This is a genomic window from Streptomyces camponoticapitis (assembly GCF_014646115.1).
Taxonomy (GTDB): Bacteria; Actinomycetota; Actinomycetes; order Streptomycetales; family Streptomycetaceae; genus Streptomyces; species Streptomyces camponoticapitis.
The window spans coordinates 172,764-261,459 of the sequence record NZ_BMMV01000010.1; the positions used below are offsets into that span (position 1 = coordinate 172,764).

Annotated in this window: 77 protein-coding genes and 4 pseudogenes (1 of these 81 running past the window's edge); 48 read left to right on the top strand and 33 right to left on the bottom strand. The window is 71.2% G+C overall.

Features of this window, described 5'->3' with window-relative positions; all coding sequences use genetic code 11:
- Nucleotides 1-1,002, bottom strand: partial view of a LacI family DNA-binding transcriptional regulator gene (locus IEY79_RS17715; RefSeq protein ID WP_189108459.1) — the 5' portion only. 144 nt of this gene lie to the left of the window's left edge; the window shows 1,002 of its 1,146 coding nt (coding positions 1-1,002); its start codon is at nt 1,000-1,002; the stop codon falls past the left edge of the window.
- 16 nt (nt 1,003-1,018) lie between these two features.
- Nucleotides 1,019-3,775 carry a glycoside hydrolase family 3 C-terminal domain-containing protein gene (locus IEY79_RS17720; RefSeq protein WP_189108460.1) on the bottom strand — a complete coding sequence of 919 codons (2,757 nt, stop codon included), beginning with the start codon at nt 3,773-3,775 and terminating at the stop codon, nt 1,019-1,021.
- A gap of 233 nt (nt 3,776-4,008) precedes the next feature.
- Here IEY79_RS17720 and IEY79_RS17725 point away from each other — a divergent pair, with 233 nt between their 5' ends.
- The gene (locus IEY79_RS17725) at nt 4,009-5,295 is read left to right on the top strand and encodes a peptidoglycan DD-metalloendopeptidase family protein (RefSeq protein WP_189108461.1); all 1,287 of its coding nucleotides are present in this window, start codon (nt 4,009-4,011) and stop codon (nt 5,293-5,295) included.
- On the opposite strand, the gene IEY79_RS17730 is transcribed toward IEY79_RS17725, so the two are convergent.
- Nucleotides 5,176-6,330 carry a DMT family transporter gene (locus tag IEY79_RS17730; protein ID WP_189108462.1) on the bottom strand — a complete coding sequence of 385 codons (1,155 nt, stop codon included), beginning with the start codon at nt 6,328-6,330 and terminating at the stop codon, nt 5,176-5,178. The genes IEY79_RS17725 and IEY79_RS17730 overlap by 120 nt on opposite strands.
- A 236-nt stretch (nt 6,331-6,566) precedes the next feature.
- On the opposite strand from IEY79_RS17730, the gene IEY79_RS17735 reads away from it, so the two are divergent.
- Genes IEY79_RS17735 through glgC form a run of 3 tightly spaced genes read left to right on the top strand, consistent with a single transcriptional unit; the run spans nt 6,567 to nt 9,855 of the window.
- The gene (locus IEY79_RS17735) at nt 6,567-7,346 is read left to right on the top strand and encodes a (2Fe-2S)-binding protein (protein ID WP_189108463.1); all 780 of its coding nucleotides are present in this window, start codon (nt 6,567-6,569) and stop codon (nt 7,344-7,346) included.
- 55 nt (nt 7,347-7,401) lie between these two features.
- The gene (gene glgA, locus IEY79_RS17740; protein ID WP_189108551.1) at nt 7,402-8,583 is read left to right on the top strand and encodes a glycogen synthase; all 1,182 of its coding nucleotides are present in this window, start codon (nt 7,402-7,404) and stop codon (nt 8,581-8,583) included.
- Between the two features lie 54 nt (nt 8,584-8,637).
- Nucleotides 8,638-9,855: a glucose-1-phosphate adenylyltransferase gene (gene glgC, locus IEY79_RS17745; RefSeq protein ID WP_189108464.1), complete on the top strand. Its 1,218-nt coding sequence runs from the start codon at nt 8,638-8,640 to the stop codon at nt 9,853-9,855.
- A gap of 82 nt (nt 9,856-9,937) precedes the next feature.
- Here glgC and IEY79_RS17750 read toward each other — a convergent pair whose 3' ends face one another.
- From IEY79_RS17750 to IEY79_RS17770, 5 genes are all read right to left on the bottom strand, one after another.
- Nucleotides 9,938-10,999 carry an ABC transporter permease gene (locus IEY79_RS17750; RefSeq protein ID WP_189108465.1) on the bottom strand — a complete coding sequence of 354 codons (1,062 nt, stop codon included), beginning with the start codon at nt 10,997-10,999 and terminating at the stop codon, nt 9,938-9,940.
- Nucleotides 10,996-11,958: an ABC transporter permease gene (locus IEY79_RS17755; protein WP_189108466.1), complete on the bottom strand. Its 963-nt coding sequence runs from the start codon at nt 11,956-11,958 to the stop codon at nt 10,996-10,998. Before IEY79_RS17755 ends, IEY79_RS17750 begins: the two co-directional genes overlap by 4 nt.
- Nucleotides 11,951-13,582 carry a sugar ABC transporter ATP-binding protein gene (locus IEY79_RS17760; protein WP_189108467.1) on the bottom strand — a complete coding sequence of 544 codons (1,632 nt, stop codon included), beginning with the start codon at nt 13,580-13,582 and terminating at the stop codon, nt 11,951-11,953. Before IEY79_RS17760 ends, IEY79_RS17755 begins: the two co-directional genes overlap by 8 nt.
- Nucleotide 13,583: 1 nt before the next feature.
- Entirely contained in the window at nt 13,584-14,672 is a 1,089-nt protein-coding gene (locus tag IEY79_RS17765; RefSeq protein WP_189108468.1) for an ABC transporter substrate-binding protein, read from the bottom strand.
- A gap of 226 nt (nt 14,673-14,898) precedes the next feature.
- Nucleotides 14,899-15,933: a LacI family DNA-binding transcriptional regulator gene (locus IEY79_RS17770; protein ID WP_189108469.1), complete on the bottom strand. Its 1,035-nt coding sequence runs from the start codon at nt 15,931-15,933 to the stop codon at nt 14,899-14,901.
- 273 nt (nt 15,934-16,206) lie between these two features.
- Here IEY79_RS17770 and IEY79_RS17775 point away from each other — a divergent pair, with 273 nt between their 5' ends.
- From IEY79_RS17775 to IEY79_RS17785, 3 genes are all read left to right on the top strand, one after another.
- Entirely contained in the window at nt 16,207-18,825 is a 2,619-nt protein-coding gene (locus tag IEY79_RS17775; protein WP_229700937.1) for a PA14 domain-containing protein, read from the top strand.
- Between the two features lie 155 nt (nt 18,826-18,980).
- Nucleotides 18,981-19,901 carry an NADP-dependent oxidoreductase gene (locus IEY79_RS17780; RefSeq protein WP_189108471.1) on the top strand — a complete coding sequence of 307 codons (921 nt, stop codon included), beginning with the start codon at nt 18,981-18,983 and terminating at the stop codon, nt 19,899-19,901.
- The gene (locus IEY79_RS17785) at nt 19,898-20,644 is read left to right on the top strand and encodes a GNAT family N-acetyltransferase (protein ID WP_189108472.1); all 747 of its coding nucleotides are present in this window, start codon (nt 19,898-19,900) and stop codon (nt 20,642-20,644) included. The genes IEY79_RS17780 and IEY79_RS17785 overlap by 4 nt, the downstream gene beginning before the upstream one ends.
- 116 nt (nt 20,645-20,760) lie before the next feature.
- On the opposite strand, the gene IEY79_RS17790 is transcribed toward IEY79_RS17785, so the two are convergent.
- On the bottom strand, nt 20,761-21,285 hold the full coding sequence (locus tag IEY79_RS17790; protein WP_189108473.1) for an SPW repeat protein: 525 nt from the start codon (nt 21,283-21,285) through the stop codon (nt 20,761-20,763).
- A 242-nt stretch (nt 21,286-21,527) separates the two neighbouring features.
- On the opposite strand from IEY79_RS17790, the gene IEY79_RS17795 reads away from it, so the two are divergent.
- The 8 genes and pseudogenes from IEY79_RS17795 to IEY79_RS17830 all read left to right on the top strand — a co-directional run bounded on the left by IEY79_RS17795 (nt 21,528) and on the right by IEY79_RS17830 (nt 32,323).
- Complete coding sequence (locus IEY79_RS17795) at nt 21,528-23,009, top strand: SDR family NAD(P)-dependent oxidoreductase (protein ID WP_189108474.1); 1,482 nt, start codon at nt 21,528-21,530, stop codon at nt 23,007-23,009.
- 304 nt (nt 23,010-23,313) lie between these two features.
- Nucleotides 23,314-23,484, top strand: a complete 171-nt coding sequence (locus IEY79_RS17800; protein ID WP_189108555.1) for a hypothetical protein — start codon at nt 23,314-23,316, stop codon at nt 23,482-23,484.
- A gap of 156 nt (nt 23,485-23,640) precedes the next feature.
- A complete protein-coding gene (locus IEY79_RS17805) occupies nt 23,641-24,885 on the top strand; it encodes a DUF6777 domain-containing protein (protein ID WP_189108475.1) in 1,245 nt (414 codons plus the stop codon).
- 88 nt (nt 24,886-24,973) lie between these two features.
- The gene (locus IEY79_RS17810) at nt 24,974-27,082 is read left to right on the top strand and encodes a SpoIIE family protein phosphatase (RefSeq protein WP_189108476.1); all 2,109 of its coding nucleotides are present in this window, start codon (nt 24,974-24,976) and stop codon (nt 27,080-27,082) included.
- A gap of 125 nt (nt 27,083-27,207) precedes the next feature.
- A pseudogene (locus tag IEY79_RS17815) lies at nt 27,208-28,614 on the top strand (wax ester/triacylglycerol synthase family O-acyltransferase); the annotation flags it as partial.
- A 914-nt stretch (nt 28,615-29,528) separates the two neighbouring features.
- Nucleotides 29,529-30,503, top strand: coding sequence for an aldo/keto reductase (locus tag IEY79_RS17820; RefSeq protein WP_189108478.1), 975 nt, complete (start codon nt 29,529-29,531; stop codon nt 30,501-30,503).
- Nucleotides 30,500-31,390, top strand: a complete 891-nt coding sequence (locus tag IEY79_RS17825) for an amidohydrolase family protein (RefSeq protein WP_189108479.1) — start codon at nt 30,500-30,502, stop codon at nt 31,388-31,390. Before IEY79_RS17820 ends, IEY79_RS17825 begins: the two co-directional genes overlap by 4 nt.
- A gap of 66 nt (nt 31,391-31,456) precedes the next feature.
- Entirely contained in the window at nt 31,457-32,323 is an 867-nt protein-coding gene (locus IEY79_RS17830) for an Fpg/Nei family DNA glycosylase (RefSeq protein WP_189108480.1), read from the top strand.
- Nucleotides 32,324-32,362: 39 nt separating this feature from the next.
- Here the strand turns inward: IEY79_RS17830 and IEY79_RS17835 are convergent, their stop codons facing one another.
- Nucleotides 32,363-33,031 carry a zf-HC2 domain-containing protein gene (locus IEY79_RS17835; protein WP_189108481.1) on the bottom strand — a complete coding sequence of 223 codons (669 nt, stop codon included), beginning with the start codon at nt 33,029-33,031 and terminating at the stop codon, nt 32,363-32,365.
- A 102-nt stretch (nt 33,032-33,133) separates the two neighbouring features.
- On the opposite strand from IEY79_RS17835, the gene IEY79_RS17840 reads away from it, so the two are divergent.
- The 4 genes from IEY79_RS17840 to IEY79_RS17855 all read left to right on the top strand — a co-directional run bounded on the left by IEY79_RS17840 (nt 33,134) and on the right by IEY79_RS17855 (nt 37,053).
- Entirely contained in the window at nt 33,134-33,883 is a 750-nt protein-coding gene (locus IEY79_RS17840; RefSeq protein WP_189108482.1) for a LytR/AlgR family response regulator transcription factor, read from the top strand.
- 130 nt (nt 33,884-34,013) lie between these two features.
- Entirely contained in the window at nt 34,014-34,376 is a 363-nt protein-coding gene (locus tag IEY79_RS17845; protein WP_189108483.1) for a hypothetical protein, read from the top strand.
- Entirely contained in the window at nt 34,373-35,860 is a 1,488-nt protein-coding gene (locus IEY79_RS17850) for a sodium/solute symporter (RefSeq protein WP_189108484.1), read from the top strand. The genes IEY79_RS17845 and IEY79_RS17850 overlap by 4 nt, the downstream gene beginning before the upstream one ends.
- Nucleotides 35,857-37,053 carry a histidine kinase gene (locus IEY79_RS17855; RefSeq protein ID WP_189108485.1) on the top strand — a complete coding sequence of 399 codons (1,197 nt, stop codon included), beginning with the start codon at nt 35,857-35,859 and terminating at the stop codon, nt 37,051-37,053. Before IEY79_RS17850 ends, IEY79_RS17855 begins: the two co-directional genes overlap by 4 nt.
- Nucleotides 37,054-37,099: 46 nt before the next feature.
- Here the strand turns inward: IEY79_RS17855 and IEY79_RS17860 are convergent, their stop codons facing one another.
- On the bottom strand, nt 37,100-37,645 hold the full coding sequence (locus IEY79_RS17860) for a hypothetical protein (protein WP_189108486.1): 546 nt from the start codon (nt 37,643-37,645) through the stop codon (nt 37,100-37,102).
- Nucleotides 37,646-37,787: 142 nt separating this feature from the next.
- Between IEY79_RS17860 and IEY79_RS17865 the strand changes: the two genes are divergently transcribed.
- Nucleotides 37,788-37,952, top strand: coding sequence for a zf-HC2 domain-containing protein (locus tag IEY79_RS17865; RefSeq protein WP_308426674.1), 165 nt, complete (start codon nt 37,788-37,790; stop codon nt 37,950-37,952).
- Here the strand turns inward: IEY79_RS17865 and IEY79_RS17870 are convergent.
- Nucleotides 37,889-38,467 carry a sigma-70 family RNA polymerase sigma factor gene (locus IEY79_RS17870; RefSeq protein ID WP_189108488.1) on the bottom strand — a complete coding sequence of 193 codons (579 nt, stop codon included), beginning with the start codon at nt 38,465-38,467 and terminating at the stop codon, nt 37,889-37,891. The genes IEY79_RS17865 and IEY79_RS17870 overlap by 64 nt on opposite strands.
- A gap of 271 nt (nt 38,468-38,738) precedes the next feature.
- On the opposite strand from IEY79_RS17870, the gene IEY79_RS17875 reads away from it, so the two are divergent.
- Complete coding sequence (locus tag IEY79_RS17875) at nt 38,739-39,941, top strand: CapA family protein (protein ID WP_189108489.1); 1,203 nt, start codon at nt 38,739-38,741, stop codon at nt 39,939-39,941.
- A 58-nt stretch (nt 39,942-39,999) separates the two neighbouring features.
- On the opposite strand, the gene IEY79_RS17880 is transcribed toward IEY79_RS17875, so the two are convergent.
- Entirely contained in the window at nt 40,000-40,461 is a 462-nt protein-coding gene (locus IEY79_RS17880) for a universal stress protein (protein WP_189108490.1), read from the bottom strand.
- Between the two features lie 182 nt (nt 40,462-40,643).
- Between IEY79_RS17880 and IEY79_RS17885 the strand changes: the two genes are divergently transcribed.
- A complete protein-coding gene (locus tag IEY79_RS17885; protein ID WP_189108491.1) occupies nt 40,644-41,504 on the top strand; it encodes a polysaccharide deacetylase family protein in 861 nt (286 codons plus the stop codon).
- Between the two features lie 55 nt (nt 41,505-41,559).
- Here the strand turns inward: IEY79_RS17885 and IEY79_RS17890 are convergent, their stop codons facing one another.
- Nucleotides 41,560-42,219, bottom strand: a complete 660-nt coding sequence (locus IEY79_RS17890) for a class F sortase (protein WP_189108492.1) — start codon at nt 42,217-42,219, stop codon at nt 41,560-41,562.
- 320 nt (nt 42,220-42,539) lie between these two features.
- Here IEY79_RS17890 and IEY79_RS17895 point away from each other — a divergent pair, with 320 nt between their 5' ends.
- Complete coding sequence (locus IEY79_RS17895) at nt 42,540-43,025, top strand: hypothetical protein (protein ID WP_189108493.1); 486 nt, start codon at nt 42,540-42,542, stop codon at nt 43,023-43,025.
- A 96-nt stretch (nt 43,026-43,121) separates the two neighbouring features.
- Here the strand turns inward: IEY79_RS17895 and IEY79_RS17900 are convergent, their stop codons facing one another.
- The gene (locus IEY79_RS17900) at nt 43,122-43,709 is read right to left on the bottom strand and encodes a hypothetical protein (protein WP_189108494.1); all 588 of its coding nucleotides are present in this window, start codon (nt 43,707-43,709) and stop codon (nt 43,122-43,124) included.
- 302 nt (nt 43,710-44,011) lie between these two features.
- Nucleotides 44,012-44,776, bottom strand: a complete 765-nt coding sequence (locus IEY79_RS17905) for a bestrophin-like domain (RefSeq protein WP_189108495.1) — start codon at nt 44,774-44,776, stop codon at nt 44,012-44,014.
- Between the two features lie 74 nt (nt 44,777-44,850).
- On the opposite strand from IEY79_RS17905, the gene IEY79_RS17910 reads away from it, so the two are divergent.
- The 4 genes from IEY79_RS17910 to IEY79_RS17925 all read left to right on the top strand — a co-directional run bounded on the left by IEY79_RS17910 (nt 44,851) and on the right by IEY79_RS17925 (nt 49,867).
- A complete protein-coding gene (locus IEY79_RS17910; RefSeq protein WP_189108496.1) occupies nt 44,851-45,399 on the top strand; it encodes a hypothetical protein in 549 nt (182 codons plus the stop codon).
- Nucleotides 45,400-45,588: 189 nt separating this feature from the next.
- A complete protein-coding gene (locus IEY79_RS17915; RefSeq protein ID WP_189108497.1) occupies nt 45,589-46,533 on the top strand; it encodes an SCO0930 family lipoprotein in 945 nt (314 codons plus the stop codon).
- Between the two features lie 206 nt (nt 46,534-46,739).
- The gene (locus tag IEY79_RS17920) at nt 46,740-47,552 is read left to right on the top strand and encodes an SAM-dependent methyltransferase (protein ID WP_189108552.1); all 813 of its coding nucleotides are present in this window, start codon (nt 46,740-46,742) and stop codon (nt 47,550-47,552) included.
- Nucleotides 47,549-49,867, top strand: a complete 2,319-nt coding sequence (locus IEY79_RS17925) for a putative bifunctional diguanylate cyclase/phosphodiesterase (RefSeq protein ID WP_373292569.1) — start codon at nt 47,549-47,551, stop codon at nt 49,865-49,867. The genes IEY79_RS17920 and IEY79_RS17925 overlap by 4 nt, the downstream gene beginning before the upstream one ends.
- Before the next feature lie 55 nt (nt 49,868-49,922).
- Here the strand turns inward: IEY79_RS17925 and IEY79_RS17930 are convergent, their stop codons facing one another.
- Entirely contained in the window at nt 49,923-50,864 is a 942-nt protein-coding gene (locus IEY79_RS17930) for a LysR family transcriptional regulator (RefSeq protein WP_189108499.1), read from the bottom strand.
- A 178-nt stretch (nt 50,865-51,042) separates the two neighbouring features.
- On the opposite strand from IEY79_RS17930, the gene IEY79_RS17935 reads away from it, so the two are divergent.
- From IEY79_RS17935 to IEY79_RS17945, 3 genes are read left to right on the top strand one after another with little or no spacing between them, the layout of a single operon-like run.
- On the top strand, nt 51,043-51,711 hold the full coding sequence (locus IEY79_RS17935) for a succinate dehydrogenase cytochrome b subunit (protein ID WP_229700945.1): 669 nt from the start codon (nt 51,043-51,045) through the stop codon (nt 51,709-51,711).
- Nucleotide 51,712: 1 nt separating this feature from the next.
- Nucleotides 51,713-53,677 (top strand): fumarate reductase/succinate dehydrogenase flavoprotein subunit, encoded by a 1,965-nt coding sequence (locus tag IEY79_RS17940; RefSeq protein ID WP_189108501.1) that lies wholly within the window; start codon nt 51,713-51,715, stop codon nt 53,675-53,677.
- Nucleotides 53,674-54,420 carry a succinate dehydrogenase/fumarate reductase iron-sulfur subunit gene (locus IEY79_RS17945; RefSeq protein WP_189108502.1) on the top strand — a complete coding sequence of 249 codons (747 nt, stop codon included), beginning with the start codon at nt 53,674-53,676 and terminating at the stop codon, nt 54,418-54,420. The genes IEY79_RS17940 and IEY79_RS17945 overlap by 4 nt, the downstream gene beginning before the upstream one ends.
- Before the next feature lie 14 nt (nt 54,421-54,434).
- Here IEY79_RS17945 and IEY79_RS17950 read toward each other — a convergent pair whose 3' ends face one another.
- The gene (locus IEY79_RS17950; RefSeq protein ID WP_229700938.1) at nt 54,435-55,487 is read right to left on the bottom strand and encodes an LLM class flavin-dependent oxidoreductase; all 1,053 of its coding nucleotides are present in this window, start codon (nt 55,485-55,487) and stop codon (nt 54,435-54,437) included.
- A gap of 222 nt (nt 55,488-55,709) precedes the next feature.
- Between IEY79_RS17950 and IEY79_RS17955 the strand changes: the two genes are divergently transcribed.
- On the top strand, nt 55,710-56,198 hold the full coding sequence (locus tag IEY79_RS17955; RefSeq protein ID WP_189108504.1) for a phosphatase domain-containing protein: 489 nt from the start codon (nt 55,710-55,712) through the stop codon (nt 56,196-56,198).
- Between the two features lie 62 nt (nt 56,199-56,260).
- Here the strand turns inward: IEY79_RS17955 and IEY79_RS17960 are convergent, their stop codons facing one another.
- Entirely contained in the window at nt 56,261-56,485 is a 225-nt protein-coding gene (locus tag IEY79_RS17960; protein ID WP_189108505.1) for a dodecin, read from the bottom strand.
- 225 nt (nt 56,486-56,710) lie between these two features.
- Between IEY79_RS17960 and IEY79_RS17965 the strand changes: the two genes are divergently transcribed.
- The 3 genes and pseudogenes from IEY79_RS17965 to IEY79_RS38200 form a co-directional block, all read left to right on the top strand.
- Nucleotides 56,711-57,952, top strand: a complete 1,242-nt coding sequence (locus IEY79_RS17965; RefSeq protein ID WP_189108506.1) for an extracellular solute-binding protein — start codon at nt 56,711-56,713, stop codon at nt 57,950-57,952.
- A 256-nt stretch (nt 57,953-58,208) separates the two neighbouring features.
- Entirely contained in the window at nt 58,209-59,024 is an 816-nt protein-coding gene (locus IEY79_RS17970) for a GNAT family N-acetyltransferase (protein ID WP_189108507.1), read from the top strand.
- Nucleotides 59,021-59,629 (top strand): annotated as a pseudogene (locus IEY79_RS38200) (lysophospholipid acyltransferase family protein); the annotation flags it as partial. The gene IEY79_RS17970 and the pseudogene IEY79_RS38200, both read left to right, overlap by 4 nt.
- Before the next feature lie 263 nt (nt 59,630-59,892).
- Here the strand turns inward: IEY79_RS38200 and egtD are convergent.
- From egtD to egtA, 4 genes are read right to left on the bottom strand one after another with little or no spacing between them, the layout of a single operon-like run.
- Complete coding sequence (gene egtD / locus IEY79_RS17980) at nt 59,893-60,855, bottom strand: L-histidine N(alpha)-methyltransferase (RefSeq protein ID WP_189108508.1); 963 nt, start codon at nt 60,853-60,855, stop codon at nt 59,893-59,895.
- Entirely contained in the window at nt 60,852-61,607 is a 756-nt protein-coding gene (egtC, locus tag IEY79_RS17985; RefSeq protein WP_189108509.1) for an ergothioneine biosynthesis protein EgtC, read from the bottom strand. The genes egtD and egtC overlap by 4 nt, the downstream gene beginning before the upstream one ends.
- On the bottom strand, nt 61,607-62,974 hold the full coding sequence (gene egtB, locus IEY79_RS17990) for an ergothioneine biosynthesis protein EgtB (RefSeq protein WP_189108510.1): 1,368 nt from the start codon (nt 62,972-62,974) through the stop codon (nt 61,607-61,609). The genes egtC and egtB overlap by 1 nt, the downstream gene beginning before the upstream one ends.
- Nucleotides 62,971-64,245, bottom strand: a complete 1,275-nt coding sequence (egtA, locus tag IEY79_RS17995; RefSeq protein WP_189108511.1) for an ergothioneine biosynthesis glutamate--cysteine ligase EgtA — start codon at nt 64,243-64,245, stop codon at nt 62,971-62,973. The genes egtB and egtA overlap by 4 nt, the downstream gene beginning before the upstream one ends.
- 165 nt (nt 64,246-64,410) lie before the next feature.
- Between egtA and IEY79_RS18000 the strand changes: the two genes are divergently transcribed.
- Nucleotides 64,411-65,391 carry a TIGR02452 family protein gene (locus tag IEY79_RS18000; protein ID WP_189108512.1) on the top strand — a complete coding sequence of 327 codons (981 nt, stop codon included), beginning with the start codon at nt 64,411-64,413 and terminating at the stop codon, nt 65,389-65,391.
- Here the strand turns inward: IEY79_RS18000 and IEY79_RS18005 are convergent.
- The 3 genes and pseudogenes from IEY79_RS18005 to IEY79_RS38210 form a co-directional block, all read right to left on the bottom strand.
- Entirely contained in the window at nt 65,376-65,849 is a 474-nt protein-coding gene (locus IEY79_RS18005) for a type II toxin-antitoxin system PemK/MazF family toxin (RefSeq protein ID WP_189108513.1), read from the bottom strand. The genes IEY79_RS18000 and IEY79_RS18005 overlap by 16 nt on opposite strands.
- Before the next feature lie 103 nt (nt 65,850-65,952).
- A complete protein-coding gene (locus IEY79_RS38205) occupies nt 65,953-66,219 on the bottom strand; it encodes an alpha/beta fold hydrolase (RefSeq protein ID WP_308426675.1) in 267 nt (88 codons plus the stop codon).
- A gap of 85 nt (nt 66,220-66,304) precedes the next feature.
- A pseudogene (locus IEY79_RS38210) lies at nt 66,305-66,598 on the bottom strand (alpha/beta fold hydrolase); the annotation flags it as partial.
- Nucleotides 66,599-66,775: 177 nt separating this feature from the next.
- On the opposite strand from IEY79_RS38210, the gene IEY79_RS18015 reads away from it, so the two are divergent.
- From IEY79_RS18015 to IEY79_RS18025, 3 genes are all read left to right on the top strand, one after another.
- Complete coding sequence (locus IEY79_RS18015) at nt 66,776-67,894, top strand: LacI family DNA-binding transcriptional regulator (RefSeq protein ID WP_189108514.1); 1,119 nt, start codon at nt 66,776-66,778, stop codon at nt 67,892-67,894.
- Nucleotides 67,895-68,023: 129 nt separating this feature from the next.
- Nucleotides 68,024-68,335 carry a hypothetical protein gene (locus tag IEY79_RS18020; protein ID WP_189108515.1) on the top strand — a complete coding sequence of 104 codons (312 nt, stop codon included), beginning with the start codon at nt 68,024-68,026 and terminating at the stop codon, nt 68,333-68,335.
- Between the two features lie 121 nt (nt 68,336-68,456).
- The gene (locus tag IEY79_RS18025; protein ID WP_189108553.1) at nt 68,457-69,647 is read left to right on the top strand and encodes a thiolase family protein; all 1,191 of its coding nucleotides are present in this window, start codon (nt 68,457-68,459) and stop codon (nt 69,645-69,647) included.
- 10 nt (nt 69,648-69,657) lie between these two features.
- Here the strand turns inward: IEY79_RS18025 and trxA are convergent, their stop codons facing one another.
- Nucleotides 69,658-70,068, bottom strand: a complete 411-nt coding sequence (trxA, locus tag IEY79_RS18030; protein ID WP_189108516.1) for a thioredoxin — start codon at nt 70,066-70,068, stop codon at nt 69,658-69,660.
- Between the two features lie 128 nt (nt 70,069-70,196).
- Between trxA and IEY79_RS18035 the strand changes: the two genes are divergently transcribed.
- Entirely contained in the window at nt 70,197-71,627 is a 1,431-nt protein-coding gene (locus IEY79_RS18035) for a dihydrolipoyl dehydrogenase family protein (protein WP_189108517.1), read from the top strand.
- 35 nt (nt 71,628-71,662) lie between these two features.
- Here the strand turns inward: IEY79_RS18035 and IEY79_RS18040 are convergent, their stop codons facing one another.
- From IEY79_RS18040 to IEY79_RS18055, 4 genes are all read right to left on the bottom strand, one after another.
- Nucleotides 71,663-75,052 carry a hypothetical protein gene (locus IEY79_RS18040; protein WP_189108518.1) on the bottom strand — a complete coding sequence of 1,130 codons (3,390 nt, stop codon included), beginning with the start codon at nt 75,050-75,052 and terminating at the stop codon, nt 71,663-71,665.
- Nucleotides 75,053-75,159: 107 nt separating this feature from the next.
- Nucleotides 75,160-77,430, bottom strand: a complete 2,271-nt coding sequence (locus IEY79_RS18045) for an ATP-binding cassette domain-containing protein (protein WP_189108519.1) — start codon at nt 77,428-77,430, stop codon at nt 75,160-75,162.
- Between the two features lie 136 nt (nt 77,431-77,566).
- Nucleotides 77,567-78,658 carry a magnesium and cobalt transport protein CorA gene (locus IEY79_RS18050; RefSeq protein ID WP_189108520.1) on the bottom strand — a complete coding sequence of 364 codons (1,092 nt, stop codon included), beginning with the start codon at nt 78,656-78,658 and terminating at the stop codon, nt 77,567-77,569.
- A 94-nt stretch (nt 78,659-78,752) separates the two neighbouring features.
- Nucleotides 78,753-79,811 carry a cation diffusion facilitator family transporter gene (locus IEY79_RS18055; RefSeq protein ID WP_189108554.1) on the bottom strand — a complete coding sequence of 353 codons (1,059 nt, stop codon included), beginning with the start codon at nt 79,809-79,811 and terminating at the stop codon, nt 78,753-78,755.
- 323 nt (nt 79,812-80,134) lie between these two features.
- Between IEY79_RS18055 and IEY79_RS18060 the strand changes: the two genes are divergently transcribed.
- The 7 genes from IEY79_RS18060 (at nt 80,135) to ligD (ending at nt 84,373) form a co-directional block, all read left to right on the top strand.
- Nucleotides 80,135-80,926: a VOC family protein gene (locus IEY79_RS18060; RefSeq protein ID WP_189108521.1), complete on the top strand. Its 792-nt coding sequence runs from the start codon at nt 80,135-80,137 to the stop codon at nt 80,924-80,926.
- Nucleotides 80,927-81,059: 133 nt separating this feature from the next.
- On the top strand, nt 81,060-81,401 hold the full coding sequence (locus IEY79_RS18065; protein ID WP_189108522.1) for a hypothetical protein: 342 nt from the start codon (nt 81,060-81,062) through the stop codon (nt 81,399-81,401).
- Between the two features lie 37 nt (nt 81,402-81,438).
- Entirely contained in the window at nt 81,439-81,831 is a 393-nt protein-coding gene (locus IEY79_RS18070) for a hypothetical protein (protein WP_189108523.1), read from the top strand.
- A gap of 318 nt (nt 81,832-82,149) precedes the next feature.
- The gene (locus IEY79_RS18075; RefSeq protein ID WP_189108524.1) at nt 82,150-82,647 is read left to right on the top strand and encodes an ATP-binding protein; all 498 of its coding nucleotides are present in this window, start codon (nt 82,150-82,152) and stop codon (nt 82,645-82,647) included.
- A 161-nt stretch (nt 82,648-82,808) separates the two neighbouring features.
- Complete coding sequence (locus IEY79_RS18080; RefSeq protein ID WP_189108525.1) at nt 82,809-83,003, top strand: hypothetical protein; 195 nt, start codon at nt 82,809-82,811, stop codon at nt 83,001-83,003.
- Between the two features lie 18 nt (nt 83,004-83,021).
- Nucleotides 83,022-83,375 carry a WhiB family transcriptional regulator gene (locus IEY79_RS18085; RefSeq protein ID WP_373292572.1) on the top strand — a complete coding sequence of 118 codons (354 nt, stop codon included), beginning with the start codon at nt 83,022-83,024 and terminating at the stop codon, nt 83,373-83,375.
- A 38-nt stretch (nt 83,376-83,413) separates the two neighbouring features.
- Complete coding sequence (gene ligD / locus IEY79_RS18090) at nt 83,414-84,373, top strand: non-homologous end-joining DNA ligase (protein WP_189108527.1); 960 nt, start codon at nt 83,414-83,416, stop codon at nt 84,371-84,373.
- A gap of 12 nt (nt 84,374-84,385) precedes the next feature.
- Here ligD and IEY79_RS18095 read toward each other — a convergent pair whose 3' ends face one another.
- A complete protein-coding gene (locus tag IEY79_RS18095) occupies nt 84,386-84,727 on the bottom strand; it encodes a tetratricopeptide repeat protein (RefSeq protein ID WP_189108528.1) in 342 nt (113 codons plus the stop codon).
- Nucleotides 84,728-84,863: 136 nt separating this feature from the next.
- On the opposite strand from IEY79_RS18095, the gene IEY79_RS18100 reads away from it, so the two are divergent.
- Both IEY79_RS18100 and IEY79_RS38020 read left to right on the top strand, forming a co-directional pair.
- Nucleotides 84,864-85,829 (top strand): pirin family protein, encoded by a 966-nt coding sequence (locus IEY79_RS18100; RefSeq protein ID WP_189108529.1) that lies wholly within the window; start codon nt 84,864-84,866, stop codon nt 85,827-85,829.
- A 673-nt stretch (nt 85,830-86,502) separates the two neighbouring features.
- A complete protein-coding gene (locus IEY79_RS38020) occupies nt 86,503-86,637 on the top strand; it encodes a hypothetical protein (protein ID WP_268240592.1) in 135 nt (44 codons plus the stop codon).
- Between the two features lie 743 nt (nt 86,638-87,380).
- Here the strand turns inward: IEY79_RS38020 and IEY79_RS18105 are convergent.
- Nucleotides 87,381-88,696 (bottom strand): annotated as a pseudogene (locus IEY79_RS18105) (hypothetical protein); the annotation flags it as partial.

An 88,696-nucleotide genomic window follows, 5' to 3' on the forward strand; every position in this document is an offset into this window, starting at 1 on the left:
GCGGCAGGACGCCGCCGCGCGGCTGTCGTCGAAGCCGATCACCGCGACATCGTCCGGCACCCGCATTCCGCGCTCGCGCAGCACCTGGCACGCGCCCACGGCCATCAGGTCGTTCGCCGCGAACAGCCCGTCCAGATCCGGGTGTTCGGCGAGCAGCCGCTCCATGGCCGAGGCGCCGCTCTCCTCGGTGAACTCGCCCTCGGCGACAGGGATGTACGGATGCCCGTGCCGGGCCATCGTGTCCCGGAAGCCCGCCAGCCGGTCCTGTCCCGCCGGTACGTCGAACGGCCCCGCGATCGTCGCGATCCGCCGGCAGCCGCGCGCCAGCAGACGCTCGGCGGCCAGCCGGGCGCCGTCCTGGTGGGCGAGGTCGACGTAGCTGATCCGGACCGGACGGGCGGGGCGCGCGTACAGCACGGCGGGGAGGCCGGCGTCCGTGATGAGCGCGGGCAGCGGGTCCTCCGCGTGTGTCGAGACGACCAGCGCGCCGTCGGCGCTGCCCTGGCGGAGGTACGACACCACCTCGTCCCGCGCGCGCGAGGTCTCGGCGAACATCAGAACCGGGTGAATCCCGCGCGGACGCAGGAAGTTGACCACGCCTGTCACGACCCGGCCGAAAAAAGGGTCGGCGAAGACCTCGGTCATGAACGAGCCCGCACCGCCCTCGAATCCGGCGCTTTCCCCGCTGCTCCCGCTGCTTCCCGAGGCGGCGGAGGCGGCGGACGCCGTGGGCCCCGCCGTCGCGGCGACCGGCGGCGGGTCGTCCCCGGCGCCCGAGACGACCAGGGCGACCGAGTCGGCCTTGCGGGTGACCAGCGAACGGGCGGCGCGGTTCGGTGTGTATCCGGTGACGGCCACCGCGTCCCGTACGGCCGCCTGGATCACCGGATCGACGTTGCGCACACCGTTGATGACGCGGGAGACGGTGGCACGCGAGACCCCGGCCGCCTTGGCGACATCCTCCAGCGTGGGTGCGCCGGCCGCTCGTGAATCCTCCGTCATGAGCGCATTTATAGCATCAGCGGAGAGCGCTCTCCATCGACGGACCCGCCGTGAGCGGCCCCGTAGCCGTCACGGTGAGTGTCGCGTGCAGCGGCAGCTCTCCCACCGAAGGCCCTGCCAGGAGCGTGAATTCACCGGCTTCCGTCTCCCAGCGCCCACGCTCCGTCGACCAGTGCGACAGGGCCCGCGCCCCGAGCCGTACGGTCGCCACGGCCTCCTTGCCGGGACCGGCCTCCACCGCCGCGTAACCCGCCAGCGCGCGCACCGGACGGTCGACCGCCGTGTCCGGCCGGGCCAGATAGACCTGGACGACCTCACGGCCCTCGCGCGGGCCGGTGTTGCGCAGCCGTACGCGTACGTCGACGGCCTCCCCGGAACCCCCTACGGTGCCCGGCGCCTCCAACTCCTCGTACTGCCACGTGGTGTAGCCCAGCCCGTGGCCGAACCAGTACGCGGGCTCGGCCTCGGCGCGCAGCCACGCACGGTGGCCTATGTGGATGCCCTCCTCATAAGGAAGACGTCCGTCGCGCGGCCGGGTGCCGAGTACCGGGACGTCCTCCTGGGCCAGCGCCCAGGTCGTCGGCAGCCGCCCGCCGGGCTCGGCGGCGCCGAACAGCACGTCGGCCAGGCCGTGTCCGGCCTCCTGGCCGGGGAACCAGGCGAGGAGCAGCGCGGGTACGTCACGGTGCCAGGGCAGCTCGACGGGGCCGCCCGAGTTCACCAGCACCACCGTGCGCGGGTTGGCCCGCGCCACCGCCCCTACGAGCGCGTCCTGCCCGTCGGGCAGCGCCAGTGACTCGCGGTCGCGGCCCTCGGACTCGCTCTCCTCGGTCGTGCCCACCACGACCACCGCCGCATCGGCGGCCCGCGCGGCGGCCACGGCGGCCGCGAGAGCGGTCGACGCGTTCCCCGGCGGAGGCGCGGCGGCCAGCAGCGTCGCCACGCCTGTTCCGGGGTCCAGCCGGCGCCGGGCGACCACCTCGGCCTCCACGCCCTCGGTCAACTCGGCCTCCGTACACCGGTAGGGCGGGGAGACATGCACCCGGGTCGGGTCGTCGCTGTCGAGCGGGAACTCACCCGTCATGAGCGTCCGGCCGTCCACGGACAGGGAGATGAGCCCCCAGCCGCCCACCCCCAGCGTCCAACTGCCGGTCTGCGTCGGCCGGACGAGCGCGCGGATCTCCACGGTGACGGCGCCGGGGACGCGGGCCGGTTCGACGATGCGGCCCGACAGCCGGTGTTCGGCGTGCAGTTCGGTCCCCTCGGCGTCCAGCAGCCGTACGAGAACGCCCGGTTCGCCGTCGCGCGGATCGCGCGTCCAGGCGGGGTCGAGAGGGCGTGGCCGGGTGTGCGGCGGCAGGCCGGGCGTGTACGTCACGGCCGCCGGCGCCCGGTCCGAGTCACCGGCGGCTTCGCGCAGCGCCGTCTCGATCCCCTCCAGCGGGGTGACGACGGACGAGGGGAACACCTCGGCGCTGCCGCCTCCTTGGATCCGGACAGCCGTGGCGTGCGGGCCGATGACGGCCACGCGGCGCGTCCGGGACGGATCCAGCGGCAGCAGGCCGCCCTCGTTGCGCAGCAGGACCGTGCCGGCGGCGACGGCCCGCCGCAGCAGTGCCCTTCGCTCCCCGGGCGGGCTCAACAGCCCCGGGATGGGGCTCGGTTCGCCTGGGGCGTGTTCGGGAAGTCCCGTCCGGCTCACGGCGGCCGGCACGCGGGCTCCCCGCGTTGTCGAAGTCGCCCGAGTACGCCCGGTACGAGAGCGATCCTCCGCCTCGCGGTCGTACGCACCGGCCGCCGTGAGCCCCACCCCGTGGGCGGACGACGCCACTTCTGACACACGCCCCAGCGCACCCACCCGACGGGCGAGCCGGAGCAGCCGCCGTACCTTGTCGTCGATCCGCGTCTCGTCGATCAGGCCCGACCGCACGGCGTCGAGCAGTCCGGCCGCCCAGGGGCTCTCCGGGCCCGGCATGGCGAGGTCCTGGCCCGAGCGGGCGCTGTCGAGCAGTGTGCGTACCGCGCCCCAGTCGGAGACGATCAGCCCGTCGAAGCCCCAGCCGCCGCCGTGGAGCGCCCCGTTCGCGTCCGCCGGCCCGTTCTCGTGCGCCCTCCCGTTCCCGCCCGCCGGGCGGTCTCCCTTCAGCGGCCGGTCCAGAAGCGGACTCGCCGACATCGTCTCGCCGTTGACCTTGTTGTACGCGGACATCACCACCCAGACACCCGCGTCCACCGCCGCCTCGAACGGGGCCAGATAGACCTCGCGCAGGGTCCGTTCGTCCACCCGTACGTCGACGCGCAGCCGGTCGGTCTCCGCGTCGTTGGCCACGAAGTGCTTGGCCGTGGCCGCCACCCCGCCCTCCTGAACGCCCGTCACGAAGGCGACGCCCGTACGCGCGGTCAGCAGCGGATCCTCGGAGAAGCACTCGAAGTGCCGCCCGCCCAGCGGCGACCGGTGCAGATTCAGGGTGGGGGCGAGCAGCACCTGGACACCCTTGCGGCGTGCCTCGAAGGCCAGGAGCCCGCCGAGCTCGCGCACCAACTCCTCGTCCCAGGAGGCCGCGAGAGCCGTCGGCGACGGCAGGACGAGGGAGGTCTGCCGCTCGTCCCAGGCGTCGCCGCGCACGCCGGCCGGTCCGTCGGACATCGTCACAGGACGGAGTCCGACGGCCGGCTCGTCGTACGTACGCCAGTTGCTGGCACCCGTCAGCAGACGCACCTTCTGCCCGATGTCGAGTTTCTCCAGCAGTCGCTCGGTCTCGTCCTCGGCCATACTGCCCCTTCAATCCTGTTGGAGAGCGCTCTCCCGCCGACCTGCCCAAGACTCGCCGGACGGTGCGTCGGCTGTCAATGCCGGCCCGTGGGCTGCGACGACGCACGGCGGGCGCACGCGTGCCGTGCGGGGCTCCCCGAGTGAGCCCTTGTCATTGCACATGCGACTGCCCTAAGTTGACCGATTGCGACGTGTCCCAGACGTCCTTACCTGCCAGTGGGGGAGCCGAGACCATGGCCGCAACCGGTCGCCACCGCAGATACCAGCCGAGCCGCATCAACCGCGCATCGCTCACCGTGACGGCGGGCGGCGCGGGCATCGCCCTACCACTCATGGGCGCGGGCACAGCCAGTGCGGCCCCCGTGGACACATGGGAGAAGGTCGCGGCCTGCGAGTCCACGAACAACTGGCAGATCAACACCGGCAACGGCTACTACGGCGGGCTTCAGTTCAGCCAGTCCACGTGGGAGGCGTTCGGCGGCGGGCAGTACGCGGCGCGTGCCGACCTCGCCACGAAGGACCAGCAGATCGCCATCGCCGAGAAGGTCCTCAAGGGCCAGGGACCGCAGGCGTGGCCCCACTGCTCGGTGAAGGCCGGCCTCACGCGCGGTGGCGACGCCCCCGACGTGTCACCGGCCAAGGCCCGCGACAGCAAGGGCGGCCAGGACACCGCGCGGAAGGCCGGCGACTCGGCGAAGAGCGCCCCCAGGAGCGATCCGAAGAAGGCCGCGTCGCCCACGTCCGTGCCGACCGAGCGCGAGGGCTACACGGTGGCGGGAGGCGACTCGCTCTCCGGGATCGCCGCCGCCGAGGAACTGCGGGGCGGCTGGCAGCGGCTGTACGAGGAGAACCGCAGGGTCATCGGCAGCGACCCCGACCTGATCTTCCCCGGGCAGAAGCTCGTCCTGCACGTCTCCGCCCCCGCGAAGGACAGGCCTGCCGCCGAGGCGCCCGCCCCGCCCAAGGAGGCGAAGAAGCCCGCCGCGAAGGCGCAGCCGCCCAAGCAGGCCGAGAAGCCCAAGGCCGAGCCGCGGGCGGAGAAGCCGAAGGAAGAACCCAAGCAGCAGGCCAAGCAGCAGGCTCCGAAGCCGAGGACGGCCGAGAAGCCGAAGCAGTCGTCCGGCTTCAGCGCGCCGGTCAGCGCGGGTACGGGAACCCCCTACCGCAAGGCCGGTTCCTGGGCGAGCGGTTACCACACGGGCGTCGACTTCCCGGTCCCCACCGGTACGTCGGTGAAGGCCGTGGCGGGCGGCACGGTCGTGTCGGCGGGCTGGGAGGGGTCGTACGGCTACCAGGTCGTCATCCGGCACGGGGACGGCAAGTACAGCCAGTACGCGCACCTGTCGGCGCTCAACGTGCGTGACGGTCAGAAGGTGAACGCGGGCCAGCGCATCGCACGGTCAGGATCGACCGGAAACAGCACCGGACCGCACCTCCACTTCGAGATGCGTACGGGGCCCGGTTACGGCTCCGACATCGACCCCGTCTCCTACCTCAGAGCGGGCGGAGTCCGCATCTGACCGGACGGTCCGCCGCAGGATGTGGCGCACGGCCTTGTGTTCCGGCTTGTGCGCCCCCTGGCGCTGGACCGGGTGCCAGTGCCAGGCCGGGCGCGCCCAGGCGTGCCGGTGCTCGACCGGTGCGGGTTCGGCCGGCCCGTTGTCCGGTGTGGGGACGCCGTCCGGCGTCTTCGCACCGACAGCCGGCTTCACGGCGCTGCCCGCCGTCTGCGCGGCGAGCCGCTCCGTGGTCAGGAGGACCAGTCCGCCCGCGGTCACCACACCGAAGCCGAGGGCGAGCATGCCGCCGGTCAGGCCGTACCGGAAACCCTCACCGAAGAGGGTGAGTCCGACCGCGGCGGCGACCACCGGATTCACGACCGTGACCGTCGCCAGCGGCGCGGCGAGCCCCGCGCCTCGGTAGGAGGCCTGCGAGAGCAGCAGTCCGGCCACCGCCAGACCCGCGATGACCAGCAGGCTCGGCACCTGACCACCGAACGTGCCCTCGGTCCAGTCGACGGCGACGGTCTTGGTGAACACCGAGGAGATACCGAAGGCGACACCGGCCGACGCGGCCAGCAGCACACTGCGGACGGCCGGACGGTGCACGGCCTGCGCGACCAGGAACAGCAGGGCCACCACGCCGACGGTGGCACCGGCCACGACCATGCGCTCACCGGAGCCCAGCGAGTGCGAGCCGGCGGAGCCGGTGAGCGCGAGCAGCCCGGCCAGTCCGAGCGTCGCCAGGAGCGCCCCGCGCCAGGCGGTGGCCCCCGCCTTGCGGCGGACGAAGACGGCCGCCATCGGCAGCGCGAAGACGATCGTCAGGGCGCCGAGCGGCTGTACGAGGCTGAGCGGACCGTACGCCAGCGCCACGACATGAAGCAGTCCGCCGACGCCGTTCAACGCCACGGCGGCCCACCACACGCCGTGGTGCAACGGCGCGTAGGGCCGCGCGGGTGTGTCAGCCGCCACGCGCTCCTGAAGGATCGCCCCGGCCGCATAGGCGACCGCGGAGACCAGTGACAGCAGCACGGACAGCGCGAGTGCACTCATATATCCACGATCTCTCGCCAGGTGCGATTAGTCGTCGTCCTGAAGACGGCATTCCGACGTACTGCTGTAGTAGTACGTCGGTGGAGCCGTAGTCATTCCCCCGGCGGTGGCCCCCGACCTCGGGTTGAGTCGCGGGGTGCACGAGGCGCTCAGGAACGGGCACTCACCGCGACCGCCGGGCGTTACGGAAAGTGACGACAGGTAATGACGGTCGGTGATGCTCGAAGGCGTCGGTGATGATCGAGAACGGGGGGCGGCAGGTGGATCTCGCGGAGGTCGGGTCCGTGGGCGGGTTCTTCGCCCTGCGGACGGAGGCGGTCGGAGAGCCGGCGGAAGGACTCGCGGAAGAGGGCGCGCACGACGGCGCGTACATCCCGTTCGCACAGATCTACGCGGGCGACATCGCGCCCCTGTCGGCGCGCGTCGACACGGTCGCCGGGAAGCTCGGCGCACCCGAGCGCCGGGTCGCCGCATCCGTCGCGCAGCTCGGCCTCGCCGCCCGGCTCTGGTCGGTCGCACTCGGCTCCGCCGCGCTGCACGGCGAGGTCCCGGACCTCGACCCGGCGCGGCTGTACTGGGCCCCTCTCCGCTCCTCGCCCGACGACCTCCGGCTGCCCGAGCCACACGCCTTCCCCGCGGCCGACGGCACAGCCGGCTCCCTCGCCGAGGCGGTCCGCGAGGTGGTCCAGTACGGCCACCTCGTCCCGCTGGCGACGGCCCTGCGTGCCGACGGCCGTATCTCGCCACGCCTGCTCAAGGGCAACGCCGGCTCGGCCCTCGCCGGGGCCGTGCGTGAACTCCGTGGCTGGAGCGTCCGGGAAGGACGGCCCGAAGTCGGCGAGCGGGCCGCCGCCATCGGCGCGGCGCTCTTCACCCACCCCGACCTGCGAACCACCGGCGCGTCTCGGGGCGGCTCCTTCCGCCGCCGCAGCTGCTGCCTCTACTACCGTTGCCCGTCCGGCGGCCTCTGCGGGGACTGCGTCTTCGACCGGCCGCCGCAGCGCTCTTCCGCATGAGAGGTTTCCGGGTGACCATGACATGGCTGAGATCGTCGGGCGACGGGGGTATGGCGTGAAGGTCGGGCTGCTGACCAGGGAGTACCCGCCGGATGTGTACGGAGGTGCGGGCGTCCATGTGGAGTTCCTGGCCCGCGAGTTGCGTGAGCTGACCGATCTGCGCGTGCACTGCTGGAGCGAGGACGGCACAGGCGGTGGTGAACGGGCCCAGGGGGTCGTACGGCACCGGGCCGCCCCCGGACTCGAAGGCGCCAACGACGCGCTGCGCACGTTCTCCGTCGATCTCGCGATGGCCGCCGCCGTGGAAGGCAGCGACCTGGTGCACTCGCACACCTGGTACGCCGCGCTCGCCGGCCATGTCTCGAAGATGCTGTACGGCATCCCGCACGTGATGACCGCGCACTCGCTGGAGCCCCTGCGGCCCTGGAAGGCCGAGCAGCTCGGCGGCGGGTACGAGCTGTCCGGCTGGGCCGAGCGCTCCGCGATAGAGGCGGCGGACGCCGTCGTCGCCGTCTCGCACGGCATGCGCACCGACATCCTCGACTGCTATCCCTCACTCGACCCGGACCGGGTGCGGGTGATCCACAACGGCATCGACACCCGCCTCTACCGCCCCGACCCCGGCACCGACGTGCTGGAGCGGATCGGTATCGACCTCGACCGCCCGTACGTGCTGTTCGTCGGCCGCATCACCCGGCAGAAGGGCGTCCCGCACCTGCTGCGCGCGGCCCGCGCGCTGGACCCCGAGGCGCAGCTGGTGCTCTGCGCGGGCGCGCCCGACACACCGGAGATCGGGGTTGAGTTCCGCGAGCTGGTGGACGAGCTGAGCGGCAGCCGCGACGGCGTGTTCTGGATCCCCGAGATGCTGCCGCGCCCCGAGGTGGTCCAACTGCTCGGCCACGCGGCCGTGTTCGTCTGCCCGTCGGTGTACGAGCCGCTGGGCATCGTGAACCTGGAGGCGATGGCCTGCGGTACGGCGGTCGTCGCCTCGGCGGTCGGCGGCATCCCGGAGGTCGTCGACGACGGGAGCACGGGCCTGCTGGTGCCCTACGACGAACGGCACCCGGAGGACTTCGAGACGGCCCTCACCGAGACGCTCAACCGGGTCCTGGACGACCCGGAGTCGGCGGCGGCGATGGGCGCGGCGGGACGGCAGCGCGCGGTGCGCGAATTCGGCTGGGACAGGGTCGCCCGTCGTACGTACGAGGTGTACGAAGAGCTGCTCAAGGCGAAGTAGCCGGGTAGACGGATCCGGACGGCCCGTGTAGAGGTCGAGAACAGAGGAGCGGCGATGCGTGGTGGACCTTCGGTGCTCGGGATCGTGCTGGCGGGCGGGGAGGGCAAACGGCTGATGCCGCTGACCGCCGACCGCGCCAAACCGGCGGTGACCTTCGGTGGTACGTACCGCCTGGTCGACTTCGTCCTGTCCAATCTCGTCAACGGCGACATCCTGCGCAACTGCGTGCTGACGCAGTACAAGTCGCACTCGCTCGACCGCCATGTGAGCACCACCTGGCGGATGTCCAGTCTTCTCGGGAACTACGTCACGCCGGTGCCCGCCCAGCAGCGGCTCGGACCCCGCTGGTATCTCGGCAGCGCGGACGCGATTCTCCAGTCCCTCAATCTCGTCCACGACGAACAGCCGGACTACATCGCGGTGTTCGGCGCCGACCACGTCTACCGCATGGACCCGCGGCAGATGCTGCGCCGGCACATCGAGGGCGGCGCGGGCGTCACCGTCGCCGGCATCAGGGTGCCGCGCGCCGAGGCGTCGTCCTTCGGTGTGATCACGCCCGGCCCGGACGGCACGCGCGTCGACCGGTTCCAGGAGAAGCCGTCGGACGCGCCGGGGCTGCCGGGCGACCCCGAGCATGTCTTCGCCTCGATGGGCAACTACCTCTTCACCACCAAGATCCTGGTCGACGCGCTGCACCGGGACGCCGAGGACGAGTCGTCGGTCCATGACATGGGCGGCTCGATCCTGCCGATGCTCACCGAGCAGGGCATGGCGCAGGTCTACGACTTCGACGACAACCATGTGCCGGGCGAGACACCCCGCGAGCACGGCTACTGGCGCGACGTGGGCACACTCGACTCGTACTACGACGCGCACATGGATCTGATCTCGCACCAGCCGGAGTTCAACCTCGACAACAGACGCTGGCCCATCTACACCAATGCCGGCCAGCTCCCGCCCGCGCGGTTCGTGGCGGGCGGCATCGCGAGCGAGTCGATCGTCGCTCCGGGCTGCGTCATACGCGGCCAGGTGACCCGTTCCGTGCTCTCTCCCGGTGTGGTGATCGAGGAGGGCGCCGTGGTGCAGGGCTCGGTGCTCCACGACAACGTACGGGTGGGGCGCGGCGCGGTCGTCCGCGGTTCGATCCTCGACAAGAACGTGGACGTCCCGCCCGGCGCCACGATCGGCGTCAATCCGGGGCGGGACGAGGAGCTGTACACCGTCTCGAAGAACGGGGTCATCGCACTGGGGAAGGGCCAGACGGTCTTCTAGGCGCGGGGACAGCTCCCGGCCCCGTCCTCGGGCGCCGGAAGGCCTCACCCCTTCCGGCGCCCTAGGACGGCCGACCCGCCCGTCACATCATCCGGCGCCGCCTGCCCAGCCAGGTCTGGGCGATCACCACGACCGCCAGGAACGCGCCGCTGACGACCTGCTGGTACGCCGAGTCGAGCGAGCCGATCTGGTTGATGACGTTCTGAATGACCTTCAGCAGCAGAACGCCCACCAGCGACCCGCTGATGAAGCCGAAGCCGCCCGTCAGCAGCGTGCCGCCGATGACGACGGCCGCGATCGCCTCCAGCTCCATACCGGTGCCGAGGATCGTGACGCCCGAGACCAGCCAGGCCGCGTTGAGCGCCCCGGCCAGCCCGGCGCACAGGCCCGAGAGGGTGTAGACGGCGATCTTCGTACGGGCCACGGGTGCGCCCATCAGGGCCGCCGCGTCCTCGTTGCCGCCGACCGCGTACACGTACTGGCCGAACCGGCTGCGCCGCAGCGTCACGGCGCCCGCGACGAAGAGCGCCACCGTGATCCACACCGGCACCCCGACGCCCAGCAGCTTCTCCTGGCCGAGGCCGGCGAAGAAGGACTTCTCGTCCACCAGATAGGTGTTGGCGCCCTCGTCGGTGATGGCCAGCAGGATGCCGCGGGCGGCGAGCATGGCCGCGAGCGTCACGATGAACGGCGCGAGCCGCGCCTTCGCGATCAGCAGCCCGTTGACGAGCCCGATCAGCCCGCAGACGGCCAGTGGCAGGAGCAGCGCGACGAGCGTGCCGTACTGCGATCCCCACGCGCCCAGCACACCGCCGAGCGCGAAGAGCGAGCCGACGGACAGGTCGATGCCACCGGTGATGATCACGAACGTCATACCGAGGGCGACGATCGCCAGGAACGCCGACGACACCGCCATGTTCTCCAGGTTGTCGCCGGTGAGGAAGGTGTCGAAGCCGATCGACGCGCCGATGGCGACGAGCAGCAGCGTGACGAGCGCGCCGTGCTGCTGGGCGAGCGCGCTCAGCAGTTCGGCCCGGCTCGCGCCGAGCGGCGCCTCGTCGTTGTCACTGCCGGAGGCCCCCTTGCCGGGGGCGGGGCCGTTGCCCGTGGCGCGGGACGGACGCTCGGTATGGGTGTGGGTCATCGCTTTCCCCGTTCGCGTGCCGCGTAGACCGCGAGCACGATCACGACTGCCTGGGCGATCTGCGTCCAGGAGGGCGGCAGATCGTGCTTGATGAGCGTCGCCGTCAGCAGCTGGATCAGTACGGCGCCGGCCACCGTGCCGCCGATCCGGATCCGGCCGCCGCTGAGCGGGGTGCCACCGACGACGACCGCGGTGATCGCCGAAAGTTCCATCAGCGTGCCGAGCGACGTCGGGTCGCTGGCCTGGAGCCGCGCGGTCGCGAGCACGCCCGCGATCGCGGCGAGCACACCGGCGATGACGTAGACGAGGATCAGCACGCGGCGCACCGGGAGCCCGGCGAGCTGTGCGGCGGGCCGGCTGTCGCCGATCGCGAGGAGCTGCCGGCCGAAGGTCGTGCGCTTCACGATGAACCCGACGACCAGTGCCAGCGCGGTGGCGATCAGTACGAGATACGGGATGCCGAGCAGATCGCCCGAGCCCAGCGAGGACATGCCGGAGTCGCGTACGTCCTTGAGCTGGGGCAGCAGCACGAGGGCGATTCCGCGTACCGCGACCATCAACGCCAGTGTGGCGACGATGGGTTGGACCCCGATGAACGCGATGAGCGACCCGTTCGCGAGGCCCACGACGGCGCCGCCGATCATCGCGACGATCAGCGCGACCCATGGCCCGTAGCCGAGATACAGCGAAAGCAGGGACGTCGACAGGGCCATCACCGAGCCGACGGACAGGTCGACGCCCTCGCTGCCGATCGCGAGCGCCATGCCCAGTGCGACGATCAGCACCGGCGCCACCTGGACGGCCTGGGTACGGAAGTTCTCCGTGGACAGGAAGTGCGGGGTGAGCGCGATGTTGACCAGCAGCAGGACGGCGACGCCCGCGTACACGCCGTAGTCCTGGAGCAGGCGCAGCAGCCGCGCGCGGTCGACGGGGGCGCCCTTCAGGGCGAGTTCAGTCATGGTCCGTCTCCCCTCCTGAGGAGGTCCTGTCGAGCGGTACGGCCCCGGACACGGGCACCGGCTGCGACGCCGGGGCCACGATCGCCGCGGCGTCCGGCGCGACCGTCTTCAGCTCCGCGTCCGACTCCGGGGCCGCCGCGATCGCGTGCAGCAGCCGGTCCTCCGTCACGTCGTCGCCGGTCAACTCCGCGACCACGGCGCCGTCCTTGAGGACCACCACCCGGTCCGACCCCTCGATCAGCTCCTCCATGTCGGAGGAGATCAGCAGCACTCCGAGGCCCTCGTCGGCGAGTTCGTCGATCAGGCCCTGCACCTCGGCCTTCGCGCCGACGTCGATGCCCCGGGTCGGCTCGTCGAGCAGCAGTACCTTCGGCTGCATCGCCAGCCAGCGGGCCAGCAGCACCTTCTGCTGATTGCCGCCGGACAGCTCGCCGACCTTCTGGTGCGGCCCCGACGCCTTGATCCGCAGCCGCTTCATGAAGGTGTCCACGATCTTGTCGACCCTGGCATCGTCCACGAGTCCGAACCGGGACAGTCCGGGGAGCGCGGCCAGCGCGATGTTCTCCCGCACCGAGAGGCCGGGGACGATGCCCTCCGCCTTGCGGTCCTCGGGCAGCAGGCTGATGCCGGCCCGGATGGCGGCGGGCGTGGAGCCGGTACGTACGGGCGAGCCCGCCACCACCACCGTCCCCGAGTCCGGCGGCAGCGCGCCCGCGATGGCCTTGGCCGTCTCGCTGCGCCCCGAGCCGAGCAGCCCGCCGAGGCCCACGACCTCACCGGGCCGTACCTCGACCGAGACCTGGTGCAGCGTATGACGTACCGTCAGATCCGATGCGCTGAGGACTGGTTCACGGCCCGCGTGGTGGTCACCGGTGAACTTGGTGACCCCCTCGCCGCTCACCTCGGCCATCTCACGGCCGAGCATCAGCGACACCAGCCGCAGCCGGTCCAGCTCCGCGATCGGCCCGGTGTGCACGAGCTTGCCGTCGCGCAGTACCGTGACCTTGTCGCAGACCTCGTACAGCTCGTCCAGCCGGTGGCTCACGTACACCACCGCTATGTCGCGCTCCTTGAGCATCCGGATCACGCCGAACAGCGTGCGCACCTCACGTGGTTCGAGCGAGGACGTCGGCTCGTCCATGACGACCACCCGCGCGTCGACGGAGACCGCCCTGGCGAGCGCCACCATCTGCTGCGCGCCGACACCCAGCGTCCGCAGCGGACGCTTGACGTCGACCCGCAGCCCCAGCGAGCGCAGCGCCTCGTCGGCCTCGCCGTGCATCCGGCGGAAGTCGATCAGCCCGAGCCTGTTCCGGGGCTCCCGCCCCAGGAACAGATTGCGCGCCACGCTCATCAGCGGGACGAGGTTGACCTCCTGGTAGATCGTGGAGATCCCGGCGTGCTGCGCCTCCAGCGGAGTCTGGAAGCGCACCGGACGCCCGTCGTGGACGATCTCGCCCTCGTCGGGCTGGTACACACCGGTGAGCACCTTGATGAGGGTGGACTTCCCGGCGCCGTTCTCGCCGATGAGCGCGTGGACCTCGCCCGGCAGGGCGGCGAAGTCCACGCCGTCGAGCGCGCGTGCGCCCGGGAACGTCTTGGTCAGACCGGTGACCGACAGCACGTCAGAAAGCCTTGCCCAGATCGGCCTCGGCGTTCTCCGGGGTGTAGGCGCCGTCCTGGATGACGATGTCCTGCCCGACCTTCTCGCCCTTGGTGAAGGCGTCGAGGGTCTGGAAGGCGAGCGGGCCGAAGCGCGGGTTGGACTCCACGACCCCGGAGATCCAGCCGTCGACGATGCCCTGGACCGCGTTACGGGTGCCGTCGACCGTCACGATCTTGACGTCACCGGCCTTCTTGCCCGCGCCCTTCAGCGCGTTGACGGCACCGAGGCCCATCTCGTCGTTCTCGGCGTAGATCCCCTTGATGCCGGGGTTCGACTGGATGAGCTGCTCGGTGACCTGCTGGCCCTTCTCACGGGCGAACTCACCGGTCTGCTCGAACACCACCTTCAGATCAGGGGCCTTGGCCGCCACCTGGTCCTTGAAGCCCTTGGTGCGCTCGGTGGTGACGTTGTTGCCCGCGGCGCCGAGCAGGATCGCGACCTCGCCCTTGCCGCCGGTCGCTTCGATCATCTGGTCGGCCGCGCGCTTGCCCTGCTCGATGAAGTCCGAGCCGATGAAGCTCACATAGTCCTTGCAGGCGGTGGCGTTGATCTTGCGGTCGATGGTGACGATCGGGATCTTCTTCGCCGCGGCGCTGCGCAGCACCGGGCCCCAGCCGTCGGAGTTGAGGGGCGCGATCACCAGCAGGTCGGCGCCCTTGGCTATCAGGTCCTGGACATCGCTGATCTGCTTGGAGAACTGCGTCTGGGCGTTGGCGGACAGGAGTTTGATCCCGCGCGCCTTGGCCTCGGCCTTGATGGACGCGGTCTCGGCGATCCGGAAGGGGTTGGCCTCCTTCTCGGACTGGGAGAAGCCGACCGTGGCGGTCTTGAGATCGATCTTCTCGCCGCCGAACTGCGTGATGTCACAGGTCTTGTCGCCCGCGCCGGGCGTCGCGACGACCTGGCCGCTGTCCTTCTCGCCGGCCGACGAGCTCTTGTCTGACGCGTCGTCCTCGGACTTGGCGCAGCCGCTGAGCGCGAGCGCGCCGACGAGACTCGCGGCGAGGACGGTAGTGGTGGTGGTACGGCGGACGGCGGAAAGCTTCATGGAGATCCCCATCTCGGCGCGGCCCCGGCGACCGGGACGCTCGCGGGAGGTCGGCTCGTACAGAACTGGCGAACTGGACTGCCGGGCCGCCGGTCTGATCGACCGCCGGCCCGACGGACTGCTGGAGCGGATGTGCGGGACGTTCGGAACGGTTTTTACATCGTTGTACGGAGGCTGTAAAGCCTTCGCGCGATAACGGCTGTGTGCGCGGGGGCCGGTGGCGCTCTCAGTGACCGCCCCGGCGGCGGCCGAGCGTGCTCTCCCGCTCCACCAGCCGGAAATCGGCGCGGAGTTCACGCGAGCCGTTGCCGACGGGGTCTCCGGTGCCCAGCAGCCGGTTGACGACGGAGCGGACGGCGAGCCGGGCGATGGTCTGTTTGTCGGGCGAGATCGTGGTGAGGGTCACAGCTCCGTAGCGGCCCTCCGTGATGTCGTCGAAGCCGACGACCGCGACGTCCTCGGGGACCCGCAGCCCCCGCTCGGAGAGCACCCGCATCGCCCCGATGGCGATCAGGTCGTTGTACGCGAAGACCGCGTCGGGCGTCACGCCCGAGTCGAGCAACTGATTCATCGCGTCCGCGCCGTTGGCGTGGTCCCAGCCCCCCGTCGGAGCGATCAGGGAGTCCGGCGCCGGCAGCCCGGCCGCCTTCAGCTCGGCACGCCAGCCGCGCAGCCGCAGATGTGACGGCTCGTTGACCCGGTCGGTCCTGGCGCCCAGGAACGCGATCGTCGACCGGCCGAGATCCAGCAGATGCCGCACGGCCGTCCGGGCGGCTGCCACGTTGTCGATCGCGATGTGGTCGTACGGCAGGTCGTACTCCCGCTCCCCGAGCAGCACCAGCGGCGCGTCCTGGTCACGGCCGAGCAGATCCTCGGTCTCCAGCTCGATCGGGCTCAGGATCAGCCCGTCGATCACCCGCGCCCGGAAGCCCTGGCTGACCAGGACCTCCTGCTCGCGGCGGCCACCCGTGTGGTCGAGCAGCACCGTGTACTCGTGCTCCGCCGCCACGTCGATGACCGAGCCCGCGAGCTCGGCGAAGTAGGGGTTGCCCAGCTCGGGCACGGCAAGCGCGATGATCCCGGTGCGTCCCTTGCGCAGATGGCGGGCCGTGAGATTCGGCCGGTAGCCGAGCTCGTCGATGGCCAGCTGGACCCGGGCCCGCATCGCCGGGGTGACATGCCGGTAGTTGTTCACCACGTTCGAAACGGTCTTGATGGAAACGCCCGCGCGCTCCGCGACGTCCTTGAGGCTGACGGTCACCGTATTTCCCCTCCGAGGTCGGCCCGAAGGTCGCCCCTGCCCAATCTGTACAACGTTATATACGTTGCGGGACCGCGCTTTGTCATGGCCCTGGACAGCAAGTGGAGCGGCATGTTGTCATGCCAACTGCCGTTCCTTCCAACGTTGTACAGACTGTCGCAACGAGCCGCCACCCTCGGACCCTGCCGGAAGACCTCTGATCGGGCGTCCACGCCTGGCACGCACGCTTTCCGATCGCGGGTCGTCCGGCAGGTCCAGTTCCAAGGAGGATTTGTGCGCATCCGAAGAAATCTGGCCGTTCTGCTCGCATCGGCCCTGGGCGTCGCCGGACTCACGGCGGTCCCGGCGGCATCGGCCGCGGACGACCCGGTCGTGCCCCATGGACTCAAGGGCGAGTACTACTCCTCGTCAGCACCCGGAGCCTTCGACTTCCACGAGCTGAAGGCCACCGGGTTCGACCCCCGGATCGACTTCGACAACCTCGACTCCCGGCTCTCCACGGCCACCGGCAGCGCCGATCACGCCACCGTCCGCTGGACCGGGAAGATCGTCCCTGAACAGAGCGGTCCCCACACCTTCTCGATGATCGGCGACAACGGGTTCCGGCTCTGGGTCGACGGCGAGATCGCCATCGACCACTGGGTCAACGACTGGGAGAAGGAGCAGACAGCCGACCCCGTCGAACTCGACGGCGGCCAGGAGTACGACATCAAGGTCGAGTACTTCGAGGACGTCGGCGGCTCGAACCTCCATCTGAACTGGACCGAGCCCGGTGGCGCGAAAGAGCCGGTGCCCACCTCGGCCTTCCGCCTCCCCGACGGCTACGCGTACGACGGTGCCATCGCCACCACCGTCCTGGCCGACGGCCGCACCCTGCGGATGGAGTTCGCGCAGCCGCTCGCCGCGGTCCCGGCCGGTCTTGCCGGCCATCTCGACGCCATCATCGGCGGCGCCGAGTGGCCGCTCGGCTCGGTGAGGAAGGACCCCGCCGACGCCCGGAGCCTGCTCGTCGGCCTCAAGGAGCCCGTGGTCGGCAAGGGCGGCTCCGCCGACATCCGTTACGACGGCGAGGGCGGCCTCGCGTCGCAGGACGCCGACCCCGTCGGTGAGTTCTGGAGCAGCGGACCCAACGAGTCCGAGTACCAGCTCTCCACCCCGTGGGCCAAGGACGTCGGCCCGGACAACGCGCTGCCCGAGTACCCGCGTCCGCAGATGACCCGCGACGCCTGGCGCAATCTCAACGGGGAGTGGCAGTTCGCCGCGGCCGAACAGGGCGAGCGCCCGCCGGTGGGCAAGAAGCTGGACGAGAAGATCCTCGTCCCGTACCCCGTCGAGTCGCAGCTCTCCGGTCTCGAACGGCACGAGGACCGGATGTGGTACCGCCGTACCTTCACTGTGCCCGAGAGCTGGCGCATCGACGACGGCAGGAAGGGCGGCCACCGCGGCGACAAGCGCCTGAAGCTGAACTTCGACGCCGTCGACTGGCAGTCCACCGTCTACGTCAACGGCAAGAAGGTCACCGAACACAAGGGCGGCTACGACCGGTTCAGTGTGGACGTCACCGACGCCCTCAAGCCCGGCCGTACGCAGGAACTGATCGTCGGTGTGTACGACCCGACCGACGCGGCGGGCGGCGAGAACCCGCCCATGGGCAAGCAGCGCCTCGACCCGAGCGGCATCTTCTACACCTCCTCCTCGGGCATCTGGCAGACCGTCTGGATGGAGCCGGTCGCCTCCGACCACGCCGACTCGCTGAAACTCACACCCGACGTGGCCGGGGAGAAGCTGGCGGTCGAGGTGCGCGGCGTACGGGACGGGGTGCCGGTCACGGCCACCGCCTACGACGGCAAGCGCAAGGTGGGCACGGTGAGGGGCCGTACGGGAGCGCCGCTCAGCGTGCCCGTGCGCGACCCGCGCCTGTGGTCGCCGGACGATCCGCACCTCTACAAGCTCGACGTGCGGATCGGCGACGAAAGGTCGGGCGACCGGCTGGGCAGCTACTTCGGTATGCGCTCGATCGCCGTCGAGAACGTCGACGGGGCGCAGCGCACCGTCCTCAACGGCAAGCCGGTCTTCCTGATGGCCACCCTCGACCAGGGTTTCTGGCCGGACGGGCTGCACACCGCGCCGACCGACGAGGCGCTCGCCTTCGACCTCAAGAAGCACAAGGAGCTCGGCTACAACTCCGTGCGCAAACACATCAAGGTGGAGCCGGACCGCTGGTTCTACTGGGCGGACAAGCTGGGACTGCTCGTCTGGCAGGACATGCCCTCGATGCCGAAGTCCCCGGCCGCCCCCGCGGCGGCCCAGTTCGAGCACGAGATGAAGGAGATGATCGACCAGCACGCCGGCAGCCCATCGGTGATCATGTGGGTCCCCTTCAACGAAGGCTGGGGCCAGTACGACCAGGCGCGGATCGCCGACCAGGCCAAGGGCTGGGACCCGACCCGGCTCGTCAACAACATGAGCGGCATCAACTGCTGTGGGGCCGTCGACGGCAAGAACGGCGACATCGCCGACGCGCACGGCTATCCGACGCCTCTGCTGCCCGCGCCGGACGGCAAACGGGCGCTCGTCAGCGGCGAGTACGGCGGCCTCGGGCTCGCCGTACCGGGCCACGCCTGGCCGGTCCAGCACACCTATGTGGGCGTCGACCAGGAGAAGTACACCGACGAGTATCTGGCGCAGCTCGGCAACGTACGGGACCTCGCCTGCCGGGGGAGCAACGGAGCCGTCTACACCCAGATCAGCGATGTGGAGGGTGAACTCAACGGGCTGCTCACCTATGACCGCAAGGTCATGAAGCCCGACGTCAAGCGGCTCAAGGCGGCACATGACACCCTGATCCGTGAAGCGTCCGACCCGGCCTCGATGGAGTGCGCGACCTCCTGAGCCGGATCGCCGGGCGCCGTACGGGTTCCAACCCCGTACGGCGCCCTTCGGCGTACAAGGAATAAGCGGGTCGGAACTCGGACTTGAAACTGGCGCCGTCCCAGGACCACCACCGGGGACGACCACCGACGTCGACAGTCAGAGCGAGGGATCACATGCCCAAGGCGTACGTCTACACCCGGTTCGGCGGCCCGGAGGGCGAAGCCTTTGTCGACCAGCCGAAGCCGGTCCCCGGTCACGGCGAACTCCTCATCGCTGTCCGGGCGGCCGGGGTCAACCCCGTGGACTGGAAGCTGCGCACCGGCTACAACCGGCCGGGCTCGACCCCCAAGCCGCTGCCCACCGTCTTCGGCAGCGAGGCGTCGGGAGTGGTCGAGCGGGTCGGCGAGGGTGTGCGGGGATTCGCCGTCGGGGACGCCGTCTTCGGCTCCACCCTCACCGGCGGATACGCCGAGTACACCCTGCTGCCCGCCGCGATCACCGCGCACAAGCCGGACGCCGTGTCGTTCACGGACGCGGCGGCGCTGCCGGTCGCGGCGGCGACCGCGTACGACGGCATCCAGCAGCTGGACCTGCCGGCCGGCGCGACCCTGCTGATCATCGGCGCCGGAGGCGGTGTGGGCGTGGCCGCGACGCAGATCGCGATCGGCGCGGGCCTGCGGGTCGTCGGCTCGTCGAGCGCGGGCAAGAAGGACTTCGTGGAATCGCTGGGCGCGGTCCATGTCACGCCGGGCCCCGGGCTTCAGGAGCGGGTACGGGCCGCCGCGCCAGACGGCGTCGACGCGGTCTTCGACTTGGTCGGCGGCGCGGACCTGGAGGCCGCCGCCGGGCTCGTGACCGACCTGACGAAGCTGATCAGCGCGGGGGACAAGCCGCGGGTCGTGACCCTGGGCGGCGCGGCGGTCGTACGGCTCCGCACGGCCGCCGTCCTCGAAGAGGTCGCCGCGCTGGTGGTGGCGGGCACGCTGCGGCCGTACGTGACGCGGATCTTCCCGCTGGCCGAGGCGGGGGAGGCGCTGCGCGCCGTCGAGGACGGGCACGCGCTCGGCAAGATCGTGATCGAGGTCGGCCCGTGAGCGGGGCCGGATCGGTCCCCGCGCCCGGCCGGGCCTCGTATCACCCGCTCGACAATCCCGTACTCGCCGGGCTGACCGGCCCGCACGCCCGCTTCGCGGAGCGGCGCGGACGGGTGCTGGCCTACCGGGCCGAGGTGTCGCCGTGGCTCGCCCTGCCCGACGAGCCCGACGCGGGGGACTGGGCGGACGCGGTCCATCTCGTCGGAGACGACGGCACCGCGGTGCTCGCGGGCGTCGATGTGGTGCCCCCGGCCGACTGGGAGGTCACCTTCCAGGTGGACGGTGTGCAGCTCGTGGAGGAGTCGGTGGACGCGGTCCCCGACGAGGAGGCCGTGGTGCTCGGCGCCGCCGACGTGCCGGAGATGCTGGCCCTGGTGGACCGCACCAGGCCTGGGCCCTTCCGGCCGCGGACCGTCGAGCTGGGCACGTATCTGGGCATCCGCCGTGACGGGGAGCTGGTGGCGATGGCGGGGGAGCGCATGCACCCGCCGGGCTGGCGGGAGATCAGCGCGGTCTGTACGGCGCCGGAGTTCCGCGGCCAGGGGCTGGGCGCCCGGCTCGTCCTGGCGGTGGCCGCCGGGATCAAGGCGCGCGGCGAGATCCCGTTCCTCCAGGCGGCCGGGGACAACGAGGGCGCCATCCGGCTCTACGAGGCACTGGGTTTCCGGCTGCGCCGCCGGATGCCGTTCGTCGGGATCCGCGTCCCGGAGCCCTCGCGAGTTCCGGCGACGGCCGGCGGCTGAGCGAACGAGCGCGCACGGCGAACGGGCGCGCACGGCGAACGGGGCGCACACATCGCTGGGGCGGGCGGACGGCCCTTTACGGCCGTCTGCCCGCCCCACCGGGTGGAGTGCCCTGCCTACGTCTGGACCGGCCGATTCATCCGGCTCGTCCGTTCTATCTTCGTACGCTTGCGCGCTGCCATCAGCGCCGCGCCCGCGCAGACCAGGCCAAGAACGGCGGTCAGGCCACCTGGGATGACGTTGCTGAGGAACACGCCGCGGTCCGGGCTGGAACCGACGACCCAGGGTGCCGCGACCATCCACGCCCCCAGAAAGACGAGAGCCCAGCTGAAGCCGTACGTCCGGGTCGGGGTGGCGGAGAAGACGAGGGCCAGGCCGGCGATCGCGATGCCCATGATCACGTTGTGGACCACGAGACCCGGCTGGCTGGTCGTGTAGTGAAGGATCCACGGTGAGAGGGCGATGAACAGGCCGGCGAGAAAGATCGGCCCGTCCAGCAGCGCCACATCACGTCCACCGAGCACGCGGGCGTACCTGGCCCGCATCTCTGGTACGTCAGGGTGAGCACCTATGTCTCCCCTGGTGTCTGAAACACCCGGGTGAGCACTGGAGGCTCCCCTGGTGTGCGAAACATCGGCCATGAGTCTCGACTCCTTCGGTCTGAGAGGTGCGACCGTGCTGCACCGGATCGAGCGGTACAAGACCATTCTGCCCCTTATTCACCATTATGTGTAGTTGAGCGTGAACAAATTGCCTTGTACCTCGTGGCAAACTGTTCGAGGCCGCTCGGCCGGACGGCCGTATCCGTGCAGGGCTCGACGGCCCCGGACGGGTGAGTGCCCCGGACGGGTGAGTGACGAATGATGAGGGAACGGCACCGGCGATGACGTTGACAGATGACGGGACCACGCTCGGCGAGAGCGGGCCGGACGCCGCGTACGGCCCCGGAATCGACCCCGAGCGCATGGCCGTCTGCCTGGCCGTGCTCGACGAGCTGGACAAGCTGGACGTCGACCACCCCGACGCGGTGGCCGTCCGCCGCGCCACCGCCGGGATCTACCGGACCGTCAAACAGCGCCGCCGCCAGGAGCGTCGGGCGGCGAAGACCGCCAACGACAAGGCGGTCACCGAGGCGACCGCCACCGGATCCGCCGAGCGGATCGACGACGAGACGCAGGGCCTGCTGCCGTCGTCCTCGGTCGCCGGTGAGATCGCCGGAATCCTCCAGCGGCCGCGCTCCTGCTACATCTGCAAGACCCGCTACGTCGAGGTCGACGCGTTCTACCACCAGCTGTGCCAGGCATGCGCCGCGGAGAACCGGGCCCGCCGGGACGCCCGCACGGATCTCGCCGGCAAGCGCGCCCTGCTCACCGGGGGCCGCGCGAAGATCGGTATGTACATCGCGCTGCGGCTGTTGCGCGACGGCGCACACACCACCATCACCACCCGCTTCCCGAACGACGCGATCCGCCGCTTCAAGGCGATGGACGACAGCGCCGACTGGATCCACCGCCTCAAGATCGTCGGCATAGATCTGCGTGACCCGGCCCAGGTCGTCGCCCTCGCCGACTCCGTCGCCGCCGAGGGTCCGCTGGACATCCTCATCAACAACGCCGCCCAGACCGTACGCCGCTCCCCGGGGGCCTACAGCGAGCTGCTGGCCGCCGAATCCGCGCCGCTGCCCGCAGGGGAACTGCCTTCCTCGCACGTCATCGGCGCTTTCGGCAGCGGCGCCCAGGCCGTGCTGCCCGCCGGTGGCGGTGACGCGCTGAGCGCGTCGGAGGTCACCGGTCTGGCCCTGGTCGGCGGCTCGGCCACGCTCGCCCGTATCGAGGCCGGAACCGCGATCGACGCGGGCGGGCTCGTGCCCGACCTGCACGACACCAACAGCTGGATCCAGACGGTCTCCGACGTCGATCCGGTGGAGCTCCTCGAAGTCCAACTGTGCAACTCCACCGCGCCGTTCATCCTGATCAGCCGGTTGCGCCCGGCGATGGCGGCAGCGGCGGCGGGACGCACGTACGTCGTGAACGTCTCCGCGATGGAGGGCGTCTTCAGCCGCGGCTACAAGGGCGCCGGACACCCGCACACGAACATGGCGAAGGCCGCGCTGAACATGCTGACCCGGACCAGCGCGCAGGAGATGTTCGAGTCCGACGGCATCCTGATGACCGCCGTCGACACCGGCTGGATCACCGACGAGCGCCCGCACCCGGACAAGATGCGGCTCGCCGAGGAGGGCTTCCACGCCCCGCTCGACCTGATCGACGGTGCCGCCCGCGTCTACGACCCGATCGTGCGCGGCCAGCGCGGCGAGGATCTGTACGGCTGTTTCCTCAAGGACTACGCGCCGGCCAACTGGTAGGCCCCGACCGCGGACAGAGGGCGGGGCTGTCGTCCTGACACTGTCCGGAAGTGACTCACCTCACCGGCCCCATCGAGCGAGCACGCGCTCATTTGGTTAATGTAAGGCGCACGGACGCCACCCCGGGACCCACGAAGGTTCCCCGGCCGTCCCGGGCCAGGCCTGCAACCAGGCCACCGCCCCGCCCGAAAACCGGCGCCACCGCGACCGAACTGCCCTTGCCCCCGCCCCCGTTCGGCGGTCGGCGCCCGGTACGAGTCCGGAGTCGGCGCGCCCGGGGTTACGCGACACAGAGGAGTGCGCGGTGACACCTGACATGGCTCAGCCCGAGAACAGCCCGTCCGACCGAGGCGGTGAACGGCGCGGACCCGAGAAGCTCCGGAACATCGAGGTGTGGGCCAGGTCCGCACCGATCCGGCTGGCGGGCTACGAGGACGACCTCGCGGAACCGCACATCCTCCAGGGCGTCGACTAGCAATCACCTCCTCGCACCGCCGGACGGGCCTCCACGCGGCCTGTCCGGCGCTCGCGTGCGGAGGGGGTCCCCCGTCCGCCGCCCCCGCTTGCGGGGCGGCCCCGGGTCCGGCAGATATGGAGTCATATTCCGGAGGACGAACAGCTGGGAGACCCTGTGCGACGCCTACCCATTCGCCGGCGGCACGCCGCGTTCGCCGCGCTGTCCGCCGGAATCCTGATCACCGCCGGCTGCGGCGAGGACAGCGTCGGCAAGGACGGGCGGGCGGCGCGAGCGGCACAGGCGGCGGCGTCCACCAAGGTCACCCTGCTGCCGCTCGGCACATCCGGGCCCGATCCCTTCACCGAGTCGACGGCGGCGCCGACGCCTGACGCGGACTCCTCTCCTCCGCCGACGGCCGGGCCCGAGTCCGGCGATCCGAGCGGTCCCACTCCGGGCCCCCGGGCGCCGCGCTCGATCTCCGGCGCCATCGCCGGGCTCTACGGCGGTACGAAGTCGGTCCCCAGCTGCGACGTCCAGGCGCAGGCCCGCCTCCTGGCCGCGGACCGGGCCAAGGCCACCGCCTTCGCCCGCGGCGCGGGCGTCGCCCCCGCGTCCGTCCCGACGTTCCTGCGCGGGCTCACCCCCGTCGTACTGCGCGCCGACGTACGCGTCACGGACCACGGCTACCGGCACGGAGCCGCCACCGCCTACCAGGCCGTACTCCAGAGCGGCACCGCCGTCCTCGTGGACGACCGAGGGCAGCCCAGGGTCCGCTGCGCAGGCGGAAACCCGCTCCGCCCGGCCACCGGGCGGAGCGACGACGCGGGGCACCAGGGGAAGGCGTGGAGCGGCTACCGGCCCGACCGTGTCGTCGTGGTCAACCGCAGCACTCGGGTCCTGACCGCCCTGGTGATCGTCGACACCGTCGACAACACCTGGCTGGAACGGAAGACCGGCACCGACGGCAGCCAGGACAAGAAGCCCCGGGTCCCGCCGCCGTACCCGCCGGACACCGACATCATCGACCCCTCGCTGGAGCCGCCCGCGCCGGACGGCAGCGGCTCGGACAGCCCGGACCCGGGACGCTCCGAACCGGCCGTCCCGGAGCCCGACGCGTCCGAGAGCGACCGGGCGCCCTCGCCCGACTGCGTTACGCCGGACGCCCCGGAGCCCGACGAGCCGTGGTCGGAGAGCCTGGTGGACCCGCCCGACTGCTCCACCGCGCCCGAGGAGCCCGACAGCGGTGTGGACCCGGACTACCCCGTCCTGCCGATGTCCCCGGAGCGGCAGGGCCCCGACGCACCGCTCGAAGGCGACGCCGGCGCGCCGTCCGACGAGGACCTCGCGACGACGGCCGAAGACCTCGTGACGACGACGGGCGGGGACGACCCGGCCGGGACGGTCACCCTCCAGGACTGACCGGCCGCGCCCGTGGAGCCGTCTCCCGTACGGGCGCCTGGCCGGACGACCGGTCGAGATATCCGACAAATGATGACAGAGTGACTCCATGGTCGATCGGGAAGCGGGGCCCCCGTCGCTGCCCGACGACTGGCCCGCGAAGCCGGAACTGAGCCTGTCCCTCAACGGCATGGGCTGCTTCGACTGTGATCTGGCCAGCGGACTGCTCCATCTGGACCGGGTCGCGCTGGAGATCCTCGATCTGCGCGCGGACGAATACGACGGCACCCGGGACATGGTCCTGGAGCGTCTGCCGCCCGGCGAGCGCACCCGGCTCAACGACGTCGTCGGGGAGGCGATCAACGGCGGCGGCGAGAGTTACGGTGCCTACTTCCGTGTCCGGCGCCGTAACGGCACCATGCGCTGGACCCACTCGCAGGGCTCCGTCCACCGCGACGGGGCCGGCCACCCCAGGCGTCTCATCGGCATCGTCCGCGACGCGACGCAGGAGCTCGCCGACTCGATGGCACGGCTCGAACTCGACGAGGAGCGCCGGCGGCGGACCAGTGTCGTCGAGGGCGCGACGGCCGCCCTCGCCCACGCCAGAACGGTCCAGGACGTCATCGACGCACTGAAGGAGTCCGACGGCCTCGAACACCTCGGCGCCTCCAGCATGGTGATGGGCCTCCTCGACTCGGGCCGTATCCATCTGGTCGCCGAGGGCCCGGAGGGCTCCTTCGTGCCGGGGACGCGGATCACACGGGTGGACGAGGAGTACCCGATGAGCGAGGTGATCCGCACGCTCGCGCCGCGGTTCATCGACTCCGAGGAGGACTTCGCCGTCTCCTACCCGGGCCTCTGGCCGCACATCAGCCATCTCGGCATCACCTCGGCGGCCTATCTGCCGCTGATCGCGCAGGGCCGCCCCATCGGGGCCATCGGGCTCCTCTACGGCGACAAGACCGGCTTCACCACCGAGGACCGCAACCTGCTGGTCGCCCTCGTCAGCGGCATCGCGCAGAGCCTCCAGCGCGCCGTCCTCTTCGAGCAGGAGCACGACCTCGCCGAAGGGCTCCAGCAGGCGATGCTGCCGCGCCGGATCCCGGCCGTGGCGGGCGGGGAGATCGCCGTCCGCTACCGCTCGGCCCGGCTCGGCAGGGACATCGGCGGTGACTGGTACGACGTCATCCCGCTGCCGGGCGGCCGGGTCGGCGCCGTCATCGGAGACGTACAGGGTCATGACACCGACGCCGCGGTGGTGATGGGACAGCTGCGGATCGTGCTGCGGGCGTACGCGGCCGAGGGCCACACCCCGGCGACCGTGATGGCGAGGGCCTCGGTCTTCCTGCACGAACTCGACACCGACCGCTTCGCGACCTGTATCTACGCGGAGGCGGACCTGGCCACGGGCGTCATCCGGATGGTCCGAGCCGGCCATGTCGACCCGATGATCCGGGACAGCGACGGCAGTTGCCGCCGGCTGCCCGCGGAGGGCGGACTGCCGCTCGGGCTCTCGGCGGAGTTCGGCCGGCTCGACTACCCCGTGAACACCGTCGAGCTGGATCCCGGCCAGATGCTGGTCCTCTACACCGACGGGCTGGTCGAGATGCCCGGCGCCGATCTCGACGAAGGCATGCAGAAACTGTCCGGGATGATCGCGGACGGTCCGCGCGACCCCCAGGAGCTGGCCGACCAGCTCTGCGCCGCGGTGGACGAGTGGGGCGGCGTGGACGACGTCGCCGTCCTGCTGATGCGCAGACGGGGCGCGTACGCGGGCAGGACCGGCGGCAGGCTCCAGCAGCACGTCGGGCAGAACGAACCCGAGGAGCTGTCGTCGGCCCGTCACATGGTCCGCGCGGCCGTACGGGCCTGGGGCGCGCAGGACCGCTCGGACGACATCGAGCTGGTGGCCGACGAGCTGATGACCAACGCCCTGACCCACACCGACGGCGACGCGATCGTGACCGTCCGGGTGCTGTCCAGGGTGGAGCGGCGGCTGCGGCTGGAGGTCGAGGACTGGTCGAGCGCGCTGCCGCGGATCCGGGACGCGGGGGAGACGGGGGTCTCGGGGCGCGGACTGGTCCTGGTGGACGTCCTGTCGGACGAATGGGGTGTGGAGTCCCGCGGCAGCGGCAAGTGCGTCTGGGCCGAGTTCGTCATCTCGCCCCGGGTGGAGCCGGAGGACTCCCCCGACTCTCTGGCGGAGCGGTACGGCTGAAGGGCCGCGAAGGGTGCGGGGTATTACAGTGATGCTAACTGAACGTATCTGTTTGGTGCTTGACCGTAACCGACCGTCGGCGATTGACGTGCCGTCTCCGCCCCTCCCCGAGACATGAGGACCCCTTGACCACCGAGCTGCTGGCACCTCTCGATCTGGCCTTCTGGCATCTCGAATCCCCGGACCATCCGATGCACCTCGGCGCGCTCGCCGTCTTCGAGCCGGTGCGGGACCACCCGGCGGCAGGCGCGCGGACCCGTCCCGGCGACGAGGCGCTGCTGGAACTGCTCGCCACTCGCGCGGCGGCCGTCCCCCGGCTCAGGATGCGGGTACGGGACGTGCTGCTGCCCGTGGGCGGCGCGGCCTGGAGCGTGGACAAGGAGTTCGACGTACGCAGCCACGTCCGGCACCTGGAACTGCCCCCCGGGGACTTCGCGGAGGAGACCGCGCGGCTGGCCGGGGAGCTGATGGAACGGCCGCTGGAACGTGGCATCCCGCCCTGGGAGATGTACCTCCTGACGGGCGGCCCCGCGCCGGACGACACGTCCGGCGGGCGGCGGCCCTTCGCCGTACTCGTGAAACTGCACCACGCGCTCGCGGACGGCATGCGCGCGGTGGCCATCGGCGCCGGGATCTTCGACCAGATCGCCGACGCGCGCGCCGCCGGCGCCCGCCGGGCGCAGCCCGCGCCGCCCCGGTCCTGGCTGCCCGGGCCCTGGCAGGTGGCCGACATGGCGCGGGACCGGATCGGGGAGCTGGGCAGGGCGCTCGGGATCGGCGCGTCGGTCGTCCGCGCCAGCCGGCTCGACCTGCGCGGCACGCCCGCCCTCACCGCGGGCTCCAGCGGCACGCGGCGGCTGGCCACCGCCGTGCTCGCGCTGGAGGACGTACGACAGGTGCGCAAGGAGCACGGCGGCACGGTCAACGACGTCCTGCTCGCCACCGTGGCGGGCGCGCTGCGGCGCTGGATGCTGGAGCGGGGCGAACGGCTGCCGGGCGGCGAATCCGACCCGCGCGCCCTGGTGCCGGTCTCGGGGCGGCGGCCGAGCCGGGCCCGGCACGGCAGTGGCGCGGGCGGCGGCTCAGGTTCGGGCAACATGCTCTCCGCGTACCTCGTGGGCCTGCCCGTCTCCGAGCCGGACGCGCGGGCGCGGCTGACGGCGGTGCGGCGGGTCATGGACCGCAACAAGAAGGACGGTCCGTCGCGCGGCGCGGGGGCGCTGGCCGTGATCGCCGGCCAACTGCACCCCCTGGCGCACCGGCTCGGCGCGCCGATCGCGTCCAACGCGGCCCGGATCCTCTTCGACGTCCTGGTGACGAGCGTGCCCCTGCCACGCGCGACGCTCTCGTTCGGCGGCTGCCCGCTGCACGAGATCTACCCGATGGCACCGCTGGCACGGGGCCAGTCCCTGGCCGTGGGCCTGACCACTTACGGCGGCCAGGTCCACGTGGGCCTGGTGGCCGACGGCAAGGCGGTACCGGACCTGGACGGCCTGGCGAAGAACATGAACGAGGAGCTGGACGAACTGCTCCGCACCACGGCACCGGGGTCGCCTGCGGCGCGCACGGAACCGGACCTGATCGCCGAACCCCGGTCCCCTGCGCCGACGGCTCGCGTCAAGCGCCCGGCAGCAAGACGGCCGCCCGCGGCACGCGCCGCCGAACCCGACCCCACGACCAAGCCTGCACGGACGGCCGGCGGGCCTGCGGCGCGAGATGAGGGGTCGGCGGTGGAGCCTGCGGTCGGGACCGCGCCTGCGGCGCCCGCCCCCGCCGTACCGGCGGTGGCTGCCGCGCGTGCGGCGCGCGATGAGGGGTCCGCCGAACCGGCCTTGGCTGTGGAGCCCGCGGTCGAGGCCGCGCCTGCGGCGCGTGATGAGCGGCCTAGCGTTCTGGAGTCGGCCACTGATGTGGCGTCCGCCGAACCGGCCTTGGCCGTCGAGCCTGCGGTCGAGGCCGCGCCTGCCGTACCGGCGGTGGTCGTCGCGCGTGCGGCGCGCGATGAGGGGTCAGCCGAACCGGCGTCGGCTGTGGAGCCCGTGGTCGAGGCCGCGCCTGCGGCGTCCGCACCCACCACACCGGCGGTGGATGTCGCGCCTGCGGCGGAGGGGCCCGCCCAAGCGGCCTTGGCTGTGGAGCCTGCGGCGCCCGCCCCCGCCACATCGGCGGTGGTCGTCGCGGCTGCGGCGCGCGATGAGCGGGTTGCCGCTCCGGCTCCGAGTGAGTCGGCCGCGCCCGCCCCCACCCAGCTCGCGCTCATCGCGGAACCCACCCGATAGGTCGGACAATTCCGCCCATCCGAATGCGCACCGGTGGTCTCCCCGACCATCGCACCGGCCGATACCGAGCCGTGCCTTCACAGCGGACTTCGCTGCACCAAAACTGTTGACGCCGCCCCAGTCATCCGATGAATATTCTCGGTGTCAACTTCGGGAGGCACAGCGCAATGCGGCAGAACACGCTCGGACGCGGCGAGGTCGGCGTATCCGAGCTCTCCTTCGGATCGGCCGGGATCGGCAATCTCTACACCCCAGTCGAACCGGACCAGGCCGCCGCGGCGGTCGATGCCGCCTGGGACGCGGGTATCCGGTACTTCGACACCGCGCCGCACTACGGTCTCGGTCTCGCCGAACGGCGTGTCGGTGACGCCCTGCGGTCCCGGCCCCGTGCCGATTACACGCTGTCGACCAAGGTGGGCCGGCTGCTGGAGCCCCTGCCGTTCGCGGACGGCGACGATCTGGACAACGGCTTCGCCGTGCGCGCCACGCACCGCCGCGTATGGGACTTCAGCGCCGACGGCGTGCGACGGAGCATCGAGGACAGCCTGAGGCGTCTGGGCACCGACCGGATCGACACCGTCTATCTGCACGACCCGGACGACCACGTCGCCGAGGCCTTCGGACAGGCGTACCCCGCGCTGGAGCGGCTGCGTGCCGAGGGAGTCGTCGGTGCGATCGGTGCCGGGATGAACCAGACCGCCGTGCTCACACGGTTCCTGCGGGACACGGACGTCGACGTCGTCCTGTGCGCCGGCCGCTACACGCTCCTCGACCAGTCCGCACTCGCCGAACTGCTGCCCGAGGCCGCCGAGCGCGGCCGGAGCGTGGTCGTCGGGGGTGTCTTCAACTCCGGGCTGCTCGCCGACCCGCGCCCGGGCGCGACGTACGACTACGCGGCCGCCCCGCCCGCGTTCCTGGAGCGCGCCCTGCGCATCAAGTCCGTCGCCGAGCGGCACGGCGTCCCGCTGCGCGCCGCCGCCATCGCCTACCCGCTGCGTCACCCGGCCGTCGTGAGTGTCCTTGTCGGGACCCGGTCACCCGGCGAGGTCCAGGACGCGGCGGACATGTACGGCCGTACAGTCCCCGACGCGCTCTGGGACGAGCTGCGCGCCGAGGGTCTGCTGGAGGGCGACGCCCGATGAGCGAAGCGCCGAACGGGCGGACACCCCGGCAGCCGACCGCCTCCGCGCCCGTCGTGGACGCCCACCACCACGTGTGGGACCTCTCCGTACGCGACCAGGACTGGATCACCGGCCCCGCCATGGCACCCATCCGGCGGAACTTCAGCGTCGCCGACCTCGCTCCCGAGGCCCGCGCGGCCGGCGTCGGTGCCACCGTCCTCGTCCAGACCGTCACGGTCCCGGAGGAGACCCCCGAGTTCCTCGCACTCGCCGACACGAACGAGCTGATCGCCGGTGTCGTCGGCTGGACCGACATCACCGCCCCCGATGTCGCCGACACGCTCGCCGCGCTGCGGGCGCTGCCCGGCGGGGACAAGCTCGTGGGAATCCGGCACCAGGTCCAGGGCGAGCCTGACCCCGAGTGGCTGCTGCGTCCCGACGTACAGCACGGGCTCACCGCCGTGGCCGCCGCCGGGCTCGCGTACGACCTGATCGTCCTGCCGCACCAGTTGCCGGCGGCCACCGCGGTCGCCGCCCTGCTGCCCCAGCTGACCTTCGTACTCGACCACCTCGGCAAGCCGCCGATCGCCTCCGGCGGCCTCGACCCCTGGGCCGGCCACATCCGGGCGCTGGCGGCCAGGCCCAACGTCGTGTGCAAGCTCTCCGGCATGGTCACCGAGGCCGAGTGGGACTCCTGGACGGCCGACACACTGCGCCCGTACACCGAGACCGTGCTCGACGCGTTCGGCTCCGCGCGCCTGATGTTCGGCTCGGACTGGCCGGTGTGCCGGCTGGCCGCCAGCTACGGCGAGGTGGTGGACGTCACCCGCAAGCTGACCGCCGACCTGAGCGGGAACGAGCGGCGGGCCGTCTTCGGCGGGACGGCCACCACGGTCTACGGCCTCTGACCATCGGCTCTGTCCCCCTTTCCCGCTTACTGGGCGTTTGGTCCGGAGCTGCGGCACCCTGGGTGCATGCCGGAAGTTCCCGAAGTCGAAACGCTGAGAGAGTTCCTCGACGACCATCTGGTCGGCAAGGAGATCGTTCGCGTCCTGCCCCTGACCATCAATGTCCTGAAGACCTACGACCCACCGCTCACCGCCCTGGAGGGCGCCACCGTCAGCGCGATCGAGCGGCACGGCAAGTGGCTCGACATCGTCGCGGGCGAGTCGGGCCTGCATCTCGCGGTGCATCTGGCGCGCGCGGGCTGGCTGCGCTGGAAGGACGAGTTCCCCCCGGCCCCGCCACGTCCCGGGAAGGGCCCGCTCGCGCTGCGGACGGTGCTGGCCGAGGGCGACGGCTTCGACCTGACGGAGGCGGGCACCACCAAGCGGCTCGCCGTTCATCTCGTCCGGGACCCCTTCGAGGTGCCCGCGATCGCCGGCCTCGGTCCCGACCCCCTCGACGACGCCTTCGACCGGGACGCGCTCGCCGCGCTGCTCGCGGGGGAACGGCGGCAGCTCAAGGGCGCTCTGCGCGACCAGCGGCTGATCGCGGGCATCGGCAACGCGTACAGCGACGAGATCCTTCACACCGCGAAGATGTCGCCCTTCAAGCCGGTCCACAATCTGACCGAGGACGAGATCACGGTCCTGTACGAGGCCATGCGCTCGACACTGAACTCGGCGATCGAGCGCTCACGCGGCGTCGCGGCCGGCCGGCTGAAGGCGGAGAAGAAGAGCGGGCTCAAGGTGCACGGCCGGGCGGGTGAGGAGTGTCCGGTCTGCGGCGACACCATCAGGTCGGTCTCCTTCGCCGACTCGTCGCTCCAGTACTGCCCGACCTGCCAGACCGGCGGCAAACCGCTGGCCGACCGCACGACGTCACGCTTCCTCAAGTAGCCCACCCTCTGCGGCGGTACGGCCCTGTCACCCGCGCCGTCAGCCGCTCCGTACCGTCATCAGCCGGTGCCCGGTCTCCGTCCGCACCTCGAAACGGTCGATCTCGTGCGGCCGCAGCGCGGCGCCGCCCCACGTGACCATCGGCCCCCCGCTGTCCCCGCGGGCGGACCACGTCATCACGGTCTCCTCCGACCCGTCCCGGCCCACGGCGACCAGCTCGCACACCCCGGTCGCCGTCGACCTCGACAGCTCCAGCGCGACATCCGTGCCCCAGCGCTTCTCCGCCGCCGTCACCACGGCCGCCGTCCCGGTCCTGCGGTCCGTCGCCGTCCACCGCTCGGCGGTCGGCGCTGCGGGGGAGCCGTCGCCCCCTTGCGTCTCGACGATCGCGAACGGGCCACCCACGGCGATCACCAGCGCCGCGGCGACCAGGGCGAGCCGCCGTCTCCGGCTCAGCCGCCGCCGGGCCGCCGTCCCTTCGAGCATCCGGTGCAGCAGCTCGGGGCCCGCCGACACGAAGGGGGACACCCGCGGGGGCGTCTGCCGGGTGTACTCGTCGAGCTGCCCCCGCACCCCGCCGAAATCGCCCAACAGCAGTGTGCAGTGGGGGCAGTCCATGAGATGGTCCTCAAAACGGAAAGCATCGGCAGCGTCGAGCACGCCGAGCGCGTAGGCGCCGACATCGCGATGGATCTCCGGGGTCCGCATGCCCCCTCATACGGGGCGCGAAGGCAAAACACTCAAGCCGGCCCGCTTATCCACGTACCGATCCGGCCTCACCGCGCCCCACAGCCCTTAAACTTCCGCGTCATGCTGCGTGTACTGGCCGTGGACGACGAAGAGCCCGCCCTCGAAGAGCTGCTGTACCTTCTGCGCGCCGACCCGCGGATCCGCGGCGCCGAGGGTGCCACCAGCGCGACCGAGGCACTGCGCCGTATCGGAGCCGCCCTGGACGCCGGTCCTGACGACCCGGCCGCCGTCGACGTCGTCTTCCTCGACATCCATATGGCGGGGCTGACGGGGCTCGACGTCGCCAAGCTCCTGGCGGGTTTCGCCCAGCCGCCGCTGATCGTCTTCGTCACCGCCCACGAGGGCTTCGCCGTCCAGGCGTTCGACCTCAAGGCCGTCGACTACGTCCTCAAGCCCGTCCGCAGGGAGCGGCTGGCCGAGGCGGTGCGCCGCGTCGCCGAACTGGTCGGGGAGCGCGGCCCCGTCGTCGACACGTCCACCGACCAGATCCCCGTGGAGCTCGGAGGTGTGACCCGCTTCGTCCCCGTCGCCGACATCGTCTACGCGGAGGCCCAGGGCGACTACGCCAGACTCCACACCGACACAGGCAGCCATCTGGTCCGTATCCCGCTCACCACCCTGGAGGAGCGCTGGCGCTCCCGCGGTTTCGTACGGATCCACCGCCGCCATCTCGTCGCCGTGGCCCGGATCGACGAACTGCGCCTGGACGCCGGCGCCATGAGCGTGCGCGTCGGCGACGCGGAACTGGCCGTCAGCAGGCGGCACGCCAGGGCCGTACGCGATCTGCTGATGCGGCTCCCCGGCCGCTGACCAGGCTCTTCACCGGGCGGGCAGGGGTGTGCCGGGGGTTCCCTCCGCCTTGACGGTCTGCTTACACTCCGGCCCTGGGACCGGCCCCAGCACCGCTGCGACGACCGAGGCACAAGGGGGAGAAGAGACCATGACCGCGGAGTCCGCCCCCAAGCGCGAGGTCGTCACCGGCGAACCCCGCCGGGTACGCCCGCTGCCCCGCTACCGCGCCCAGGCCGAGATCGACGAGCAGACCGCGCTCGGCGATGCCTATGTCCGTTCGCTCATGCGCGGCCAACTCCGCGCCGGACTCACCGCGTTCGCGCTGCTGGCCACGGTCGTCGGCACACTCCCGCTCGCCTTTGCCGCGCTTGAGGACCCCACCGTCGTCTGGGTGGTGCTCGGTGTCGCCGCCTATCCGCTGCTGACCCTGCTGGCCTGGTGGTACGTGCGGCGCGTCGAGCGCAACGAGCGGGACTTCGCCCGGCTCGTGAAGGGCCGGCCGCTGCCGTGAGCCAGAGCTACACGGTGACGGCCGTCGCCGTCGTCGTGGTCGCCACCGTCCTCGTCGGCGGTTTCGGCCTGCGCATATCCCGCACCACCTCCGACTTCTACGTGGCCTCCCGCACGGTACGGCCCGGCCTCAACGCCGCCGCGATCAGCGGCGAGTACCTCTCCGCCGCCTCGTTCCTCGGCATCGCCGGCCTGCTCCTGCTGCACGGACCCGACATGCTCTGGTACCCGGTCGGCTACACCGCCGGCTATCTGGTCCTGCTGATCTTCGTCGCCGCCCCGCTCCGGCGCTCCGGCGCGTACACCCTCCCCGACTTCGCCGAAGGGCGCCTGGAGTCCCGCCCGGCGCGCCGTGTGGTCAGCGCGCTCGTCGTCGGCGCGGGCTGGCTCTATCTGGTGCCGCAGCTCCAGGGCGCGGGCCTCACGCTGGAGATCCTGACCGGCGCGCCGAACTGGTTCGGCGCCGTCCTCGTCGCGCTCGTCGTGGTCGTGGCCGTCGCCGCGGGCGGCATGCGCAGCATCACCTTCGTACAGGCCTTCCAGTACTGGCTCAAACTCACGGCCCTGCTCGTCCCGGCGATCTTCCTGCTGCTGGCGTGGCAGGGCGACGGACGGCCACCGATCGACTTCGACCTCACCGAGATGTCGAGCCGCGCCGACCACCCGATGTACGCGACGTACGGACTGATCGTCTCCACCTTCCTCGGCACGATGGGACTCCCGCACGTCGTGGTCCGCTTCTACACCAGCCCCAACGGCCGGGCCGCCCGCCGGACCACCGTCGGTGTGCTCGCCCTGATCGGCGGGTTCTATCTGCTGCCGCCGGTGTACGGCGCCCTCGGGAGGCTGTACGCGCCCGCGCTCGACCTCGGTACGGACGCGGACGCCGCCGTCCTGCTGCTGCCGGATCTGGTGATCGGCGGCACGGCGGGCGATCTGCTCGGGGCGCTCGTCGCGGGCGGGGCCTTCGCCGCGTTCCTGTCCACCGCGTCCGGTCTGACCATGGCCGTCGCCGGGGTGCTCACCCAGGACGTGCTGCCCTCGCGCGGCGTACGGCACTTCCGGCTGGCGACGCTGCTCGCCATCCTCGTACCGCTCGGCGGCTCGCTGCTGGTGAGCGGTATGCCGGTGGCGGACGCCGTCGTGATGGCCTTCGCCGTCTCGGCCTCGTCGTTCTGCCCGCTGCTGGTGCTCGGCATCTGGTGGCGGCGGCTCACCCCGCCCGGCGCGATCGCGGGGCTGCTGCTCGGCGGCGGATCGGCGCTGGTGGCCATCGTGATCACGGTCAGCGGCGCCGTACGGTCGGGCTGGCCGCACGCCCTGCTCGCCTGGCCCGCCGTCTGGTCCGTGCCCGTCGGGTTCCTCGCGATGATCCTGGTGTCGCTGGCCACCCGGTCACGGATACCGTCGGGGACCAAGGCCGCCATGACCCGCTTCCATCTGCCGGAGGCCCTGGTGCCCGGTGCCCGCGGAGGCCCCCGATGACCGGAGCCGCCCTCGCGGTACTGATCGTGCTCGGCCCGCTGCTGCTCGCGGGGGGCTATGTGCTCGGCCGCCGTACCGGACGCGGGCGGCCCGACCGGACCAGCGACGTCGGTACGCCCGTCGAGCACGCCACCTTCGAGACCCTGCACACCGCGTCGCTCGCCGCGCCGCCCCTGCGCGCCGGACTCACCGAGGAGAGCGCGGGCAAGGCAGCCCGGCGGCTGCGCTCGCTGCTGGGGACGGACGCGCTCTGTCTCACCGACCGGGACCGGGTACTCGCGTGGGACGGCCTCGGCGAGCACCACGGCAAGCATGTGATGGACCATGTGCAGACCCTGCTGGCCAGTGGCCGCGGCACGGCCTTCCCGAGCGGCTGCCGCGATCTGGACTGTCCGCTGCGCTGGGGCGTCGCCGCGCCGCTGACCGTCGACCACCGCGTGCTCGGCACCCTCGTCGCCTACGCGCCACGGGAGTCCGCGGTCCTCGCGCGGGCCGCGGGCGAGGTCGCCCGCTGGGTCTCCGTACAGCTCGAACTCGCCGAACTCGACCGCTCCCGCACCCAGTTGATCGAGGCGGAGATCAAGGCACTGCGCGCCCAGATCTCGCCGCACTTCATCTTCAACTCGCTCGCCGCGATCGCCTCGTTCGTCCGCACCGATCCCGGGCGCGCCCGCGAACTGCTCCTGGAATTCGCCGACTTCACCCGTTACTCGTTCCGCAGACACGGGGACTTCACCACCCTCGCCGACGAACTGCACTCCATCGACCAGTACTTGGCACTCGTCCGGGCCCGCTTCGGCGACCGTCTGTCGGTCACCCTCCAGGTCGCACCCGAAGTGCTGCCGGTCGCGATGCCGTTCCTCTGTCTCCAGCCGCTCGTCGAGAACGCCGTCAAGCACGGCCTCGAAGGCAAGATCACGATGAGCCACATCACCATCAGCGCGCTCGACGCCGGTTCGGAGGCGGAGGTCGTGATCGAGGACGACGGGGTGGGGATGGACCCGGAGCGGCTGCGCCGGATCCTGCGCGGCGAGGGCGGTCTGTCCACGGGCATCGGACTGCTCAACGTGGACGAGCGGCTGCGCCAGGTCTACGGGGACGACTACGGGCTCGTCATCGAGACCGGGGTGGGGGCGGGGATGCGCATCGCGGTACGGATCCCCAAGTACCGCGCGGGAGTGCACGGCACCTGAACGGGTCCGAGGGCATCGGGGCTTCCGGGCTCAGGGCTTACGGGCCTCAGAACAGATGTATCGCCAGATGCCCCAGCGGCAGCCCTAACTGCCACGCCGGGGTCCACACCTGCGGCCCCTCCTCCCCGTGCCGCTCCACGGCCCCGTCACCGGCCGCCCCGGGGTCGCCGCCCGGCGCCCCCATCGCGTCGAGATCCGGCGCCAGCAGCTCGGTCTCCTCCAGCCACCGCCAGGCGGCGAGGGCAAGCTCCAGATCCGGGTCGGGGTGGGCGGCCCCGGTCCGTTCCGCCTGGAACGCGCGGGTCTCCAGCAGGTCGAGCTGGTGACAGACCCATTCACGCCAACCGGTCCCGTACGCGGTCAGAGTCCGCCACTCGGCCATCCGCGCCACCCCGCCGGCCCCGCCGACCGGCCCGTCGGACAGGAAGATGGTCAGGGCGAGGGCGTCGCGGCCTGCCCGGTACTCAAGTGTGGTGGGCGGCATCAGGTCGCCGGTGCGCAGCAGTTCGTCGGCGATGTACTCCGCGTACATCCATGCCATGGGGACGAGCAGGCCGCCACCACCGCCTTCGTCATGACGTTCCGGACGCATTGTTTTCCGCCTTCCTTCCTCTCCGTGGACGCTGCTTCACCGAGCATTGAACCGGCGGCCGGTGCCCAGCGTGGCCAGAAGAGCAGGATCGGACAGCGGACCGGAGGCGATTGTGACGAGTGAGGCCGGCGGTGACCCGCATGTGCGGTCGCAGCTCGGTGCCTACGCGCTGGGAGGGCTCACGCCCGAGGAGGACCGGCGGATCGCCGGGCACCTGGACGGTTGTCCCAGGTGCGCCGCCGACTATGCGGAGGTGGCCGATGGCGCGGCGCTCCTCGCACTCTTCGACGAGGAGGACCTGTGGTAGCCCGGCAGCGAGCGGCCGAGGGCGCGCAGGGCGTAGTAGGAGCGGGACTTGACGGTTCCGGCCGGTATGCCAAGCACTTGTGCCGCCTCGACGACACTGAGCCCCTTGAAGTAGATCTGCGCGAGTACGGCGCGGTGCTCCGGGCTCAGCGACTTCACCGCCTGCCGTACGTCGAGCGCCGCGACGGACCGCTCCGTGGGATCGCCCGGTTCCGGGGTGGCTTCGAGGACGCCGTCGCTGACTTCGGCCGGGCGGGCCAGCCGTGAGCGGCGGGCGTCTATCGCCAGCCGGCGGCCCACGGTGAAGAGCCAGGGCCGCATGGACTCGTAGGGGCCCTCGAACGCCTCGGGGTGCTGCCAGGCGCGGACCAGCGTCTCCTGGAGCAGATCCTCGGCGCGCTGCCGGTCGCCGTAGGTCAGACCGAGCAGGAAGTGGAGCAGCGCGGCGCCGTGCTCGCGCTGCAACTCCGCCAGCGCCCGCTCGTCGGTCGTCGCCGTGGCCGTGGCGGTGGTCATCGTGAACGTCCCTTCTCGCGGAGGTCCGGGTGTGCGGCGTCGTTGCCGTTGGCGTATCCGAACGCATCCGGTACGTCCGGGGACAGACGGCTCACAAGGGTCTGCGACGAGCGGTCGCTCCGCGCGGCGAGTGGTGCGGTGAACGGTTGGCCCGATCCGCTTCGTCCCTTTCGGGTGGTTCGCCGATCCACAAGCATTAGTCATATTAATCTGACGATATGTATGCGTTGACCGTTTGGTCGCCTTCCGCATCAATGAAGGAGCCTGACCGATGACGACGCGCATGCGACACGGAGCGGTGGCAGCCGCGGCCCTGCTGCTCGGTACGATCGCGGGCTGCGCCGGGCCCGGCGCCCCCGGCACGGCCTCCGACCGCCCCGTCAGGAACGGCGCCGGGACAGGCTCCTCGGCGGGCGGCGACGCGGGCCCGCAGCGCGGATTCACCCTCGTCGCCTCCGGGGACGTCCTGCCGCACGACTCCGTCATCAGCCGGGCGAACGTCGACGCGGGCGGTACCGGCCACGACTTCGTACCGATGCTCGCCGGGGTGAAGCCCGTCGTGTCCGCCGCCGATGTGGCGATCTGTCACATGGAGACGGTGTACGGCCCCGACGGCGGACCCTTCACCGGCTATCCGTCGTTCAAGTCGCCGCCCGAGATCGCCACCGCGCTCAGGGCGACCGGCTACGACTCCTGCTCCACCGCCTCCAACCACACCCTGGACGCCGGCGCCGACGGCATCACCCGCACCCTCGGCGCACTCGACAAGGCCGGGGTCAAACACGCAGGCTCGGCGCGCTCCGCCGAGGAGGACACCCGGCCCGCGCTGCTCGACGCCGGTGGCGCGAGGATCGCCCAACTGGCGTACACCTACGACACCAACGGCAACCCGCTGCCCGCCGGGCAGCCCTGGGCGGTCGACATCATCGACGAGGAGAAGATCGTCGCCGACGCGCGCGCCGCCCGTGCGGCGGGCGCCGACGTCGTCGTGGTGAGCATGCACTGGGGCACGGAGTGGCAGGAGGCGCCCGACGAGAAGCAGTTGGACCTCGGCCGGCGGCTCACCGCGTCCACGACCGACGGCCGGCCCGACATCGACCTGATCATCGGCACGCACGTGCATGTCCCGCAGGCGTACGAGAAAGTCAACGGGACCTGGATCATCTACGGCATGGGCGACCAGATCGCCGGCGAGATGACCAACAACGCCGGACGGTTCGACCCGCGCGGCACCCAGGGCTCGATCGGCCGGTTCACCTTCGCCCCGCCCGAGACCGAGGGGGAGCGCTGGCCGGTGACGAAGGCGGAGTTCATCCCGCAGACCATGGACAACAACGTCGGACGCGTGGTCAATCTGGCGCGGGTGCGGGACGACGACCCGGCCGGGGACGACTACCGGGCGGCACGGGCGGCGATCGAGGCGGCGGTCCTCGGACGCGGCGCCGCCAAGGACGGCCTCACGATGGGCCGTTGAGCCCCGGCCCGAGACCGTGGGTCCGCGTTCAGGGGTCGACGGAACGCCTGCGAACGTCCTACGGGACGACCGTCACCGGCCAGCGGCCCGCCTTGACCAGCCGCACCGCCACCGAGCCGATGAACCGGTGCCCGGCCGACTCCGACGCCCCCACGACCACGGCGTCCGCCTTCAGGTCGTCGGCCGCGGTGACCAGCCCGTTGTAGGGGTCACCGCGCAGCGTGTGGAACTCCCAGCGGACGTCCCATATGTCTTTGACCCGCTCCGCGTTGGCCCGGATCTCCGCCGCGAGACTCTCGGCGATCTCCTCGGTCGTATCGGCGACCGGGGCCCCGAGGGCGGCGCCCGACGGCAGCAGCGGCTGCACGTACACGACGGCGAGCAGGGCGTTCTGGCGGCGGGCGAGACCACCCGCGTACGACGCCGCGCGGAGGGACGACTCGGAGCCGTCCACACCGGCGACGATCACCTTGGGGCCGTCCGTGCCACGCTCGAAGGGGGAGGGCTGCTGATCCGTCACGGCAGAGAGGCTATCGGCTCCCGGGGGAGGGCCCCAGGCGGGTGCCTCGGGCGAACAACTCCGAACGCCGCGCGCCGGGTCCCGCCCGGCGGAAGCTCATCCGCTCATCCCATCGGGTGCTTTCCCGGCCCTCCACGGTGTCGTTGAGGGACAGGACGCGCCCGCCGTGCGAGCCATTGGCCATGGAAGCCATCAAAAGGGACCAGTTGATTCCGGGGCGCCGGGCCCTGCTGCGGGTCGCGGCCGTTCTCGGGGCCGTCGGGCTGACCCGGCTGCTGACCGCGGGGGAGGCCCACACACCGGAGCGTCCGGCGACCGCGAGCCCGCCGACGGGCTCCCCGGCGCCGGGTCCGCAGGCCGCGGCCCTGCCCGGCCGGCCGTCCTCCTACCGGCTGAGTCCCATGACGGAGTTCCAGCCGCCCGAGTACCGGCCGGCCAGGCTTCCCGTACGCCGCGCGCCCTTACTCGAGCTGCCGGACCTGGGCCGCTCGATGGTGCTCACCTTCGACGACGGGCCCGACCCCCGCTACACCCCGGGCATCCTCAAGACGCTGCGCGAGCACGACGTGCGCGCGATGTTCTTCGTCTGCGGAGAGATGGCCAACGGCCGGCGGGACCTGTTGCGTGAGATGGCCGACGACGGGCACATCGTCGGCAACCACTCCTGGTCGCACCCGGAGTTGCCGAAGCTGCGGCCGGGCAGGATCCGCGCGGAGATGGAGCGCACCAGCGAGGTGATCGAGCAGACGCTGGGCCGTCCACCGCTCTGGTTCCGCGCCCCGTACGGCTCCTGGAACCGGCACACCTTCGAGATCGGCGCCGACCTCGGAATGGAGCCGCTCGCCTGGACCGTCGACACCCTCGACTGGAAGTCACCGGGCACCGGGAAGATCGTCCGCAGAGTGATCGACGGGGCGGCGCCGGGAGTCGTGGTGCTGTCGCACGACGCGGGCGGTGACCGCTCGCAGAGTGTGGCCGCGCTCCGGGACTATCTGCCCGGGCTGCTGAGGGAGGGGTACGGCATCACCGTACCGAGGCCCTGAGGGTGGTGGTGGGCGGGACGGGCCCGCCGCCCCGCCCACCACCCGGTCGGGACTCTCAGCGGGTCTCCACCAGACGGGCGAAGACCACCACGTTGCCGTCGTAGCCGCCCGCCTTGGAGTAGCCGCCGCCGCAGGTGATCACACGCAGTTCGGCATGCCCGGTGTCGCCGTACACCCGGGCCCCCGGGAAGTCGTCCTTGGAGAAGACCTCCACGCCGTAGATCTCGAACACCGCCACCCGCTCGTCGAAGCGGGTCACCTCGATGTGCTCGCCCTTGGTGAGCGAGCCGAGGCCGTAGAAGACCGCGGGGCCCGCCAGGTTGTCGACATGGCCCACGACGACCGAGGTGCCGCGCTGGCCGGGGGCGACGCCGTTCTGGTACCAGCCCGCCATGTTGGCGTCCTGGGCCGGCGGGGCGGCGATCCAGCCCTCCGGGTCGAGCCCGACGTCCATCACCGGGGCGTCGACCTTGATCGACGGAATCGTCACGCGCGACATGGGGGCGTACGGCAGCGGTTTCACGATGGGGACGGTCTGGGGGTCGGTGACCGCTTCCTGCCGGGTGTCCAGCGCCGCGGCCGAGGCAGGCTGGGGAGGGCCGAGAGAGACGTCGGCCCCGTTCCGCATCAGTGCGAGACCAGAGAGCATGACAAGGGCCAGAACGCCCCAGGGCGAGCGTCTCCTCGACTCCGAGCCGCCGTGGTCCAGGCCCATGGTTCTCCCTTCGTGGGCGCCTGCTACGCACGCTAAGCGCGCGGGTCCGGGTCGGCGAGAACTGGAGGGCGAATGGGTGGTGCGGCCGTCCGCGCCGGCACAGCTGCCCCATTCGAGTACTCGTCATACAAAAACTTCTGACGCTCTGTGACCTGCGAGTCCGTCAGCTGCGGCGGCGATCTCCGGCGTGTCGCCTCACCGAGGTGGACCAGTGCCGAAATGCGTCGAAAGTGCTGGCCGGTGATGGTTCGTCATGGAGGGCGTACTCGTCGAATTTCCCGGAGCACCGCTTTGGGGCGTCTTCCGCTGGAGGCTCAACGATGCGTGCTTCACGCGCTCTCATGGTGACTGCCGCGGCCTGCGCCGCCGTGGCGCTCTCCGCCCCGATGGCCGGGGCCACCAACGGTCCGAGGAACATCACCGTCAACCCGTTCTCCGTCCACCAGGGCGGTACGTTGCACATCACCGTCGAGGGCTGCGGCCACGGCGGTCATGTCACGTCCAACGCCTTTCCCAAGGCGCAGCTGTCGGTGAACTCCTCGGGCCACTCGGAGGCCAGGGCCCGTATCCACAACCACGCCACGCCGGGCGACTACAACCTGTCCGTCAAGTGCAGCGACAACAGCCGCATCGCGACCCACCGCTTCCGGGTGCTGGCCGGACAGGGTGCGGAAGGTGGCCTCGGTGGCTCCATCGGCCCGAGCTCGACCGAGATGGCGGTCGGCGCCGGTCTGGTCGCTACGGCCGCGGTCGGCGGCACGGTCTTCATCGCCCGCCGCCGTCGTACGGGCAACACGCTCGTCTGACCGGCCGGGCCTCCGTACGGCGAACGCCTGTCGCCCCAAGTCCTCAACAGGACTTGGGGCGACGAGCTTTCGGGCCGCCGCCGGTCCGGCGGCCGGTCAGTGGCCGCGGCTCGCCGAGCGACGGCGGACGACCACGACGGTGCCGGCGGCCGCCGCGGCGACCAGGCCGGTGCCGATCGCCAGTTCGGTGGCGTTCATGCCGATGAAGCTGCCGCCGAGTCCGCCGCGGACACCCCCGGGAGGCGCGATCGCCGTGGAGCTGGTCGTCGCCGTGCGGGTCACGACCGGGCTCGGTGTCCGGGTCGGGGTGGAGGTCGACGTCCGGGTCGGCGTGGGCGACGGGGTGCCGCCCGAGATGGTGAGGTCGGTGGTGCCCTGCTGACCGTTGCAGGTGAACGTCACCTCGTACATCGCTCCGGGCTTGGCGTCCCAGAAGATGGAGGCGCGCGCCGATCCCCCTGAGGGGATGGGGGTGTCGTCGAACACCCCGGACTCGGCGGTGGCGGTGCTGCTGCAGCCGGTGACCGTGAGGGTCACCTGGCCGCCGGCCGCGATCACCGAAGGGGTGACGGCGAAGCCGAAGGGGGTCGGGGCCGCCGCCGTGGCCATGGCCACGGCAGGCGTAGTCAGTGCGAGTGCGGCCGCTCCCAGTAGAGCGGCGGACGCGGCACGTATCGCGCGCATGGACAATCCTCCGGGTCTCCGAGGAGCAGTGCGGAACTGATTTCCGCGGATGGCGGGAAATGCACCTCGATACCCGGCACGCTAGGAGTGCCCCGGCACAGCCGCGATCTCAGTCCGGCGAACGGGTTGTCATGTCACCCGACTGGTCCGTGCGGGTCGCCGGCCCACGGAAAACCCCTGTCTCCCGCCCCCCGTACGGCCGGATCGCCGGACGGTCCGCGGGCGCGATTCCGTCCGGCGTCCGAAGGAGAGGCCCCTGAGAAGGACCGGCCCCGCGCCGCTACACGGGGCCGAGGACCGCCCTACATACGGATGTGCGGGAACAGATCGGTGAACGGTGCGGCCGTGGCCGCGATGCCCCGGCCGTACGGTGCGTCGAAGTCCCAGATCAGGAAGAGCAGGAAGGCGATCAGGGCGCTGAACAGCCCGGCCAGCAGCAGCTCCCGCCACGTGCGCCGGATCTGGAGCGTGAAGATCAGCCCCACGGTCACGACCGCGCCCGTGATGAGGCCGAACCAGACGACCCCCGGCATGGTCGCCCCCGCGTTCTCCCCCCTGGCACCTCGCGCGTCGTCGGCCGCCGCCACCTGGTCGACCAGCGGCTGATAGGCCTGGGCCTGGTGGTCGTTGGCGGGCACGTAGTCGGTGACGCTGCGCCGTACCCGCTCCAGCAGCGCCGTTCCCTTCTCGCTGAGACTCTCGTGGTCCGCCATGTAGGGCCACTCGGTGTCGACCACGTACGAGACGTACGCGTCGACGTCGCCCCGGATCCGGTCGCGGACCTCGGCCGGATAGACCTCGGACCGCGCCTGCACCTCGTGCAGGGCCTGGGCTTCCTGGCGTACGGACTCCTGGGCGCCGCCGCGCGCCTCCCAGACGCCCGCGATGGCCAGGCCAAGCACGATCGCGTAGACCACGCCGATCATCATCGTCATGTATTCGAGGACGTCAGGGCTCTCGGAGGGATCGTCGTCGGCCGGCACCCGGCGGTTGTTGATGAGGACGATTGCCACGACGACCGCGCAGGCCGCGGCCATGGCGAGGGACAGGACAAGCCATTCCGACATGGGTCTCCGTCAACTAGCGGGAACGTGGGCGAAGGATGGCGGCGGCGAGCACCGCCGGTGCCGTGAGCAGGAGCATGAGCATCACGACCGAGGTGCCGTCCGACGGCCGCTTGCGGGCCGGCGCCTTGTACGCGGGCAGGACCCGTACCTCCGGCGGATCGGTCTTCGGTGGCGACGGCGACGGTGACGGCTTGGGTGCCGGGGGTGTGACGGGCGGCGGCGGGGGAGCGGGCGGTACGACCGCGGGCCGCACCGGCGGCGGCGCGGGCGGTGGCGGTACGGGCGCGGGCGCGGCGACCACCGGCGGCTCCGGCTCCGGTTCGGGCCGGGGCGGCGGTGGTGAGGGCTCCGGCGGCGGCTCGGGAGCCGGCGGCGGTGAAGGCGGTGGCGGTGGCGGTGGCGGCTCGGGCGGCGGAGGCGGTGGGGGAGGCGGCGGTGGCGGCGGCGGTTCGGGCCAGCAGGGCCCGTCGCCGATGACCACGACCGCGCCCGCACCGCCCGGCCCGGTCCAGGCCGAGACGCAGACGGACGCGACGGCGGGGACGGGCGCGCTGAGTATGCAGACGAGTCCGGTGACGGTCAGGGTCCGCACGACGAATGATCTGTACACGGCGGCAGCATGATTCAGCGCGGCCCGCGTCGTACCGAAATGGCGCTGAATTCCCCTGATCGGGGGGAATCGGGCCTCTCCAGGTTTCTTTCTGAAGATTCTTTGAGAGGCGTTGAACGCTCCTTACCCCCCCGTGCGTACTTAGGACCATGAACGGCGCGGCCCTGGCGCCCCAACTAGCTTACGAACTACGGGAGTTGACATGAACACCTGGCGGAACGCCTCGCTCGCGGTGACCGCGGTGGCCGTACTGGCCCTGACGACGGCGTGCGGTCAGGAGAAGGGTGAGAGCCCCAACGGTGAGGCGGTCGGCGCCGCCGCACCCGCCGACGCCGGTTACGGATCGGACAGCGGTTACGGCGACGAGTCCGCGGCCAAGCCCAAGACGGCCGGCCAACTGGCCGTCTGGGACAGCAAGGAGCTCGGCGAGGTCGTCACCGACAGCGAGGGCTTCACCCTCTACCGGTTCGACAACGACACCGCCGAACCCCCCAAGTCGAACTGTGCGGGCGAGTGCGAGAAGGCATGGCCGGTCGTCGCGGCCGGTGACGTCAAGGCGGCCGCGGGCACCGACGCCTCGAAGATCGGAGAGGTCACCCGCGCCGACGGCACCAAGCAACTGACCCTCGGCGGCTGGCCGATGTACCGCTACGCCAAGGACACCAATCCCGGTGACGCCAACGGGCAGGGTGTGGGCGGAACTTGGTTCGCCTCCGCGCCGGACGGAAAGAAGGCCGCCCCCGGAGCGGCCGGAGGGGACGCGGCCGGCGGCAGCGAGGCCGATCTCGCCGGACTGTCCGTGCGAAAGGATCCCAAGCTCGGCGAAATCGTGGTCGACTCCAAGGGTATGACGGTATATCGGTTCAAGAAGGACAGTGCGTGGCCCATGAAGACGGCCTGCACCGGTGCCTGCCTCGAAAAGTGGCCGGTAGTCGCTCCGGTGGACAAGAACGACACCGAAGGCATCATCAAGAAGGGCTTCGTGACGTTCGACCGGCCCGACGGAATCAAGCAGCAGACCATCGACTGCTGGCCGATCTACACCTTCGCCGGGGACACCAAGCCCGGTGACACCAATGGTCAGGGCGTCGGCGGCACCTGGTACGCCGTCGCTCCCGACTCCAAGCTGGTCGGAGCGCCCAAGTAGTCCCCACGTCGCGCCTCCGACCGATCGGTCCGCCGTCACGCACCCGTGCGTGACGGCGGACCGCTTGCGTGACGGGTTCGGGTGTGACCGAGAACGGACCGCTAATTTCCGTTTCCGCTCGCTCTCTTGGCGGGCGATCAGTAGCCTCGGCTCGAACACCGGCCATGTACAAGGCCGTTCACCGTGGCGACTTGTTGGAGATCTCGATGGAGCGTCCCGCCTGGGCACCGCAAGGCATCGACATATCGGTGCCGAGCGTTTCCCGCATTTATGACTACTATCTGGGCGGTTCGCACAATTTCGAAGTGGACAGGGAAGCGGCCCGTAAGGCAATGGAGTTCATGCCGGGGCTGCCCAAGATCATGCAGGCGAACAGGGCGTTCATGCGCCGTGCCGTCCGTTTCGCCATTGGCGAGGGCGTGACCCAGTTCCTCGACATCGGCTCCGGCATTCCCACGTTCGGCAATGTGCACGAGGTGGCCCAGGCCGCCGATCCCGACGCCAAGGTGGTGTACGTCGACCACGACCCGGTCGCCGTGGCGCACAGCCGGGCGGTCCTCGAAGGCAACGACAAGGCGGACGTCGTCGCGGCCGACCTCCGCAGACCCAGACAGATCCTCGACAGCCCTGAGGTCCGGGGGCTCCTCGACCTGAACCGGCCCGTCGGTCTGCTGCTCGTCTCCGTCCTGCACTTCCTGGAGGACGAGGACAAGCCCTTCGGGGCCGTCGCGGAGCTGACCGAGGCCCTCGCCCCGGGCAGCGTCGTCGTCGTGTCCCACGCCGCGTACGCGGGCATCCCGCTGCCCCAGGAGCGGGTCGCGGGGACGGTCGGCGTCTACAAGGAGATCCGCAACCCGCTGGTCATGCGCACCCGCGAGGAGATCTCCGGGTTCTTCGACGGCTACGAGCTGGTCGAGCCCGGTCTGGTGGCCATGGGGAACTGGCGGTCCGAGAGCCCCGACGGCCAGGAGGACCCGTACGCGTTGTCGGGCTTCGCCGGAGTGGGACGCAAGGCGTGATGGTGCCCGCGGAGGTCCCGGACGCCGAGGCGGAACCGGACGGAGTGGAGGACCGGCTCAGGCGGTTCGCGACGATATGGAGCCGGGCGATCTTCCCGGCGACGGCCACGTCACTGACCCGGCCGGAGTTCGAACACCATCTGCTGCCCCTGGCACGCCGGTTGAGGGACGCGCTGCACCACAAGATCTTCGACGCCTCTCCAGCACACAGCGTGGGGGCCGCGCTGGTGGCGGCGCACTGCACCGACCCGGAGACGCTCGCGCGCTCCCTCGGTGTCGTCGACGCCTATCTGGTGCTGTACTGCGGCGCGACGGCCGATCCGGCCGACGACCTCGCCGCGGAGGAGCTGCGGGCGCGCTGCGCCCGGCTCCAGCACGCGCTCGCCGCCGGGTTCGCCCTGGCGCTTCGTGAACGCACCCTCACCGAGCAGGAGGCCATCGCCCGCTCCGCCCTCGCGGCGCGCGGCGCGGCCGAGGACGCGCTGCACGCCACGGAGGCCCGGTTCCGGGCGGTGTTCGAAGGCGCGGCGATCGGCATCGGCATCGCCGATCTCGACGGGCATGTGCTGGAGGTCAACGACACCCTCACCCAGATGTTCGGCGGCCTGGAACACCATGTCCGCAGCAGGAACGTCAGCGAGTGGGTGCACCCCGACGACGTCCCGCAGGTCTGGCGGATGCACGGTGAGCTGATACGGGGCGAGCGGGAGGACTTTCGTACGGAGAAACCGTTCTTCCGTAACGACGGCACGGTCCTGTGGACCAATCTGACGGTCTCGCTGCTCCGGGACGTCGACGGAGTCCCGCAGTACCAGCTGGTGCTGCTGGAGGACACCACCGAGCGGCGGCTGCTCAATCTGCGGCTGCGCTACGAGGCGACCCACGACGCTCTCACCGGACTGCCGAACAGGACGCTGTTCTTCGAGCGGCTGGAGAAGGCGCTGGCTCCCGCGAGGGACACGGCGGCCACGGACGCCAAGGAGACCGCCAAGGACAAGGCCGGGGACGGCGCGGAGGAACCGGCGGAGAACGGTGCGCACGGCGACCCCGGGGCGAGGCCGAAGGAGACCGCGCCGGGAACCCGGCAGCCGGCCCGCTTCGGCCTCTGCTACCTCGACCTCGACGGCTTCAAGGCGATCAACGACAGCCTCGGCCACTCCGCGGGCGACCGGATGCTGGTCGAGGTCGCGGACCGGCTCCAGAGCTGCGCGACGGCGCCCGGTGAGATGGTCGCCAGGCTGGGCGGCGACGAGTTCGTGGCGCTGACCACCGGCCCCGACACCCAGCGCGAGGTGAACGACCTCGCGTCGCGCATACTCGGCGTGCTGGCCACCCCGATCAGCCTGGACGGCCGTGAGTTCACCGTCCGGGGCAGCATCGGCATCGTCGAGGGCGAGGCGGGCGCGTTCAGCGCCGCCGAGGTGCTGCGCAGCGCCGACATCACCATGTACCGGGCGAAGTCGGCGGGCGGCAACCGGTTCGAGCACGCCGACGCCGAGGCCGACGCCCGCGCCATCACCCGGCACGGGCTCACCACGTCGCTGCCGACCGCGCTGGAGCGCGGCGAGTTCTTCATCGAGTACCAGCCGCTGGTCCATCTCGCGGACGGCACGGTGCACGGCGCCGAGGCGCTGGTGCGCTGGAGCCACCCGACGCACGGGGTGCTCGGCCCCGACCGGTTCATACCGCTCGCCGAACACACCGGGCTGATCGTGCCGCTCGGGCGCTGGGTGCTGGAGCAGTCCGTACGCCAAGCCCGGGCCTGGCAGGAGGAGCTGGCGGCCGGCACGTTCGGCGGCCCGCTGCGGATCAATGTGAACCTCTCGCCCGCCCAGCTGCACCACCCGGGTCTCGTGGCCGACACGGTGGAGGTGCTGGAACGGGTCGGTCTCGAACCGGGTTCGCTCTGTCTGGAGGTCACCGAGTCCGCGCTGATCGGCGCGGACGAGGATCTGCTCAAGCCGCTGCGACAGCTCGCCGAGATGGGTGTGGACATCGCGCTCGACGACTTCGGCACCGGCTACTCGAACCTGGCGAATCTGCGCAGACTGCCGGTGAGCGTGCTCAAGCTGGACCGTTCCTTCACCCAGGGAATGCAGCAGCATCCCGCCGACCCGGTCGACATCAAGATCGTCGAGGGGATCGTCTCCCTCGCGCACAGCCTGGAGCTGGCCGTGACCGTGGAGGGCGTGGAGACCGGGACGCAGGCGGAGCATCTGCGGATGCTCGGCTGCGACACCGCGCAGGGCTGGTACTACGCGCGTCCGGGCCCGCCGGAGATGCTGCACACGCTGTCGCTGGCCGACGCGGTCTGAAGCGCCAGGTAGGTCCGTAACGGGTGGCCGGAGCGATCACCGGCCACCCGTTCAGCTACGCGCGTCGCGCCCCGTCCCCGGCCCCGCGGCCGGCCCCCGAGCCGCCCGTACCGCTCCGTGCCCGCGTGCTGAACAGCACCCTCTGGAGCTCGCGCGCGGCGCGCGGCGGCGCGACGTCGCTGCGGTGGGCGAGCGCGATCGTACGGCGCAGTCCCGGCGGCGCCAGCGGTGTCACCCGCAGATCACGCCCCGCCTGCCGCGCGACCATGCTCGGCACCACCGCCACCCCGAGTCCGGCCCGTACGAACCCCAAAACGGCGTCCATCTCGCCGCCCTCGACGGTGAACGTCGGCTCGAACCCCTCGGCCCGGCACGCGGCGACGGTCAGCTCCCGCAGGTCGTAGCCGTGCCGGAACATCACCAGCTGCTCCCGCTGGAGATCGGAGATCCGGACCGGCCGGCGCGGTCCGGGCGCGGCGGCCGACGAGACCACCACCAGGTCCTCGTGCAGCAGCTCGACCGTCGTCAGGGCGGGGGAGGGCGTCGGCAGCGGGAGCACCACCAGGGCGAAGTCCAGGGCGCCGCGCGCCAGTTCGCGTACGAGATCGTGCGAACCGCTCTCCTCGATCAGCAGCTCGATGCCGGGGTGCTGATCGTGGAACTCGCGCAGGACCTCCGGCAGCAGCCCGGTGCAGAGGCTCGGCGGCGCTCCCAGCCGCACCCGGCCCCGCCGCAGCTGGACCAGTTCCTGCACCTCGTGGCGCGCGGTCTCCGCGTCGGCGAGGATCCGCCGGGCCGTCGGGAGCAGGGCCTCTCCCGCGTCGGTGAGCGCGACATTCCCCCGGGCCCGGCCGAACAGCTCGGCACCCAGCTCCTTCTCCAGGGCCCGGATCTGCTGGGAGAGCGACGGCTGCGAGACATGCACCCGCTCGGCGGCCCGGGTGAAGTGCAGGGTCTCCGCGACGGCGACGAAATAGACGAGCTGCTGGAACTGCATGCGTCCAGATTAGCCCCACGATAGGAAGAGGCTATGGACATGAGCCGAACCATGTCTTGGACCTCTTGGTGGGTGCGGCTCTAGCGTGCGTGCCATGGCTCTGGCAACGCGTACGGACAAGCGGGCGGACCGGAAGGCCGGTGACCCGGGCGGCGGGCGACCCGGCAAACGGCCCTCGGTGCTCGGCACCCTCTGGGGATCCACGGTCGGCAAGAAGGCCGTCATGGCCGTCAGCGGCCTGGTCCTCCTCGGCTACCTCGTCGCGCATCTGCTGGGCAATCTGAAGATCTTCTTCGGCCCGGGCGAGTTCAACGAGTACGGACACTGGCTGCGCACCATGGGCGAGCCGGTCCTGCACTACGAGTGGGCCCTGTGGATCGTGCGCGTGGGGCTGCTCGCCGCCGTGATCCTGCACGGTGTCTGCGCGTACCAGCTCAGCCGCCGCGACATCGCCGCCCGCCCCACCTCCTACGTGCACAAGCGCCGCCGCGCCAGCTACGCCACGCGCACCATGCGCTGGGGCGGCATCATCCTGGCGCTGTTCATCGTCTGGCACCTGCTCGACCTGACGACCCTCACCGTCAACGAGAACGCCCAGCCGGGTCACCCGTACGAGAATGTCGTCGCGACCTTCTCCACCTGGTACGGCAACGTCATCTACATCACCGCGATGCTCGCCCTCGGAATGCACATCCGGCACGGCTTCTGGAGCGCCGCACAGACCCTCGGCATGGGCAGCGCCACCCGTGACCGGGTACTGAAGATCACGGCCAACGGACTCGCGCTGGTGCTGACCGTCGGCTTCATCTCCCTGCCCGTAGGCGTCATGACCGGACTGGTGAGCTGATATGGACGACATCCTCCCGCCCACGTACACCGACTACTCCACCGGCGAACCCCTCGTCGACACCAAGGCCCCGGGCGGCCCCGTCGCCGAGCGCTGGGACACCCGCCGCTTCGAGGCCAAGCTGGTCAACCCGGCCAACCGCCGCAAGCACACGGTCATCGTCGTCGGCACCGGGCTCGCGGGCGGCGCCGCCGGCGCCACCCTCGCCGAACAGGGCTACCACGTCGTCCAGTTCTGCTACCAGGACTCGCCGCGCCGCGCCCACTCCATCGCCGCCCAGGGCGGTATCAACGCCGCGAAGAACTACCGCAACGACGGCGACTCCATCCACCGCCTCTTCTACGACACCGTCAAGGGCGGCGACTTCAGGGCCCGCGAGTCCAACGTCCACCGGCTCGCCCAGATCTCCGTCGAGATCATCGACCAGTGCGTCGCCCAGGGCGTGCCCTTCGCCCGTGAGTACGGCGGTCTCCTCGACACCCGCTCGTTCGGCGGCGTCCAGGTCTCCCGCACCTTCTACGCCCGTGGCCAGACAGGTCAGCAACTGCTGCTCGGCGCCTACCAGGCGCTGTCCCGGCAGATCGCGGCCGGCACCGTCGAGATGCACCCGCGCACCGAGATGCTCGACCTGATCGTCGTCGACGGCCGGGCCCGCGGCATCGTCGCCCGCGACCTGATCTCCGGCAAGGTGTCCACGTACTTCGCCGACGCCGTCGTCCTCGCGTCCGGCGGTTACGGCAACGTCTTCTACCTCTCGACCAACGCCAAGAACAGCAACGCCACCGCCGTGTGGCGGGCCCACCGGCGCGGCGCGCACTTCGCCAACCCCTGTTTCACCCAGATCCACCCCACCTGCATCCCGCGCTCCGGCGACCACCAGTCCAAGCTCACGCTGATGAGCGAGTCGCTGCGCAACGACGGCCGCATCTGGGTGCCGAAGGCCCATGGCGACACCCGCCCGCCCGCCGAGATCCCCGAGGACGAGCGGGACTACTACCTGGAGCGGATCTACCCCTCCTTCGGCAACCTTGTGCCGCGCGACATCGCCTCCCGCGCCGCGAAGAACGTGTGCGACGAGGGCCGCGGTGTCGGCCCCGGCGGCCAGGGCGTCTACCTCGACTTCGCCGACGCGATCCGCCGGCTCGGCCGCAAGGCGGTCGAGGAGAAGTACGGCAACCTCTTCGAGATGTACGAGCGGATCACCGCCGAGGACCCGTACCAGGTACCGATGCGCATCTACCCGGCCATCCACTACACGATGGGCGGGCTCTGGGTCGACTACGACCTCCAGACCACCGTTCCCGGGCTGTTCGCGATCGGCGAGGCCAACTTCTCCGACCACGGGGCCAACCGGCTCGGCGCGTCCGCGCTCATGCAGGGCCTCGCCGACGGCTACTTCGTCCTGCCGTCCACCATCAACGACTACCTGGCCCGCAACCCGCACCAGGACACGGTCGACGACAGCCACCCGGCGGTCGCCGAGGCCGTCGCCGAGACCGAGGACCGGCTGCGGCTGCTGCTCGCCGTCGACGGCGACCGCACCCCCGACTCCTTCCACCGGGAGATCGGCGAACTGCTCTGGGAACACTGCGGGATGGCCCGCAGCGAGGTCGGACTGCGCAAGGCGCTCGACCGTATCCCGCAGATCCGCGAGGAGTTCTGGAGCCGGATCAAGGTGCCGGGCACCGGCGAGGAGTTCAACCAGTCGCTGGAGAAGGCCAATCGCATCGTCGACTACCTGGAGCTCGCCGAGCTGATGTGTCTCGACGCGCTGCACCGCGCCGAGTCCTGCGGCGGCCACTTCCGCGAGGAGTCCCAGACCGAGGGCGGCGAGGCGGAACGGCACGACGAAGCCTTCTCGTACGCGGCGGCCTGGGAGTTCACCGCCACCGGCACCGCGCCCGTCCTGCACAAGGAAGACCTCGTCTTCGAGTACGTCCACCCCACCCAGCGGAGCTACGCATGAGGCTCACCCTGCGCGTCTGGCGGCAGAGCGCCGCCGACGCCACCGGCGCCATGGTCACGTACGACATCGACGGCATCTCCGAGGACATGTCGTTCCTGGAGATGCTCGACTCGCTCAACGAGCAGCTGATCCTCGAAGGCGACGACCCGGTCGCCTTCGACCACGACTGCCGCGAAGGCATCTGCGGCGCCTGCGGTGTCGTCATCAACGGTGACGCCCACGGCCCCGAACGCACCACCACCTGCCAGCTCCACATGCGGCACTTCTCCGACGGCGACACGATCGACGTCGAGCCGTGGCGGGCCGGTGCGTTCCCCGTGGTCAAGGACCTGGTCGTGGACCGGTCGGCGTTCGACCGCATCATCGGCGCCGGCGGCTACATCAGCGCCCCCACCGGTTCCGCCCCCGAGGCGCACGCCACGCCGGTGCCCAAGGCGGACGCCGACTTCGCCTTCGAGCACGCCGAGTGCATCGGCTGCGGCGCGTGCGTGGCCGCGTGCCCCAACGGCTCGGCGATGCTCTTCACCTCGGCCAAGGTCAACCACCTCAACGTTCTCCCCCAGGGCGCGCCCGAGCGTGAGACCCGGGTCCTCGACATGGTCGCCACCATGGACGAGGAGGGCTTCGGCGGCTGCACCCTGACCGGCGAGTGCGCGACGGCCTGCCCGAAGGGCATCCCGCTGCCGTCGATCACGGCGATGAACAAGGAGTGGCTGCGGGCGACGCGCAAGGTGGCCCGGTAGGGCGTCACCACGCCTCAACCCGCGGAATCGGCCGCCGTGTTGGGGACAGGGACCCGGGTCAGTCCCGCGACCCCTGCCAGGCGGGTGAAGGAGTCCAGGAGCGCGTCGCGGTCGTACGTGCTGGTCGTCAGCAGCACCTCGTCCGCGTCGGTCTCCTTGATCACCGCCTCCAGGGCGGCGGCCACCTGCTCCTCCGTGCCCTGGACATGGCCGCGCAGCCCCGACTCGTAGAACTCCCGCTCCTTGGCGGTCATCGTCAGCGTCTCGATCCGCTCCGCGGGTGCGAGCGGCGGGAAGACGCCCCGGGTGCGGGAGTGGGCCATCGACCAGGCCTCCGGGATCAGCAGGCGGCGTGCCTCCTCCTCGGTCGCGGCGACCGCGACCGTGCCCGAGATGACCACGTGCGGGCGGTCCGCCCAGGGGGAGGGGCGGAAGCCCTCGCGGTAGCGCTCGACCGCCCGCAGCATGCGGTCACGGCCGCGCAGGTCGCCGACGACCATGGGCAGACCCGCCGCGGCGGCGATGTCGGCGCCCTCGCCCATCGCCAGGACGAACGGTTCCGGGCGCAGGCCCTCGGCGGGCAGGGCGTGCACCTGCGGGTAGAGACGCTGGTCGCCGGTGAACCAGCCGAGGAACTCCTCGACGCGTTCGGCGAAGTCCGCGAGATCCATGGCGCCCTTGTCCTTGCCGAGCGCCCGGCGTATCCCGTCCGTGAAGCCGACCGACCGGCCGAGGCCCATGTCGATCCGCCCGGGGAACAGCGACTCAAGCACCCCGAACTGCTCGGCCACGACCAGCGGCCGGTGGTTGGGGAGCATCACCCCGCCCGTACCGACGCGGATCGTGGAGGTCGCCGCGGCGACGGCAGCCGCCAGCACGGTGGGCGCCGAGCCCGCGACACCGGGCACGCTGTGGTGCTCGGAGACCCAGAAGCGGTGGTAGCCCAGCGCCTCCAGCCGCCGTGCGAGGCGCACCGTGTCACGCAGTGCCTCGGAAGCGTCCCGGCCCTCCCGGGTGCGGGAGCGGTCGAGTACGGAGAACGGGATGTTCGCGATCGCTGAGCTCACACTCTGTTCAACACCGATGCGGCGCGGGGATTCCCCGGGCCCTCTCCAAGGGCTGTCCCGTAATCCCCGGTGGATCAGCGCACGGCGTCGGATGCGGTGCATCGCAAGGCGGAGGGTCGTCCTCATACTGGGCGTATTCGGGCGATCCGACAACGCGGCGAGGTGCCGTAGCCGACATCGTGCGCCCGCCGGGGATTACGGGACAGTCCTTAGGCTGGGCGTGTGACGGACAATGGAAGACCACTGGCGGTATTCGATCTGGACGGGACGCTCGCGGAGACCGCGCACCGCCAGCACTTCCTGGAGCGCAAGCCGAAGGACTGGAACGGTTTCTTCGACGCGGCGGGGGACGACACGCCGCTCGCCGAGGGCGTGGCGCTGGTCCTGGCGAGCGCGCGGGAGTGCGAGGTCGTCTATCTGACGGGCCGTCCCGAGCGCTGCCGCGAGGACACCCTCACGTGGCTGAGCGCGAACGGGCTCCCCGACGGCCGGCTGTTCATGCGCCGCAACGACGACCGGAGGCCGGCCCGCACGACCAAGGTGGAGCGGCTGGGCAAGCTGGCCGCGGGCCGGGAGATCCGCATGCTCGTGGACGACGACGAGCTGGTGTGCGACGCCGTGGAACGCGCGGGCTTCCGGGTCGTACGCGCCCGCTGGGCGAGTACGTCGCAAGCGCTGAAGGACGGGCAGGAGCGCGAGGGGCGCACCTGAGGGGCCCGGCCCGCCCACGGGCCCGTCGCCCCCCGACCGGCCGGTGGGGCGGTGCGCCCGGTTCAGCCCGCCGTGTCGCCGTCCTCCAGGCGGAAGCCGACCTTGAGTCCGACCTGGTAGTGCTGGATCCGGCCGCCGGCGATATGCCCGCGTACCTGTGTCACCTCGAACCAGTCCAGCTCCCGGAGGGTCTCGGACGCCCGGCCGATCCCGTTGCGGATGGCCTCGTCGACGCCCACCTCTGAGGTGCCGTAGATCTCGGTGACCCGGTAGGTGTGGTTGCTCATGGGGGTCGTTCTCCTCTTCGCGCGGTCGCGGGTCTCACCCCACCGTGCCCCACGATCAGGCGCCGCGCGCGGCAGGAGAGGGGTGCGGTAGGGGTCCCGGGAGCTGCGCGGGGCTTGACCGGTTACCTGGTCCATACCAAAATCGCCGAATGCCCGTGCGAGCACTCTTGCTCCCCCCACGTCGGGTTTCTCTCCTACGTGCCCGCACGCCAGAAGGTGACCTACGTGAAGAACCGCTTCCTTGTCGGCTCCGCCGTGTTCGTGTCCTCCATCGCCCTCGCGGGATGCGGCATGCTCCCCGGTGACGACGAGAAGGTCATCACCATCTGGCTCATGAAGGACAGCGTCTCCACCGAGTTCCTGGAGCGGTTCACCGAGGCGTACGAGGAGGAGAACCCCTCGGTCCGGCTGGAGGTCAAGATCCAGGAGTGGACCGGGATCGGCAAGAAGGTGATGGCCGCGCTGGAGGACGACGACGCGCCGGACATCATCGAGGTCGGCAACACACAGGTCGCCCAGTACGCGGAGAGCGACGGTCTGCGGGACCTCACCCTGGAGTCCGTACGCGACCTGGGAAGTGAGGACTGGCTGCCGGGTCTCGCCGAACCCGGCAGCATCAACGGCTCCCAGTTCGGCATCCCTTGGTACGCGGCCAACCGCGTCGTGATCTACAACAAGGACCTCTTCGCACAGGCCGGTATCGAGGAGCCGCCCAAGACCCGCGAGGAGTGGCTGGACATCACCGCCGAACTCGACAAGGGCGCCCAGCAGGGCATCTACCTCGCCGGTCAGGACTGGTACACCCTCTCCGGCTTCATCTGGGACGAGGGCGGCGAGCTGGCGGTCGAGTCGGGCGGAGAGTGGGAGGGCCGGCTCGACACCCCCGAGGCGATCAACGGCATGAAGTTCTACAAGGAGTTGCAGGCACTCGGCGACGGCCCCAAGGACTCCGACGAGGTAACCCCGGTGCAGGAGGAGGAGTTCGCCAGGGGCGACATCGCGCAGATGATCGACACCCCCAACTCCGCCGTCCAGATCGAGGAGAAGAACCCCGACCTCAAGGGCAAGCTCGGCTTCTTCCCGATCCCCGGCAAGACCTCCGCGGCGCCCGGCTCCGTCTTCACCGGCGGCTCCGACCTCATCGTCCCCAAGAACTCCTCCCACCGGTCCGCCGCCGTCGAGGTCGTCAAGGCACTGGCCGGCGAGAAGTGGCAGACGGATCTCGCCAGGACCATGAGCTACGTGCCGAACAAGACGACCCTCGCGGGCGTCATCGAGGGCCAGGAGGCGACGGCCGCGATGGCCGCCGGCGCCGCACAGGGACGGGCCACGCCCAACTCGCCGAAGTGGGCCGATGTCGAGCTGGACAACCCGATCAAGCCGTACATGACCGCCGTCCTCCAGGGTGAGGACCCGAAGACCGCCGCCGAGGCGGCCGTCGAGAAGATCTCCGCGGCGCTGCGGTAGATTCGGGGGTCCGGGGCGCTCCACCGGGTCGGCGGACCGCCCCCGGGCCCGGCGGGCGCATCGAAGCTCCCGTTCCGGGACGGCCGCTTTACCAACCCATTACCCGTTGGTTCCGGCCATTCAGCCGTCCCACATCCCCGCTCCGCCAGGCTGTCATGTCGAATCCAGCCGGTCACGGAAGAAACAAGGTGCCGGGGCGCCGCACCAGCGGCGTCCCACCACCGCTCGTTCCTTTTGTCCGGCACAGGAGACCTCTATGTCCGCCTCGCCCGCCGTCGTCCCCGCCCCCCTCCCCACGGCACCCCCGCAGCTCCCGCTCCCCGCCCCGGCACCCGACCCCGACCAGCGCTATCTCGTCTCCCTGGCCCGCGACCAGGAGGACGTACGCGCCGCGCAGCGCCTGCGCTACATGGTCTTCGCCGGCGAGATGGGTGCGCACATCGAGGCGCCCGAGCCCGGCCTCGACAGCGACGCCTTCGACGCGCACTGCGACCACCTGCTGGTACGCGAGGCCGAGACCGGCGAGGTCGTGGGGACGTACCGGCTCCTGCCGCCCGACCGCGCCCGCGTCGCCGGACGGCTCTATTCCGAGAGCGAGTTCGACCTCCAGAGGCTCGACCACATACGCGACGACCTCGTCGAGGTCGGCCGCTCCTGCGTCCACCCCCTGCACCGCAACGGCGCCGTCATCGCGCTCATCTGGGCCGGGCTCGCCCGCTACATGACCCGCACCGGGCACAACTGGATGGCGGGCTGCTGCTCCCTGCCGCTCGGCGACGGCGGCGCCCTCGCGTCGGCGACCTGGAACACGGTCAAGGACCGCAATCTCGCGCCCGAGGAGTACTGGGTCACCCCGCACCGTCTCTGGACCCCCGACAGCGAGACCCTGCCGGCGGCGCGGGCCGAACTCCCCGCGCTGCTCCGCGGCTACCTCAGGCTCGGTGCCTGGGTCTGCGGCGCGCCCGCGCACGACCCGGAGTTCGGGGTCGCCGACCTGTACGTCCTGCTGTCGCTGCGCCGCACCAACCCCCGCTACCTGCGGCACTTCCTCTCGCTCGCCCCGGCGCGATGAGCGCCTGGCTGCCCACGGCGCCCTGTACCCCGCGGCTCTGCGCCCCTCTCCCGGACGCTCCGCGCCGGGGCCCGGTCGCCGCTTCCGCGCGCCTTGCGGCCGGCCTCGGCGCCGTGATCGCCGGGACCCTGCTCATCCCCCTCGTCGCGCTGTTCGACGCCGGTGTGCGCGACCGGCTGACCCGCCGGTGGACATGTACCGTGATCCGGCTCTTCGGGGTGCGCGTCCAGGCCGGCGGGACACCGCCCGGCGCCCCGGCCGCGGCTTCCGGCGAAGCGCCGCGAGGGGTGCTCGTCGTCGCCAACCACATCTCCTGGCTGGACATCCCGCTCGTCGCGACCCTGCTCCCCGGCCGGCTGCTGGCCAAGAGCGACATCCGGCGCTGGCCCGTCCTCGGTGTGGTGGCGGCACTCGGCGGCACCCTCTTCGTGGAGCGCGACCGGCTCCGCGCGCTGCCGGACACGGTGCGCGACGTGCGTGACGCCCTGCGCGCGGGCTCCCGTGTGATCGTCTTCCCCGAGGGCAGCACCTGGTGCGGCAGGGACCAGGGCCGGTTCACCGCGGCCATGTTCCAGGCCGCGCTGGACGCGGGGGCGGCCGTCCTTCCCGTACGGATCGGCTACAGCCCGCTGGGTCCCGCCGCCTTCGTCGGGGACGACCCGCTCGCGGCCTCACTGTGGCGCGCGGTGCTGACCCGGGGGCTCACGGCGGAGATCGAGGTCCTGCCCCTGATCCCCGCCGGGAGCCACCCGGACCGGCGCTCACTGGCGCGCGCGGCCCAGAGTGCTGTCACCCGGGCCGGCGGCGACCGGACCGGCGTTGTTCACGCGGCTGTCTCTCGCACCGCGGTCCCATCCTCCGCGGTCCCTCACACCGCCGTCGCCAGCGACAGCGCGAACCGTTCCGCCTCGTCCGTCCACCAGTGCGCCAACTCCATCCCCGCACCGGCCAGTTCGGTACGAACACTGTCCTCGGTGAACTTCGCGGACACCTCCGTACGCATCTCCTCACCCGCCTCGAAGGCGACCACCAGGTCCAGTTCGCGAATCTTCACGGTGAGGGCCCGGCGCGCCCTGAGCCGCATCTCGATCCACCGCTGATCGCTGTTCCAGAGCGCCACATGGTCGAAGTCCGCCGGGTCGAAGTCGGCCCCCAGCTCCCGGTCGACGACGGCCAGCACGTTCTTGTTGAAGGCCGCCGTCACACCTGACGCATCGTCATAGGCCCTGACCAGTACGGACTCGTCCTTGACGAGATCCGTCCCCAGGAGCAGCGCGTCGCCGGGCACGAGCATCGCGCGTACGGACGCGAGGAAGTCCGCGCGCTCGTCGGGCAGCAGATTCCCGATCGTGCCCCCGAGGAACGCGACCAGTCGCGGCCCCGGTGTGTCCGGCAGCTCCAGCTCCTTGGTGAAGTCGGCGATGAGCGCGTGCACCTGGAGGCCGGGACGCTCGACGAGCAGCGACTCGGCGGCCCCGACGAGCGCGCTCTCGCTCACGTCCACCGGTACGTAGGCGTGCGGCACCGGCAGTTCGTCGAGCAGGTGCCGGGTCTTCTCCGAGGACCCCGACCCCAGCTCGACCAGCGTGCGGGCCCCCGTCGCCGCCGCGATCTCCGGCGCGCGGGCGAGCAGGATCTCCCGCTCGGCGCGCGTCGGGTAGTACTCGTCGAGGGTGGTGATCTCCTCGAAGAGCTCGCTGCCCCTGGCGTCGTAGAACCACTTGGGCGGCAGGGACTTGGGCGTACGGGTCAGCCCGTGCAGCACATCGGCGCGCAGCGCGGCGTCGGTGGCGTCCTCGGGCAGGGTGCGGGTCAGCTGGTACGGGCTCACGAGGGGGGCTCCTTGAGGGGAGTGAGCAGGACGTCGGTGCGGGTCGCCACCAGCAGCGTGCGGTCGGGGACTTCGCACCACCGCGGATCGTCGTCGTACGGCTCCGAGGCGACGACCGTGCTCCGGCCGGGCTCGGCGAGATACCAGAGCGTGTCCCCCCAGGCGGTCGCCGTGACCGTCGCACCGTCCGTGAGCAGCAGGTTCAGCCGGGAGTCTGGCGCGGCCTCGGCCACCTCCAGGACCGTGTCGGTCAGGGCCTGCCCCATCCCGTCGCCGTCCCGCAGCCGGTGCAGCACCAGCGCCCACACGAGCGCCGAGTCGGTCCGGGCGTCCAGCGACAGCAGTTCGGCGGGGGAGAGGGCGGCGGCCGGTGCCGTCAGGCTCGACGGCCAGCCCCGTACGGCGCCGTTGTGGCTGAAGAGCCACGGTCCGGAAGCGAACGGCGCCGCCGCCGCCTCGCCGTCCGAGCCCGCCTCGGTGGCGTCCCGCACGGCCGCGAGCACCGCACCGCTCCTGACCACCCTCGCCAGGTCGACGACGCTCTGATCGCCCCAGATGGGGCCCGTGCGGCGGTAGCGCGCGGGCAGCGGATCACCGTCCGCGTACCAACCGACCCCGAAACCGTCGGCGTTGACCGTCCCGTTCCGCTGCCGGCGCGGCTCCCAGGACTGCCGGTACAGCGCGTACTCGGGGGTAATCAGCACCTCGCGCAGCGCGACCGGCGTTCCCACATAGGCGATATGACGGCACATCACGCGTCCCCGGCCGAACGGGCGGTACGGAACCCGGCGAAGATCTGCCGGCGCACCGGCAGGTCCCAGTTGCGGAAGGTGCCGCGGGAGGCCACATCACCCACGGCGAACGAGCCGCCGCGCAGCACCTTGTGCGCCCCGCCGAAGAACACCTCCGAGTACTCCCGGTAGGGGAAGGCGACAAAGCCGGGGTAGGGAAGGAAGTCGCTCGACGTCCACTCCCACACGTCACCGATCAACTGCCGTACGCCCAGCGGCGACGCGCCCCGCGGATAGCTGCCGGCGGGCGCGGGCCGCAGATGGCGCTGGCCGAGGTTGGCGCGCTCGGGCGTCGGGTCCTCGTCGCCCCACGGGTACCGCCTTGAGCGGCCGCTGACCGGGTCGTGCCGGGCGGCCTTCTCCCACTCCTCCTCGGTCGGCAGCCTCCGTCCGGCCCAGCGGGCGTAGGCGTCCGCCTCGTACCAGCTGACGTGCAGCACCGGCTCGTCGGCCGGGACGGGCTCGACCGTGCCGAAGCGGCGGCGCGTCCACTGCCCGGCCTCCCGCCGCCAGAACAGCGGTGCGGCGATGTCGTGTTCACGGATCTGGTCCCAGCCGGCCGGGGCCCACCAGCGTTCGTCGGTGTAGCCGCCGTCCTCGATGAACCGCAGATAGTCACCGTTGGTCACCGGCACGGTGTCCAGGTGGAAAGCGGGCACCAGCCGGTGGTGCGCGGGCCGTTCGTTGTCCAGCGCCCACGGCTCGGCCGAGGTGCCCATGGTGAACTGCCCGGCCGGGATCAGGATCTCGGCAGGCAGGTCCGCCGCGTCCACCGGTTCGGCGGCCGGGGGCTCCGGCGCCGTCAGCGCGGCGGGGCCGCGGCGCAGCTGATGGGTGATCAGCATCGTCTCGTCGTGCTGCTGTTCGTGCTGCGCGATCATCCCGAAGGCGAATCCCGCGTCCAGCAGGGGACCGCCGCGCAGCGGGCTGCTGTCGAGGATGTCCAGGACCCGGCCCCGGATGTCCGAGGCGTAGGCGCGCGCCTCACGGGGCGCGAGCAGCGGGAGCGTGGGACGCAGCGCCCGGGGATGCTCGAACGCGTCGTACACGGAGTCGATCTCCGGCCTGACGGCCTCCCGGCCGCCGACCGTACGGAGCAGCCACTGCTCCTCCTGATTGCCGATATGGGCCAGGTCCCAGACCAGCGGTGACATCAACGGCGAGTGCTGCGCGGTCAGTTCGGGCTCGTCCACGCAGGAGGTGAGGAGTGCGGTGCGCTCGCGCGCGGTGGTCAGGGCGTCGAAGGCCCGGCGCCGCAGCGCGTCGACGGATATCCCGTCCGTGGTCCCGTCCGCCGTCTCGGCCGGTGTCCCGGCGTTCTCGGTCATGTGCGGATTTCCTTCCCGGTTTCGGGGACGTGCGTGTCGTCGGCGGGGCAGCGGCCCGGCAGGACGTACCGCTCGTTGAAGGCCGCGACGGCCTCCTGAACGGCCTCGGTGGCGCCCGTACGGGGCAGCGCCTGAAGCGCGACGGCGAAGCACTCCACCGCCGCCGCGTGCAGCTCCGGGTCGCTGAGGCCGTCGCGGGCGGCCGTGACCCAGAGCGGATTGCCCGGCGCGGGCAGCGGGCCAGCCGTCTCGGCGAGCGTCTTCACGGTGCGGTAGACCGTCTCGGCGGCCTCGGGGTCGTCGAACAGCGCGGTGGTCACCGCCAGCGGCACCATCCAGCCGTCGGTGCCCGGCTGGGCGTCGATCATCCGCAGCTCCAGATGACCGCGCGGGCGAACCGGCGGGAAGAGGGTGGAGATGTGGTAGTCGAGATCGGCACGGACCGCCGGGCGGGGCAGCCCGGAGCGGATCCACTCCCGGAAGGTCAGCCCCTCGGGAACCTCCCAGGGACCGACCGGGGTCCGGACGCACATCACCGGCGCGTCCAGGACGTACGCCGCCCACGCGGCCCGCGGCTCCCGCCGCAGAGCGGGCGCCTTGGTGCGGGCCGGATCGAGGTCCGCCCACAGCGCCTGCCGGGTGGAGCGCCAGCCGGTGGCACGGCGCGCCTGGACGGGCGAGTTGGCGAACGCGGCCACCAGCACCGCGCCCAGCAGATGGGCGAGCTGCCAGCGTCTGCCGTACCCGAGAGGGCCCGGCTCCTCGGTACCCGCGTCGAGGCACACCTGGACGGAGGCGGAGGAACGCATCATGGCGCGGCCCGAGGGGCCGATCCGGTCGAGGTAGGTCTCCATCGCGTCGTACCGCGGCTCCTGGAGGAGCCTGCCCGGTGAGTGCCACGGATCCTGTCCGAAGCCGGTGAGCGTGAGACCGGCCGTACGCAGTTCACGGCGTACGGCGGCGAGGTCCGCCGCTGTGGAGTTGACGCACTCCATCAGGGAGGAGGCGGGCGCCGAGCTGAGTTCCAGCTGACCGCCCGGTTCGAAAGTCAGCGCCGATCGCAGGGGCACGTCACGAAGGCCGGCATAGGCCTTGTCGAGACGCTCGGCCCGAACGGGCAGTTCGGGGTCGTACAGATCGTGCACGAGCCATTCCAGTTCGACACCCACGATGCGGGGCGGACCTGTCTTGAAACATATGCCGCGCAGCAGCGCCTCGGCGTCGTCCTCGGTGAGAGACGGGCCCGCAGCTGCGATTTCCTCCGACGACATGGCCGGATCCTCCTGTCGAAGACCGTGCCCAAACCCCGTCCCCGGGGTTCGGGGCGGGGCACTGCGTTCCAACCTAAGGCCACTCCCGGTGATCCGCACAAGAGTGCCCCCGCGGGCGGGAAACCTGGTTGCCCCGAGCGTGTTTTCTCCCCCAGGATGCCTGGCATGAGCGCACGTCTGCGGGGGATCGCGAAGCACACCGAGGAGATTGTCGAGGCGGGCGGATACCGCGCGGAGGACGGCCGCCAGGTGTCACTCGCGGCGCTGCTGACCGCCGCGACCGAGGGCACGCGGCTGTACGGGCCCGAGCCCGTACCGGTCACCCCGGACACCTCCCGTACGACATCCTTCGAGGTCACCGGCGAGAGCAGCCTCCAGGCCGCCCGGCGGATCACCTCGGCGGCGCCGGGTCCCGTGGCCGTTCTGAACTTCGCCTCGGCGCGCAACCCGGGCGGCGGCTACCTGAACGGCGCACAGGCCCAGGAAGAGGCGCTCTGCCGGGCCTCCGCCCTCTACGTCACCCTGCTGCGCGCCCCGGACTACTACGCGCGCCACCGCGCCGACCGCAGCCCGTTCTACAGCGACCGCGTGATCCACTCGCCCGGGGTACCCGTCTTCCGCGACGACCGGGGGCGGCTGCTCGACGTCCCGTTCACCGTCGGTTTCCTCACCTCGCCCGCCCCGAACGCCGGGGTCGTCGCGCGCGACCGGCCCGAGGAGAGCCCGCGAATTCCGGCCACGCTGGCGGCCCGCGCCGAGCGGGTCCTGGAGGTGGCGGTGACCGGTGGGTACCGGCGCCTCGTGCTCGGGGCATGGGGGTGCGGGGTCTTCCGCAACGACCCGGCGGAGGTGGCCGGCGCCTTCCGGGCGCTGCTCGTCGCGCCGCCGGACGGGTCCGGAGCGGGCGGCGGCCGGTTCTCGGGCCACTTCGACCAGGTCGTCTTCGCGGTGCTCGACCGGACGGCCGATTCCGCCACGTCGGCCGCTTTCCGGCGTACGTTCGCGGACGTGGCCAGCGACGTCGTCCACGACGTCGCGAGGGACGGCGCGAGGGACGGCGCCGAGGACGCGGCCGAGGACGGACCGGGCGGCTCGGGCCCCGGCGGATCGGGCGGCCCCCGCATACCGGCTCAGCGCCAGCCGTAACGCTCCCGCAGCCGCCGTACGACCCGGCCGAACCGCCCCCGGTCGAGCGCGCACGCCTCCCGCCGCATGCCCTTGTCGTGGATCCGCAGCACCCGGTCGAGGTCCACCCACGACTCACGGCCCTGCCGGTCCCACGGCCCGACCCCGATCGGCACCCACTCGTGGTCCCGGTCGTGCCGCTTGCTGGACAGCTGCACGGCGAGCAGGGTCCCGGCCGGTTCGCGGGCCACGACGAGGACCGGCCGGTCCTTGCCGCGCCCGTCGTTCTCCTCATAAGGCACCCAGGTCCAGACGATCTCGCCGGGATCCGGATCGCCGTCCTTGTCGGGCGCGTACGAGGTGCGTACGGGCCCCACGTCGCGCGGATCGGCCTCGGTGGTGGCGGAGGGACCGCTCCTGCCGGGGAGTTGGGGCTCGGGGGAGTGGTCGGGGGCGCCGGAGTCGGTGAAGGGCTTCATCCGACCGAAGGTAGAGCCTGCGCGCCCCCGGCCGGCGCCCGGGTCGGCCCGGTTCCGTGCCCGACTCTGTGGTCGCCCCCCATGCCGTCGCCGCCTCCTCCGCTCAGATCCATCCCTTCAGCGCGGCCATGAAGGCGTCCAAGTCGTCGCGGTGCGCCGTGTGCCCCGCGCCCTCGACCGTCCGGACCTCGAAGCCGCGCGACCGCAGCTCCACCGCGTCCTCGGGCGAGACCATCGGGCTCGGATCGGCGATCGTCACCAGCGAGGGCACCACCGGCCGTGCGGGCCGCAGATCCGCGCCGAACGCGGGCGCGATGCCGTACGCCGTTCGCTCGTCCCACACCGCGAGGCTCGCCAGCTCGATGTCCACGTCCACCTCCTCCCAGCGGGGATTGAGCGTGGTTATCTCCTCGCAGGGAAAGGGTCTTGGCCGCCGCCAGCCGCGCGGGTCCCGCGCTCTCGGTCTCACCCGCCCCCGGGCCCGGCAGATGCCAGGCCGGATCGCAGTAGACCGCACGCCGCGGCGCGAGCCGTTCCACCGCGAGCGCGAGCGCCATGCCGCCCAGGGAGTGGCCGATCGCCACCTCCGCCCCGGCGGGCAGCGTCTCCACCAGATCGTCGGCGAAGTCCTCCGGCGCGTAAGCCCCTTGGCCACTGGCGCCGTGGCCGCGCAGATCGACGGCGACCACGCGCAGTCCGCGCGTGGCCAGTTCGGGCCCCACCCGTCGCCACGTGCGGTGGTCGGCCATGATGCCGTGGATCAGGAGCGCGACGCGGTCGCCCTCGCCCCAGGTGTGGGTGTGCAGTCGCAAGACGATCCCTTTCGTACGTAGGAGCGCCCGAAAGCGCCTTCTCCATGGGGTGATCGAACGGGACCCCGGGCGGCGGATCCCGCCGAAGACCCGTCTGGAAGGATGCGGGGGGCGATGAGCCAGTTACCTGAACAGCCCTCCCCGCAGCCGTCCCCAAGACCCTCCGCGAGGACTTCCCCGCCCTCTCCGCGGCCCCCCGAAACGCGTGCCGAACGCCTCGTGGGCCGCCCCGCCGAGCGTCCCGTCCCCACCAGCGCCGACGTCGCCCGGCTGGCCGGAGTCTCAAGGGCCACCGTCTCGTACGTCCTCAACAACACCTCCGCCGTACGGATCAGCGAGCCCACCCGCCGCAAGGTCCGCGAGGCCGCCGAAGAACTCGCGTACATCCCCCACGCCGCCGCGCGCAGCCTGCGCGCGGGACACACGAGGATTGTCCTGCTTCCCACCGCACACGTCCCCATCGGCCCCCTGCACAGCCGCTTCCTCAACGAACTCCAGTGGGCGCTGCGGCGGTTGGACTACACCGTCGTCCAGTACGGCAGCCTCGGCCTCGACGGCGACGAGGCCGCCCGCGCCTGGGCCGAACTGCGCCCGGTCGCCGTCGTCTCCCTCGGCGAGATCGCCCTCACCCCGCACGGGGTCGAGATACTCAAGCGCTCAGGCGCGAAGGCCGTCATCACCCTCGGACCGCGGCGCGTCGAGGGCGCTCACGCCCTCGTCATGGACCAGCGAGAGATCGGCAACTGTGCCGTGGACCATCTGCTGGAGCGTGGACGCCGCCGGATCGGCGTCGTGATGCCCGAGGAACCGGGCCTGGAGCTCTTCTCGGAGCCCCGGCTCGCCGGTGCGCGGGCGGCCGCCGCGTCGTCCACCGGCGCCCGTGTGGAGCCGGTGCCACTGTCGTACACGGAGGAGTCGGCCGGCGCGCTCGCCGCCCGCTGGGGCGGCCTGGACCTCGACGCCGTGTACGCCTACAACGACGAATACGCGATGCTCCTGATGAGGGCCCTCCAGGACGCGGGTGTCGACATCCCCGGCGACGTGGCGGTGCTCGGCGCCGACAATCTGCTGCTCGGCAAGCTGCTCCGGCCCAGGCTCTCGACCGTACGGATCGACCTCGTCACCGGGCAGCGGCTGGCGGCCCTGGTCGACCGGGTGGTGCGCGATCCCGGCGGTGAACCGGAGCGTCACGATCTGATGGGGGCGCTGGCCGTGCGGCGCGAGTCGAGCTGAGGCAGGCCTCCTGAGGAGGCGATGCCCGGCGGACCGGACCCGCCGGACCGGCGGACCGGACCCGGCGAGCCGGATCCGGTCACCCCGCCGGACATGCGGGCCGCCCTCCCGTTGTCTAGCGTCACCAGCATGAGCACTGCCTGGCACTCCTACCCGCGGCGTTTCGAGATCCTGCTGGTACCGGAGCACACCGCCGGCGGCGACGGTCCGCCGGACGCGGCGACCGCGCTGCGCTCCGCCGTGGTCGAGACGACCGGAGAGACCGGCGAGTCCGGCTATCCGCGCTACGAGGGCGGCGGCATGGTCGCGGACATCGACCCGGAGACCCGCACCGTCGAAGGTCTGCTGATCGACGGCTACGAGGTCGACTACGGCCTGACGGCACGCGTCGTCGACACCCCAGACACGACCTGGGGTGCCGCGGAGCCCCGGACGAGCTGACCGGCCCGGGCGCCCGGGCCCCTTCTCTCCCCCTCGGCCCGCGTGTACCTCCCATGAAAGAGTGCGTCAGTGAACAGCTGACTCACGCCGACTCAAGGGGAGAGAGCCGATGAGCGATCCGATGACCATCCGTGACGTCTACGTCGTCGACGCCGTCCGCACACCGATCGGCAAGTTCGGCGGCGCGCTCTCCTCGGTACGACCGGACGATCTCGCCGCCCATGTCGTGCGCGCGCTCGTGGACCGTACGCCGGAACTCGACCCGGCCAGGATCGACGATGTCGTGCTCGGCGCGGCGAACGGGGCCGGCGAGGACAACCGCGACGTGGCGCGCATGGCCGCCCTGCTCGCCGGGCTGCCCGTCTCCGTCCCGGGCGTCACCGTCAACCGGCTCTGCGGCTCGGGGCTCGAAGCGGTCATCCAGGCGGCGCGCGCGATCGCGCTCGGCGACGCGTCGGTCGTCGTGGCGGGCGGCGTCGAGTCCATGTCCCGCGCACCCTGGGTGCTCCAGAAGCCCGAGCGGGCCTTTCCCGCCGGCCATCAGCAGATGTACTCCACGACGCTGGGCTGGCGCATGACCAACCCCGGGATGCCCGCCGAGTGGACGGTGCCGCTCGGCGAGGGCGCCGAGCAGATCGCCGACAAGCACGCCATCACCCGGGACGCGCAGGACGCGTTCGCGCTGGAGAGCCACCGCAAGGCCGCGCGGGCCTGGAGCGAGGGTCTGTACGACGCGGAGGTCGTGCCGTACGCGGGAGTGGAGCTCGTACGCGACGAGTGCATCCGCGACAGCACATCGATCGAAGCACTGGGCAAGCTCCGGCCCAGCTTCCGTAAGGAGGGTGCGGGGACGGTCACGGCGGGGAACGCCTCACCTCTGAACGACGGCGCCGCCGCCCTGCTCCTGGTGGACGAGGCGGGCCTGCGGGCCACCGGGCGTGAACCGCTCGCCCGGATCAGCACCTCCGCCGTCACCGGCATCGAACCGCAGCTCTTCGGCCTCGGCCCGGTCGAGGCGGTACGCCGCGCGCTGGCAAAGGCGGGCCGCGACTTCGCCGACCTCACCACGTTCGAACTCAACGAGGCGTTCGCCGCCCAGTCGCTGGGCTGCCTCGCCGAATGGCCCGAGCTCGACCCCGCTGTCGTGAACCCGCGCGGCGGCGCGATCGCCATCGGCCACCCGTTGGGTGCCTCCGGCGCGCGCCTCGCGGGGTCCGTCGCCCATCAGCTCGCGGCGGCGGGCTCGGGAACCGGTCTCGCCGCGCTCTGTATCGGTGTGGGCCAGGGACTGGCCCTCGTACTGGAACGCTGACGCGCGGTCCTTACGCGCCGGCCGTCCCGTCGCCCGGTGCCTGGCCCGTCGCCTTCGCGGCGGCCTCGGCCTCGGCGACCGACTTGCGGACCTCGTCCATGTCGAGCGCGCGTGCCTGTCCGATCACGTCCTCCAGGGCCGTCTCGGGCAGCGCACCGGGCTGGGCGAAGACCGCGACGTTGTCCCTGACGATCATCAGCGTCGGGATCGAGCGGATCTCGAACGCCGCGGCCAGCTCCTGCTGCGCCTCCGTGTCGACCTTGGCGAAGACCAGGTCGTCGTGGCGCTCGGACGCCTGCTCGTACACCGGGGCGAACTGACGGCAGGGACCGCACCAGGAAGCCCAGAAGTCGATCAGAATGAAGTCGTTCTCCGACACCGTCCGGTCGAAGTTCTCCTTGGTGAGTTCCACAGTGGCCATGCCAGATACCTCTTCCTGTTCTCTCCGAATGAAGCCGCCTCCGACAACGGTGCGTACCACAGCCGTATTCCTGGCCCATTCCCGAAGATCGTGTGGCCATGCGGCAGGCGCCGCATCAGACTGTTCCCATGACGGAAGCTACTGAATATGACGTTGTCGTGCTGGGCGCGGGACCGGTCGGGGAGAACGTCGCCGACCGTGTCAGGGCGGCCGGGCTGAGCGCGGCGATCGTCGAGCGGGAACTGGTCGGCGGCGAGTGCTCCTACTGGGCGTGCATGCCGAGCAAGGCCCTGCTGCGACCGGTGATCGCCCGCGCGGAAGCACGCAGCGTCCCGGGACTGAGCCAGTCGGCTCAGGGCCCGCTCGACGTACCGGCCGTCTTCGCGCGCCGCGACTACTTCACCTCGAACTGGAAGGACGACGGCCAGGTCGCCTGGATCGACTCGATCGGCGCCACCCTCTACCGAGGCCATGGCCGGCTCGACGGCAAGAAGAGGGTGACCGTCACCGACGCGGAGGGCGGCGAGCATGTCCTCACCGCCCGCCACGCGGTCGCCGTCTGCACCGGCACCACAGCCCTGGTCCCCGACCTGCCTGGCCTGGCGGACGCCAATCCCTGGACGAGCCGGGACGCGACCAGCTCGTCGACCGTGCCCGGCCGGCTCGTGGTCGTGGGCGGAGGAGTGGTCGGAGTCGAGATGGCCACGGCCTACCAAGGATTCGGCTCGTCCGTCACGATGCTCGTACGGGGCGACGGTCTGCTGCCGCGTATGGAGCCCTTCGTGGGCGAACTCGTCGCCGATTCCCTGACGGAAGCGGGCGCCTCCGTACGTAAGGGCGTCTCCGTCGCCTCGGTCGAGCGCGACGGCGGCACCGGACCGGTCACGGTCGTCCTCGACAACGGCGAGCGGATCGAGGCGGACGAGATCCTCTGCGCGACCGGCCGGTCACCGCACACCCAGGACATCGGCCTGGACTCCATCGGCCTGAAGCCGGGCTCCTGGCTGCCCGTGGACGACAGCTGCCGGGTGGAGGGCAGCGACTGGCTCTACGCGGTCGGCGACGTCAACCACCGCGCACTCCTCACCCACCAGGGCAAGTACCAGGCCCGCATCGCGGGTGCCGCGATCGGCGCCAGGGCGCGGAAGGTGCCCCTGCTGGAGACCGACCGCTGGGGCGCCCACGCGGCGACGGCCGACCACGACGCGATCCCGCAGGTGGTCTTCACCGACCCGGAGGTCGCCGCGGTCGGTCTCACCCTCAAGGAGGCCGAGGCAGCGGGCCACCGGGTCCGCGCGGTCGACTACGCCATGGAGAACGTCTCGGGCGCGGGCCTGTACGCGGACGGCTACCGGGGCCGCGCCCGGATGATCGTGGACCTGGACAGCGAGACCCTGCGGGGCGTGACGTTCGTGGGTCCGGGCGTCGGCGAGATGCTCCACTCGGCGACGATCGCGGTCGCCGGCGAGGTCCCGATCAACCGCCTGTGGCACGCGGTCCCGTCCTACCCCACGATCAGTGAGATCTGGCTGCGACTGCTGGAGACGTACCGGGGCTGAGGCGGTCCCGCGTGCCGCCCGCCCCAGCCCCCGGCTCACTCCGTCCGGATGTGCACCTCCAGCGCCGCGTCCCGCACGTCCGCCGACGGGTGGGTGCGCAGCGCGTGCAGGGCCCCGCGCCAGTCGTCGGGCCAGCCGAGGCGGGGGCCTCTGGCGGACACCAGGGCGACGGCCAGGAGGCCGGTGGCCGGATCGTCGGTGGCGGTCAGACGAGTGGCCGCCGCCAGGACCGTCGCGGGGTTCGACAGCGGGCCGACGCGGTCGAACCGACCGCGCATACGCTCCGCCGTCGACACCGCCAGAGCGGGCCGGCCGGCCGCGTTGGCCGCCAAGTCCCGCAAGGCAGCGGTGAGTTCGGGCAGGTCGGCGTCGATGTCGACGAGGGCGCAGAGCAGCCCCGCGCGGGCCCCGGCCAGAGACGGCTCGGCGGCGAGCTGTGCTGCCACGGCCTCCAGCACCGGGCGGGTCTCGGGGGTCGGCCTGCCGGGCAGCGCACCCACAAGCGAGCGCACCCGGCGGCGGCAGGGCAGATCCCGGTCCGGCGCCGTGCCGGGCTCGCCGGCCGCGATCGCCGGGAGCAGCGCCGCCAGCGTGTCGTGGAACAGGCTTCCCGGCGCCGCGCCGCCGACGGGGTGCGGCAGGCCCGAGACTGCCAGGTTGCCGATCGTCGCGACGGCCCGCCGCCAGACGGCGCGTGTCCCCTCTCCCTCGCGGAGGTCGGTCACCCGCTCGGACAGCCCCTCGACCGCCTCGGGGGCGTACCGCACCCACTGGGGGAGCACCCCCAGTCCGGCGGTCGCCACCTCGGGGTCCGGTGCCCGGCACACCTCGCCCACCAGGCGGGCGTAACGGGGCCGGTGGATCTCCGGCAAGGACCAGACCGAAGTCCGTACGACCGCCTGAAGGACCTGGGGCGCCCCTTCCGTGGCCGCGGTGAGGACCGACCACGTCTCCTCCTCGGAAAGCAGGCCGGTCGAGAACGCCACGACGGCGGCCCGTACATCGGGGTGCGGGGACGGCGCGTGGAAGGCCGCCGAGAGGAGTGCCGCCGCGCGGGGGAGCGGCAGGAGGGTGGCCGCGAGCCGTACCGCCTCCTTCCGGCTCGTCACCTTCACGCCGTCCTCGGCGGTGAGCAACGCTCCCAGGTGCTCGGAGAGTTGGGACGGCGCGACGAATCGCGCGGCCCGGGACGCGGCGTACACGGCCACCCGGGCGCGCTCGCCACCGGCGTGGGCGAGCAGCACGGGAAGCGCCTCCCGCGGATCGTCCGCCCACACCAGGGCGGCGAGGGCGGCCTCGGCAAGCACCACGTCCGGGGAGTCGGCGTACCGCAGGGCGAGTGCGCGCCCGTGCTCCGGGACCGCCGCGGCGGCCCGGATCGCGGCGGCGCGACTGTGGAGCGGCTGCGACTCGTCACCCGCCGCCGCCGCGGCCATGGCGCACGCCGCGGCCTGCTGGCGCGGCAACCAGCGCCCCGCGCCGCGGAGTTCGGGCAGCGGCCGGCGCGCGCCGCGCCGGAGGAAGCGGCCGTACGGCGGCGGCCCGCCGAGCAGCACGTCCAGCAGATCCGTCCGACGCCTCGTCAGAACCCTCTCGACCGGGGCGAGTACCGCCGCCGACGGCTCAAGCTCCAGAACCCTGGCCACCCGTTCGTCGCGGGTCGACGGCGGCGCGAGCCAGTGACTCGCCGCCGTCTCGAACGCGTTGTCGTCGCCGTACTTCAGGGGCTCTTCGAGCAGCCCCTGGAGGACGGGCATCCGGTGCGCGCGCGTGCCGAGCGAGCTGGTCAGCGTGAACAGCAGCCGGTAGTCGGCCTTGTCCATCGCCGCGTCCAGCCACGGACGCAGCGCGTCGAGCACCTGGTGCTCCTGGCCGCGCCGCAGGGTCCGGTCGAGCGGACCGAGGCGGCCCACGCCGACATGGGCGGCGATGCGTTCCAGCGCCCCCAACGACCAGACGACCAGGGCCTGTTCACCGCGCCCCGCGTTCTCGCGCAACAGCTCGACCGCCAGAGACCGCAGGGCCTCCCGGGTGCCGCAGGAGATGTCCCGCGCCTCCAGGGCGTCCAGCAGGACGCGGTCCAGCGTCCGCGTGTCCTCGGCCGTGAACAGATCGGGGGGCACATCCGACAGCGCGTTCAGGGCGGCGCAGCGCACGGGATCCTGCTCGTTGCGCAGCCGCGGCAAGTCGTTCAGCGTCTCGTGCACGGCCGCGCGGTCGCGGGAGCGGGCGGCGTTGGCGATCAGCAGCGGCCAGGCGCTCGCCCGGTCGGCCGCGTCCGGGCGACGGGTTCCCGCGAGCAGTTCGGGCCGTGCCTCGGAGACCGGGCCGTACGCGACCAGCTCCAGGATCTCGTACCAGGACCCTCCGGTCTCGCGGCGGCGGGCCGCCCACCGCCGGGCCTCCGCCCAGCGGCGCTCCCGGGGCAGCAGGGCGAGGACCGGCAGGACGAGGTCGGTGCCCACCTCGATACCCGCGGTCGCCAGGTCGAAGAACTCGCTCCGGCGGTGGGGCGGCAGCGCCTTGAGCAACTTGGCGAAGAATCGGGGGTATTGGTCCGCCCAGTAGTGTCCGAGAGCGGGCAGCGAGGGAGGGTCGGCGTGGACGATCCGCCGCAGGACGGACGCCGACGGGAACGGCGTGTACGACCGTCCGCCCCGGTCCCTCGGGATCAGCAGCCGTACGACGCGGTCCGCGTCGACGGCCACCAACTGGTTCAGCCGCTCGGCCGGCGCCGCCGGAAGGGTGTCGGGACCGTGCCGCTCCAGCATCGACAGCACCCGCTCCGCGCGGGTGGCGAGGGCTGCGGCCACACCCTCGGCGCAGCGGTGCCAGACGGCGTCGCGCTCGGAGCGCGGGCGGTCCGCGAGTTCCCGTTCCACGTGGTCGAGCACCTGGTCGGGGAAGTTGATCCCGAGCCTGGTCCAGGACTCGACGGCGTAGGAGAGTCCGGGCAGCGCCGCCGCCACGAACTCCGCGGAACAGACGGGCAGCAGCTTGGCCGCCGCGTAGTCACCCCACCGCACACGCAGCTTCGGGACCAGACGCTCCGCCAGCGCCGTACGCCCGCCGGTGAGCACCACCTCGCCAAGCCGCTGCCGCGTATCGGCCGAAGCGTCCTCGTACGCCGTCTCGATCGCCGCGTCCGGGAGCGGAAGCGTACGGGCCGCGCGCAGCGCGTACGCCCGTACCACCGGGTCCCGGTCCGTCAGCCGCCCGGCCAGGAAGTCCAGGTGCCGGCCGACCAGCGCGGCGAACGCCGCGAGTCGTCGCTCGTAGATGCCGCGGCCCGCCAACTCGTCCACCAGGGAAACCAGTTCGTCCTGCGAGGGCAGCGAACGGACCGTGTGGGCAAGGTGCCCCAGCCGCTTCGGGTACGGCAGCGGTTCGAGTGCGACAAGCAGACGATCGACGGTGAGTGACATGACCGTGATTGTGCCGGTAGGGGGAGCGTGGGCCCAGCGGATATATGCGGCCCGTGCCGCCGATCCGCCGGGCTCCACCAGTACGGCCTCCGGACGCGCGACCTGGGCTACGGCCTCGTACCCACGTACTCCCGCAGATGCCGCGCCGTGAGCGTGTCCGCGTGCGCGACCAGATCGGCCGGCGTACCCGTGAAGACGATCTGCCCGCCGTCGTGCCCGCCGCCCGGCCCCAGGTCGACCAGCCAGTCCGCGTGAGCCATCACCGCCTGGTGGTGCTCGATCACGATCACCGTGTTGCCGGCGTCCACCAGCCGGTCGAGCAGTGCGAGCAGCTTGTCCACGTCCGCCATGTGCAGCCCGGTGGTCGGCTCGTCCAGGATGTAGACGGACGACTTCTCCGCCATCTGGATCGCCAGCTTCAGCCGCTGCCGCTCGCCGCCCGACAGGGTGTTCAGAGGCTGGCCGAGCCGCAGATAGCTCAGCCCCACATCCGTGAGCCGGCCGAGGATCGCGTGCGCCTGCCCGGATGTGAAGTAGTCGTACGCCTCCGCGACCGACATGGAGAGCACCTCGCTGATGTTCTTGCCGTTCAGCCGGTACGTGAGCACTTCCGGGGTGAACCGCTTGCCCTCGCACTCCTCGCAGACCGAGGCGACGCCCGCCATCATCGCGAGGTCGGTGTAGACCAGCCCGAGACCGTTGCAGTTGGGGCAGGCGCCCTCCGAATTCGCGCTGAACAGCGCGGCCTTGACCCCGTTGGCCTTGGCGAAGGCTGTACGGATGGGGCTCAACAGCCCTGTGTACGTGGCCGGGTTGCTCCGCCGGGACCCCCGGATCGGGGACTGGTCGGCCACCACCACGCCGTCCCTGTTGGAGAGATAGCCGTGGATCAGCGAGGACTTCCCCGACCCCGCGACCCCGGTGATCACACTCAGCACACCGGTCGGGATGTCGACGCTCACGTTCTTCAGGTTGTGCAGATCGGCGCCCTCGATGGACAGCTGTCCGCTCGGCTCGCGCACCGACTCCCGCAGTCGCGCCCGGTGTTCGAGGTGCCGTCCGGTCAGCGTGTCCGAGGCGCGCAGCCCCGCCACGTCGCCGGTGTAGCAGATCTGCCCGCCCGCCGTACCCGCGCCGGGCCCGAGATCCACCACATGGTCGGCCATCGCGATGACCTCGGGCTTGTGCTCCACGACCAGCACCGTGTTGCCCTTGTCCCGCAGCCGTATCAGCAGATCGTTCATCCGCCGGATGTCGTGCGGGTGCAGTCCGATCGTGGGCTCGTCGAAGATGTACGTGGCGTCGGTGAGGCTGGAGCCCAGATGCCGCACCATCTTCACGCGCTGCGCCTCGCCGCCGGAGAGGGAGGACGAGACGCGGTCCAGGCTCAGATATCCCAGCCCGATCTCGACCAGCGACTCCAGCAGGTCCCGCAGACTGCCGAGCAGCGGCGCCACACCCGGGTCGTCGATCTTCCGTACGTACTCGGCCAGATCGCTGATCTGCATCGCCGAACACTCGGCGATGTTCACGCCGTTGACCTTCGAGGACAGCGCGGCGGTGCTCAGCCGGCTGCCGCCGCAGGACGGGCACTCGGCGAAGACGACGGCCCGGTCCACGAACGCCCGGGCTGAGGGCTGCATCGAGTCCCGGTCCTTGACCAGGATCGTGCGGTTGACCTTGGTGACGAGTCCCTCGTACGTGATGTTGTTGGAGCCGACCTTGACCTTCGTCGCGCTCTTGTGGAGGAAGAGCTCCCACTCCTCGGGAGTGAAGTCCTTGAGCTTCTTGTCCGGGTCGTAGAAGCCCGAGGCGACCATGACCTGCCAGTACCAGGCGTCCACCTGGAAACCGGGGACGGTGATCGCGCCCTCGTTCAGGGAGAGTTCGCGGTTCACGAGCTGGTCGATGTCTATCTTCGACACCTGACCGATCCCCTCGCACTCGGCGCACATGCCTTCGGCGGCGTTGAAGCTGAAGGCGGTCGACGTGCCGATGTGCGGGGTGCCGAGCCGGCTGAAGATGATCCGGAGCATGGTGTACGCGTCGGTCGCCGTGCCCACCGTGGAACGGGAGTTGGCGCCCATCCGCTCCTGGTCGACGACGATCGCGGCGCTCAGATTGTGCAGCGAGTCGACGTCGGGTCTGCCCATGCTCGGCATGAACGACTGGATGAACGCCGTGTACGTCTCGTTGATCAGGCGCTGGGACTCGGCGGCGATGGTGCCGAAGACGAGCGAGGACTTGCCGGATCCCGAGACACCGGTGAAGACCGTGAGGCGGCGCTTGGGGATGTCGACGGAGACCTCCCTCAGGTTGTTCTCGCGGGCCCCGCGGACCTGGATCACGTTGTGACTGTCGGCGGCTGGGATGTTCACGGAGTGCTCCTCGTGATTCTCGGCGAGCGGCTAGCGTACACCGTACCCAATCAAAGTCGCACATATTTTCGAACGCATGGGTACGTCTCGGCCGGTCGACACGAGGAGGTGTAACCGGCCTGGGTGTACCGGGGAGTCAGAGCCAGCCGTTGCGGCGGAAGCTGCGGTGGAGGACGTAGCACGCGGTGGCCATGAGAGCCACGATGGCCGGATAGCCGTACGTCCAGCCCAGGCCCGGCATGTGCTCGAAGTTCATCCCGTAGATGCCGCACACCATGGTCGGCACGGCGACGATCGCGGCCCACGCGGTGATCTTGCGCATGTCCTCGTTCTGCGCGACGGTCACCTGCGCGAGATGGGCCTGGAGGATCGAGTCCAGCAGATTGTCGAAGGCGGCTATCTGCTCCGTGAGCCGCGCCAGATGGTCGGTGACGTCACGGAAGTACGGCCGTACGGCGGGAGTGACACCCGGCATCGGCCGGTTCGCCAGCAGACCGAGCGGCCGGTCCAGCGGTGCCACCGCCCGCTTCAGCTCCAGCAGTTCCCGCTTGAGCTGATAGATGCGCCCGGCCTCGCCCCGGCCCGCCCGGCCCGCCGATTCGTTGAAGACGGCGGTCTCCACATGGTCTATGTCGTCCTGCACGGCGTCGGCGACGGCGAGACAGTCGTCCACCACCTGGTCCGCGATCGCGTGCAGCACGGACGACGTCCCCATCGCCAGCTGCTCGGGCGCCGCCTCCAGCCGCTCCCTCAGCGGGCCGAGCGAACCGTGCCTGCCGTGCCTGATCGTGATCACGAAGTCGGGTCCCGTGAAGACCATCAACTCGCCCGTGTCCACCACCTCGCTGGTGGAGGTGAGCATCTCGTGCTCGACATAGCGGCAGGTCTTGAAGACCGCGAACAGGGTGTCGTCATAACTCTCCACCTTCGGCCGCTGATGCGCGTGCACCGCGTCGTCGACCGCCAGCGGGTGGAGCCCGAACAGCTGGGCGAGCCCCTTGAACTCGGATTCGTCCGGCTCGTGCAGACCGATCCAGACGAATCCCTTGCCGGACCTCCGGACCCGTCGTACGGCTTCCTCGGCCGGGCAGTCGCCCGGCTGCCGTATGCCGTCCACATAGACCACACAGTTCACAACGGCGCTGCCGAGCGGCGACCGGGCTGGGTGGCTGAGGTCGACTGTGCTGCGGTAGACGCGCCGCACCGCCCGGCGGAGGCGACGGATCATGGGCACCTGGGGGCTCCGTTCGAAGGATCGGCGGCCAGTCTGCCACCACCCACCGGGCGCCGTCGCCGGTCCCCCGGCCCTCTTTCCGGAGGACTTACGTACCGCGGAGAGTCGGGGCGGCGTCCTGCCCCGAACCGGGGGCGACATCCGAAGGGACCTTGGACGGGACGTTGGCCGGGGTGTCCGAGGAGATGTCCGAAGTGGCGGCCGGACACGCCTCCGACGGGGCGTCCGACGGGGCCTCCGACGGTGCCTCCGTGATGTCGAGGAAGACATGGTCGGCCTCGGGCCATGTTCGGACGACCGACCGCTTGATACGTACGCAGATCAGCTCGATCTCCTCGCTGTCGAGCCCCGGCACCAGATCGATCCGGGCCGCGATGAGCGCCGAGTCCAGGCCGAGCCGCATCGTCAGCAGCTGGGCGACATTGTCGATCTCGGGCTGGGCGTCGAGGAGCGAGGCGATCCGGCCGCGCAGCTCCGGCTCGACGGACTCGCCGACGAGCCGGACGCGCGCCTCCGCGCCGAGCCGGTACGCCACGTACACCAGCAGCAGACCGATCCCGATGGAAGCGCCCGCCTCCCAGGCCACCTCGCCGGTGATCAGATGCAGCACCATGCCCGCCATGGCGAGCAGCACGCCGAGCACGGCGGTCGCGTCCTCGGCGACGACGGTCCGTACGGCGGGGTCCTTGCCGCTGCCCTTCTGCCCGCGCAGCTGGTGGAGGGCGCGGAGCAGGGAGCTGCCTTCGGCGACCAGGGCGACGGCGAGGACGATCAGGCCGACCGTGTAGCCGCTCGGCTCCTCGCCCGTGTCGGAGACCAGGGCGTGATAGCCCTGGTAGAAGGAGAAACAGCCGCCCATGACGAAGATTCCGACCGCCGCGAGCAGGGACCAGAAGTAGCGCTCCTTGCCGTACCCGAAGGGGTGGCGGCGGTCGGCGGGGCGGCGGCTGCGGTGCAGCGCGGTGAGCAGGAAGAGCTCGTTGGTGCTGTCGGCCACGGAGTGCGCCGCCTCCGAGAGGAGGGCGGGCGATCCGGAGAGGAGACCGCCGACGGCCTTGGCGGCGGCGATGACGATGTTCGCGGCGAGGGCCACGAGGATGGTGACGCGGGTCTTGGCGTCGGACTCCCGCGCGTCGGGATTCGCCATGTCGGGCTGCCTGGGGTCGGGCTGCCCGGGGTCGGACTGCCTCGGGTCGGACCTGCTCGGATCGGGGTCGGACTGCCTCGCGTCGGACCAGCTCGGATCGGGGTCGGACTGCTTCGGATCGGTATTTCTCTGGTTCAAGTCGGCCCACCGTAGATGAGGATCAACCGGAAGTACCGGCCGCTTCGCGGCGTGTACCCCGCCCGCCCGGGCCGAATCGGTGCCGCGGGCGACATGCGGGCCGCGTGCTCTGCTGGCACAGTCGTCAGGGAGCGGAGGGGAGCACCGGGGCATCCACCGGCACGACCGGAGTGAGGTGAGCGGCCATGGCACCGAGGCATCCCGTGTTCGGGGCGCCGTGCTGGGCGAGCCTGCTGGCCCGCGACCTCGCCGACACGCAGAAGTTCTACGGTGCCGTACTCGGCTGGACCTTCCGCCCGACCGAGCTCGGCGACCAGTTCGTCGTGGCCGAGGCCGACGGCGTACCGATCGCGAGCATCGGCGCGCTGGCCCCCGCCCTCCAGGTGGCCGTGGCGTGGACGCCGTACTTCGTGGTGGGCGACGTGGACGCGACGGCGGCGCGTATCCGGGAGCGCAGTGCCACGGTCGCCGTGGGCCCCCTCGCCTTCGAGATGGGGCGGGCGGCCCTCGCCGCCGACCGGGACGGCGCCGTCTTCGGCTTCTGGGAGGGCGAACCGCTGCCCGACGCGACGGTCGAGCTCGGCGAACCGCCCTTCCGCCTGGAACTGCGCACCTACGACGCCATCGCTTCGGCGATCTTCTACGGCGAGGTGTTGCACTGGGGCGACGACGGCCCCGGCGGCATCGACGTCAGCTACGAGAAGGACCATGTCGTGCTCCGTACGGGACGGGGTTCCGGGCACGTCGTGGCGCGAATAAGCAGCGGTGGCATCGAGGCGGCGATGGATCCGCACATGCGCCCGCGCTGGCACGTCTCGTTCCCGGTGGACGGCGTGAAGGCGGTCAGAACCGCGGCCGAGACCGCCGAGAAGATGGGCGGTGTCGTGGTGGCGGCGGGGACCACCGCGTACGAGGAGGGGGAGCGGGTGACACTGCGCGACCCCGACGGCGGCCTCTTCAGCCTGACGGGCCGCTGACGGCGGCCGCCGGGCCAGGGCTCCGTACGCCGGGTTCCGGGGGCCGCGAGCGGGTAAGCGGCGAGGACTCGGCACATGGGCCGCGGCGACCGCGGGACCACCGCGCGAAGACCCGGCGACGAAGGGAATCACGGTGAACGACCGACATCCGGGCGAGTACGACTCCGAGGACAGCGGCGGCGGCGAGGCCGTCCCGAGGGATCTGCCCGACCAGCACGCCCGGCCCGGAGATGATCCGCTGGACGTGGAGGTCGAGGGTCTGGGCTCGTCCGGCGACCTCGACTCCGACCCCGACCCCGACCGGGATGCGGACGCCGACTCGGAGGAGGAGGCCGACACCGAGGAAGAGGCCGGCACCGAGGAGGAGCCCGACCCGGAACTCCCGGAGACGGACGAGGCCGGCGCCGGCAGGCGCGGCAGCCCCAGCACGGGCGGGGTGCACGAGCAGCCCGTCCCCGACGAGCCGTCGGGCTGACCGGCCCGGCGCGCACTTCCGAGCGGAGGTACCCACGGTGAAGAGCTCAGAGAAGCCCACGTCGGCACAGGGCGGCGACACAGAGGTGACGGTGGAACTCAGCGGCTGCGAGGCGGAGGACGCGCACGCCGTCTTCGGCGCGCTGCGCACGGTCTTCGCCTCCGACCGCGCGCCGGACGACCGGCCGGAGGAGGTGGCGGGCGCCCGCCCGACGGTGTGGAGCTCGACCTTCGACGTCTCGGAGGTACGGGAGAAGGCCGCCCCGACCCGGCTGACCAGGCCGGTGACCGCGGACGTCCAGGGCGGCTACCGGGCGGTCGCCAAACTCCAGGAGGAGCTCGGCGGCGCGTTCGCCGTGGAGGTGCTGGGTACGGCGGCCGGTGACCAGGAGCAGGAGGCCCAGCTGCGGCTGGACACTCTCCGTGCTTGAGAACCCCGGAGCCGGCGGTAAACATGGCTTCCGGGTGTAAGCGATTTCGGTCGGCCGCCCCAGCCGTGTCGGCAGGGCGGCCCGACCGGCCAGGAACCCACTCCGACCTGCACGTTTTCTCCCGGGCCGCTGGCAGACACAACGGCCCGACATCGGCTGGGGCAATCGGTGGGTGAATCCGACAAGTTGCGCATTCGGCTGCTTCGGGTCAGTCTTTTCAGTGACCCAGAAGTGGCTGACGCTCACGCTTCGTATTCGGGGGTCGTTGCTACAACGAGGTGAAGTACGTGGGCCTCTGTGTGTGAGGAGCCTTCGACCATGACGATTCCACTGAGCCGTTACTACGTGGTGGAATTGCACGCCTCTCCGGAGCGCGTATCGCAAATCCGGCGCATTGTCGCCGCGCACCTTCGACACTGGAATCTCGACCAGCACGTCGACCCGGTCTGCTCGGGCATCGACGAACTGCTGACGAATGTCCACCGCCATGTCGGTGAGGACAACAAGTGCATGGTCGAACTCCGCTGGACCGGCCGGTATCTCACGGCCGCCGTCTCCGACAACGGTCCTGAGCTGCCCCGACTGCCCTCGGCCGGCGGCGGCGGACTGGCCCGTCTCGCCTCACTCAGCGACAGCTGGGGCACCTGTGGCACGGAAGAGGGCAAAGTCGTCTGGTTCACCAGGAGCGTCGAGGCGCCGCAGAACGTCCTGCGCTTGCCCGTCGCGCCGGTGGGCGGGACCGACGCCGCGGCGAAGGAGCCGGCTCCGGCCGCGGCCCTGGCGCCGGCGTTCGTGCCGTCCCTGGCCTCGGCCTGACAGCGTCCAGTCCGTCACTCGCGGCCCGCACCCGCTACCCGTAACCCACAGCCCGCGACCCGTAACTCGTGGTCCGTCCCTCACGGATGCCGACGTGTACTCCGTGTTGGGCCCGAGACGTCGGGTACGCGCTCTGACGTACGGAGAACAAGGAGACAGAGATGGAGACCGACATGGAGAGCGGCCACGGCCCGAAGGGCCCCATGGGCACGCTCCGCCCGCCGCCCAAGCGCGAGGGGCGGTTGCGCACCTGCCTGCCGGCGCGCGTCACGACGGCTGAACACGAGACGAGAGACGGCCGAGGACGCCAGGAGACGGTGGACCAGGACTGGAACGTGGTGCGGGGAGAGGACTGAATGACTGCGCGGCTGCACATCGATCAGACAGGAACGACGGACGAGAGCCGGACGGGCTCCGGCGCCGACGCGTGGGACTGGCTGCGGGACGCGGCCTGCGTGGGCGCCGATCCCGAACTGTTCTTCCCGGTGGGGGATTCCGATCCCGCCGCCGAGCAGACGGAGCGGGCCAAGGCGGTGTGCCACAGCTGCCCGGTGGAGAGCCGGTGCCTCGAATGGGCGCTCGACACGGGCCGTACGTCCGGGGTTTGGGGCGGCACGGACGAGGAGGAACGCCGCCGGCTGCGCCGCAACGAACGACGCAGGGTGCCCGCGCCGCGCGGCAGGCAGGCATCAGGACCGGGCCGCGCGCGGCGGCCCCGTACCCACTAGGGCCGGCGGGACCGGCGCGGCCGAGGAGCGTGAGCGCGATGACTGCGGACTCCGGTAGCGCGGGGGAGGGGAGCGTACGGGCGGGCCGCCGGACCGTACAGATCCACCGGCCGCGGAAGGTCCTCTTCCCGGCCGCCGACTCCGGCGCCGGCCGGGGAACCGACCGGGGACCCGACCTCACGAAGGCGGACCTCGTCGAGCACTACCGCTCGGTCGCCCGCTACATGCTGCCCGAACTCAAGGGCAGACCACTGATGTTGGAGCGGTACCCGGACGGCCTCGGCGGTCCACGCTTCATGCAGAAGAACATCCCGGGCAACTATCCGGACTGGGCGCGGCAGGCCGAGATGCCGAAGAAGGGCGGGACGGTCACGCACCCCGTGTGCGACGACGTCGCGACACTCGTGTTCCTCGCCGACCAGGCGACGATCACCTTTCACCGCTGGCTGTCACAGGCGGACCGCCCCGACTTCCCGGACCGGCTGGTCTTCGACCTGGACCCTGCGGAGGACGACTTCGAGCCCGTACGCGCCGCCGCGCTGCTGCTCCGCGAACTCCTCGACGAGCTGAGCCTGCCGGCCACGGCGATGACGACCGGTTCCAAGGGGCTGCATGTGACCGTCCGGCTGGACCGGCGTACGGCATTCGACGACGTACGGGCCTTCGCCATGGACGTGGCGCGGGTACTGGCGGCCCGTGACCCGGACCGGCTGACGACCGAGCAGCGCACCGACGCCCGCGCGGGCCGGCTCTATCTGGACGTCCAGCGCAACGCGTACGCGCAGACGGCCGTCGCACCCTTCTCCGTACGCCCGAAGGAAGGCGCGCCGGTCGCGACGCCGATCAGCTGGGACCAGCTGAGGGATCCGGCGGTCACGGCGCGGCGCTGGACGGTGACGAACGTGCTGGAGCAGGCGCGCACCCGCCCCTGGTCGGACATTCCGGCCAGGGGCAGGTCGCTCGGCCCGGCGCGGCGACGTCTGGACGCCCTGCGCTAGGGGATGTGCGGTTTACACGGTCTCGCCCGCCAGCGCGGCGGCGATCCGCAGGTGCGGTCCGGCGTCGCCGTCCCGCCCCTGCCGCTCCAGCGTGCGGCCCAGCATGAGGCGCGCGTACTGCTCGACGGGGTCCCGCTCCAGCACGGCGAGCAGTTCGGTCTCGGCCTTCCGGAGCCGGGCGGAGTGGTAGTAGGCACGGGCGAGGAGCAGCCGGGCCGAGACCTGCTCCGGGACCTCGGCGACAAGCCCTTCGAGGATGCCGGCGGCCGTGACGTACTCCTGGGCGTCGAAGAACTGCTGAGCACGTGCCCAGCGCTCGGCGGCGGTTCCGAAGTCGTAGTAGGTGCTGTTCACTTGCCCTCCCTTGGTACCCGGCTGATCGCTTACGTCACTCCACAACACGGTAAGGTGGTTGAACATTCCACTACCTGCGCGACCGTTATCGCGTGGATGCTGCCCCCGGGTACCGGACAGGATTAGGTTGGGCGCCATGAGCAATCTTGATCGTCAGGCGACGCTCTCCGTCTGCGGCGGCCGCGGCTTCGTCGTCGCCGAGCCGGTGCGTGAACTCCTCAGCCCCCGTCACGTCAAGCTCGGCGAGTCCACGGAAGTACGCCGGCTGCTGCCCAACCTCGGGCGCCGCATGGTCGGCGCGTGGGCCTTCGTCGATCACTACGGCCCGGACGACATCGCCGACGAGTCCGGCATGCAGGTGCCACCCCACCCGCACATGGGACTCCAGACGGTCAGCTGGCTCCACGACGGCGAGGTCCTGCACCGCGACAGCCTGGGCAGCCTCCAGACGGTACGCCCCCGAGAGCTGGGCCTCATGACCTCGGGCCGCGCGATCAGCCACTCCGAGGAGAGCCCCCGCGCCCACGCCCGGTTCCTGCACGGCGCCCAGCTCTGGGTCGCGCTCCCGGACGCGCACCGGAACGTGGACCCGCACTTCCAGCACCACGCGGACCTCCCGGTGGTCACGGCTCCGGGCCTGACGGCCACCGTCATCCTGGGCACCCTGGACGGCACCACCTCCCCGGGCACGACGTACACCCCCCTGGTCGGCGCCGACCTCACCCTCACCCCGGGCACCGACGCCCGCCTGCCCCTCGACCCCGACTTCGAGTACGCGGTCCTGGCGATGTCGGGCGAGGCGAAGGTCGACGGCGTCCCGGTCCCGGCGGGCTCGATGCTCTACCTCGGCTGCGGCCGAACGGAACTCCCGCTCCACACGGACTCCGAGGCCGGCCTGATGCTGCTGGGCGGCGAGCCGTTCGAGGAGGAGATCGTGATGTGGTGGAACTTCATCGGCCGCTCCCACGAGGAGATCGAGGCGGCCCGCAAGGACTGGATGGAGACCCCCCGCTTCGGCGACGTCACGGGCTACGCGGGCACCCGCCTCCCGGCCCCGGCGCTCCCCCCGGTGGCCCTGAAGCCACGTGGCCGGGTGCGCTGACCTGGCCCGATTGATCCTGCGAAGGTCTGCCGCGTGGCCTTCGCCGAGGCCCCTCACCGGCCCGGCGAGGGGGCTCAGCTGTGCCTGCTGGTGGGTGCTCCTTCGGAGTGCGTGACGGTCGCAGGTGTTGGCACCTGTGACCAGGTCTGATCAAACACTTGCTGACCCTTTGCTGACCTTACTGACGAGTAATCAGATTCTGTCATCGGTGGGGGCGTGAGGCTTGGCGTCGTACGGTCGTTGGTGTGAAGGTGGCCAGCTCCACCCGGGCAGCTGTGCCGGCGGCACGCTTTGTCCAAAGGCGAGGGTGAGGTGCCGTAAATCGTTCATGCCTTCGGGCGTTTCCTGCCGAGTTGGTGGTCTCGGAGCTGGCCTTGCGCTATCCCCGAGATTTCTCGAAGACGGCCGTTACGGGCACCGGTTCACAGGCAGACGGCTCAAGGGCGCCGACCGTCCGTCGAAAAAGAATGCTCGGCGGTCCCGGCGCAGCGGCAGTGAGTCTTTGCCCGCGACGGCCGAGCTGCTGCCAGCCTGAACGTGGAAGGACTCTTGGTAATCCGGGTTCGCTGCGGGCTGCACGTCTTCTGACGATCCGCCTTCGCCCTGAGTGGAGAAAGCGCAATCGGAGGAAGGCGCGACTGATCATGCTCTCCGGAGCGGAGATGGACTGGCCATGCAGGGTGATGGCTCCAGTGATGAACAGGAAGAAATTGGCCTCGGTGGTGGTCAAGCGTCACCCGAAATGGCGGGAGGCTTCGTTGCCGAGACCGGCGCCGGGGAGCTGATCTGGTCCTTTGTCGCCTTGTGACTTTCTGATCTTTGGGAGCGTGTCTTTCGGTGGTTTCCGGAAGGGTGCCGACTTGTCTCGCCAGGATTCCCCCGGCTCCGCCCTGCCAACAAAATTCTCCCGGCTCGGCTGGCTTGAGTAGTACGCCCCTCGTCTGCGGTTTGATGTGGCGAGGCCGGTTTCGTGCTGGGGACGTGGGGCGAGGGCAGGTTCTGATGGCCATTGGCAGCGAGCAGGACGAACGGAAACTTCGAGCTGTTTCCGATGACGCACCACGTGGAGTGCGTGGCGATCCTTGAGCCGGTGAAGAAGGACGACTGACCTGGGGTTTTGTGCGTGCGCATTATGTGCGGTGTGGGCGTTACGGGGCGCCAAGGGAGGGCGACGCTCTGCGAGAAGCTGCTGGTTCCTGATGGTCACTTGTCGCGGAAGAGACCAGCTACAGCTAGCGCGGTGACCTGCTGCGATGAGGGGTCTTTGGTCGCTGACCTGCTTGAATGGTCTTTCAGTTGTTTCATGCTCGTGCCGGTTGATGAAGCCGGAAGTCCCAGAAAAGTCCCAGAGGACTCCCACGGCTTACGGACGTCTTCTCGGTTCGACTCACAGGGCAGAGCGCGGCGCGGACCGGGGCTCTGCACTGGAAGTCGGCCTTGTTCCTCTGCGGCAATGGGCGGCGTTTTCCGCTGGCAGGGAGAGCTCCGTATGCGGATTGCGAGCTCTGGCGCTGGGTGACGCAGCGAGGGGCGGTCAGCGGATCCGATAGATCACGTCTCATGTTTCCTGCGGCATGAGAAGTGCTCAGGCAGCCCTTCGGGTCCTGGAAGGCTTGCGGGCTGACCGCAGCCGAAGCGGCAGAGCGGGATCGCTTGACCCGACGCGTCGACCGGAACCCTGGCGGCTTCGGTTTCCCGGGGGCGGGACTCAAGGACGATGGCACGGCTGCCACGTCTCTGCTTCGGTTCAGCCCGCACCTGCGAAGCGGAACGGTCCTCGGTGCACCTGTCGCGCCGGTCCCCCTGTCGTACGGATGGCTGGGGCTCCTTGTCGTCCAGGGCGGGCCCGTTCGCCTCGAGGTACTGCTTCCACTGCTGTGCGGGGAGCCAACCGTGGTGGCCGCCCCGCTGGAACGGGATCCGCTCACCGGCCGCAGCTTCCACGATGAACCGGGTGAGGGTGAGGCCGCCTTCCCCTGTGAAGGTGCTTGACTGATGGGCGGGCATGAGGACGCGATGCCAGCCTCCGCAGTACCCGGCGTCGGTCGGGTTCTCCGGGTCGTAGGGCTTCTCCGGGCACCGGGTGAGCGCGCCGTTTTGGCTGCACTGGCCCTCCTCCAGGACGAAGTTGCCATCCTGGACGGCGATGGGGTTCTTCTGCACGCGGATGACAGAGGCTGGCAGGTTGGGCGTGCGGACGTAAGGGACGGTGCCGATGCCTGCGTGGTCGGGGTCGGCGAAGTCCCAGACCGACTGAATACCGCCGCGGCGCCGGAACCCCTCCCGTGCACGCATTCCGCGGGCCGTCTGGGCGCTCAGCTGCGGCTCGTAGCCCAGGACGATGCCGTTGGCGCCGTCGATGCGTACATCGAGGCGCGCGTGCCCGTCGGCGGTCTGCGACTCGATGTCGGCGTGGAAGCCGTGATCTTCGGAGTCCTTCGCGACGCGTTCCTTGCGTGCGAGGTGCTCGTCGGACTCGTGGCTGATGGGCTTCTCCCCAGGTTTCCGGTAGTGGGAGGCAAGCCATACGCTGTCACGCTGGACGAGGTACATGGGAACGCGCCGGCCGCGGAGGTCCCGGCAGTCGGGGCAGATGAGCCCGCGCTTTTCGACTGGGACACGTCCTCGCATGCGCAGGAGCACACTCAGGAGGTTTTGGCCTTGCGGTACGCCGAGGTCGGGGCGGTCCAAGTCGAGGTTGCGGCCAGCCGGTTCGTAGTAGACGGGATTACGGAAGAGGTCTTCGTCGCTGTCGATCTGAAGGTCGTCGTCCATGGGTGCTCCCCGCAGCCGCCACGAGTAAGAGACCATCTCAATTGGTGCATCGAACTGCGTAGAGCGCCGCGAGCACCGTAGTTCCCTGCACG

Bases quoted from the DNA above. Each gene is read 5' to 3' on its own strand.
- IEY79_RS18060 (WP_189108521.1), top strand. From the start codon at position 80,135: ATGGCACCGAGGCATCCCGTGTTCGGGGCGCCGTGCTGGGCGAGCCTG.
- IEY79_RS17820 (WP_189108478.1), top strand. From the start codon at position 29,529: ATGCGGCAGAACACGCTCGGACGCGGCGAGGTCGGCGTATCCGAGCTC.
- IEY79_RS38020 (WP_268240592.1), top strand. From the start codon at position 86,503: ATGCAGGGTGATGGCTCCAGTGATGAACAGGAAGAAATTGGCCTCGGT.
- IEY79_RS18080 (WP_189108525.1), top strand. From the start codon at position 82,809: ATGGAGACCGACATGGAGAGCGGCCACGGCCCGAAGGGCCCCATGGGC.
- IEY79_RS17885 (WP_189108491.1), top strand. From the start codon at position 40,644: ATGGAAGCCATCAAAAGGGACCAGTTGATTCCGGGGCGCCGGGCCCTG.
- IEY79_RS17750 (WP_189108465.1), bottom strand. From the start codon at position 10,999: ATGACCCACACCCATACCGAGCGTCCGTCCCGCGCCACGGGCAACGGC.
- IEY79_RS17835 (WP_189108481.1), bottom strand. From the start codon at position 33,031: ATGCGGACCCCGGAGATCCATCGCGATGTCGGCGCCTACGCGCTCGGC.
- IEY79_RS18050 (WP_189108520.1), bottom strand. From the start codon at position 78,658: ATGATCCGTCGCCTCCGCCGGGCGGTGCGGCGCGTCTACCGCAGCACA.
- IEY79_RS18075 (WP_189108524.1), top strand. From the start codon at position 82,150: ATGACGATTCCACTGAGCCGTTACTACGTGGTGGAATTGCACGCCTCT.
- IEY79_RS18005 (WP_189108513.1), bottom strand. From the start codon at position 65,849: ATGAAGCCCTTCACCGACTCCGGCGCCCCCGACCACTCCCCCGAGCCC.
- IEY79_RS17780 (WP_189108471.1), top strand. From the start codon at position 18,981: ATGCCCAAGGCGTACGTCTACACCCGGTTCGGCGGCCCGGAGGGCGAA.
- IEY79_RS17960 (WP_189108505.1), bottom strand. From the start codon at position 56,485: ATGAGCAACCACACCTACCGGGTCACCGAGATCTACGGCACCTCAGAG.
- glgC (WP_189108464.1), top strand. From the start codon at position 8,638: ATGCGTGGTGGACCTTCGGTGCTCGGGATCGTGCTGGCGGGCGGGGAG.
- IEY79_RS17810 (WP_189108476.1), top strand. From the start codon at position 24,974: ATGGTCGATCGGGAAGCGGGGCCCCCGTCGCTGCCCGACGACTGGCCC.
- IEY79_RS18015 (WP_189108514.1), top strand. From the start codon at position 66,776: ATGAGCCAGTTACCTGAACAGCCCTCCCCGCAGCCGTCCCCAAGACCC.
- IEY79_RS17855 (WP_189108485.1), top strand. From the start codon at position 35,857: ATGACCGGAGCCGCCCTCGCGGTACTGATCGTGCTCGGCCCGCTGCTG.
- IEY79_RS17910 (WP_189108496.1), top strand. From the start codon at position 44,851: ATGAGCATCACGACCGAGGTGCCGTCCGACGGCCGCTTGCGGGCCGGC.
- IEY79_RS18100 (WP_189108529.1), top strand. From the start codon at position 84,864: ATGAGCAATCTTGATCGTCAGGCGACGCTCTCCGTCTGCGGCGGCCGC.
- IEY79_RS17725 (WP_189108461.1), top strand. From the start codon at position 4,009: ATGGCCGCAACCGGTCGCCACCGCAGATACCAGCCGAGCCGCATCAAC.
- IEY79_RS17895 (WP_189108493.1), top strand. From the start codon at position 42,540: ATGCGTGCTTCACGCGCTCTCATGGTGACTGCCGCGGCCTGCGCCGCC.
- IEY79_RS17920 (WP_189108552.1), top strand. From the start codon at position 46,740: ATGGAGCGTCCCGCCTGGGCACCGCAAGGCATCGACATATCGGTGCCG.
- IEY79_RS17825 (WP_189108479.1), top strand. From the start codon at position 30,500: ATGAGCGAAGCGCCGAACGGGCGGACACCCCGGCAGCCGACCGCCTCC.
- IEY79_RS17870 (WP_189108488.1), bottom strand. From the start codon at position 38,467: ATGACCACCGCCACGGCCACGGCGACGACCGACGAGCGGGCGCTGGCG.
- IEY79_RS17945 (WP_189108502.1), top strand. From the start codon at position 53,674: ATGAGGCTCACCCTGCGCGTCTGGCGGCAGAGCGCCGCCGACGCCACC.
- IEY79_RS18025 (WP_189108553.1), top strand. From the start codon at position 68,457: ATGACCATCCGTGACGTCTACGTCGTCGACGCCGTCCGCACACCGATC.
- IEY79_RS17860 (WP_189108486.1), bottom strand. From the start codon at position 37,645: ATGCGTCCGGAACGTCATGACGAAGGCGGTGGTGGCGGCCTGCTCGTC.
- IEY79_RS17900 (WP_189108494.1), bottom strand. From the start codon at position 43,709: ATGCGCGCGATACGTGCCGCGTCCGCCGCTCTACTGGGAGCGGCCGCA.
- IEY79_RS17875 (WP_189108489.1), top strand. From the start codon at position 38,739: ATGACGACGCGCATGCGACACGGAGCGGTGGCAGCCGCGGCCCTGCTG.
- IEY79_RS17735 (WP_189108463.1), top strand. From the start codon at position 6,567: ATGATCGAGAACGGGGGGCGGCAGGTGGATCTCGCGGAGGTCGGGTCC.
- IEY79_RS17930 (WP_189108499.1), bottom strand. From the start codon at position 50,864: ATGCAGTTCCAGCAGCTCGTCTATTTCGTCGCCGTCGCGGAGACCCTG.
- trxA (WP_189108516.1), bottom strand. From the start codon at position 70,068: ATGGCCACTGTGGAACTCACCAAGGAGAACTTCGACCGGACGGTGTCG.
- ligD (WP_189108527.1), top strand. From the start codon at position 83,414: ATGACTGCGGACTCCGGTAGCGCGGGGGAGGGGAGCGTACGGGCGGGC.
- egtB (WP_189108510.1), bottom strand. From the start codon at position 62,974: ATGACCGAGAACGCCGGGACACCGGCCGAGACGGCGGACGGGACCACG.
- IEY79_RS17915 (WP_189108497.1), top strand. From the start codon at position 45,589: ATGAACACCTGGCGGAACGCCTCGCTCGCGGTGACCGCGGTGGCCGTA.
- IEY79_RS17905 (WP_189108495.1), bottom strand. From the start codon at position 44,776: ATGTCGGAATGGCTTGTCCTGTCCCTCGCCATGGCCGCGGCCTGCGCG.
- IEY79_RS17890 (WP_189108492.1), bottom strand. From the start codon at position 42,219: ATGGGCCTGGACCACGGCGGCTCGGAGTCGAGGAGACGCTCGCCCTGG.
- IEY79_RS17755 (WP_189108466.1), bottom strand. From the start codon at position 11,958: ATGACTGAACTCGCCCTGAAGGGCGCCCCCGTCGACCGCGCGCGGCTG.
- IEY79_RS17845 (WP_189108483.1), top strand. From the start codon at position 34,014: ATGACCGCGGAGTCCGCCCCCAAGCGCGAGGTCGTCACCGGCGAACCC.
- IEY79_RS17840 (WP_189108482.1), top strand. From the start codon at position 33,134: ATGCTGCGTGTACTGGCCGTGGACGACGAAGAGCCCGCCCTCGAAGAG.
- IEY79_RS17830 (WP_189108480.1), top strand. From the start codon at position 31,457: ATGCCGGAAGTTCCCGAAGTCGAAACGCTGAGAGAGTTCCTCGACGAC.
- IEY79_RS18035 (WP_189108517.1), top strand. From the start codon at position 70,197: ATGACGGAAGCTACTGAATATGACGTTGTCGTGCTGGGCGCGGGACCG.
- IEY79_RS18000 (WP_189108512.1), top strand. From the start codon at position 64,411: ATGAGCGCACGTCTGCGGGGGATCGCGAAGCACACCGAGGAGATTGTC.
- egtC (WP_189108509.1), bottom strand. From the start codon at position 61,607: ATGTGCCGTCATATCGCCTATGTGGGAACGCCGGTCGCGCTGCGCGAG.
- IEY79_RS17790 (WP_189108473.1), bottom strand. From the start codon at position 21,285: ATGGCCGATGTTTCGCACACCAGGGGAGCCTCCAGTGCTCACCCGGGT.
- IEY79_RS17720 (WP_189108460.1), bottom strand. From the start codon at position 3,775: ATGGCCGAGGACGAGACCGAGCGACTGCTGGAGAAACTCGACATCGGG.
- IEY79_RS17765 (WP_189108468.1), bottom strand. From the start codon at position 14,672: ATGAAGCTTTCCGCCGTCCGCCGTACCACCACCACTACCGTCCTCGCC.
- IEY79_RS17970 (WP_189108507.1), top strand. From the start codon at position 58,209: ATGTCCGCCTCGCCCGCCGTCGTCCCCGCCCCCCTCCCCACGGCACCC.
- IEY79_RS18055 (WP_189108554.1), bottom strand. From the start codon at position 79,811: ATGGCGAATCCCGACGCGCGGGAGTCCGACGCCAAGACCCGCGTCACC.
- IEY79_RS17795 (WP_189108474.1), top strand. From the start codon at position 21,528: ATGACGTTGACAGATGACGGGACCACGCTCGGCGAGAGCGGGCCGGAC.
- egtA (WP_189108511.1), bottom strand. From the start codon at position 64,245: ATGTCGTCGGAGGAAATCGCAGCTGCGGGCCCGTCTCTCACCGAGGAC.
- IEY79_RS18020 (WP_189108515.1), top strand. From the start codon at position 68,024: ATGAGCACTGCCTGGCACTCCTACCCGCGGCGTTTCGAGATCCTGCTG.
- IEY79_RS17730 (WP_189108462.1), bottom strand. From the start codon at position 6,330: ATGAGTGCACTCGCGCTGTCCGTGCTGCTGTCACTGGTCTCCGCGGTC.
- IEY79_RS17940 (WP_189108501.1), top strand. From the start codon at position 51,713: ATGGACGACATCCTCCCGCCCACGTACACCGACTACTCCACCGGCGAA.
- IEY79_RS18040 (WP_189108518.1), bottom strand. From the start codon at position 75,052: ATGTCACTCACCGTCGATCGTCTGCTTGTCGCACTCGAACCGCTGCCG.